Source organism: Micromonospora sp. DT231 (assembly GCF_049847025.1).
Classification (GTDB): Bacteria; Actinomycetota; Actinomycetes; order Mycobacteriales; family Micromonosporaceae; genus Micromonospora.
In genome coordinates, this window is record NZ_JBNCNO010000001.1 from 390,360 (window position 1) to 504,660 (window position 114,301).

Annotated in this window: 98 protein-coding genes and 2 pseudogenes (2 of these 100 only partly in view); 50 read left to right on the top strand and 50 right to left on the bottom strand. The window is 70.7% G+C overall.

Going from position 1 to position 114,301, the window contains the following annotated elements:
• Positions 1-704 carry the 3' portion of a hypothetical protein gene (locus ACPXBU_RS01610; RefSeq protein ID WP_425755835.1) on the top strand. The gene continues 247 nt to the left of window position 1, outside the view, so the window shows 704 of its 951 coding nt (coding positions 248-951); its start codon lies off the left edge, out of view; its stop codon occupies positions 702-704.
• A 48-nt stretch (positions 705-752) separates the two neighbouring features.
• Here ACPXBU_RS01610 and ACPXBU_RS01615 read toward each other — a convergent pair whose 3' ends face one another.
• From ACPXBU_RS01615 to ACPXBU_RS01625, 3 genes are read right to left on the bottom strand one after another with little or no spacing between them, the layout of a single operon-like run.
• The gene (locus ACPXBU_RS01615) at positions 753-2,342 is read right to left on the bottom strand and encodes a serine hydrolase domain-containing protein (RefSeq protein ID WP_425755837.1); all 1,590 of its coding nucleotides are present in this window, start codon (positions 2,340-2,342) and stop codon (positions 753-755) included.
• A gap of 19 nt (positions 2,343-2,361) precedes the next feature.
• Positions 2,362-2,637: a hypothetical protein gene (locus ACPXBU_RS01620; RefSeq protein ID WP_393368458.1), complete on the bottom strand. Its 276-nt coding sequence runs from the start codon at positions 2,635-2,637 to the stop codon at positions 2,362-2,364.
• Between the two features lie 3 nt (positions 2,638-2,640).
• On the bottom strand, positions 2,641-2,979 hold the full coding sequence (locus ACPXBU_RS01625; RefSeq protein ID WP_425755838.1) for an ArsR/SmtB family transcription factor: 339 nt from the start codon (positions 2,977-2,979) through the stop codon (positions 2,641-2,643).
• A gap of 184 nt (positions 2,980-3,163) precedes the next feature.
• On the opposite strand from ACPXBU_RS01625, the gene ACPXBU_RS01630 reads away from it, so the two are divergent.
• Positions 3,164-4,537, top strand: coding sequence for a serine hydrolase domain-containing protein (locus ACPXBU_RS01630; protein ID WP_425755839.1), 1,374 nt, complete (start codon positions 3,164-3,166; stop codon positions 4,535-4,537).
• Between the two features lie 75 nt (positions 4,538-4,612).
• Here the strand turns inward: ACPXBU_RS01630 and ACPXBU_RS01635 are convergent, their stop codons facing one another.
• The 3 genes from ACPXBU_RS01635 to ACPXBU_RS01645 all read right to left on the bottom strand — a co-directional run bounded on the left by ACPXBU_RS01635 (position 4,613) and on the right by ACPXBU_RS01645 (position 7,758).
• A complete protein-coding gene (locus tag ACPXBU_RS01635; RefSeq protein ID WP_425755841.1) occupies positions 4,613-6,052 on the bottom strand; it encodes a hypothetical protein in 1,440 nt (479 codons plus the stop codon).
• A gap of 105 nt (positions 6,053-6,157) precedes the next feature.
• Positions 6,158-7,177, bottom strand: a complete 1,020-nt coding sequence (locus ACPXBU_RS01640) for a hypothetical protein (RefSeq protein WP_425755842.1) — start codon at positions 7,175-7,177, stop codon at positions 6,158-6,160.
• The gene (locus ACPXBU_RS01645; protein WP_425755844.1) at positions 7,174-7,758 is read right to left on the bottom strand and encodes a PadR family transcriptional regulator; all 585 of its coding nucleotides are present in this window, start codon (positions 7,756-7,758) and stop codon (positions 7,174-7,176) included. The genes ACPXBU_RS01640 and ACPXBU_RS01645 overlap by 4 nt, the downstream gene beginning before the upstream one ends.
• Before the next feature lie 168 nt (positions 7,759-7,926).
• On the opposite strand from ACPXBU_RS01645, the gene ACPXBU_RS01650 reads away from it, so the two are divergent.
• From ACPXBU_RS01650 to ACPXBU_RS01660, 3 genes are all read left to right on the top strand, one after another.
• Positions 7,927-8,157: a hypothetical protein gene (locus ACPXBU_RS01650; protein WP_425755846.1), complete on the top strand. Its 231-nt coding sequence runs from the start codon at positions 7,927-7,929 to the stop codon at positions 8,155-8,157.
• Positions 8,158-8,384: 227 nt separating this feature from the next.
• Positions 8,385-9,941: a hypothetical protein gene (locus tag ACPXBU_RS01655; protein ID WP_425755848.1), complete on the top strand. Its 1,557-nt coding sequence runs from the start codon at positions 8,385-8,387 to the stop codon at positions 9,939-9,941.
• A 261-nt stretch (positions 9,942-10,202) separates the two neighbouring features.
• Positions 10,203-11,102, top strand: coding sequence for an S-4TM family putative pore-forming effector (locus ACPXBU_RS01660; RefSeq protein ID WP_425755850.1), 900 nt, complete (start codon positions 10,203-10,205; stop codon positions 11,100-11,102).
• A gap of 72 nt (positions 11,103-11,174) precedes the next feature.
• Here the strand turns inward: ACPXBU_RS01660 and ACPXBU_RS01665 are convergent, their stop codons facing one another.
• Positions 11,175-12,239, bottom strand: coding sequence for an SMP-30/gluconolactonase/LRE family protein (locus tag ACPXBU_RS01665; RefSeq protein ID WP_425755852.1), 1,065 nt, complete (start codon positions 12,237-12,239; stop codon positions 11,175-11,177).
• Between the two features lie 320 nt (positions 12,240-12,559).
• Here ACPXBU_RS01665 and ACPXBU_RS01670 point away from each other — a divergent pair, with 320 nt between their 5' ends.
• Positions 12,560-12,952 carry a hypothetical protein gene (locus tag ACPXBU_RS01670; RefSeq protein WP_425756674.1) on the top strand — a complete coding sequence of 131 codons (393 nt, stop codon included), beginning with the start codon at positions 12,560-12,562 and terminating at the stop codon, positions 12,950-12,952.
• An 86-nt stretch (positions 12,953-13,038) separates the two neighbouring features.
• Here the strand turns inward: ACPXBU_RS01670 and ACPXBU_RS01675 are convergent, their stop codons facing one another.
• Genes ACPXBU_RS01675 through ACPXBU_RS01685 form a run of 3 tightly spaced genes read right to left on the bottom strand, consistent with a single transcriptional unit; the run spans position 13,039 to position 15,997 of the window.
• Positions 13,039-13,683 carry a response regulator gene (locus ACPXBU_RS01675; RefSeq protein WP_425755854.1) on the bottom strand — a complete coding sequence of 215 codons (645 nt, stop codon included), beginning with the start codon at positions 13,681-13,683 and terminating at the stop codon, positions 13,039-13,041.
• 51 nt (positions 13,684-13,734) lie between these two features.
• A complete protein-coding gene (locus ACPXBU_RS01680) occupies positions 13,735-14,874 on the bottom strand; it encodes a sensor histidine kinase (protein WP_425755856.1) in 1,140 nt (379 codons plus the stop codon).
• Positions 14,858-15,997, bottom strand: coding sequence for a hypothetical protein (locus tag ACPXBU_RS01685; RefSeq protein ID WP_425755858.1), 1,140 nt, complete (start codon positions 15,995-15,997; stop codon positions 14,858-14,860). The genes ACPXBU_RS01680 and ACPXBU_RS01685 overlap by 17 nt, the downstream gene beginning before the upstream one ends.
• Before the next feature lie 129 nt (positions 15,998-16,126).
• On the opposite strand from ACPXBU_RS01685, the gene ACPXBU_RS01690 reads away from it, so the two are divergent.
• Positions 16,127-17,221, top strand: a complete 1,095-nt coding sequence (locus tag ACPXBU_RS01690; protein ID WP_425755860.1) for a hypothetical protein — start codon at positions 16,127-16,129, stop codon at positions 17,219-17,221.
• Here the strand turns inward: ACPXBU_RS01690 and ACPXBU_RS01695 are convergent.
• From ACPXBU_RS01695 to ACPXBU_RS01710, 4 genes are all read right to left on the bottom strand, one after another.
• Complete coding sequence (locus ACPXBU_RS01695) at positions 17,173-18,240, bottom strand: glycosyltransferase family 2 protein (RefSeq protein WP_425755862.1); 1,068 nt, start codon at positions 18,238-18,240, stop codon at positions 17,173-17,175. The two genes, ACPXBU_RS01690 and ACPXBU_RS01695, sit on opposite strands and share 49 nt — an antisense overlap.
• A 30-nt stretch (positions 18,241-18,270) precedes the next feature.
• On the bottom strand, positions 18,271-19,977 hold the full coding sequence (locus ACPXBU_RS01700) for a hypothetical protein (protein WP_425756675.1): 1,707 nt from the start codon (positions 19,975-19,977) through the stop codon (positions 18,271-18,273).
• Between the two features lie 222 nt (positions 19,978-20,199).
• Complete coding sequence (locus ACPXBU_RS01705; RefSeq protein WP_425755864.1) at positions 20,200-20,655, bottom strand: MaoC family dehydratase; 456 nt, start codon at positions 20,653-20,655, stop codon at positions 20,200-20,202.
• A gap of 87 nt (positions 20,656-20,742) precedes the next feature.
• Positions 20,743-22,314: a mucoidy inhibitor MuiA family protein gene (locus ACPXBU_RS01710; RefSeq protein WP_425755866.1), complete on the bottom strand. Its 1,572-nt coding sequence runs from the start codon at positions 22,312-22,314 to the stop codon at positions 20,743-20,745.
• A gap of 125 nt (positions 22,315-22,439) precedes the next feature.
• On the opposite strand from ACPXBU_RS01710, the gene ACPXBU_RS01715 reads away from it, so the two are divergent.
• The 4 genes from ACPXBU_RS01715 (at position 22,440) to ACPXBU_RS01730 (ending at position 25,407) form a co-directional block, all read left to right on the top strand.
• Positions 22,440-23,105: a GAD-like domain-containing protein gene (locus ACPXBU_RS01715; RefSeq protein WP_393368475.1), complete on the top strand. Its 666-nt coding sequence runs from the start codon at positions 22,440-22,442 to the stop codon at positions 23,103-23,105.
• Positions 23,102-23,362 (top strand): DUF7161 family protein, encoded by a 261-nt coding sequence (locus ACPXBU_RS01720; protein WP_425756677.1) that lies wholly within the window; start codon positions 23,102-23,104, stop codon positions 23,360-23,362. The genes ACPXBU_RS01715 and ACPXBU_RS01720 overlap by 4 nt, the downstream gene beginning before the upstream one ends.
• Before the next feature lie 58 nt (positions 23,363-23,420).
• The gene (locus tag ACPXBU_RS01725; protein ID WP_425755867.1) at positions 23,421-24,308 is read left to right on the top strand and encodes a helix-turn-helix transcriptional regulator; all 888 of its coding nucleotides are present in this window, start codon (positions 23,421-23,423) and stop codon (positions 24,306-24,308) included.
• Between the two features lie 103 nt (positions 24,309-24,411).
• Entirely contained in the window at positions 24,412-25,407 is a 996-nt protein-coding gene (locus tag ACPXBU_RS01730; protein WP_425755868.1) for a hypothetical protein, read from the top strand.
• Between the two features lie 97 nt (positions 25,408-25,504).
• Here the strand turns inward: ACPXBU_RS01730 and ACPXBU_RS01735 are convergent, their stop codons facing one another.
• On the bottom strand, positions 25,505-25,933 hold the full coding sequence (locus tag ACPXBU_RS01735) for a hypothetical protein (RefSeq protein ID WP_425755870.1): 429 nt from the start codon (positions 25,931-25,933) through the stop codon (positions 25,505-25,507).
• A gap of 290 nt (positions 25,934-26,223) precedes the next feature.
• Here ACPXBU_RS01735 and ACPXBU_RS01740 point away from each other — a divergent pair, with 290 nt between their 5' ends.
• From ACPXBU_RS01740 to trpA, 3 genes are all read left to right on the top strand, one after another.
• On the top strand, positions 26,224-27,021 hold the full coding sequence (locus ACPXBU_RS01740; RefSeq protein WP_425755872.1) for a GntR family transcriptional regulator: 798 nt from the start codon (positions 26,224-26,226) through the stop codon (positions 27,019-27,021).
• Positions 27,022-27,152: 131 nt separating this feature from the next.
• Positions 27,153-28,355, top strand: a complete 1,203-nt coding sequence (trpB, locus tag ACPXBU_RS01745; RefSeq protein WP_425755874.1) for a tryptophan synthase subunit beta — start codon at positions 27,153-27,155, stop codon at positions 28,353-28,355.
• Positions 28,352-29,137, top strand: coding sequence for a tryptophan synthase subunit alpha (gene trpA / locus ACPXBU_RS01750; protein WP_425755876.1), 786 nt, complete (start codon positions 28,352-28,354; stop codon positions 29,135-29,137). The genes trpB and trpA overlap by 4 nt, the downstream gene beginning before the upstream one ends.
• Before the next feature lie 59 nt (positions 29,138-29,196).
• On the opposite strand, the gene ACPXBU_RS01755 is transcribed toward trpA, so the two are convergent.
• Positions 29,197-29,676: a hypothetical protein gene (locus ACPXBU_RS01755; protein WP_425755878.1), complete on the bottom strand. Its 480-nt coding sequence runs from the start codon at positions 29,674-29,676 to the stop codon at positions 29,197-29,199.
• A 257-nt stretch (positions 29,677-29,933) separates the two neighbouring features.
• Here ACPXBU_RS01755 and ACPXBU_RS01760 point away from each other — a divergent pair, with 257 nt between their 5' ends.
• The 3 genes from ACPXBU_RS01760 to ACPXBU_RS01770 all read left to right on the top strand — a co-directional run bounded on the left by ACPXBU_RS01760 (position 29,934) and on the right by ACPXBU_RS01770 (position 34,937).
• Positions 29,934-30,470 (top strand): hypothetical protein, encoded by a 537-nt coding sequence (locus ACPXBU_RS01760; protein ID WP_425755880.1) that lies wholly within the window; start codon positions 29,934-29,936, stop codon positions 30,468-30,470.
• Positions 30,471-30,491: 21 nt separating this feature from the next.
• Positions 30,492-31,559 carry a hypothetical protein gene (locus ACPXBU_RS01765; protein ID WP_425755882.1) on the top strand — a complete coding sequence of 356 codons (1,068 nt, stop codon included), beginning with the start codon at positions 30,492-30,494 and terminating at the stop codon, positions 31,557-31,559.
• Between the two features lie 378 nt (positions 31,560-31,937).
• The gene (locus ACPXBU_RS01770) at positions 31,938-34,937 is read left to right on the top strand and encodes a glycoside hydrolase family 95 protein (RefSeq protein ID WP_425755884.1); all 3,000 of its coding nucleotides are present in this window, start codon (positions 31,938-31,940) and stop codon (positions 34,935-34,937) included.
• Between the two features lie 150 nt (positions 34,938-35,087).
• Here ACPXBU_RS01770 and ACPXBU_RS01775 read toward each other — a convergent pair whose 3' ends face one another.
• On the bottom strand, positions 35,088-38,552 hold the full coding sequence (locus tag ACPXBU_RS01775) for an alpha-glucuronidase family glycosyl hydrolase (RefSeq protein WP_425755886.1): 3,465 nt from the start codon (positions 38,550-38,552) through the stop codon (positions 35,088-35,090).
• Positions 38,553-38,930: 378 nt separating this feature from the next.
• Between ACPXBU_RS01775 and ACPXBU_RS01780 the strand changes: the two genes are divergently transcribed.
• The gene (locus ACPXBU_RS01780) at positions 38,931-39,566 is read left to right on the top strand and encodes a GNAT family N-acetyltransferase (protein ID WP_393368494.1); all 636 of its coding nucleotides are present in this window, start codon (positions 38,931-38,933) and stop codon (positions 39,564-39,566) included.
• A gap of 286 nt (positions 39,567-39,852) precedes the next feature.
• Here ACPXBU_RS01780 and ACPXBU_RS01785 read toward each other — a convergent pair whose 3' ends face one another.
• On the bottom strand, positions 39,853-40,947 hold the full coding sequence (locus ACPXBU_RS01785; protein WP_425755888.1) for a LacI family DNA-binding transcriptional regulator: 1,095 nt from the start codon (positions 40,945-40,947) through the stop codon (positions 39,853-39,855).
• A 185-nt stretch (positions 40,948-41,132) separates the two neighbouring features.
• Between ACPXBU_RS01785 and ACPXBU_RS01790 the strand changes: the two genes are divergently transcribed.
• Genes ACPXBU_RS01790 through ACPXBU_RS01805 form a run of 4 tightly spaced genes read left to right on the top strand, consistent with a single transcriptional unit; the run spans position 41,133 to position 45,245 of the window.
• Complete coding sequence (locus ACPXBU_RS01790; protein WP_425755890.1) at positions 41,133-42,353, top strand: extracellular solute-binding protein; 1,221 nt, start codon at positions 41,133-41,135, stop codon at positions 42,351-42,353.
• Entirely contained in the window at positions 42,350-43,462 is a 1,113-nt protein-coding gene (locus ACPXBU_RS01795; protein WP_425755891.1) for an ABC transporter ATP-binding protein, read from the top strand. The genes ACPXBU_RS01790 and ACPXBU_RS01795 overlap by 4 nt, the downstream gene beginning before the upstream one ends.
• Positions 43,459-44,358, top strand: coding sequence for an ABC transporter permease (locus tag ACPXBU_RS01800; protein WP_425755893.1), 900 nt, complete (start codon positions 43,459-43,461; stop codon positions 44,356-44,358). The genes ACPXBU_RS01795 and ACPXBU_RS01800 overlap by 4 nt, the downstream gene beginning before the upstream one ends.
• Complete coding sequence (locus ACPXBU_RS01805; protein ID WP_393368503.1) at positions 44,358-45,245, top strand: ABC transporter permease; 888 nt, start codon at positions 44,358-44,360, stop codon at positions 45,243-45,245. The genes ACPXBU_RS01800 and ACPXBU_RS01805 overlap by 1 nt, the downstream gene beginning before the upstream one ends.
• A 19-nt stretch (positions 45,246-45,264) precedes the next feature.
• Here ACPXBU_RS01805 and ACPXBU_RS01810 read toward each other — a convergent pair whose 3' ends face one another.
• From ACPXBU_RS01810 to ACPXBU_RS01850, 9 genes and pseudogenes are all read right to left on the bottom strand, one after another.
• On the bottom strand, positions 45,265-46,848 hold the full coding sequence (locus ACPXBU_RS01810; RefSeq protein WP_425755895.1) for a gluconokinase: 1,584 nt from the start codon (positions 46,846-46,848) through the stop codon (positions 45,265-45,267).
• A 99-nt stretch (positions 46,849-46,947) separates the two neighbouring features.
• Positions 46,948-47,766 carry an MOSC domain-containing protein gene (locus ACPXBU_RS01815; protein WP_425755897.1) on the bottom strand — a complete coding sequence of 273 codons (819 nt, stop codon included), beginning with the start codon at positions 47,764-47,766 and terminating at the stop codon, positions 46,948-46,950.
• A 224-nt stretch (positions 47,767-47,990) separates the two neighbouring features.
• Positions 47,991-48,176, bottom strand: coding sequence for a DUF397 domain-containing protein (locus tag ACPXBU_RS01820; protein WP_425755899.1), 186 nt, complete (start codon positions 48,174-48,176; stop codon positions 47,991-47,993).
• The gene (locus tag ACPXBU_RS01825) at positions 48,173-48,616 is read right to left on the bottom strand and encodes a DUF5753 domain-containing protein (protein ID WP_425755901.1); all 444 of its coding nucleotides are present in this window, start codon (positions 48,614-48,616) and stop codon (positions 48,173-48,175) included. The genes ACPXBU_RS01820 and ACPXBU_RS01825 overlap by 4 nt, the downstream gene beginning before the upstream one ends.
• A 49-nt stretch (positions 48,617-48,665) precedes the next feature.
• A pseudogene (locus ACPXBU_RS01830) lies at positions 48,666-48,866 on the bottom strand (transposase family protein); the annotation flags it as partial.
• Between the two features lie 267 nt (positions 48,867-49,133).
• Entirely contained in the window at positions 49,134-49,751 is a 618-nt protein-coding gene (locus ACPXBU_RS01835) for a Type 1 glutamine amidotransferase-like domain-containing protein (protein WP_425755903.1), read from the bottom strand.
• A gap of 341 nt (positions 49,752-50,092) precedes the next feature.
• On the bottom strand, positions 50,093-50,806 hold the full coding sequence (locus ACPXBU_RS01840) for a hypothetical protein (RefSeq protein WP_425755905.1): 714 nt from the start codon (positions 50,804-50,806) through the stop codon (positions 50,093-50,095).
• Positions 50,807-50,904: 98 nt separating this feature from the next.
• A complete protein-coding gene (locus ACPXBU_RS01845; protein WP_425755907.1) occupies positions 50,905-51,567 on the bottom strand; it encodes a response regulator in 663 nt (220 codons plus the stop codon).
• The gene (locus ACPXBU_RS01850) at positions 51,564-52,739 is read right to left on the bottom strand and encodes a sensor histidine kinase (RefSeq protein ID WP_425755909.1); all 1,176 of its coding nucleotides are present in this window, start codon (positions 52,737-52,739) and stop codon (positions 51,564-51,566) included. Before ACPXBU_RS01850 ends, ACPXBU_RS01845 begins: the two co-directional genes overlap by 4 nt.
• Positions 52,740-52,882: 143 nt before the next feature.
• On the opposite strand from ACPXBU_RS01850, the gene ACPXBU_RS01855 reads away from it, so the two are divergent.
• The 8 genes from ACPXBU_RS01855 (at position 52,883) to ACPXBU_RS01890 (ending at position 61,779) form a co-directional block, all read left to right on the top strand.
• Entirely contained in the window at positions 52,883-53,872 is a 990-nt protein-coding gene (locus tag ACPXBU_RS01855) for a carboxymuconolactone decarboxylase family protein (RefSeq protein ID WP_425755911.1), read from the top strand.
• A 9-nt stretch (positions 53,873-53,881) separates the two neighbouring features.
• A complete protein-coding gene (locus ACPXBU_RS01860; RefSeq protein WP_425755913.1) occupies positions 53,882-54,334 on the top strand; it encodes a DUF6220 domain-containing protein in 453 nt (150 codons plus the stop codon).
• Positions 54,331-56,067, top strand: coding sequence for a multicopper oxidase family protein (locus tag ACPXBU_RS01865; RefSeq protein WP_425755915.1), 1,737 nt, complete (start codon positions 54,331-54,333; stop codon positions 56,065-56,067). The genes ACPXBU_RS01860 and ACPXBU_RS01865 overlap by 4 nt, the downstream gene beginning before the upstream one ends.
• Positions 56,068-56,227: 160 nt before the next feature.
• A complete protein-coding gene (locus ACPXBU_RS01870; protein ID WP_393368528.1) occupies positions 56,228-57,673 on the top strand; it encodes a non-reducing end alpha-L-arabinofuranosidase family hydrolase in 1,446 nt (481 codons plus the stop codon).
• Between the two features lie 166 nt (positions 57,674-57,839).
• Positions 57,840-58,454, top strand: a complete 615-nt coding sequence (locus ACPXBU_RS01875) for a dihydrofolate reductase family protein (RefSeq protein WP_425755917.1) — start codon at positions 57,840-57,842, stop codon at positions 58,452-58,454.
• Between the two features lie 46 nt (positions 58,455-58,500).
• Positions 58,501-59,175: a DUF6891 domain-containing protein gene (locus ACPXBU_RS01880; protein ID WP_393368533.1), complete on the top strand. Its 675-nt coding sequence runs from the start codon at positions 58,501-58,503 to the stop codon at positions 59,173-59,175.
• A gap of 122 nt (positions 59,176-59,297) precedes the next feature.
• The gene (locus ACPXBU_RS01885) at positions 59,298-60,191 is read left to right on the top strand and encodes an SGNH/GDSL hydrolase family protein (RefSeq protein ID WP_425755919.1); all 894 of its coding nucleotides are present in this window, start codon (positions 59,298-59,300) and stop codon (positions 60,189-60,191) included.
• 100 nt (positions 60,192-60,291) lie between these two features.
• Positions 60,292-61,779 (top strand): protein kinase domain-containing protein, encoded by a 1,488-nt coding sequence (locus ACPXBU_RS01890; protein WP_425755921.1) that lies wholly within the window; start codon positions 60,292-60,294, stop codon positions 61,777-61,779.
• 122 nt (positions 61,780-61,901) lie between these two features.
• Here the strand turns inward: ACPXBU_RS01890 and ACPXBU_RS01895 are convergent, their stop codons facing one another.
• The 3 genes from ACPXBU_RS01895 to ACPXBU_RS01905 form a co-directional block, all read right to left on the bottom strand.
• Positions 61,902-62,939, bottom strand: coding sequence for a glycoside hydrolase family 11 protein (locus ACPXBU_RS01895; RefSeq protein WP_425755923.1), 1,038 nt, complete (start codon positions 62,937-62,939; stop codon positions 61,902-61,904).
• Positions 62,940-63,354: 415 nt separating this feature from the next.
• Entirely contained in the window at positions 63,355-64,497 is a 1,143-nt protein-coding gene (locus ACPXBU_RS01900) for an RNA polymerase sigma factor (protein WP_425755924.1), read from the bottom strand.
• 7 nt (positions 64,498-64,504) lie between these two features.
• Positions 64,505-64,912: a YciI family protein gene (locus ACPXBU_RS01905; RefSeq protein ID WP_393369107.1), complete on the bottom strand. Its 408-nt coding sequence runs from the start codon at positions 64,910-64,912 to the stop codon at positions 64,505-64,507.
• Between the two features lie 193 nt (positions 64,913-65,105).
• Here ACPXBU_RS01905 and ACPXBU_RS01910 point away from each other — a divergent pair, with 193 nt between their 5' ends.
• The 10 genes from ACPXBU_RS01910 (at position 65,106) to ACPXBU_RS01955 (ending at position 79,244) form a co-directional block, all read left to right on the top strand.
• Positions 65,106-65,561 (top strand): Fur family transcriptional regulator, encoded by a 456-nt coding sequence (locus tag ACPXBU_RS01910; protein ID WP_393368544.1) that lies wholly within the window; start codon positions 65,106-65,108, stop codon positions 65,559-65,561.
• Positions 65,558-67,834, top strand: a complete 2,277-nt coding sequence (katG, locus tag ACPXBU_RS01915) for a catalase/peroxidase HPI (protein ID WP_393368547.1) — start codon at positions 65,558-65,560, stop codon at positions 67,832-67,834. The genes ACPXBU_RS01910 and katG overlap by 4 nt, the downstream gene beginning before the upstream one ends.
• Before the next feature lie 150 nt (positions 67,835-67,984).
• Positions 67,985-68,662 (top strand): hypothetical protein, encoded by a 678-nt coding sequence (locus ACPXBU_RS01920; RefSeq protein WP_425755926.1) that lies wholly within the window; start codon positions 67,985-67,987, stop codon positions 68,660-68,662.
• Between the two features lie 174 nt (positions 68,663-68,836).
• Positions 68,837-69,655, top strand: a complete 819-nt coding sequence (locus tag ACPXBU_RS01925; protein WP_425755928.1) for a basic amino acid ABC transporter substrate-binding protein — start codon at positions 68,837-68,839, stop codon at positions 69,653-69,655.
• A gap of 122 nt (positions 69,656-69,777) precedes the next feature.
• Positions 69,778-70,572, top strand: a complete 795-nt coding sequence (locus ACPXBU_RS01930; protein ID WP_425755930.1) for an amino acid ABC transporter permease — start codon at positions 69,778-69,780, stop codon at positions 70,570-70,572.
• A 5-nt stretch (positions 70,573-70,577) separates the two neighbouring features.
• The gene (locus ACPXBU_RS01935) at positions 70,578-71,417 is read left to right on the top strand and encodes an amino acid ABC transporter ATP-binding protein (RefSeq protein ID WP_393368558.1); all 840 of its coding nucleotides are present in this window, start codon (positions 70,578-70,580) and stop codon (positions 71,415-71,417) included.
• Positions 71,418-71,723: 306 nt separating this feature from the next.
• Positions 71,724-72,728 (top strand): multicopper oxidase domain-containing protein, encoded by a 1,005-nt coding sequence (locus ACPXBU_RS01940; RefSeq protein ID WP_425755932.1) that lies wholly within the window; start codon positions 71,724-71,726, stop codon positions 72,726-72,728.
• Positions 72,729-72,751: 23 nt separating this feature from the next.
• Complete coding sequence (locus tag ACPXBU_RS01945; RefSeq protein ID WP_425755934.1) at positions 72,752-76,696, top strand: ThuA domain-containing protein; 3,945 nt, start codon at positions 72,752-72,754, stop codon at positions 76,694-76,696.
• An 8-nt stretch (positions 76,697-76,704) separates the two neighbouring features.
• Positions 76,705-78,234 carry an OmpL47-type beta-barrel domain-containing protein gene (locus tag ACPXBU_RS01950; RefSeq protein ID WP_425755936.1) on the top strand — a complete coding sequence of 510 codons (1,530 nt, stop codon included), beginning with the start codon at positions 76,705-76,707 and terminating at the stop codon, positions 78,232-78,234.
• 32 nt (positions 78,235-78,266) lie between these two features.
• Positions 78,267-79,244 (top strand): hypothetical protein, encoded by a 978-nt coding sequence (locus ACPXBU_RS01955; protein ID WP_425755938.1) that lies wholly within the window; start codon positions 78,267-78,269, stop codon positions 79,242-79,244.
• 69 nt (positions 79,245-79,313) lie between these two features.
• Here ACPXBU_RS01955 and ACPXBU_RS01960 read toward each other — a convergent pair whose 3' ends face one another.
• The 3 genes and pseudogenes from ACPXBU_RS01960 to ACPXBU_RS01970 form a co-directional block, all read right to left on the bottom strand.
• Positions 79,314-80,207 carry a DUF1996 domain-containing protein gene (locus ACPXBU_RS01960; protein WP_425755939.1) on the bottom strand — a complete coding sequence of 298 codons (894 nt, stop codon included), beginning with the start codon at positions 80,205-80,207 and terminating at the stop codon, positions 79,314-79,316.
• A 532-nt stretch (positions 80,208-80,739) separates the two neighbouring features.
• Positions 80,740-81,264 carry a hypothetical protein gene (locus tag ACPXBU_RS01965; RefSeq protein ID WP_425755941.1) on the bottom strand — a complete coding sequence of 175 codons (525 nt, stop codon included), beginning with the start codon at positions 81,262-81,264 and terminating at the stop codon, positions 80,740-80,742.
• 138 nt (positions 81,265-81,402) lie between these two features.
• Positions 81,403-81,537 (bottom strand): annotated as a pseudogene (locus ACPXBU_RS01970) (short-chain dehydrogenase); the annotation flags it as partial.
• Positions 81,538-81,644: 107 nt separating this feature from the next.
• On the opposite strand from ACPXBU_RS01970, the gene ACPXBU_RS01975 reads away from it, so the two are divergent.
• The 4 genes from ACPXBU_RS01975 (at position 81,645) to ACPXBU_RS01990 (ending at position 87,971) form a co-directional block, all read left to right on the top strand.
• Entirely contained in the window at positions 81,645-82,028 is a 384-nt protein-coding gene (locus ACPXBU_RS01975) for a MerR family transcriptional regulator (RefSeq protein WP_393368576.1), read from the top strand.
• A 355-nt stretch (positions 82,029-82,383) separates the two neighbouring features.
• Positions 82,384-86,844: a DUF6531 domain-containing protein gene (locus tag ACPXBU_RS01980; protein WP_425756679.1), complete on the top strand. Its 4,461-nt coding sequence runs from the start codon at positions 82,384-82,386 to the stop codon at positions 86,842-86,844.
• Positions 86,826-87,332 carry a hypothetical protein gene (locus tag ACPXBU_RS01985; protein ID WP_393368579.1) on the top strand — a complete coding sequence of 169 codons (507 nt, stop codon included), beginning with the start codon at positions 86,826-86,828 and terminating at the stop codon, positions 87,330-87,332. Before ACPXBU_RS01980 ends, ACPXBU_RS01985 begins: the two co-directional genes overlap by 19 nt.
• 231 nt (positions 87,333-87,563) lie before the next feature.
• On the top strand, positions 87,564-87,971 hold the full coding sequence (locus tag ACPXBU_RS01990) for an Imm50 family immunity protein (RefSeq protein ID WP_425755943.1): 408 nt from the start codon (positions 87,564-87,566) through the stop codon (positions 87,969-87,971).
• Between the two features lie 301 nt (positions 87,972-88,272).
• On the opposite strand, the gene ACPXBU_RS01995 is transcribed toward ACPXBU_RS01990, so the two are convergent.
• Positions 88,273-89,367 (bottom strand): ROK family protein, encoded by a 1,095-nt coding sequence (locus ACPXBU_RS01995; protein WP_425755945.1) that lies wholly within the window; start codon positions 89,365-89,367, stop codon positions 88,273-88,275.
• Positions 89,368-89,417: 50 nt separating this feature from the next.
• Between ACPXBU_RS01995 and ACPXBU_RS02000 the strand changes: the two genes are divergently transcribed.
• Positions 89,418-90,635, top strand: a complete 1,218-nt coding sequence (locus ACPXBU_RS02000) for an MFS transporter (RefSeq protein ID WP_425755947.1) — start codon at positions 89,418-89,420, stop codon at positions 90,633-90,635.
• Between the two features lie 27 nt (positions 90,636-90,662).
• Here ACPXBU_RS02000 and ACPXBU_RS02005 read toward each other — a convergent pair whose 3' ends face one another.
• Both ACPXBU_RS02005 and ACPXBU_RS02010 read right to left on the bottom strand, forming a co-directional pair.
• Positions 90,663-91,991: an alpha/beta hydrolase gene (locus ACPXBU_RS02005; RefSeq protein ID WP_425755949.1), complete on the bottom strand. Its 1,329-nt coding sequence runs from the start codon at positions 91,989-91,991 to the stop codon at positions 90,663-90,665.
• Between the two features lie 92 nt (positions 91,992-92,083).
• The gene (locus tag ACPXBU_RS02010) at positions 92,084-93,463 is read right to left on the bottom strand and encodes a serine hydrolase domain-containing protein (protein WP_425755951.1); all 1,380 of its coding nucleotides are present in this window, start codon (positions 93,461-93,463) and stop codon (positions 92,084-92,086) included.
• A gap of 177 nt (positions 93,464-93,640) precedes the next feature.
• On the opposite strand from ACPXBU_RS02010, the gene ACPXBU_RS02015 reads away from it, so the two are divergent.
• Positions 93,641-95,017 (top strand): FAD-dependent oxidoreductase, encoded by a 1,377-nt coding sequence (locus tag ACPXBU_RS02015; protein WP_425755953.1) that lies wholly within the window; start codon positions 93,641-93,643, stop codon positions 95,015-95,017.
• 21 nt (positions 95,018-95,038) lie between these two features.
• Here the strand turns inward: ACPXBU_RS02015 and ACPXBU_RS02020 are convergent, their stop codons facing one another.
• The 6 genes from ACPXBU_RS02020 to ACPXBU_RS02045 form a co-directional block, all read right to left on the bottom strand.
• Positions 95,039-95,515 (bottom strand): heme-degrading domain-containing protein, encoded by a 477-nt coding sequence (locus ACPXBU_RS02020; protein ID WP_393368597.1) that lies wholly within the window; start codon positions 95,513-95,515, stop codon positions 95,039-95,041.
• Between the two features lie 28 nt (positions 95,516-95,543).
• Positions 95,544-97,004: an SDR family NAD(P)-dependent oxidoreductase gene (locus tag ACPXBU_RS02025; protein WP_393368600.1), complete on the bottom strand. Its 1,461-nt coding sequence runs from the start codon at positions 97,002-97,004 to the stop codon at positions 95,544-95,546.
• A gap of 132 nt (positions 97,005-97,136) precedes the next feature.
• Entirely contained in the window at positions 97,137-98,042 is a 906-nt protein-coding gene (locus ACPXBU_RS02030; RefSeq protein ID WP_393368603.1) for a siderophore-interacting protein, read from the bottom strand.
• Between the two features lie 27 nt (positions 98,043-98,069).
• The gene (locus ACPXBU_RS02035) at positions 98,070-100,178 is read right to left on the bottom strand and encodes an iron ABC transporter permease (RefSeq protein WP_425755956.1); all 2,109 of its coding nucleotides are present in this window, start codon (positions 100,176-100,178) and stop codon (positions 98,070-98,072) included.
• On the bottom strand, positions 100,175-101,158 hold the full coding sequence (locus ACPXBU_RS02040) for an ABC transporter substrate-binding protein (RefSeq protein WP_425755958.1): 984 nt from the start codon (positions 101,156-101,158) through the stop codon (positions 100,175-100,177). The genes ACPXBU_RS02035 and ACPXBU_RS02040 overlap by 4 nt, the downstream gene beginning before the upstream one ends.
• A 33-nt stretch (positions 101,159-101,191) precedes the next feature.
• Positions 101,192-102,025 carry an ABC transporter ATP-binding protein gene (locus ACPXBU_RS02045; RefSeq protein WP_393368612.1) on the bottom strand — a complete coding sequence of 278 codons (834 nt, stop codon included), beginning with the start codon at positions 102,023-102,025 and terminating at the stop codon, positions 101,192-101,194.
• A 112-nt stretch (positions 102,026-102,137) separates the two neighbouring features.
• Here ACPXBU_RS02045 and ACPXBU_RS02050 point away from each other — a divergent pair, with 112 nt between their 5' ends.
• Positions 102,138-105,317 carry a BTAD domain-containing putative transcriptional regulator gene (locus ACPXBU_RS02050; protein ID WP_425755961.1) on the top strand — a complete coding sequence of 1,060 codons (3,180 nt, stop codon included), beginning with the start codon at positions 102,138-102,140 and terminating at the stop codon, positions 105,315-105,317.
• A gap of 1 nt (position 105,318) precedes the next feature.
• Here the strand turns inward: ACPXBU_RS02050 and ACPXBU_RS02055 are convergent, their stop codons facing one another.
• Together ACPXBU_RS02055 and ACPXBU_RS02060 are read right to left on the bottom strand one after the other, a co-directional pair.
• Entirely contained in the window at positions 105,319-106,146 is an 828-nt protein-coding gene (locus ACPXBU_RS02055) for an ABC transporter permease (protein WP_393368617.1), read from the bottom strand.
• Positions 106,143-107,123 carry an ATP-binding cassette domain-containing protein gene (locus ACPXBU_RS02060; protein WP_393368620.1) on the bottom strand — a complete coding sequence of 327 codons (981 nt, stop codon included), beginning with the start codon at positions 107,121-107,123 and terminating at the stop codon, positions 106,143-106,145. The genes ACPXBU_RS02055 and ACPXBU_RS02060 overlap by 4 nt, the downstream gene beginning before the upstream one ends.
• Before the next feature lie 279 nt (positions 107,124-107,402).
• Here ACPXBU_RS02060 and ACPXBU_RS02065 point away from each other — a divergent pair, with 279 nt between their 5' ends.
• From ACPXBU_RS02065 to ACPXBU_RS02075, 3 genes are all read left to right on the top strand, one after another.
• Positions 107,403-107,939 carry a DinB family protein gene (locus ACPXBU_RS02065; RefSeq protein WP_425755963.1) on the top strand — a complete coding sequence of 179 codons (537 nt, stop codon included), beginning with the start codon at positions 107,403-107,405 and terminating at the stop codon, positions 107,937-107,939.
• 45 nt (positions 107,940-107,984) lie between these two features.
• Positions 107,985-108,596: a dihydrofolate reductase family protein gene (locus tag ACPXBU_RS02070; RefSeq protein ID WP_425755965.1), complete on the top strand. Its 612-nt coding sequence runs from the start codon at positions 107,985-107,987 to the stop codon at positions 108,594-108,596.
• 258 nt (positions 108,597-108,854) lie between these two features.
• Positions 108,855-109,796, top strand: a complete 942-nt coding sequence (locus tag ACPXBU_RS02075; protein ID WP_425755967.1) for a hypothetical protein — start codon at positions 108,855-108,857, stop codon at positions 109,794-109,796.
• A gap of 160 nt (positions 109,797-109,956) precedes the next feature.
• Here ACPXBU_RS02075 and ACPXBU_RS02080 read toward each other — a convergent pair whose 3' ends face one another.
• The 6 genes in view from ACPXBU_RS02080 to ACPXBU_RS02105 are tightly spaced (at most 27 nt apart) and all read right to left on the bottom strand, a layout consistent with a single transcriptional unit that may run on beyond the window.
• Positions 109,957-110,760 (bottom strand): methyltransferase, encoded by an 804-nt coding sequence (locus ACPXBU_RS02080; protein ID WP_425755969.1) that lies wholly within the window; start codon positions 110,758-110,760, stop codon positions 109,957-109,959.
• A gap of 27 nt (positions 110,761-110,787) precedes the next feature.
• Entirely contained in the window at positions 110,788-111,558 is a 771-nt protein-coding gene (locus tag ACPXBU_RS02085) for an ABC transporter ATP-binding protein (protein WP_425755971.1), read from the bottom strand.
• Entirely contained in the window at positions 111,558-112,301 is a 744-nt protein-coding gene (locus ACPXBU_RS02090; RefSeq protein ID WP_393368636.1) for an ABC transporter ATP-binding protein, read from the bottom strand. The genes ACPXBU_RS02085 and ACPXBU_RS02090 overlap by 1 nt, the downstream gene beginning before the upstream one ends.
• Positions 112,298-113,317 (bottom strand): branched-chain amino acid ABC transporter permease, encoded by a 1,020-nt coding sequence (locus ACPXBU_RS02095; protein ID WP_425755973.1) that lies wholly within the window; start codon positions 113,315-113,317, stop codon positions 112,298-112,300. The genes ACPXBU_RS02090 and ACPXBU_RS02095 overlap by 4 nt, the downstream gene beginning before the upstream one ends.
• Entirely contained in the window at positions 113,314-114,210 is an 897-nt protein-coding gene (locus tag ACPXBU_RS02100) for a branched-chain amino acid ABC transporter permease (RefSeq protein ID WP_425755975.1), read from the bottom strand. The genes ACPXBU_RS02095 and ACPXBU_RS02100 overlap by 4 nt, the downstream gene beginning before the upstream one ends.
• Positions 114,207-114,301, bottom strand: the end of a protein-coding gene (locus tag ACPXBU_RS02105) for an ABC transporter substrate-binding protein (RefSeq protein ID WP_425755977.1). It continues 1,099 nt past the right edge of the window; only the last 95 of its 1,194 coding nucleotides appear in the window; its start codon lies off the right edge, out of view; it ends in the stop codon at positions 114,207-114,209. The genes ACPXBU_RS02100 and ACPXBU_RS02105 overlap by 4 nt, the downstream gene beginning before the upstream one ends.

Genomic DNA, 114,301 nt, shown 5'->3' on the forward strand with positions numbered 1-114,301 from the left:
ACACCGCTCACCCGCTGGCCGAGAGCGCCCTGCGTCGCTGGACGACGCAACCGCCGGCCGGCGCGGAGGACCTGCACGTCAGTGCGCTGGGGTACGCCGAAGAGGCCGGCTGGACGATCGGCCCGGACGGCAGCCGCCGGGATCTGTGCGGCGGCACCGCGTACCAGTGGGTCATGCGCGAGACGCCGCCACGCGCGGACCGGCCCACCTGCCCGTGGTGCGCGTCGCCGTTGTGGATCGCCGTGGATCTCGACACCGCGGAGCCTGCCGTCGGCGCCGCGCTGGCCCACACCGGCTGGTCCGGCCGACTGGTCGTGGAGACCTGCCATTTCTGCGTTTGCTACACGACGCTGTACAGCCAGGTCACGCCGGCCGGCACCACCACGTGGTGGCCCGGCAACATCCGCCCGAGCTACATCGGTTCCACCGAACCGGAGGATCCGCCGACGCTGGCGCCGATCCTGGGTCCGGCTCGGAAGAGTCCCTATCAGGCGAGCGCGTGGGATCGGGGCGGTTCGACCCTGGGCGGCGCGCCCGAATGGATCCAGGACGCCGAGCACGCCGACTGCCCCGGGTGCGGCCAGAAGATGGACTACGTGGGTCTGGTGGGCGGCGCGGACCTGGACGACTACGGCGAGGGTGCCCACTACCTACACCTGCACCAACCGTGCGGGTTCGCCGCCGTGAACTACCAGCAGAGCTGAACCCCGCAAACGCTCGCGGGTTCGCGGCGGACGGTGGGAAGCCTGCCATCACGTTGTCCGAACGACCGTCCGCGGACGTGGTGTCGTGTCGGTGTCCGTCGGACGTGTGGTTGCCATGCTGGACAGGCCCATGGCCAGTCGGGTCAGGGCCAGTGCGGTTGCCAGGGCGACCACGGCGATGATGGCGTGACCGAGGTCCGGTGCCCACAACTGGAGCTTGGCGAGGTCGGCGCCCTGCCAGAAGGACGGCACCTTGGCGGCGCCGGCCGCCACAGCGGCGGATCCGCAGGTCCAGGCGGTGGTGGCGATGATGGAACGGACGCGCGAGCGGGCCGGCGGGATGGTGCCGTGCCGGAGTCTGCGGATGAGGCGGGTCCAGGACCAGACCAGGGCGGTGATCAGCACCACGGCGACGCCGAGCAGGCCGGTCAGCACCCAGACGTGAACCGGGTCGGCGGCGGCGGCCGTGGGTGTGCCCCCGTGCAGGATGCGGGCCAGATTGAACGCTCCGGCGCTGAGCGGAGCATCCATCGGCAGACCGTAGATGTTGGTCATGATGATGACGGCCAGGTTCGACTCGGGTGCGAGCACGAGGTGGGTGAAGTAGTCCGGGGTCGCACCGGCGTGCCAGACGATGCGGGTGCCGACGCCGTCGAGGGTGCTGTTCCTCCAGCCGAACCCGTAACTGCCGTGGCCCGTGGACACGGTGCCGGTGTGCATCTGTTTCGTGCTGTCGGCGCCGAGAATCCGGGTGTCGCCGTAGCGGCCACCGTTGAGCTGCGCGATCGCGTAGTGGGTCAGGTCGTCGAGGCTGGCGGCGAGGAAGCCGTACGGCACTCCGGCGGTGTCGAACGGCGCGGCGAAGCGCCGCGGCTGGCCGAGGTAGTAACGGTGCCCGGCCGGGATTCCGACCGCGCGGGCCTCGTCGACGGTGGCCGCGGACTGCGTCATCTGTAGCGGGTCGAGCACGTGACGGCGCAGGTACGCGCCGAAGGTGCCGCCTGTGACGTCCTCGACGAGCGCGCCGAGAATCATGTAGTTGGCGTCGCTGTACTCGTAGCGCTGCCCGACGGCGGCGGCGGGTCGCAGCGTGGCCAGGTCACGCACGGATCGGGTCAGGCCACCAGGTTGGTTGTCGTACCTGTCGGTCAGGCCGGTGCTCCAGACCTCCGGTAGGCCGCTGGTGTGGGTCAGCAGTTGCCGGACGGTGACCGTTCGGGCGGTGTGCGCGTCAGCAAGTGTCAGCCAGGGCAGGTAGGTGGACGCCGCGGTGTCGAGGTCCACACGGCCGGCCTCGACCAGTTGCGCCACCGCGAGCGCGGTGAACGACTTGCTCGTCGAACCGAGCAGGAACGGTGTCTGTGCCGTCATCGGACGGCCGTCACCGTCGACGCCCCAGGCGCCGCTTCGGAGCACCTTGTCGCCGCGTACCACCGCGTACGCCAACCCGGGTGCCTTGATCTGCTCCAGGTAGGCGTGCAGGTAGTCCTCGCCGGCGGCCAATTCGTCACCGGGCGCGGCGCGGTTGAGCACCGGGTCGGCGGCGGCCGGCGCGGCCGTTGTGGCCAGCACCGTCAGGCAGCCGGCCACCGTGACCAGACGCCCGGCCAGCCTTCGTAGTCGGGTGTGTTGGCTCATGTCGCACGTCCCTTCCGCTTCAGCCGATCTGGCTCAGGAGCTTCTCCAGCGCGGCCAGCCGATGCCTGACCTCGCCGAGCTCTGCCCGCACGCGCGTGAGTTCGTCGGCCATGGCCTGGCCTCCGTCGGCGCTCCGCTCGGCCAGCAGCCGGTAACCCTCCTCCCGCGTTGCGGCGTAACGGGCGCGATAGAGGCCAAGCCCGACGAGACCGGCGACGACGATCACCGTCGCCACGATCACCGCCGAGGCGATGGTGGAGGTCTGCGCGATGTCCATCGCCATCTGCTGGGTCATTGCTCACTTCTCCTGTTCTCTGGCCGGCTCCGCGCCGGTCAGGGTCTGCGCGGCCAGCGCGACCGCCGCCAGGTCCAGGGACACCGTGAACGGCGTGGCCTGGAAATACTTCACCGAGCTGCCGTCCGGTGCGGTGACGAGTTCACCGGTCACCAGATCGGCTGCCTCCAACTTCTGCAGGTGCATGTAGAGCAGCGGTCGGTTCATCTGCAGCCGCCGTGCGAGTTCGCTGACGTAGGTGCGACCGTGGCTGAGGGCGGCAAGGATCCGCAGTCGGTGCGGGCTGGCCAGCGCGGCCATCAGTGACACCAGCTCGTCACCGGTCCGCGGGGGGCCGCTCATCCAGGGATCCCTTCTCGGCACGGGTGTCAGAATTCCCTGACATCGGGGGTGTCAGGGAAGTCTGACACCGGGCGCCGGGTGGTGTCAACGTGGCCCCGTCACGCGGTTCACCGAGCACCGTGTGCGGGGAACTGGACGCGTCGGATCGTGACGGGCTGTGCGGGCCGCCCGGTAGGTTGCCCACATGTCATCGACCCCGACGCCACTGCTCCCCGAAACCCGACGCGCGCTGCTCCACCGGCTGGCCACCGGCCAGGCGGAGGGTCGGGCGCCTTCGGTCGTCGCTGCCGTGGTGCGTGACGGCCGTCCGGAGTGGATGGACGGGCGCGGAACCGTGGACGGCAGGGTGCCGGATGGCAACCTCCAGTACCGGATCGGCTCGATCACCAAGACCCTCCTGGCGGTGCTTGTGCTGCGCCTGCGCGACGAGGGGCGACTCGCGCTCACCGACCCGCTGGCCGAGCACCTGCCGGGCACGGCGGCGGGCCAGGCCACGATCGGTGCACTGCTGGGGCACACCGCAGGGCTGATCGCCGACGCGACCGGCCCGTGGTGGGAACGAACCCCCGGCGCGCTGCGACAGACCCTGGCCGACGTGCTGGGCAGCGAACCGCAGGTGCATCCGGCCGGGCAGCGCCACCACTACTCCAGCGCCGGTTATGCCCTGCTCGGCGCGCTGGTGCAGCGGGTTCGGGGTCAGGCGTGGGGCGAGGTGCTGCGGCGCGAGGTGCTGGAGCCGCTCGCGATGACCCGCACCACCCTGCTGCCGGTCGCGCCGCATGCCACGGGCTGGGCGGTACATCCCTGGGCCGATGTGCTCCTCGCGGAGCCCGCCGTGGACACCTGTCTGATGGCGCCTGCCGGGCAGCTGTGGTCGACCGCGACGGACCTGGCCAGGTTCGCCGCGTTCCTTCTCGACGGCGACGACCGGGTGTTGCATCCGGACACCGTCGCGCAGATGCGCACCCCGGCGAGCCCACCGGAGGCGACGGACTGGGACAGCGGCTACGGGCTCGGCATGCAGATGCTGCGCCGCGACGGCCGGTTGTTGGCCGGGCACACCGGCTCGATGCCGGGCTTTGTCGCGGCCGTGTGGGTCAGCCCCGACGACGCGTTGGGCGCTGTCGTCATGGGTAACGTGACCGCCGGCCTGTCCGCCGGTGCTCTCGCCGCCGATCTGCTGCAGACGGTCGCCGAGCGGGAGCCGCGGATCCCCGCGTCGTGGCGACCACTGCCCTCGGTCGACCCACAGCTACTGGATCTTGCCGGCCCGTGGTACTGGGGGCCGGCCCCTTATGTGCTGCGCCCGCAGGCTGATGACGTCGTGGAGTTGGCCTCGCTGTCCGGCGGGCGCGGCACCCGGCTGCGCCCCACCGGCGACGGCGACTGGGAGGGGATCAACGGCTACTTCGCCGGCGAACGACTGCGCGTGCACCGCGACGCGGCGGGCGCCGTCAGCCACCTCGATCTTGGCACCTTCGTCTTCACCCGGCAGCCCTACGACCCCGCGGCGCCGGTGCCCGGCGGTGTCGACCCGGCCGGTTGGCGGGCCGGCTGACAAGCGCCGGCGCCGGTCCTCCAGAAGGCACTGTGCCTCCGCGAGGGCGGTCCGACCTAGCATACCGAACCAGGCTCAGCGCAGCGCCATGTGGACGTCGGTGAGGAAGCGGTCCCGGTCGTCACCGTGGGCGATTGCCGCGTTGTAGACGGCGTCGATCGCAGCGGCCAACGGGTCGTCATTCGCCAGCGCGATCAGTGCGGGGAACGCGGCGGCCTGCTGAAGCGCCTCGGTGACGGTGTGTGCGCCGAATGCCGTCGAACCGAGGTGCAGTGTGACGGTGGTGTGGGGCACCTCGGGATCGGACAGGAGCCGATCGAACGCGGCGGCGCCGCCCTGGTCGGTGAAGGACCGGGGCAGTGGACGCCCGGCCTCAGCGGTGACGAGCGCGTCGGCGACCCACCCGATCTGTTCCAGTCCGGCCACCCGCATCGCGAGACGGGCCGCCCAGCAGGCCGCCTCGTGCTGGCGGGCGGCAGGCAGCGCCTCGATGCGGTCGAGCAGCCGACGGTCGATGCGGGCCAGGGACCGCGCCTGGCCGAGGAGTCCGCGGACACGATCCGACGGCGGAGCACCTCCCCACCGCTCGGCGTCGCGCTGGGCCCGCCGGCGGCGGTACTCCTCGTCGCGCACGGTCGCCTCGGCGGCCTGCCCACGCAACGTCTCCACCCACGGGTACGACCCGTTGGCGTCGAGCAGATGGTCCCAGATCAGGCCGAGGGCGAAGGCGTGCCGGCCCAGCACTCCCTCGTGCCGCAGCGTGAAGCCGTCGGGGCCGGACGTCAGCCGGACGGTACTCGGCTCGTCGTCGGGCAGCGTGACCAGCGGATGAGGGAAGATCGGTTCGTCTGCGGTGGACCACGACCACCGAAGAGTCTGGTCGTCGACCCGCTCCAACCGGACCTCCAGATCACCGACGGGCAGCACTCCCACCGGCACCTCGACCGGCGCGAGCCGGTGGCGGAGCACCGCCACCCGGGACAGGTCTGCGTCGTCCTCGTACGGATCAGGAGGCAGCAGGGCCGGACGGCCGGACGGGCGCGGCACCAGTGACAGCATCGCCCGCTCGGCGGCCCTGGCCGGCTTCTGCTCCCAGTCACGACTGCCCGGGTCGGCCCGCACGGTGCGCCACGGCGTGTCCTCGGACACCGCCCAGATGTGCAACTCGTGCCGCTCGGGCGGGTCGTCGTCGGTGCGTACGGTCTCGTGCAGGCGGTCGCGCGCGTGCGCCCGTACCCGGATCAATCCGCGCGGGACAGCGACGTCGGTGAGGGCCTCCGCGGCGCCGCCCATCAGGCCGACGACCGACAGTCGGCCGCTGGGACTGAAGAGGGTCGCCTCACTTATCGCGTCCCAGCCGACGTCGACTCCCGTCGGAGGCCCGGACCGGACACGTACGCGCGCCTCGATCCAACCGGTGTGGATGCCGCAGAAGCCGGTGAACTGATACGGCGACACGACATGCAGCAGGCTGTCGCCGAGGGTGTAGATCCCGATGCCGGACGCGCCCGGCACGGCGGACACCTCGTACTGACAGTGGCTGACGGGCAACCTCGCCCACCTGGTCACGGATGCCGGACTTCGATGATCCGCGTCGGTCACGTCGGCCACTCCCCGATCCTACGGTCGGCCAGGGATGTCTGGTGCGGGCAGCGGGTCGGTGCTACGGACGATGTCGCGGTAGACGGCGAAGGCTGGCTTGGGTCGATAGGTGTCGGTGACGAGGCCGAGAGTCCCGGTGGGTTCGGTGGAACCGCTGTCGGCGTCCCGGAGGCTGAACAGTTCGTAGTGGGTGATGTGCAGCGCCGACTGTTCGGTGCGGAGGACGCCGAGCATGTCCGCAAGCGAGTCGCACTGTGCCTGCTCGGTGCGTGGTGACCCGCTCGGGGTTCCGTTCTCCACGATGTGGATGGGAGTCTCGGGCGGGATGTGCGCGCGGGGCAGCGACACGCCCCGCAGGTGGTGCAGGGCGTGGGTGGTGAGGGACGCGGTGTCTCCCGGGTTGCCCCGCGGGGCGACGGGTGCGAAGGCGTCGGGGTACAGGCCCAGGCCGACGTAGTCGACGTGGGCCGCGAAGTCCTGGTACGGGATCGAGGACAGGTACGACCAGAATTGGTCGTCGCCGCCCAGCCATTCCGGTGGTTCGGCGACGGAGAAACCAACCCGCACGTGCTGGAGACCTCGCCGGTCCAGTGCGGCGCGCGCGTGCGGGATGCCGAGGACCAGGGCTTCGCGTACGCCGGGGGAGCTTCCGTCGATGAGCGGGATGGGGAAGTTCGGCTCAAGCGTCACCTGGAGGTAGCGCGTCAGGTGACCGTAGCGGTCGATGACGGTGTCGAGGAAGACCAGCCATCCGGCGAGGTCGGCGGTCCGGGGGAGGTAGCTGACCACGAGGTCCAGCTCGCGGTTTCCCTCGACGTACCACTCGTCGGGCATCGTGAGGTGCGCGAGTTCGTGGTCGGCGCCGAGCGAGGTGACGACGTCCGGCGGTGTCGTGTCGCCGAAGAAGTGCACATACTCGCGGACGACGAAGGCGCGACCGCCCGAGAGGTCGTCGACGAGGTGGCGGATCGCGGCGACATCGGGTGGGTGGGAGCAGACCGTGCCGGCCCGGCCGCCCGGATAGATACCGAACTTCATGCTTCTGCGCTCCCATGTGTGTCGGGTTGCTGGGTCGGCCAGCCGATCTCGTGCGACCGGATCCGCCGCACCAGAGTCCTGATCCAGGTGGCTTCGGTGGCGACGATGGTGCGCCAGTAGGCGACTTCGAGCATGTGTACTTCGAGCACGTCACCGTCGGGCGGCCCGGAAAGGGCGGCCAGTTCCTGGTCGAGCCGGTCGGCGCGACCGTCCAGGATGCCCGCCGCCTGCTCCTTGGGGAGAACACCGACGTAGGCGACCGCCATGACGAAGTCCACGGACGCGGCCGGGGACTCGCGCACCCCGGCCTCGATCTTGTGGCGGAAGTCGGCGAGGCCCGCGGCGGTCAGCTCGTAGGCCGTACGGGGTGGCCGGTTGCCTATCCGCTCGGGCTGGCGGGAGGAGACCTTGCCTGCCTTCTCGAGCGCCTTCAGCAGAGACGTGACAGTGCTGCGGGTGACCGGGAGGTGTCCGTATCGCTCGCGTAGTCGTGTCGTGATGTCGTAGCCGTGCGCCGGCTGCTCGACGAGGAGTCCGAGGATCGGCAACACCAGGCTGTTGCGGGACGCGTCCAGAGGCACCCGGCCAACCTATAGGCGTATACGTCTAATCGCAACGCCAGCGGGTAACCGTCGCTCGGACGGGGCTCGGCGTTGCGATACTCTCCAGGCGCCCACACCGGGGTCGAGCAATCCGCGTCCGCCGGCCTTCGATGGCCGGCAGGGCGCCCCAGTTCCAGGGAGATACCGATGCCGGAGCCTGAGCTGCCCGCGCACGACGACCACCAGGCGGATGCCGAGACCACGGCCGAAACCACTGCCGAGGCCGAGGCCGAGGAGCCTGCCGCTCCCGCGAATCGGGCTGCCCGACGCGCGAAGGGCAAGGTCGCCTCACCCCAACCGCATGGGAAGGGCCAGCACTTCGGCGGTCGGGGCTCGGTCCAGAGCCCGCGGCAGTGGGGTAACCGGCGAAGCGGCTGACCCGTCGGCGGAGCCCGTCGTCAGCAGACGGCTCCCCGGGCGGGCGCGGTGGCAGCGCCGGAGTGCTGGGGGCATCTGTACCTAATGTAGGACTTCTTCGCATAAGACCGGTTAATGCGAGTCTTGCTCCACTACGTTCATGTCGAGTAGCGGCAACCGATTTGTCGCTGTCTGCACGGATTGTTACGTGCGGAGACATGGTGTAGGGAGAAGGGCTAGGTAGCTCGATGTCCAACCATCGACACCCGAACGTCAGCCAGGTAGCGGCAGATCAGTCACCTCCCCCGAGGAGGCGGCGGGCACGTTGGCTCGTCGCCGGAGTGGCCGGGGTGGCGGGGCTGGCCGCCGTCGGCGCGCCGGCAGGGGTGACCGGAGCGGTCGCAGCGAACGGCGGCAGACTTGTGAACGCCGGGGAGCAGGTCCTCGCCGGGAGCGCCAGCCGGGTGACCGGCGACGACAACAGAGGCCAGGACCGGGGCGGCACGGACCACAAGGACGACGAGCGCCGGGGCGAGGACTTCACGGACGTACCGTGTGGCGCCAACGAGCTGATCGCGGCGCTGGTCCGCGCGAACGCCGGCCACGGGGCGACACTCAAACTCGCCGGGAAGTGCACGTACACGCTCAACGCGTCCGCACCCCAACCACCCGTGCCGCACGGTCCCATCGGCCTGCCGATCATCACGCAGCGGGTCACGATCGACGGGAACGGCGCCACAATCGTCCGCGCGGCCAACGCCGCGCCGTTCCGGATCCTCGAGGTGGGAGCCGGCGGCGACCTGAACCTCCGCGACGTGACCATCAAGGGCGGTCAGGACACGAGTGGGATCGGCGGCGGCGGAGGTGGCATCCGGATCGACGTCGGCGGCAGGGCCACCATCGAGAACACCGACGTGGTCTTCAACCGGACCAACGGCTCGGGCGGCGGAATCTCCAACTACGGTGACACGAGGATCCTCGGCCGGAGCGATCACGGCGCGGGCAAGGACCGGGACGGCAAGGACCGGGACAGCAAGGACCGGGACAAGCACGGGGACGACGAGAGCAAGATCAGTGACAACGCCGCCCTGTACGACGGCGGCGGCGTCTACAACAACGGCAACCTCACCGTGCAGAACACCAGACTCAGCGACAACAACACGATCGGGGTTGTCACCGTCCTGCCGATCGGTGGCACGGGTGGCGGGCTGTCCAACTCCAGCGTCGCCGTGCTCGACAACGTGCGCGTGCACCACAACACCTCCGGTTTCCGGGGCGGTGGCATCCGCAGTGGAATCAACGCCACCACCACGGCCAGGAACATCGAGGTCAGCGAGAACGCGACAGGCAGCGAGGGTGGCGGAATCTTCAGCGACGGCGTCTTCCACCTGGAGCACAGCAAGATCAGCCGGAACAGCGCCGGCCAACGCGGCGGCGGGATCTTCAACCAGATCGGCCGGTTCGTGGCCGAGGACACCCAGATCAGCGAGAACGCCGCGAGCACGTTCAGCACCATCGAGCACGGTGGCGGCGTCTACGTCGGCAGCGGCATCGTCGTGCTGCGGCACACCCACATCAACCGGAACAAGGCCGTCGGCACGAACTCGCGAGGCGGCGGGATCTACAACGGTGGCACCGTCAACCTCCACGAATCCACGGTGACGGAGAACGTCTCGGCCCTGGCGCCGGGCGGGATCTTCAACGAGGGCGGTCAGGTCACCGTGGATGAGAAGTCGGTCATCAGCGAGAACCGGCCCACCAACTGCACCCCCAGCGCGCCGCCCGTCCCCGACTGCTTCGGCTGACCATCTGGTCGCCCGGCTCGTCGAGGGCAACAGGCACCGACAGCGGTACGCCGCATCCGGTCCCGCCCGGGTTCGATCACAGGATCGGGCTCGTGCGGGACCGGATGCGTGTTCCGTTCCAGCGGTGAACGGCCGGGTCCGACAGCACGCGACGACGTGAGGTTCGGCCGGAGTCGCCGATCAAACGGACGGTAGCGCCTCGATCGCTGATCGTGCCACCATCGGGGGTAGGGGTGGACCGCTGGGCGCTCGGAGGTTCCATTGGCAGACACGCGGCGGATCAACCAGTTGCAGAACGACGACCGTTCCCTGGTGCTCTTCCGGGCCATCGCGGTGGCGCACCGCTACACGCAACGCGCCCAGGCGGTCAGTCTCTCGATGTCACTGGTGGTGGCGAGCCTCGGCGTCGTGGCCAAGGTGGCGCAACCCCCGCTGCAACCCGCTGTCTCGGTCATCGGTGCGCTCTGGGCCGGCGTCTACGCGATCGTCCTGGCTCCCCTGATCGGTCGTCACCTGCGCATCAGCGCGACGTTGCAGGAGATGCTGGACACCGACCTGTTCGGCCTGCCGTGGAACGCGGTCCTGGTCGGTGAGCGACTGTCCGAGGACGAGCTGAGCCGCCTCAGCCGGCGCTTCCGCGGCGACGACGCGCGCTTGCGGGACTACTACCTGGTCGCGACCGTCGCCGCTCCGTACGACGTGCTCTTCTGTCTGGAGCAGAACCTGGCGTGGGGCTCGCGGGTCCGGCGACGCTTCGCCGCCGTGCTGCTCGGTGTCATCGCGGTCTGGTGTGTGGTGGGTGTGGCCGTGGGCCTGGTGACCGAGAGTACGGTCGGCAGCCTGGTCGGCGTGTGGTTCGTGCCGTCACTGGGTCTGCTGCTGTCCTGTTCGGACATGGCCCGCGCCCAGATCCTGACCACCCGGGACCGCACCCGGGTGCTTGGCCTGGTGCGCGCGGTCACCGAGGAGCAGTCGCACGTGATCGCGGATGACCAGGCGTTCGCCGTGTTCGCCAGGCAGGTGCAGGATGTGCTGTTCGTCGCCCGCCGGCAGCAGCCGCGGATGCCGCAGTGGTTCTTCCGCCTCTTCCACGACGATGATCTGACCGACTTCCGGTACAAGATGCAGGTGCTCGAACAGCGGGTGGGTGTCAATTCCTAGTGCGAGCGCGCGTGCGTCTCCCGATCGGGCGCGGGCCGACGGGGTGGGGTCGGCTCGCGCCCGCGACGACCGTCAGTACGGGTATCCGGGGACGTTGAGTCGCACGCTGTACAGGCCGGAGTCGTTGCGCTGGCCGGAGGTGATGTAGAGGGTCTGCCGGTCGGCGCCGCCGAAGGCCACGTTCGTGGTGCCGGAGTTGCCGGCCCGGATCGTGCCGAGCTGCGTGCCGGTGGGGGAGTAGACGTGGACCTGGCCGTCGAATCCTGACGTCCAGTACACGTTGCCGGCGCAGTCGATCGTCCCGCCGTCCGGACCGCCGACGTAGTTCACGAAGACACTGCGGGCGCTGGTGCTGCCGTCGGGCGCGACGGCGTACTTGTAGATCTTGTTCTCGGAGTAGGCGCCCACGTACAGCGTGGCCCCGTCGGGTGAGAGCGAGATGCCGTTGGGCTGGCGCAACCGGTCGTCGACGAGCGACACCTGACCGCCGGAGACACGGAAGACGCTCGTGCGGCCGTTCATCTGGTCGGAGCGGTTGCCGCGCTGGAAGTTGGGGTCGGTGAAGTAGACGACGCCGTCGGACCGGACCGCGACGTCGTTCGGCGAGTTGAACGCCCGGCCCTGGTAGTTCGCCGCGACGGTGCTGCGGGACCTGTCGCTCAGCCGGTACGCGGACACGCTCCGCTGGTCGTGGGTGGCCGCGATGAGCTGCTGGGCGTCGGCGCTGAGCGCCAGGCCGTTGCTGCCGGCGTTGGGGATGAACGTGTCGAAGGTCGACGGCGGCGTGAACCGGCGGATCGTCGACGGCTGGACGTTGTACGGCCCGGTGCCGGCGGCCATGTCGGACATCAGCAGGTAGCCGCCGTCGGCAACCCAGACCGGCCCTTCGAGGAACGAGAAACCGCCCTGGATCCTCGTGGCCGACAGTGAGCTTGCCGGCAGCGGTGATCCGTATCCCACCCCCTCCGGGCAGACTCCGGGCGGTGCGCCGGGCGGACCGGCGAGCGCGGCGTGAGCGCTAACATGGGCGGTGTCCGCGGCTGTCGAGGGCGTGGCGGCGGCACCTGTGGCGAACGGCGCGGCGCCGACCGCGAGGCACAGTCCGGCGAGTGCGGCAATTGTGGGACGCCAGGTCATCGAATGCTCCAATCGGCGTCGGCCGTTGCGTGGACCGGCGGTAGGCGGTGTGCGAGGACGCGGGTGACCGGCACGTTGACGGTGTGTGCCGTCGATGTGTCACCAGGCAGCCTAAGTGACGAACCAGCGAGTCGCATCGGTTTCGTGCCGGTTAATTCGTCGTGAATCACTAAGACGCTGGTCAATGTGTAAGCGTCGGGTGAATATTTCCCGGTCGTACCACAGTGGATCCTCCCGCGGTCCGGATCGTTTCAACGCCCCGGGCTCGTGGGTACGCTCCCATCCGCTGATCCCTCGATCGACGGAGACCTATCGTGATCATGGCTTTGCTGCTCGACCTCGCCAACATCGTCGGCGGTTTCCTGCTCGCCATCGCTGTGCTGCGGCTGCTGCCGCGCGTCGGCGAGGACCTGGGCCGCCTCGCCGGTCGGGCCGCCCCGATCGCGTGGGTGGTCGGCGTCGTGGCGCTCGTGACCGGCGGCTACTACCTCATCGTCCACCTGGTGTCCGGGCCCCGGGTGTTCCACTTCGAGGTGGTGGGCATCGGCGTCGGGCTCGCCCTGCTGTGGGAGCGGCTGACCGGACGACCGGCGCCACGCGGCGAGCAGGCGACCGGGGCCACCGGGGCGACCGGGGTCCGCCTCCTGCTCGCGATCTTCGGTCTCATCGCGATCGTCGTCGGCATCCAGGGGCTCTTCACCCCGGACGGCTGACCGGGCCGCCCGCACCCCACCCGGGTCGGCCGGCCCGCCGCTCACACCGTGTCGACATCTCCCTGCCGAGCCGGGACGCCTCCCGGTCAGGGGCGTGACACGAGGCCGGACTCCCAGGCCCAGGCGGCGATGCGGACGCGTGTGACGTTTCCGAGCTTCATGGAGATGTGGGCGACGTGTGTTTTGACGGTGCCCGGCGAGACGTGCAGCCTCGCGCCGATCTCGTCGTTGCTCAGCCCACGTGCCACGAGCGTGGCGACGTCACGTTCGCGGGCCGTCAGGGGCGGGTCCGCCCTGCGGGCCTCCCGATCGGTCCTGAGCCGTTCCAGCAGGCGGACGGTGACTTCGGGGCTGATCAGGGCATTGCCCGCAAGCGCGGCTCGGACGGCCTCGACGAGCAGCCCGGGTGCCGACACCTTCAGCAGGAACCCACTCGCCCCGTTCCGCAACGCCCGCCCGATGTACTCGTCCTCGTCGAAGGTGGTCACGACGATCACCCGGGTCTCCAACTCGGGGTCGCTTGTGACACGGTTGACGAGTTCGAGGCCGTCGATGCCGGGCATCCTGATGTCCGCCAGCAACACCGCGGGGCGCAGGCGGCGGACCAGGTCCCAGGCCAGGGTGCCGTTGCTGGCCTCACCGACGACGGTCAGGTCGGGCTGCGCCGCCAGCACCATGCGGAAACCGTGCCGGACCATGTCGTGGTCGTCGGCGATCACCACTGTCGTCATGACGCCGCCTGCCCGCCGCTCGGGCGCGGGTGCCTCGGCGTGGACATCGACTCAGTTTAGGGGGAGTCGGACGCGTACCCGCCACGATCCCTGCTCGCGACCGGCGCGCAAGGTGCCGTCGAGCGCCTCCACGCGGGCGCGGAGGGAGGCCAGGCCAGTGCCCTGATCCTCGGCAGGCGGCGGCATCGCACCTGTCGTCAGCTCGTTCGTGACCACGACGTTCAGGTGTCCGTCCAGTTGGGTGACCGACACCCGCACCGCGCCGGTCGTGCGGGCATGCCGGGCGACGTTCGTGAGCGCCTCGACAACCACCCGGTACGCCGTGGCCTGGATCGCGGCGGAGATGTCGTCCCGCCCCGCCACCGCCATGGTCAGCTCCACCGGGATCGGGTGGGCGTCGACGAGGTCCGGTACGTCGGCGAGGCCGTACTGGTGGGTCGTGTGCTCGTCGCCGTCCCGCATCAGTCGGATGCTGCGGTCGAGACGCCGCAGCGCCCGGGCGGCGGCGCGCTCGACCTGCGCGATGAGCGCTCCGGGGTCGCTCGCGCCGACCACCCGAGCCGACTGTGCCATCACCGCGATGCCGGCGATGTCGTGCGCGACGTAGTCGTGCAGGTCCGCGGCGAGCAGGCGGCGCTGCTCGGACCGGGCCTGCTCCACCACTGTCACCCGCAGTTCGTCGAGCCCGCGAAGGTAGTGACCGAGCAGTGCTCCGGCCAGCACCGTGCAGGCGCCCAGAGCGCCCAGGAACAGCTGCTCTCCGACGGCGGCGTCCGGCAGGAGCCGTAACCCGACCGCCGACCCGGGCACCAGCAGGAGCACTCCGGTCACCTGGCCGGCCCGGCTGACGCCGCGGCTCAGCGCGACGGCGAGGGCGGTCAGCGCGCCGACCTCGATCGTGGTCCACAGCAGGAGCTTGCTGCCGTCGTTGCCGTCGTCGACGAAGTCGTAGCCGAGCAACCGCCACGCCCAGACGCTTCCGCCCAGCGAGAGGACGGCCGCCGTGGCGGCGAGCGGCACCCGGGGCGCCCGGGGCGACCAGATCGCCAGGGTCGCGGCGAGGACCGAGGCCCAGGCGGTCAGCCGCAGCGGGGCAGGCTGGCCGTACCAGGGCGCCAGGACTGTGACGATCCCGGCGGCCACCCCGGCGAGCCGCTTCACGCCGGTCAGCATCTCACGGTGCGACCACATCAACGGTCACGCCCGGCTCCACGGCGGTCGGGTCGGCGGCCGCACCGTTGAGATGCTTGTCGAAGAAGCTGGCGAGCGAGCGGCGGACAGTGCGGTACGCCAACGGCTGTGCCTCGCCGATGTCCCGCCGCACGACCGGTTCGGCGCGTGGGTAGCGCGTCGCGATCTGCGCCAACATCACCCCGTCGTCCGTGAGTGACCTCGGCGACGCGCCGGGGATGGTGACGATCGCCCGCCAGCCGGAGCGCGGGAGGTCGCGGTGCCCGCCGACGGGCGAGCCCGCGACGACGAGCAGGGGCACCCCACCGGTGTCGGTGACATCGGCGGCGCCGGTCGTGTCCGCGATGCCGGCCACCGCGGGCAAGCCGGTGAGGTGCGCTCGTTGTGCGGCGTTCGCGCCGGTCCAGCCGAAGAGACCGATCCGTCGCAGGTCCATCACGCGGCTCACCTGCCGGTCCAGGCCGTCGAGGTGGCTCGTGACGTACTCGAGGTCGCTGACCCTGGTCGTGTCGGCGTCGAGGCGCGCGACGGTGGTGGCGGCGTCGGTGGGTTCGATCACCCGCCGGGTGGGATAGAGATCGACCACCGGCGCGTCGAATGGGTGGTCGACGGTGACGACCACGAATCCGCGGCTCGCCAACTCCTCGGCGATGCCGGTGTACGCCGACCGCATCACCCCGGGTGGCGGCGAGCCGACCAGGACGGGGAACGAGCCGGTGGCGGGCGGCGCCCACTCGTGGGAGTGGGTGCGGAACATCCAGTTGACCTCGTCGGGCAGCAGACCCAGGCGTCGCTCCTCGCCGGGCGCCCAGGCCAGGCGGCCGAACTCGGTCAGGGCGGGTGCCACGGCGTAGTGCGCCAACGGCGTGGACCCGGCGTCGGCCGGGTAGTGCACGTCGAGCATCACCGTCCGGTCACTGTCCGGGCGCCACGGGTCGCGGCGGTCCTCGTCCACGAGCCGCATCCGTCGTACGCCCACGTCGTGCGGTCCGGTCGGCGGTGGAAGGGCAGGGCTGAACGTGGCTCGCCAGCCGTCGGTGTCGCCGTGGTGGGGTAGCGCCATCACGGCGATCCCGGCGAGGAGGAACCCCACGAGCGCGGATGTCAGCTGTCGCCTTCGCATGGGTCGATCCTGCACAGGCGACGGGTACCCGCGCGTCTCCCGAGCGGTAGAGGCCGGGCGGCTCGCGGCCACCGGTCCACCCCGCACGGCAGATGTCGAGCCCATTCCGGGTGTCCGACACTGACCGTCATGACAGCCTTGGCAAACTCGGCGGCACGACACGGCGGACGGTGGTCCTGGCGGCGGTGGGCGGCGGCCGCGGCGAGCGGATGGGCCTGGTTCCTCGTCGTGCTGGGCATCTTCTGGTCCTCCGGCGGTGCCGGTTACCCGTTCGGTCACAACGACCGCACCGGGCCCGACTACTCGTCGCTGCTGGCCGGCCTGGAGCGTGCCGTGGGTGGGCCGCTCATCACCGTGTTCGGTGTGCTGGCGCTCGTCGTGGCATGGCGGCTCGACGGACGTGACCGCCAGCCGACTCGACGTCGAGCCGGGATCATCGGTGGTGTCGGCGTCGCGGCGGTGATCGTCTGTGTCGTGCTGGACGCACGGATGATCACGATGTTGCCGCCGCTGGGCGTTCTCCCGGTCGGGTGGCTACGGGCGGACTGGCCGACGCTGTTCCAGGGCGTCGCGGCGGCCGGCGCGGCCCTGTTCCTCCTGGCGAGCGTCGCCTACGCCGACCGCACGACCGACCGCGATCAGCGTGACCTTCGACGTCGCGGCGCCGGCTGGATCCGGGCGGGCCGGATCGCCACCTACGTGGCGATCGTGTGCCCGCTGCCGTACGCCCTGATCCGGCTGGCCTGGTCCCGGGGTTGGGCTGTCGGAGCACCGGAACCGTTCGTCCTGTCCCTGCTGCGCAACCAGCCGGAGAACGTGTACATCGAGCCGATCCTCGCGTCCTTCGCGACAGGTGGCGCCGTGCTGACCGCCGGGCTGCTCTGTCGCTGGGGCAGGGTGTTTCCACGCTGGATCCCGGTGCTGCGCGGCCGGGTCGTACCCATGTGGTTACCGCTGCTGCTCGGCGGGTCGGCCGTCGTCGGCATCTTCGGATTTGGTCGCGGACTGCTGCTGGCGCAGCTGGGCGTGCACCTGCCTGGTCAGCTCGACACGTTTCAGTTGTGGGGCGAACCGGTCGACGACTGGGCGTACTGGGGCGCCGGCGGCCTGGGCTGGTGTCTCTTTCCGCTGTGGTCGATCTCGTTGGCCGTCGCGCTGACCGGCTACTACCACCGCTACGCTCGGCCCGCCCGCGGGTCCTCCCGGCCCGGCACCGCCTGCTGACCCCGGTCGGTCGACCGCGGCGCGGGCTGCGACGGCATCCGCGGCGACTCGCCGGTCTCGGTGACCACGCGTTCGGTCTCCTGCACCAGATAGTGCGGTCGGCGCTTCGTCTCGTAGTAGATCCGGCCGATGTACTCCCCGATCACACCCAGGATGGTCATCTGGATGCCGCCGAGCCCGATCACGCTGACGATGATCGTGGTGTAGCCGGGAACGTCGATGCCCTTCTCGACGGCGTCCGCCACCACCCAGGCCATGTAGACAAGTGCGATGAGGGTGAGGAACATGCCGCCGTAGATCGCCAGGCGCAGGGGCCGGTTGTTGAACGACAGCAGGCCGTCGAACGCGTAGTTGAACAGCTTGCCGAACGTCCACCTGCTCCGCCCCGTCTGCCGGGTCTCGTTGCGGTGGGCCACCACCACCGTGCGGAAGCCGATCCAGGAGAACAGCCCCTTGGAGAACCTGTTGTATTCCGGCATCGACAGGATCGCGTCGACCGCGAGCCGGGACAGCAGCCGGAAGTCGCCCGCCCCGTCCTGCAGGCGCACGTCGATCCACCAGTTGATCATCCGGTAGAAGGACCGCGAGGCGACCATGCGGACGAACCGGTCACCCCGCCGGTCTCGGCGGGCGATCACCTGGTCGAAGCCCTGCCGGTAGAGGGCCACCATCTCGGGCAACAACCGTGGCGGGTGTTGCAGGTCGGCGTCCATGATGACGACCGCGTCGCCGGTGGCCCGCTGCAGGCCGGCGAGCATCGCCGCCTCCTTGCCGAAGTTGCGGCTCAGCGACGTGTAGCAGACCGTGGGGTCGGCGGCGGCGAGGCGGCGCAGCGCCTCGAGGGTGCCGTCCTCGCTGCCATCGTCGACGTACACCACCTCGACATCGAGGTCGGTCAGGTCGGCGAGCGTGGCCGTGAGGGTCTCGTGCAGGCGCTCCACCGACGATTCCTCGTTGAAGCAGGGCACCACGACGGACAGTCGCACCCTGCTCACCCCGCCCGACCGGTGTTCGGGCATCCGCCGCCGGTGTTTGCGGCGCACTCCCGATCAGAGCCGGTAGAGCAGCGTGCCATCGAGATCCTCCCGAGTGATGCCCAACCCGTCGATGGGCCGGGTCGCGATGCCCTCCCACGGTGTCCCCGCCGTGCGGTCCGGCACGGCGACCACCGACCGCACGCCGATCCCACGCAGGTACGCCACGCTGCCCGCGTCGGGGAACGACGCCACCGCGATCCGGGTGTTCGCCTGGCTGACCGGCTCGAACCCGGCCAGCCCGTTGGTGATCCGGGGGAAGCCGTCGGTCGTCCACAACATGTACGCCAGGTCGCCCACGCTGCCTGCGGGCAGCACCAGGATCGGGTCCTGCGCGGCCCGCATCGCGGCCGGTGGCGGAGTCACCGTCGGGTGGGGTGTCCGGTTGACGCCCTCCAGGGTGACCAGGGCCAGCGGCACCAGCAGGACCAGCGGCATGAGCACCCGCGTCCAGCGGCGGGCCGAGAACTGACCCGGTGATGTCGAGGTCTCACCAGTCGATGTCGAGGCCTGGCTCGGTGATTCGGCCAGCGCCGTCACCGCTCCGGCGGCCAGCAGCGCCAGCAACAGGCTGGTCCAGTGCATCATCCGGCCCGGTGTGCGCAGGGCGTCCCAGCCCGGCAGGGAGGTGGACAGGGTCAGGTAACCCGGGTCTCCGTCACCACCGAGGGTCGAGCCCAGGCCCAACAGCACCGTGCCGAGCACACCGAGGCCCAGCGCGATCCGGTGCCGAGCCGGGTACGCCGAGATGAACAGGCCCGCCGCGGCCAGCGCGATGAGCGTTATCCCCGGCAGCAGCGCCATCTCCGGCGGCCAGGACAGCTGTTCGCGGGCGGCGGCGTGCCGCTCACCCCACAGCCACGAGTCGGCGGGTGCGGTCACGAACCCGATGAGCGGGGGAGAGAACATCTTCGTCCACTCCAACCCCCGTTCGGCCTGCGGGTTGAGGTCGACGACGCGCAGGTAGACCAGACCGAGCAGCACCGTCGCCGCGCCGAACACGCCGCCGCCGGCCAGATCCGCGAGCAACAACCGCCGACCGAACGGCGGGCGCTCCCGCTTACGCCACCAGGACCAGCCGTAGCAGCCGGCCGCCACCAGCACCGCGGCCAGCAGGAAATAGACAAGTGGCAGCCCGATGCCGAAGCCGAGCGTGATCTGCCAGGCCGCCACGAGCCACCCGGCCAACGCCCAGCCGGGTCGCCGTCGCTCGGGCCGGTAGCCGTGGCGCAGCGACCAGCCATGCCCGCGGGCCAGCATCGCCAGGCACAGCGCGATGCCCCCACTGGACAGGATGTTGAGGTGGCCGGCGTGCGCCAACCGCCAGGGGGCGAACGCCCACGCGATCCCGGCGACCGCCCCGCCCCACCGGTTGGCACCGAGCTGCCGCACCAGCACGTACGCCCCGAAGGCCGCGAGCGCGTGCAGCAGCACGTAGAGCACGTTGTACCGGATCACGGCCGCCTCGAAGCCGGAACCGATCATCCCGATCGGGGCGTACCCGAGCAGGGTGTCGCTGTAGGCGAACGTGTATTTCTCCGGGAAGAACGTGTTCGAGTTCCAGAGGTCGGCCGGACTGCTGAAGAGCGCGTGCCCCGCCCAGGCGACCTGCCACGCCTGCAACGTCGGGTCACCGAGGTCGTTGGGGATCGTGCTCGCCGGATGCCGCAGCGTCGGCCAGGTCAGCACCACCGACAGCAGCAGGCTGCCCAGTGCCGCCAACGTCCACTCGGGGCGGGCCCAGCGCCACCGATCCCACCGGCTCGGCGTCCGGTCGTCGGACGTCTGTTCGGGGCTCGTGTTCTCGGCGGTTGCTGCGGCGCCGGTGGACCGGGTATTCACGCGATAGATCCTGTCCGATGGTGGGAACCTTGTCCATGCTGTCCGACGCATGGGTCCGCGCCGTGTCGCGGCCGGGAGCCGTACGGCGTGGTGACGCGGTGGTCACTCATTGAACACGAGGACCCAGTCGGCCACGCAGGCCGGCTTGGCCTCGCCCTCGATCTCCACCCGCATCTGCACCACGACCCGGCACGCGGCGGCCATCCGGCGGGCCTCCAGGAGGGTCGCGACGCCGCGCACCCGGGCGCCGGCCGGGACCGGGGCGCGCATGCGCACCTTGTTCAGGCCGGCGTTGATGACCAGGCGGACGCCGTCGACCTCGACCAGCTCGGACAGGAAGGTGGCGCAGAGCGAGAGCGTGAGCATGCCGTGCGCGACCGTGGTCCCGAACGGACTTTCCGCCGCCGCCCGCTTCTCGTCGACGTGGATCCACTGGTGATCGCCTGTCGCGTCGGCGAACGCGTTGATCCGGGCCTGGTCGACGAGGTGCCATCCGGTGGTGCCGAGCTGCTGGCCGGTGTGCTCCAGCAGGGCGTCGACGGTGTCGTAGCGGCTCACCGCGCCCACCCTGCCGGCAACTACGGTCGGTGCGCAACCCTGCCGGTCCGGTGACGAGGTCCGGGTGGCGGCCTCGCCGGTCTCCGCCTACTCCCGCCAGCCGGTCAGCTCCACCCCCTTGGCCAGCTCCACCCGGAAGCCGATCGCGATCTCACCGCTGTCGCCCGGCGCGAGCGACAGCCGCCAGGCCAGCTCTCCCAGCTCCGTACGCTCCGCCGGAGGTGGCGCCAGGTTCGTCTCCCGCACCACCACCGCCTCGTCGCGGGACACCGGCACCTGGTCGCGTACCTCGATCGTCGCCGTCCGCGGCGTGTGGTTGGCGACGGTGATCCGGTAGTCCATCTCCCGCCGCCGCGTCGACCCGAGCGCGGCCCTGGTCTCCGAGCGCCGGTGCAGCTTCCGCTCCACCCGCAGCCGGTCGTCGACGCCGAGCCCCAGCTCGATCTCCTCGCCCGGCGCCCACATCGGCAGCCCGATGGCCGCGACGAAGTCGGCGCCGTGGAACACCGCCGCCGGACCGGGCAGCATCGTGTGCTCCGACGTGTTGCGTACCGTGGCACGCAGGTGCGCCTCCGCGGCGCGGACCGGCACGGTCACGTGGTCCAGTCGGGCCGGCACCTCCAGCACGGCGATTGTGGCGCGGTGCGCGCTGCCGTCGGCCGGCACCGCCGCCGGCCGGGCCGGCCGATAGGTGGCGGCGCTGACGCCCTGCTCGACCTGGGCGACGCTCTCCTGCAACCGGGGCCGGGGCGCCGCCGCGGACCGGGCGAGCGCGCCGCCCGGTGCCGGTGGCGGCATCCCGACCGGCATGGCCGCCGCCGCGCCCGCGACCGGCATCGGTCGAAGCCGGTCGAGATACCAGGGCGAGAGTTCGGGTACGACTGTCGTCGCGGCAGGCCGGGCGGTCGAGAGTTGGAGCTCGCACTCCGGCCAGTCCTCTCCGGTGTTCTGGCTGACCAACCCGAACCAGGTGACGGTGATCGTGTCCTCGACCAGCCGCAGGTCGTAGGAGGGCTGCCACACCGCGCCGTCGACCAGATAGGTCAACTCCAGTTCCACCTCCGCGTCGTCGGCCGCCACCGAGACCGTAACCTCGGCGGCCAACCGGTCCGGCGTCCGCTTGCCGCGCGCGGCGTTCAGGTCGCGCTCGACCGCGGCCACCTGCGCGGCCAACTCGGTGCGCCGCCGCGACAGCCCGCGCCGCCGGCCGCGTGACTCGGCGAGCTGACCGGCCACCGAGTCGCTGAAGGCCGCCACGTCGGTCGGCGCCGCGTCACCGGAGGCCAACGCGCGGGCGTACGTGCCACCGGCTCGCTCGGCCAACCGGGTGAGGAACTCCCCGCGCTGTTCCTCGATTTCGTCCGCGTCCGAGACCTCGGCCAGCTCGTCGACCAGCTCGCGGCGTCGCTGTTCGAGGTCGACGATCTGCGGGTCGGCGCTGCGGGCCTGCCGCCAGGTGGTCACGTCCACCCCGAGGACCGTGGCCGCGCCCCGACCACCGACCCGAATGGAGTCGCGCCGCAGGCCGAGTGGGAGTGGCGCGATGCGGACGCGGTGCTCGCCGGCGGTCAGCCGAGGGCTTCCCCGGCGGGTGACCCGGGCCCGGTCCGGGTAGACGGTGACACCGACGATGGGCGCGTCAATCTCTGTGCTCTCCACGGCGCGAGGGTAATCCAGGCGCGCCGCACCACCACCCAGCCATCCGTCGCCCCGACCGCTCAATCGTGGCACCGTACGCTCGGCCGGGCGGGCGCCTGATCCGCGAGACGAGGGGAGGTGAACCGGTGGTGCGTGATGACGTGGCGGAATTGGCGGAGATCTGGGGGCCGCCAACCTGGTCGGCTCCGGTCCGCGCCGAGCGGCTGGCTCAGTTCGCGGGCGCGGTGCCGGATCTGCTGCTGGCGTGTTGGCGTAGGTACGGATTCGCCGGCTTCGGCGACGGGCTGTTCTGGTTGTGTGATCCCGAGGTGTGGCAGCCGGCGGTCGACGCGTGGACGAACGGCCTTGTCCTACCGAGCGAAGAACGATGGATCGCGGTGAGCCGCAGCGCGTTCGGCGATCTGCAGGTGTGGGGGCAGCGGACGGGTGCGCGGTTGTCGATAAGCGCGCAGCACGGGTGGGTGATCCATACGGATCGGTCGGCCGGCGAGATGTCGGACGATCGCCGCGACGACCGGCTCTACGCGCTGCTGATGTGCCAGGACCGCCGCAGTGTCGACCTGTGCGGCGCCGATGGAGAACCGTTGTTCGACCGGGTCCTCGCACTGCGTGGCCCGGTCGGCCCCGACACCGTCTACGGCTTCGTCCCGGCCCTGGGCCTCGGCGGGGCGCTGCGCCCCGACCGGGCGGAGATCTGCGCCGGACCCGTCCATCTGGAGCTGCTCGCCGAGCTCTCCGAGCGTCGCGTCATGGACAACGAAGATCTTCTGCACCTGTGGCTGGACCGATGACGGTGTGGCGGCGAGTGCGGGCCACCGACACGGGCCTCAACGGGCGTGCCGCGCGCCTGCTGACCAGTGAGCCGACCGACGACGCGGGATGGCCGGCCGACCTGCCGGCCGGTGCGACGGAGGTGGTCATCGTCGACGACACCCCCGGCCCGACAGCCACTCTGCGGGTGCGGACCAGCGGGGACGACGCGCCGACGAGTGCGCGGGTCAGGTTTGACCAGCTCGCCGTACCTGACTTGGACGGAGCAGGGTGCTGAGGTGCCTAACCCTGGCAGGATGTGGTTGCCGCCGGGAGAGGTCGCAATACTTCGAGTCATGAACGCGAGAGGACAGCTCGGCGATTTCCTCCAGGCCCGACGCTCCCAACTGAGGCCGGAGGACGCCGGCGTGGTGACGTACGGCGACCGGCGGCGCGTCCGAGGGCTGCGCCGGGAGGAACTGGCCCTCCTGGCCGGAGTGAGCGCCTCGTACTATTCGCGCCTGGAGCAGGGTCAGGCCGTCAACGCCTCACCCGAGGTCCTGGAGGCGCTCGCTCGGGCCCTACAGCTCGACGAGGCGGAACGTCGCCACCTGAGCGAGCTCGCGGCCGGGACCCGGCGTCGGCCCGCCGTCCGGCGTCCGCCGCCGGAGCGGGTGAGCCCGGCGGTACGCCAGCTCGTCGCGACGCTCGGTGACGTACCCGTGGTGGTGCTCGGTCGTCGTGCCGACGTGCTGGCCTGGAACGTCGGAGGCCACGCCCTGTTCGCCGGCCACCTGGACACCACGCTCCCCGAGCGGCCGGACCAGGGCCCGAACATGGCGCGGCTGGTGTTCCTGGACGCGCACACCCGTGACCTGTACGTGGACTGGCCCGCCAAGGCCCGCGCCGTGGTGGCGACGCTGCGGATGGTCTCCGGGCAGCACCCGAACGACCCGTCGCTGGCCGCGCTCGTGGGGGAGTTGACGGTGCGGAGTCCGGAGTTCGGCGCCATGTGGGCCGACCACCGGGTCAAGGCCGGCGGCGGCAGCGCGTACGAGATGCGCCACCCGCTCGTCGGCACGATGACCGTGACCCAGCAGGCCCTGCGGACCGAGGACGGTCAGACGGTCGTCGTCGCCACCACCGAACCCGGCTCGGCGTCGCACGCCGCGATGACGTTGCTCCTGCACGGTGCTGTCACCTCCCGCGCCGGCACTCGGCAGCAGCCGGCCATGCGCGAATAGCGCCCTTTTCCCATCGGCTCGAAGACGAGGTGCTCCGCAAGGAGCGCCGGACCCTTCGCGCCCTCATCAGCCGCAACAACACGGCTTTCCGGAAGGAACAGAAATGCGCAAGAGAATGATGACCCTCGCAGTGGCCCTCGCGGCGGCCGGCGTCAGCGTCGTGACGGTTGCGCCGTCGAGCGTCGCTCAGGCGGGTACCGCACGGGCAAGCGTCGTCGGGCCGTCGACCGCGCCGCTGCCCTCGCGGATCGCGGTCCACTTCGATCTGGCGACCGGACAGATGCCGGAGAACATCGCGATGGGCCCGGACGGCACGGCGTACGTCACCTTCGCGGCCGCCCGGCAGGTCGCCGCCGTCACCCCGTCCGGCGCGACGCGGATCCTGGCGACCCTGCCCGCCCCGGCCGACGGCGGTGTGAACACGCCGGTGCTCGGGTTCGCGCTGACCACCGGCATCGTCCGGATGGCCGACGGGACGCTCTACGTCCTCTATGCCAGCGGCGACGCCGCCACCACCGGCCTCTACCGGCTGCGTCCGGGCCGGGTTCCGCAGCGCGTCGCCGCCCTGCCGGCTGCCGGACTGCCCAACGGCCTGGCGTTCGACGCGGTGGCGAGCAGGTTCTACGTCACCGACTCGGTGCTGGGCACGATCTCGACAGTCCCCCTGCGGGGCGGCCGCGCCGAGGTGTGGTCCTCGGCGTCGGAGCTCGCCTCGACGGGTTTCCTCGGCGCCAACGGCATCAAGGTACGCCCCGACGCGATCTGGGCGACGAACCTCGACCAGGGAACGTTGCTGCGCATCCCGCTGCGGCACAGCCGTCCCGGACCCGTCCGGGTGGTGGCGACCGGCCTCGTCGGCATCGACGACTTCGCCTTCGTGGGCGCCGGTGACCACCAGGTCGTCGCCGCGCTCAACGGGCCGAACACGCTCGTGAGCATCGACGCCGCGGGCCGTTCCCGAACGCTGATGAGCGGTGCCGACGGATTGCAGAATCCGACCTCGGTGGCCGTCCGGGGCCGCACCCTCTACGTGCTCAGTGCCGCGTACACCACGGGCGCCGACCCCAACCTGGCGCTGGCCACCCTGCCGCGCCGCTGACCCGTCACCTTTCAGGAGATCCCCCGGTACTGAACACGCGGGTTTCCCGCCGCCGTCGTACGACGGCGGCGGGCGCTCGTGCGTCGGGGCTTTCCCGTCATCGGGCCGGGTTGGTGGTCGCGGTGCGCCAGGCCAGCCAGCCGCGGCAGAGCACGTAGGCCGCGGCGACGACGGCGACCAGCCCGATGTCGATGAAGGCCGACAGGCGTGCCTCGGCAACGTCGCCGATCGCCAGGCCGAACACCACGAGGGCGGTCTTACCGGCGAGCAGGATCTCCCAGACGCCCGCCGACTGGCGCGGCCTGATCGCGAGCAGGGCGAAGAGCCCGGCGAAGATGGCGAAGCTGGAGACTCGCCAGCCTTCGATGAACAGGCGGTCGTCGGGCGCGTCGAGGGTCAGCAGGACGCCGTTGACGAACGCCCCGAGGGTGGCGAGGGCGGCGACGGCCGCGAGTCCACGACCGATGCGGTCGGCGGAGCGGGCGGGGGCGGTGGTGTCGGTGCGCAAGGCGGTCGCGGTGGTCATGAGTTCCCCATCTCTGCGATACGAATTGAACTTACACTCGTTAACTTACGCGCTTAGCTAACGGTTGTAAAGTGATGGGCCGTGGCAAGTCGAGGGGGCTGCGGGTGCGACCGCGCTCCATCCCTGCTCGGCGGGCAGGTCGGCCACCCGGCGAACCGCCCGCACGGTGCGACCCGTGCGTAGGCGGCGCCGGGCCTCGGCCATACGCTGGCACCCGGAAGAGGAGGGTGGCGCGCCGCACGCGTCAGGCGGCGCGGCCCGCTCCGTTGCGACTCAGGGCTGGGTAGTGCATGCGCGTCATTCCGGGCAGGACTCCGAAGTACATGGTCATCCGCGACGACCTGATCAAGCGGATCAGCAGGGGGGAGTTCGCCCCCGGTGACGCGCTGCCCGGCCAGCGACACCTGAGCGAGCAGTACGGCGTCAGCCTCATGACGCTGCGGCAGGCCCTGGACGAGCTGTGCGACCGGGGAGTGGTGGATCAGCTTCCCGGTAAGGGCACCTACGTCCGGGCGATGCCGGTCCCGTACTCGATGGGCAACCTGCGCAGCCTCGCCGACGACCTGCGGGCGCACGGCATCGAGGTGCTGACCCGGGTGCTGGCCCGCGACGTCGTCGCGGTGCCCGACGAACTCGCCGCGCGGTTGGGGATCGCCGTGGGCGACAGGGTGCTCACGCTGGAGCGGGTCCGGGTCGTCCGGGGCGCTCCGCTGATCCATCAGGTGTCCTATGTTCCGCAGCCCTTCGGCGACCTGCTCCAGGGTGTCGACTTCGAGAAGAACGAGCTGTACGCCGTGCTCGCCGAGCGGGCCGGCGCGGCGGCCGTGCAGGCCGAGGAGACGATCTCGCCGGTGCTCATGCCCGAACGCATCGGTGATCTGCTCGGACTGCCCGAAGGCGTGCCGGCGATGCGCAGCGAGCGGATCACCCGCGACGCCGACCGGCGCACGCTTGTCGTCGACGTCGCCATCCTCGCGGGAGACAGCGTCGTGATCAGGAACATTCGCGAGGTCGGCGGCAATCAGATCAGCTACGCGGTCGGTGATGGCACCGGGCTGGCCGGGGCCACCGGCCCCGGACCGGGCTGACGGGTGGGGTGGCGGGAGCCGCCGCACGCCCGTCTCAACTGTTCTAGAACTATTTACCGACAGATCTAGAACACTGGTCGGTCGCCCTGCTATAAAGACCTCATCGTTCTAGAACTGTGAGGGGATGTGCCGTGGATCAGCTCCTACGCTCCGCCCGCCCAGCAGCCCAGGTCGACCCCCGTCGACCCTCGGGGCTCGGCAGGTTCGGTGACTACGGCGGACGCTTCGTGCCGGAGTCGCTCGTTCCGGCCTGTGTCGAGGTCGAGCGGGCCTTCACCGAGGCCTGGGCGGATCCGCTGTTCCGCGGCGAGTTGAACCACCTGCTCTCCGTCTACGTCGGCCGGCCGACGCCGCTGACACCCGCGCTGCGCCTCTCCGCGGAGCTGGGCGTCAACCTGCTGCTCAAGCGGGAGGACCTCACCCACACCGGCTCCCACAAGATCAACAATGTGTTGGGGCAGGCGCTGCTGGCCCGGCGGATGGGCAAGCGGCGACTGATCGCCGAGACCGGCGCGGGACAGCACGGCGTGGCAACCGCCACCGCCGGTGCCCTGTTCGGCATGCCCACGACCGTCCTGATGGGCACGAAGGACATCGAACGGCAGCAGCTCAACGTCTTCCGGATGAAGATGCTGGGCGCCGAGGTGGTGCCCGTGACATCCGGCAGCCGCACCCTCAAGGACTCCTGCAGCGAGGCCCTGCGCCACTGGGTCACCTCCGTCGACGACACCTACTACTGCTTCGGCTCGACGATGGGCCCACACCCGTACCCCTGGATGGTCCGCCAGTTCCAGCGGGTGATCGGTGACGAGGCCCGCGCGCAGTGCGCGGCCGACCTCGTCACCAGCACCCCCGACTACGTCGTGGCCTGCGTCGGCGGCGGGTCCAATGCGGCCGGCACGTTCGCCGGCTTCATCGACACGCCGGCCCGGCTGGTCGGTGTCGAGGCGGCCGGTGGCGCCGCGGTCAGCGCCGGCACCCCCGGCGTGTTGCACGGCTTCCGCTCCCTGGTGCTCCAGGACGAGCACGGGCAGATCAGTGAGGCCCACTCGATCGCCGCCGGTCTGGACTACCCGGGCGTGGGGCCGGAGCACGCGTACCTGGCCGAGTCGGGTCGCGCCACCTACGTGACGGTGGACGACGCCGAGGTACTCGCCGCCACCCACCGGCTGGCCCGTGCGGAGGGCATCCTCTGTGCGCTGGAATCCGCCCACGCGGTCGCCTGGGTGATCCGTGCCGCCGGTGACGGCACGATCCCCCCGGGTGCGACGGTGCTGCTCACCCTCTCCGGGCGGGGTGACAAGGACATGGCGACCCTGATGGAGCTGTCGTGAACGCACTGGAGATCCGGGCCCGCGCCGCCAAGGCCGCCGGCCGCAAGCTGCTCGTGCCGTACGTGACGGGCGGTGTCACCGACAACTGGACCGACCTGTTGCGGGCCGCCGTGGACGCGGGCGCCGACGCCATCGAGGTTGGCCTCCCGTTCTCCGACCCCATCCTGGACGGACCCGTCGTGCAGGAGTCGTCGCACCGGGCCCTGCTCCGGGGCGTCACCACCCGGCAGATCCTCGACGAGGTCACCCGGCTCGCACTGCCCGTGCCGTTGATCGCGTTCACCTACGCCAACCTGGTCCTGCACGGCGGGGCCGGGGGGTTCTGCGCGGCGCTCGCCGACGCCGGGGTGGACGGTCTGATCGTGCCGGACCTGCCGGTCGACGAGATGGAGCCGGTCTCCACGGCGGCGGCGGGCAGCATGCTCGACCTCGCGCTGCTCGCCTCCCCGGCGACCGTGCCGCAGCGCCTTGACGAGATCGCCACGCGCAGCCGGGGCTTCGTCTACGCGGTGAGCGTCATGGCGACCACCGGCGAGCAGTCCACGTTGGGCCAGGCCGGCGAGCGGTTGGTGACATCGCTGCGACAGGTCACGGATCTGCCCGTGGTCCTCGGCTTCGGGATCTCCGGTCCGCAGCAGGCGGCCGAGGCCGTCGGTTACGCCGACGGGGTCGCGGTGGGCTCGGCGCTCATGCGTCGCGTGCTCGACGGGGCCTCGGCGGCGGAACTTGGTGATTTCCTGGCGCAGCTTCGGACGGCGCTGGACGCGACCGCCAACGGCTGACCACTGCGGTGGAGCGACTCACCGGGTCCGACGGCAGCGGTGCCGTCGGACCCGGCCGCTCAGCGGTCGTGACAGCCGACCTCGTCGCCGATCTCCGCCGGGATGCCGAACGGGCTGCACTCGAGAGCGCTGCCCTCGCCCAGCTTCCGCCAGGTGCCGCCGGAATACTCGAACACCATCACGCCGTCGCCCTGCATCCCGGGGTCGACGGCGCGAATACCCGCGGTGGCCCACCGGCGGGCGCACTTGATGTGGTCGGGGTTGATCCGGTGGGTGCTGCTGTTCAGCCCGGACGCCCGCTGCAGGGTCGCGGCGCCGACGGGACAGGCGGCCTCGGCGGTGGTGGTCGGCGTCGCGGCCACCGCGCTGCGGGTCGGCGACGCGACGGTGGTCGGCGCCGCAGGGGAGGCGGACGTGGCGCTGGGTACGGGTGACGTCGTGCTGTCGCCGGCTACCGGAGTGGCCGGGGCCGTGGTGCAGGCCGCCAGGCCTGCCAGCAGGGTGACGGGTACGAGGGCGCGGAGCGCGGTGCGGGTCATCGTTCCTCCGGATCAGCAGGGATGGCGGTTTCGCGCTACACGCGGTGGAGTCGACTGTGGTTGCAGTCGATCTGACCTGCTGCGCGTTGCTTGCTCGTGACGATCCGCATACCGCTGGTCCCCTTACTCTTAAGCTTCTTTGAAGTCCCGTGGCTCAGCGTGGTGGCCGGCCGGCCGGCTTACTACCCTCGTCCCGTCTGGATCATCCCTGCTCCGCGAGCGGGGCTGAACGTCCTTCGAGGAAAGTTGCCACCCGCATGAGGCTGTCTCGCCGTACCCTGCTCGGCACCGCGATGGCCAGCACCGCGGCCACCGTCGCCGGGGTCTCCTTCGACGGCTCCGCCGCTGTCGCGGTGAGCCCGCCCGGCGACGTCGTCGGAAAGGTCACCGTCGGGTACCAGGGATGGTTCACCGGGGCCGGCGACGGGAGTCCGTTGACCGGGTGGTGGCACTACGGCCAGGACTGGCAGAAGACTCCCTCGCCGGTCAACGAGGCCCTCAAGTCGTGGCCGGACGTGCGCGACTACGACCGGGTGTACAAGACCGGATATCAGAACCTGGGCAACGGGCAGCCCGCCTCGCTCTTCTCGTCCTACGACCAGCAGACCGTGGACACCCACTTTCGCTGGATGCAGGAGAACGGGCTGGACACCGCCGCGCTGCAGCGCTTCAACCCGGTCGGCGGCGAGGGTCCGATCCGCGACGCCGTGACGGTCAAGGTGCGCAACGCGGCCGAGCAGTTCGGCCGCAAGTTCTACATCATGTACGACGTCAGCGGCTGGACCGACATGTAGCAGCAGATCAAGGACGACTGGGTGGGCAAGATGAGGGCCTACACGGCCTCCCCGGCGTACGCGAAGCAGAACGGCAAGCCGGTGGTCGGCATCTGGGGGTTCGGCTTCAACGACGCCAACCACCCGTGGAGCGCCGCGGTCTGCCTCGACGTCATCAACTGGTTCAAGGCGCAGGGCGTGTACGTCATGGGCGGCACGCCGACGCACTGGCGCAACGGCGACAGCGACTCGCGGCCCGGCTTCTCCGACGTCTACCACGCGTACCACATGATCTCGCCGTGGATGGTGGGCCGGATCGGCGACGTGGCCGGGTCGGACTGGTTCTACACCAACGTCACCCTCGCCGACGTGCGGGACTGCGTGGCGCACGGCATCGACTACCAGCCGTGCGTGCTGCCCGGCGATCTGCAGGAGCGGCAGCGCGCACACGGCGACTTCATGTGGCGGCAGTTCTACAACGTGATCCGGGCGGGCGCGCCGGCGATCTACGTCTCGATGTTCGACGAGTACAACGAGGGCAACCAGATCGCCAAGACGGCCGAGAGCGCGGCGTTCGTCCCGGCCGGTTCGACGTTCCTGCCGTTGGACGAGGACGGCACGGCGTGCTCGGCGGACTACTACCTGCGGCTCACCGGTGACGGTGGCCGGATGCTCAAGGGTGCGATCACGTTGACCGCCACCCGGCCGACGGCACCGGTGATCGGCTCGACCCCGACCCCGCCCACCGCCGTCGGCGTCAGGTCCCGCGCCAACGGCCGCTTCGTGGGTGGTTCGCCGTTGGTCGCCTCGCTGCCGTCGGGGTCGGAGACGTTCACCGTGGTCGACGCCGGTGGCGGTCTCGTGGCCCTGCGGTCCACCAGGACCGGGAAGTACGTCTGTGCGCAGCAGGCCGGCGCGGCGGCCCTGGTGGCCGACCGGGACGTGATCGGCGGCTGGGAGACGTTCACGCGGGTGGCGAATCCGGACGGCAGTGTCAGTTTCCGCAGCAGTGCGAACGGCAGGTACGTCTGCGCGGAGAACGCCGGCGCGGACCCGCTGATCGCGAACCGCACGGCGGTCGGCCCGTGGGAGTCCTTCGACCTCGTCTGATCGACACCAGGCGCCGGGCATCCGAGGCCGGAGACCCCGCGCCGATTTCGCCTGCTCGCCGCCGTACATCTGATGTATGTGTCGCCGGAGCGGCGTCCGCCGGCATCGTGCCGGCGCTCGGCGTCGCCGGGTCCGCTGCCATCGTGACGATCATCCATGATGGCAGGGCCCGGTGGTGCGGATTGTACCCGTCGATCGATCGTTGCCTATTGCGTGGCGCCGGAGTAACCTTCGCGAAACACATCAGATGTCTGGCTGACTCGGGCCCGGCGCTGGCCTGCTCCACAAGGGCCTGGTCGATCCGGGAAGCGGACCCATCTCGGTTACCACAGTTGTCACGCATCGGGGTGGCCGGATCGGTCACCGTTTGGAGGATCGATGTCAGACCTGACCCGACGCCAAGCCCTCAAGATAGGTGCGGCCGGCGCGGGCGGTGCCCTCCTGCCGCTGCCCTGGACGGCCGTCGCCAACGCGGACTCGGTGGCGCCGCCGCAGGTGCTGGCCGCCGGTGACCTCGCGCTCTGGTACGACGAAGGGGCCGGCACCGACTGGCTGCGGGCGTTGCCGATCGGCAACGGCCGGCTCGGCGCCATGGTCTTCGGCAACGTCGACACGGAACGCCTCCAGCTCAACGAGGACACCGTCTGGGCCGGTGGGCCCCACGACCCCAGCAACCCCCGAGGCGCGGGAGCGCTGGCCGAGATCCGACGGCTGGTCAACGCGAACCAGTGGACCCAGGCCCAGGATCTGATCAACCAGACCATGATGGGGAACCCCGGCGGCCAGCTGGCCTACCAGACCGTCGGCAACCTCCGGCTCGCCTTCGGCTCCGCCAGCGGAGCGTCCCAGCACACCCGGACGCTCGACCTCACCACCGCCACCGCCACCACGACCTACGTGCTGAACGGCGTTCGACACCAGCGGGAGGTGTTCGCCAGCGCGCCGGACCAGGTCATCGCGATCCGGCTGACCGCCGACCGGACCGGCTCGATCAGCTTCACCGCCACCTTCGACAGCCCGCAGCGCACCACGGTGTCCAGCCCGGACGGCACCACCATCGGCCTCGACGGCGTCTCCGGAAACATGGAGGGCGTCACCGGTGCGGTCCGCTTCCTCGCCCTGGCCAACGCCACCGTCAGCGGCGGCAGCGTGTCCAGCTCCGGCGGCACCCTGCGGGTGACGAACGCCAACAGCGTGACCCTGCTGGTCTCCATCGGCTCCAGCTACGTCAACTACCGCAACGTCGGCGGCGACTACCAGGGCATCGCCCGGCAGCGCCTCACCGCCGCGCGGGCCAGCAGCTACGACCAGCTGCGCAGCCGGCACGTGGCCGACTACCAGGCGCTGTTCGGCCGGGTCACCCTGGACCTGGGCCGCACCTCCGCGGCCGACCAGACGACAGACGTCCGGATCGCCCAGCACAACAGCGTCAACGACCCGCAGTTCTCGGCGCTGCTGTTCCAGTTCGGGCGGTACCTGCTGATCTCGTCCTCGCGGCCCGGCACGCAGCCGGCAAACCTCCAGGGCATCTGGAACGACTCCCTGGCCCCGTCCTGGGACTCGAAGTACACGATCAACGCCAACCTGCCGATGAACTACTGGCCGGCCAACACCACAAACCTCGCCGAGTGCCACAACCCGGTCTTCGACCTGGTCCGTGACCTCGCCGTCACCGGAGCGCGCACCGCCCAGGTGCAGTACGGCGCCGCCAGTGGCTGGGTCACCCACCACAACACCGACGCGTGGCGGGCCACCGCGGTGGTGGACGGCGCGTTCTGGGGCATGTGGCAGACCGGTGGCGCCTGGCTGTCCACGCTGATCTGGGACCACTACCTGTTCAACGGTGACATCGAGTTCCTGCGGACGAACTACCCGGCCATGAAGGGCGCCGCGCAGTTCTTCCTCAACACCCTGGTGACCGAACCGACCCTCGGCTACCTGGTGACCAACCCGTCGAACTCGCCGGAGCTCAGCCACCACGCGAACGCCAGCGTCTGCGCCGGCCCCACGATGGACAACCAGATCCTGCGGGACCTGTTCGACGCCTGCGCCCGCGCGAGCGAGATCCTCGACGTGGACAGCACCTTCCGGGCCCAGGTACGCGCCACCCGGGACCGCCTCCCACCGATGAAGGTCGGCTCGCGCGGCAACATCATGGAGTGGCTCTACGACTGGGTGGAGACCGAGCCCAACCACCGGCACATCTCGCACCTGTACGGTCTGGCCCCCAGCAACCAGATCACCAAGCGCGGCACCCCACAGTTGTTCGAGGCGGCCCGGCGGACCCTGGCGCTGCGCGGCGACGACGGCACGGGCTGGTCGCTGGCCTGGAAAATCAACTTCTGGGCTCGGATGGAGGAGGGTAAGCGGGCCCACGACCTGATCCGTTACCTCGCCACCACCGCACGGCTCGCGCCCAACATGTTCGACCTGCACCCGCCGTTCCAGATCGACGGCAACTTCGGCGCCACCGCCGGCATCGCCGAGATGCTGTTGCAGAGCCACACGGGCGAGCTGCACGTCCTGCCCGCGCTGCCGCCGGCCTGGCCGAGTGGACGGGTGGCCGGCCTGCGGGGTCGGGGCGGGCACACGGTCGACGTCACCTGGAGCAGCGGTCAGGCCACCGAGATCCTCGTCCGACCGGACCGCGCCGGCACGGTCCGCCTGCGCGCCCGGATCCTCACCGGCACCGTCACCGTGGTCGACACCGCCGACGGTACGGCGGCCCGGGTCACCCGGATCGAGTCCGACCTGATCGAGGTCACCGTGCAGGCCGGGCGCACCTACCGGGTCACCAGCACGGGCGTCGCCCTACCGACGCTGGAGCAGAGCTTCAGCAACGTCGGCATCAGCAGCGACAGCAACACAAACGTCGCGAACATCGACGGTGGCGGGGCGTCGTTCTCGGCGCAGGCCCTGGCCGCCGCCGGTGCCAGCCCGGGCGGCACGGTGAGCCGCAACGGCGTCAACTTCCGGTGGCCCAGCGTCAGCTCGGGCGCCGCCGACAACGCCATCGCCTCGGGCCAGACGATAAGCGTGACCGGCACGGGCCGGACCCTCGGCTTCCTCCTGGCCGGCACCTACGGCGCCCCGTCGGGCACGGGCACGGTGGTCTACGCCGACGGCACCCGCCAGACGTTCACGCTGAGCACGCCGGACTGGTACGGCGGGCCGAGCTCCGCGGGGACCGCGGCCATCGTGTCGGCGTACCAGAACCGGCCCAACAACCAGCGGCAGAACACCGCGGCCTGCGTCTACTACGTGGGTGTCGCGTTGCAGAGCAAGGCGGTCGCCTCGGTCGTGCTGCCCAACATCAGCGCCCGGCCGGCGACGAACGTGTCGACGATGCACATCTTCGCCATCGCCATCGGGGGCTGACGGCGACAGATCCCGCTCGGGGGAGCGAGACCGGGCCCGTCCCCACTGGGGACGGGCCCGGTCGCGGCTTTCGGTGCCGCGGTGGCTCCCGCACGTCGCGCCACACGCCGGCCGGGTCCGGCGTGTCACCGGACCCGGCCGACGGTCGGATTAGCGGATGCGCTCGCCTCGGCTCTCGACCCGGAAGTAGTCGAAGGCGACGTCGAGGTCGGTGGAGGTGCCGGCCCGGTTGAAGGCCACCAGCCCGGCCTTCGTCGTCTCGACGTTCAACGTCGTGGAGCCGATGTAGCGGTAGACGCTCCCGTCGCGTGAGTAGTAGGCGCGGTAGCTGTCGCCGATCTTGGTGAGTCGGAGCCAGATGGCACCGTCGGCCCCGACGATCCGCTGGGCGTCCGCGCCGGTGATCTCCACGGTCGACGTCGCGCCGTTCTGCTCGCGCAGCAGGACGAGCCGGACCTTGTTGACGGCCGCGGTCGCGCTGCCCATCTCCCAGGCGAGCTTCACGTAGTTGTCGTCGTCGGCGTACCCGATGACACCGCCCTGTTCGTTGTTGGCGGCCAGCGGGCGGGAGAAGTCGACCCTGGACTCGGCCGTCCAGTCACCGTCGACGTCCTGCAGGGCCAGGTTCTTCGCGGTGTTGGTGGCGCCCTGCAGGTCACCCTGCTGTGCGGTGATGACGAGCGACCCGTCGGCCAGACGCCAGCGGCTGTCGTCCGGTCGTACCCACTGCCACTGCGCGCCGAGGGCGGCCGAGCCGAACTCGTCGCTGCCCGTGCTCGTGGTGTTGAGGTCCACCGTGTAGACCGACGTCGCCGCGCCGTTCGTGACGGTGACCCGGGCCTGCCCGGTGGCGCTGTTCGCCTGTTCGACCGCGACGGTGGCGGCGGGATCGGCGGCCTCGGCGGTGACCGTCGGCACGGCCGTGGTGCCGGCCGGCAGGAGGGCGTTGTAGTGCAGCGTCGTCGGCGCGAAGGAGGTCAGCGGCTGACCGCCGACGCGCAGGCTCGTCAGCGTCGTGTCGGGCACCAGGTTGAAGACGTAGTTCTTCACCAGCGGGCCGAAGAAGCTCTCCGTCGTGACCTTGACGACCGCCTGCCCGGGAACGCTCACCGCCTGGGACACGATCTGGTAGCGCGCCTTGGGATCGGCCGTCCGCACCTTGGTGATGGTGGGGGAGCCCCCGGCGCGAACCGGGATGGTGTACGAGGCGTCGGACAGGTTGAAGCCGCCGAACGTCTTCCCGTTCACGACGATCTTCGCCGAGAGGGGCGCGTCGTCGACCGGGATGTCCCGCCCGCTGAACTCCTTCCAGTAGTTCACCGACGTGTCCCGCCAGTCGGCGGCGTCCGTCTCGTGGACGGCCAGCTTGGCGCGTACCTCCGCGAACCGCCGTGCGTCGATGTCGGCCTGGAGCGTCTCCCAGGTCTCCCGCATCCAGGTCACGTACTGCACGCCCATCTGGTAGCGGTAGACCAGCTCGTCCCAGAACGGCCGACCGCTGTCCATCCGATGGCCCCACGGCACGTGGTGGAACCACATCAGCAGGTTCTCCGGGACCGAGTCGATGTCTCCGTAGCGCCGCTGGAGCCGGGGGAAGTACTGGGCGGCGAGGTTGCTGCCGGTGGGGGAGCGGTCGTAGCCGAGGCCGACGCTGTCGGCCTGGTTGTAGTAGACCGGGCTCCAGTCGTCGCGGCCCGCCCAGTCGGCCGGGTCGGGACGGTAGTGCGCGCCCTCGGCGAACTGGTGGCCGATGCCCAGCGGCGTCTGGTAGCTCACCAGCGCCTCCCACGACCCCATCATCATCGTGCGGATGGTGTCGACGACACGCCTGTCGTTGCCCCAGGTCATCCGGACCCAGTCGGTCGCGATGTCCGCCGAGTCGAGCGTCCAGTCCCACGCCTGACGGCCGAAGGCGAAGAGGTTGGCCTGGGCGAAGTGGTGCCCGGTCAGGTTGTCGGCGTTGCCGAGGTTGGCGACACCCACGATGGCGGTGTCCGGATGGTGCTGGGCGCTCCCGTCGACGATGTCGCCGACCAGGCGCTTCTTGAGCAGCTTCCCGTTCGCGTCGGTCGCGTACGTGTCGGTCTTGAGGATCTCCTCGTACATGGGGCCGAGGTAGGTGAGCATCCAGTTCTGGCCCGTGTACTCCTGCGTGATCTGGAGTTCCAGGGCCTGGTTGGTGTTCTCCATCCGGCCGAACATCGGGTGGATGGGCTCCCGCGCCTGGAAGTCCAGCGGCCCGTTCTTGGTCTGCAGGAACATGTTGTCGGCGAAGCGGCCTCTGCTGCCGTCCGGCTGGACCTCGTCGTCGATCGGCCCGAACTCCAGGTAGGCCCGCTTGAGCCGGTCGTTGTCGACCTCGGCGTTGTAGACGAACGTCCGCCAGTGGACCGTCATCCCGAGGGGCGCGACGGCCGCGCCGATGGCGTTGGCGCCGTCGCCGTGGTCGTACCCGAAGTCCTGCGGGCCGGGCTGGCCCTCCGAGTTGGCCTTCACGGTGAAGCCCATGAAGTCCGGGATGGCGGCCTGGATCTGCTGCGCCCGGCGCTGCCACCAGCCCCGGAAGTCGGTGCCGTACGGGTCGAGTTGGCTGTTGGTGAGCGTGTCCGGTGCGAACCGGGTGTCCGTGGGGGCGGTGTAGCGGATCGACAGGCCCAGCTTGATGCCGTACGGACGCAGCGCGTCGGCGAGGGCCGCCTCCTGCGCGATCCGGGCGCTGGTCAGGTACGCGTTGTCGGCGTTGACGTTGTTGATGGTGATGCCGTTGATGCCCAGCGACGCCAACGCGCGTGCCACGACGACGTAGCGGTCGAGGATGACGGGCAGGTTCTTGTCGGCACTCGCCCCGGTCGCCGCGAAGTTGAAGATCGCCCCGCTCTCACCGTTCAACCCGCCCAGTCCGGAGGCGTTGTTGCCGGCGTAGAGGCGCTCGGTCTCCCAGTTGTTCAGCAGTCGATGCTTGATCTTCGGGGACTCCGCGACCCGGAGGTGGCCGATGGGTTTCTGGGTCTGCATCAGCCGCAGGAACGCGTAGGTCCCGTAGAGCGCGCCGAGGTCGGTGTTGCCGGCGATGACGGTGAACCGTGACTTCCCGCTGGTCACCGAACGGACGAGATAACCCTCGTCGCCGACCTTGGCCAGGTCCCGCGCCGGGACGGCACGGCTCACCAACGGCGAACTCGTCGGCGTGCCGACGACCACCGCACCGTCCGGCACGCGGTGACCGTCGACCGTCGTCACGGGGGTCGGTTGGCCGAGCAGCCCGCCCAGCCCGCGCACCAGCTCGTCCCGGGCCGCGCCGAGCGTGCTCTCGGCCAGCTTCTCACCGGACCCGGGTGCCATGGCGAGATCCGGCGTGTGCCGGTGGACCTTCGTGGCGTCGGCGTTCTCGACCACGATCCCGGTGACCGTACGGCGGTAGTCCCGCAGCAGCTTCGGGTCGCTGACCGGCAGGTACCGTAGCCACAGGTCGGAGCCGCTGTAGTCGTCGGGTGAGGGGGCGGCGGTGACGGGTGTCGTGGCGACCGTGAGGGTGGCCGCGACCGTGGCGAGCACCGTGCCCAGCACGATGAGGGTCCGCCGTAGCCTGGGCGTCGAGCCTCGGATCATCGCCATCTCCTCGTTCGTACACTCGGGACGCCGTGCGGCCCGGCGTGCGAGCACGACGACGTCAGCAGATGGATACACGTCGATGGTGAGCGGCGCGACAATGCTTCGGCAACGAGTTGTCGTTTCTTGTCGCGGCCCGCGGCCTCAGGGCGACTCGGCCGGTGCGTCGCGGCCCGCCACGGATCAGTCGTCGCTCAGGGACGCGGCGGACCGGGCGGATCCTCAGGCGTAACGCAAGTCCCGCTGTCCGCAGTCAGCCTCGTGCTCAGGGAACCACTATGCGAGCTGTCTCCGCACCCCGCGATGTCGCGACACAACGGGGAGCCAGGGCCGGCCCGTTCGAATCGGGTAGCCTCGCCGGCTGCCTCGTGAAACTGTCGCCGAATGATTCAACCGACTCTACGTACCGCCCGTCTGCTGATGGTTCCCCTCGCGGATCGGCACTTCGAACTGGAGGTCGAGCTCGACTCCGACCCGGAGGTGCTTCGCTACATCACCGGGCGGGCGCGATCCAGGGACGAGGTGGCCACGTCTCACGCGCAGAGGTTGGCGCTGTCCGCCAAGGTGGACGGCCTGGGCTACTGGATGGCGTTCGGGTCCGATGGCGGCGCGCGTGGCACGGTGGCGCCGGAGCATGAGGACCAGGGCGATGTCGTCGGGCTCATGATGCTTCCGCCCGCACACGGCCCCGACCAGCCCGACGATCCGACCGTCGCGGAGTTGGGCTACCGGCTTGCCCGCCGCTGCTGGCGTAGAGGTCTGGCCAGCGAGGCATCCCGGGCCCTGCTGCGGCATGCCTTCGACACGGTCGGGCAGAGCCGGGTGATCGCGCAGACCATGACGGTGAACGTCGGATCTCAGGGCGTGATGAAGGCCGTCGGCATGCGGTACGTGCGCACGTACTTTCCTTCCTGGGACGACCCGGTGCCAGGAACAGAATCCGGCGAGGTGGAGTATGAAATGACCCGTGAGATGTGGGAGGCGCATCGCGGGATATCGTCTCTACAGCGAGATGAGTAGCGACATCCGTCAACACTGGCTTGACCACGGCATCCCGGACGCCGTTGTCGACCGGATGGCAGAGCTCAGCTCGTCAATGACCCCGAACTGCAGGTTGCCGCCGACCAGCAGTGGGGCACCGACTCCGGAGGCAACCAGCTCTTCGGGAGTGACCTGTGCCTGGAGAGCGCGCGGATGCTCGGTGAGGATCCGGATGCCGATCCCTGGCACTGATCGTCGGCGACCGCGGGCGACACGGGCACGGCGCCGCGTTCGGCGTCGCCGGTGTTCTGCTCGCTGAACTCGGTCACGGAGAGCGCCTGGTCCACCCAGCCGGCACCGCCGGGTCGGGTGCGGGCTGTTGACGTACCCACGGTCGGGCGCGACCCGCGCTCCGACGGACGGCCGTCGAGTGGCGGACCACGAGGCGTACCGGCAGGACCATCGGTCGGCCGGCGTGCCCGGGGGCGCCCTCGATCATCGTGAGGAGGTGCCGGGTTGCCGCCGAGCCCTCCGCGTAGAACGGTGCCGCGACAGTGGTCAGCCCGGGTGTGACGATGTCGGCGGCGAGGGTGTTGTCGAAACCCACGATGCTGACGTCGCCCGGGACGTCGACGCCCATCCGGGTGAGGCCGCGGATGAGCCCGATCGCCATCTGGTCGTTGAAGGCGAGGACGGCGGTGGCGGGACGGGCACGGAGTTCCTCGGCGGCTCGCTCGCCGCCCTCGATGGTCGGGCTGAACGGGCCGATCTGACGCACCTTGATCTCGAGTTCCATGCCGGCTTCGAGCAACGACCGCCAGCGGATGCCGTTCGGCCACGACGCCTGGGGCCCCGCGACGTAGGTGATGTGGTCATGGCCCAGTTCTCCGAGGTGCTCGGCGGCCCGCCGGACCCCACGGGGGTTGTCGGTCACGACGCAGGGCACGTCGGCGACGGCGCGGTTGAGGACCACCACCGGCCGCTGCTTGGCGAACATCCGGATCGCCGAGTCGGACATCCGGCTGCTGGCCAGCACGATGCCGTCGACCGTCGACATCGTGCGTTCGATCGCGGCCCGCTCCAGCCGGTCGGACTCCTGGGCATCGATGAGCACCGTGGTGTACTCGTCGTGCATCGCCGTCTCCTGCGCACCGCGCACGATCCCGGCGTAGACCGGGTTGGTGATGTCGGCGATGACGAGCGCGATCATGCGCGTGCGGGACGTGGTGAGGGCTCGGGCGAGCGGGTTGGTCCGGTAGCCGAGCCGCTCCGCGACCTGCCGGACCCGCTCGGCGGTCTCGGAGTTGACGCGGCTCGGCCTGGAGAAGGCGCGGGACACCGTGGACGGTGAGACGTCGGCTTCGCTCGCGACGTCGTAGATCGTGACCCTCTTGTCGGGCGGCCTGGTGTGGTCGGGCATCTGCATGCTCCTCCCGGCTACGCGCCGTGATCATGGTATGACGGCGGTGAGTGCTCGGCAATGCCCTCGTAACAAACCAGTGCCGTGAACGCATTCGCGCGAGGCAATACATGGCAACCCATTGCCGTCGCGTCACGCCGGCTGCCTGAATCAGCGGGGATGACACCTGGCGGAGGGAACAGCTCATGGGTATGACGCGGCGCGGCGTTCTCCTGGTCACGGCATCGTCGGCAATCGTGGGCGCGGTCGGGTGCGGGGCACCGGACGGCCCCGGCACGTCCACCGGCGACACCACGGGCGAGGTGCCGCAGCGGCCCGGCAAGGCCGTGACGCTCAACGTCCTCGACGTTGCCGGCAACCTCCAGCTGACCCAGGGGATGATCGACGACTTCGTCGCCAAGAACCCCGACATGATCTCCCGGGTGACCTACTCGAAGGCGCCGGCGCCGGAGCTGGCCGGCAAGATCAAGGCTCAGCAGGGCGCGAACCGGGTGGACATCGGCCTCGTGCTGACCGGCGTCGACGGGCTGGCGGCCGGGATCGAACAGGGGCTCTGGCTCGACCTGTTGCCGACGTTCCAGGACCGCCTCGGCGGCATGCGCGACTACCTGGAACCGGCCGCCGCCATGCAGAAGCTCGCCGGCAACTCCGGCGTCACGGTCACCTACTACCCGTCCGGCCCGCTGCTGGAATACCTGCCGTCCCGCCTGGCCACGCCACCGACAAGCGCGCCGGCCCTGCTCGCCTGGGCCAGGGCCAATCCCAAGAAGTTCCAGTACGCCCGGCCGGCCAACTCCGGCCCCGGTCGCACTTTCCTGATGGGGCTTCCCTACATCCTGGGCGACGCCAATCCCAAGGACCCCACCGCCGGGTGGGACAAGACCTGGGCCTTCCTCAAGGAGCTGGGCCAGTACGTGGACTACTACCCGTCCGGCACGACCGAGACGATGAAGAACCTCGCCAACGGCACGGCGCACCTGATCGTCAGCACGACCGGCTGGGACATCAACCCCCGGGTGCTGGGCACGGTGCCGAAGGAAGCCAAGATCACCCCGATCGAGGGATTCCACTGGGTCACCGACGCGCACTACGCCGTGCTGCCCAAGGGCGTCTCGACGGACACCCAGGCGGCGGTGCTGGCCCTGCTGGCGTTCATGCTCACCCCCGAGCAGCAGGCCAAGGCGTACGACGAGGGCTACTTCTATCCGGGCCCGGCCGTGAAGGACGTCGGGCTCACCTCGGCGCCGCAGAAGAGCCAGGACGCGATCAGGGAGTTCGGCCGCCCCGAGTACGAGGCGCTGATCGCCGGAAACCCGACCGAGGTGCCACTTGACGCGAAGAGCCTCGTGGCCGCGTTCAACCGCTGGGACCGCGAGATCGGCGGCGGGAAGGTCAAGCAGGGATGAGTGCCTTCTCCCAGCTGCGGTTGGACGGGGTGTCCCGGCGGTTCGGCGGCCAGGACGCGCTCACCGAGCTGGACCTCACCATCGAGACGGGCGAGTTCATCGCCCTGCTCGGCCCGTCCGGCTGCGGCAAGTCGACGGCCCTGAACTGCCTGGCCGGGCTCCTGCCGTTGACCCGGGGGAGCATCTGGCAGGACGAGCGGCGGATCGACACGCTGCCACCGGAGCGCCGGGGCTTCGGCATGGTGTTCCAGAGCTACGCCCTCTTCCCGCACCTGACGGTGCGGGCGAACATCGCCTTCGGGCTGCGCATGCGGCGGCTGCCGAAGGAGGAGATCCGCCGGCGTACGGCGGAGGCGGTGCGTCTGGTGCGGCTCGAGGACCACGTCGACAAGCTGCCCGGCCAACTGTCCGGCGGTCAGCAGCAACGCGTCGCCATCGCCCGCGCCGTCGTGTTCGAGCCGTCGCTGGTGTTGATGGACGAGCCGTTGAGCAACCTCGACGCCAAACTGCGGCTGGAGATGCGGACCGAGATTCGCCGCCTGCACCAGTCGCTGGGGCTCACCACCGTCTACGTCACGCACGACCAGGAGGAGGCGCTCTCCCTGGCCGACCGGCTGGTGGTGCTGCGCGAGGGGCGGGTGCAGCAGATCGGGTCACCGCGCGAGCTGCACACCCGCCCGGCGAACTGGCACGTCGCCGACTTCATGGGTTACCGCAACCTGTGGCGGGGCCGGGTGGTGCGGCGCGACGGCGGCCGGGCCACCGTCGAGTCGTCAGGTCAGCGCCTGCTCGGCGAGGCCGTGGGCGACCTCGCCGACGGTACGGAGGTGGTGGTCGCGGTACGCCCCGAGGACATCCGCGTCGACGGGGCCGGGGGGACCTCCAACGCCCTGTCGGCGACCATCGAGGTGGTGGAATACCAGGGCCGCGAGTTGGCGGCCGAGGCGCGTACCGACACGGGTCAGTCGCTGCACCTGCGTACCGAGCAGCGGATCGCGCCCGGTGACCAGGTCAAGCTCGCTATCGACCCGCGGCGGCTGCTCGTCTATCCCGCCGGCGCGACAGCGGAGACCGACCGCCTCGCGGACGCCGCGGTGGTGAGGCGGTGAGCGCCCCCGGGCCGGGCCGACCGTTGGCGCACTGGCAACACCGCCTCGCCGAACGGGGCATCGATCGCCAACTCTTCCTGTTGGTGCCGGCGCTGGTCTTCGTCATCGCCCTGTTCCTCTACCCGTTCTTCTACGGGCTGTCGCTCTCGTTCCAGCCGACCGACGGCGGGCCGTTCAGCGACTACGCCAGGTTCTTCTCCGACGCCTACGAGCGGGGCACGATCTGGATCACGCTGCGGATCGCGCTGCCCGCCGCGCTCCTGAACGTCCTCGCCGCCGTGCCGATCGCGTACCGGATGCGCGGCCGGTTCCGGGGCAAGCGGCTGGTCACCACGCTGCTTGTCGTGCCGATCACTCTCGGCACCGTCCTCACCGCCCAGGGGTTGCTCAACTTCCTCGGCCCGACCGGGTGGTTCAACCGGATCCTGCTCGCCACGCACCTCGTCGACGAGCCGGTACGACTGACCCACAACTACTGGGGCGTGTTCTTCTCGCTGGTGATCACCGGCTTCCCGTTCGCGTTCCTGCTGGTGCTCTCCTACCTCTCCGGGATCGACCCCACCCTGGAACGGGCGGCCGCGACGTTGGGGGCGGACTGGCGTCGCCGGTTCACCCGGATCACCCTGCCGCTGCTGATGCCGGGTCTAGCCACGACCTTCTGCCTGACGTTCGTGTTGGCGTTCAGCGTGTTCCCGTCGGCCGTCCTGGTCGGCAATCCGGCCGGTGAGACGCGGGTCATCTCCCTCGCCGCGTACCAGGCGGCGTACGAGCAGTACGACTACCCGTACGCGTCGGCGATCGCCATGATCATGGGGTTCGTCGAGCTGGTCGTCATCGCGGTCGTGCTGGCCGCGCGCAGCCGTTTCTACACCGGCGCCACCGGAGGCAAGGGCTGATGGCTTCGATCACCCAGGCGCCACCGGCGCGACCCCCCGCCACCGACCAGCGGCGTCGACGCGTCACCGCGCGCCCGGCCGCCTGGATCGTGTGGGGCGTCGTCATCTTCTTCTTCCTCAACCTGCTGGGCGTCGTGGCGTCCGTGCTGGTCAGCTCGTTCGGTCAGCGCTGGTTCGACACCTGGCTCCCGGACGGCTACACCACCAGCTGGTACGGCCGGGCCTGGGACGAGTTCGCCCTCCTGCAGGTCATCGTCGTGACGCTTGAGGTGTCCGTACTCGTCGTGGGCCTCTCGCTGCTGATCGGTGTGCCGGCGGCCTACGTCCTCGCGCGGCGGTCCTTCCCCGGCAAGCGGCTGATCTTCCTCGTGTTCCTGCTGCCCATCCTCATGCCCCCGATCACGTACGGCATCCCGCTGGCGACGGTCCTCTACAAGTTCGGGCTGGCCGGGAACATGTCCGGTGTGGTGCTCGCCAACCTCGTACCATCGGTGCCCTTCGTCATCCTGACCATGACCCCGTTCATCGAGCAGATCGACCCGCGCATCGAGAGCGCCGCGCGGATGTGCGGCGCGGGCCTGCGTACGGTGTTCCTCCGGGTCCTCACGCCGTTGCTCGTGCCGGGCATCCTCGCCTCGGCGATCCTCGTCCTCGTCCGGACCGTCGGCATGTTCGAGCTGACCTTCCTGACCGCGGGCCCCGACTCGCAGACCCTCGTCGTGGCGCTCTACTACTCGATGTCCGCGTCCGGGATCCGGGCGCAGCAGTCGGTGGACGCCATGGCGGTCATCTACACGTCGATGATGCTCGTGCTGCTCGTCGTCGCCCTGCGCTACGTCAACCCGACCCAGCTCGTGGCCCAGGTCAAGGAGGACCCCGAGCACTGACGTCCGGCGACCGGCCCGGTCAACCGCCCACCACGTCCCGGGACGACGTGGTGGCCCGCCAGCCGACGCCCGGCCCGGCCGCCACCTCGTCGAGGATCTCGCCCGCGCGGCCCACGACAGTGCGGAGTGCGGGCAACTTCGCGCGCAGGCAGCGGTAGGTCGCGGCAAGGGCCGGGTCGACCGCGACCGGCTCGGCGCGGGCACTCGCAGGACTGAGCAGAGTGACGGCCTCGGTCAGATCGGCGGCCAGGCCGATCGCGAAGAGCCCGAGCGCCGCCGCGCCGAGGGCGGCGTCATCGTCCTCGCCGGCCACCTGGGTCGGACAGTCCAGGACCGCGGCCATCACCGCACGCCACAGCGGAGATCGGAACGCGCCGCCGGCCAGCCGAACGCTGCTGACCGGCGTCAGCTCGGTCAGGCGGTCCCGGACGCCGCCGAGGTGTAGGCACACAGCCTCCACCGCGGCCCGCACCAGGTGACCGCGAGAGTGCTCGCTGCGCAAACCCAGGTACGCGCCCGGCGGGCCGGGATCCACCGCCGACGCCCGGTCGGCCAGCAGATAGGGCAGCATCACCAGGCCGTCGCTGCCCGGGGCGACCCGTTCGGCGAGCGCCAGCAGCTCGGGCGCGACGAGCTGGTCGTCGGACGCCGGGCGAGGATCGGGTTCGAGGGCGCCACCGGCCCACCGCACCACGTTGCCGCCGTTGTTGGCCGTCGCGCCGACCACCCAGGCGTCCTCGGTCAGCGCGGCGCAGGAGAAGATCTCCGCCGGGTCGACGAGCGGAGCCGCGACGACAGTCCGCAGGGCCCCGGTGGCCGCGAGCGTCAGACCGGCGACGGTGCTGTCGATCGCCGCCATGCCCAGGCTGCTCGACGGCCCGTCACCCGCCCCCACGACGACAGGTGTGCCGGACGGCAGGCCGACCGCCTGCCCGGCCGCCGAGGAGAGCCGCAACACGCCCGTCGTGGGCAGGACCGGGGGCAGCTGGCTGCCGGCCACCCCGACCAGATCGAGTACGCCCGCACTCCACACCCGCCGATGCACGTCGAACATGCCGGTGCCCGACGCCGACGACAGCTCGGTCACCAACGTCCCGGTCAGCCGGTGGACCAGGTAGTCCTTCAGGCCGACCCACCACCGCGTCGAGGTGCAGAGGTACGGCTCGTGGCGGGCGAACCAGATGAGCTTGCACAGCGGGCTTCCCGGGTGCACGGGCGTGCCGGTGACCCGGTGCAGCTCCCGGCTCTGGCCGGAGACCCGCAGGTCGCGGGCGACCTCCGCGGAGCGCGTGTCCCGCCCGGTCAGCAGCGGCGTCACCGGGCTGAGTGTCGCGTCCAGCCCGATCACGCCGTACCTGGGGGAGCTGATCGCGAGGGCGACGACCTCCGCCCCGGCGGTGTCGGCGACACACGCGGACACCGCCGCCAGGGTGGCCGCCACCAGCACGTCGGGGTCCTGGACGTGCCAGCCGGGCAGCGGTTGGAGCAGCGGGTACGCCCGCGTCCGGACGTGTCGGGCGGTGCCGTCCACCGCGAACGCGGCCACCCGCACGGCGGTGGCTCCCACGTCGACCCCGAGGATGACACGACGCTCCGGCCCCATGAGCACATGGTCGAGCGGTGTTCGACGGGTGGGCAAGCGGTTGCGCACAGTTGTCGCGTCGTGCGAGCCAGAGGTCAGGGTTGAAGACGGCGGCCTCGGTCAGCGAACGACCTGCCCGACGCGGAGTCGGCCGGGCTGGACGACATCGGCGTAGGTCCCGAAGCAGGCTGCCCGCCCGAGCCCGGCCACCGGGATGCGGTAGTGCCGGGCCAGGGCGCTCAGCACCGAGAGGTCGGCCGGCAGTTCGGCCTGGGAGAGTCCGGGGATGACGCACCTCGGAGTGGGCAGGACCACCCGGAGCACGACATCGCCGAGGCGTAGCTCCTGCCCCGGTGCCGGGTCACGCGGTGCGTCGATGACCAGGTTCGGGCGAAACCGCGCCGCGGCCACACTGCCACCTCCCATGCGCTCACCCAGCAGAGACAACGCGCCGGTGGTCACGATGTGAACGGCGCCGAAGTCGACGAACCGGCCGACCCGCCCCGCGCCCGCGATCGCCGTGATGGTGTCCTGGCCGGGCCGGGCGTCGCCCATCCAATCCGGCACCATACCTACGTCGTCAGGCAACGTCCGGTGCAGTCTCGCGTCGGGCGGCAACTCGCGGCTCAGCCGCACCGGGCGGTCCAGGTGCTTGCTGAGTGCGGCATCTGCCGCCGCGCTTCCGGCCGGCACCGATGTGCCGTCGACATGCAGCGTCAGGGTCGTCCCCGGGCCGTCGTCCCGCATGCTCGTGCCGACATCGAGCAGGCGCCCCCATCGTCGTGGGTGTTTGGCGCTGCCGACCGTCCCGTCGACGCGGTCGACACAGGCCCACGTCCGGTCGCCGCGCAGGCCGGTCTGCTCGACGTCGGCCGAGGTGAGCGCCTCCCCCCGGGCGCTCTTGAGCGGGTAACGCCGGATCGCGACAACCGTCTGCATGACGGTCATGCTGCCTCACCGCGTCACCACTCGGAGACGGGTGGCGCGAGGAATATCCGCTCCATGCCGCCGAGCGGGGTGTTGCGGTTCGACATTGCGGAGTGCTGAGACCTGGTCGTTAGGGCGATAGCGGAGATGTTTCGGTGGTGACGGCGCGCATAGTTGACGGACGTTTGCGGTAGCCAGGTGTGGCGGCTGCCAGTGACCACACCTGGCACCCTTACTCACGCCTCGAACTTGCCGGTCTTGATCCCCTGGACGAAGTCAACCCACTGACCCGCGCTGAATGCTAGCGCCGGTCCGTGCCGGTCCTTGGAGTCTCTGACCATGACCGTCGGAGTTGGTGTGGCAACCTCGACACAGTTCCCCTCGTTGCTGCGGGTGCTCGTCTTCCACTTGAGCGTGGTCATGTTAGTTCCTCTGCGATCGATGCCATGAGTTTGCGAGACTGCGCTTCGGCCAGCGCCGGGCTCTCCATGATGTCCCACGCCTCCCCGTACGCTGCGACCTCGGCGGGCTTGTCGAGATAGAGCGTGAGGCTGTCGGAGTAGATGATCGAAGGCTCAGCACCCCCCTCGAACTCGAGGATCGTGAACGTGCCGCTGGTCATGTTGCCCCGGTGCAGACCCCCGGCTAACGGAATTACTCGCAGCGAGACGTTCGGCTGCCTGCTGACCCTGATCAGGTGTCGTAGTTGCTCTGCGGCCACCCCTCGCCGCAAGACAGCCTCCTCAAGCAAGACGTCGAACTGCGGAGCGGGTGGTGCCGCGCGCGTCAGCAGCGCCTGACGACCGAGACGCACCGCCAGCCGTCGCTCGATCTCCGCCCGGGTGATGTCTGGACGGGCCACCTGCAAGACGCGCGTAGCGTACGTCTCGGTCTGGAGCAGGCCCGGAACAAGCTGCCCCGACTTCGAACCCGGCGGCCAGACGGGTGAAGGTGTCGCCGTTGCGCAAATGGGCCAGGACGAGCAGCGCCTGGTGGCCGGGGACGAGGCGGCGCCACCGGGACCGTCGCTGGCGGCGATGAGCACGGATCAGGTCGGCGACGTGGTTCAGTGACCGGGTGGACAACGGGATCGAGGAAGGGTAAGTCAGCAACGAGGCTCCCGGTAGGGGCATCTTTCTTGGTCGATTGCTGTCCTACCGGGAGCCTCACCTCACCCGGCTACCGGCCCCTCCACTGTCGCGTCCGGCTCAAGATTGCGGATGATCACGGCGGTGACCAGCGGCTCGCAGGGTAGGTCCGGACGATTCCGAACCAAGGCGTCCGGAACTACCTTGCGGATCTCCGGCGGAAAGCCTTCGTAAACAGCCTCAGCATCTGTTGCTCTTGGCGTTGGTGCCCGTGTGCAGCAGGGTCCGGCGCTATACAGGCAGCAGTCGTGTCTGGTTCTCGGTGACGAGTAGCACCTCACCGTCGCGCAGCGCCCAGTGTGGCCTCCTTGCGCTGGTGTACGCGGCCGACACGGCGTCACAGGCGGCGGTCTCCGGATGGCCGGGGGAACGCACATGCGGCACGAACGGGCGGTCAAGCAGGCCAAGCCCGGTCATGATCGGTTCGGCGACGGCGGCGGGGTTGTCGACGAGTTCCAGACCGTTCAGGTCAGGGGCCAGGACGCAGGCACCGGCGCTGTAGCCGCCGTAGACGACCGCGCCGTGACGTAGCAGATCGAGCAGCACAATGTCGGCGCCCGTGTCGGCCAGAACCCGGCGCAGCACGAAAACGTTGCCGCCACGGACCCACACGATGTCGTAGGTGGCGAGGCTGGACACCATGGCGGGCTCACGCAAGTCGATCAGCGTGACGTCGAGGCCAACCGCTTCGAGATCGTCAAGGTCGCGCCGCAGGCCGGTCTCACGCATCTCAGTGGGAAGCCCGTCGAGGGCGTTCGGGATCAAGGCGGTGCGCCGGCCGTTGCCGGCTAGGGCGACAAGCTGGTCAGGATGCGCCCCGGTACGGAACGACGACAGGTACAGGCGCATCGGAGCAGTATGGCGCTACGCGCCCGGAGTGGGAAGTCGTCCGTTGCGAGCTGGCGCCAGCGCTCCAGGGGAGTACCCCGGATAACTCGGCATCGCGCTACCAACCCGGCATGTAAGGGTGACTCGCAAAATTTTCCGGGCGGCTCGCAAGATCACTCGCACCTGACGGTGAGTGCTCGCGACATCTGGCGACGATCTCGGCGTATCTCGCGCTGGCGACCCCGGAGCGGGGGCAGGTCTTCAACCAGATCGAGCAGATCCTGCCCCAGCGGGTCGAGCTATCCGCCGACATCGTCGTGCATCTCGCCCGCCGGTGCCTCGATCAGTGACGCCGAGGCTGCTCAGACCAGGAAGTGTTCTCGCATCTTCGCGCCCAGGTTGATCCCACCCACCACCCGGGGGCCGGCCGGGTCGTGCACGGCGACGGCGTTGTTGCGGCGCATCAGCTCCCGGACGGCGGGCGGCAGTCGCGGCGGGTCGTCCATGGCCGCGAGGACCTGCCCGGCACTGGAGATCAGTCGATCGGCCAGGGCAGCGGCGTCGGTGTCCACCCGCACCCGGCCGTACTCCCAGCCGGCGGTGGTGAGGTCGAGCACCTCGAACACCCGGGTCAGCAGCGGGTTCGGGTCGGTCACCCGGTCGAGCCGGGGTGCCCGGCTGCCGACCACCGTGACAGCGGCGGCCACCTGCGCGTACGGGTGGAAGCCGGACGGCAGCGCGAACAGCGGCCAGCGCAGTGCGGGACCGGCCTCCCGCCACAGCGGCCGGTAGTTGCGGCGGTGCACCAGCAGCCGCCGGCCCGTCCGGCGGTGGATCTCCTGTGCCTGGGACTGCAGGTCCACGTGGGCCTCGTCGGCGACCTGACCCACGATCTGGGCCGCCACCACCAGGCCGTCGTCGCTGTCCAGCGTCGTGGTGAGCGCCTGGACCTGCTCGGTGAACCGGATCCGCGCGTGGGGGCCGTACCGGGTCTGCACGTCGTGCAGCAGCGCCTGCTGGCGTCCCGGATCGAGCTGGACCCGCCTGCCGCCCAGCAACCGCCGGAGCCAACGCATGTCGCCTCGTTTCAGCAGAGCCGTCGTCGGACGGCGGCAATGTTAGTGCGTCGGCCCCACCCCGTGTGCCGACGGGTGCCCCCGGACCGCGTTGACGATCATCGACGACGCGGCGTGACGAGTCCCGACTCGTACGCCCACACGACGAGTTGGGCGCGGTCGCGGCAGTGCAGCTTCGCCATCGCCCGATTCACATGTGTCTTGGCGGTCAACGGGCTGATCACCATGCGTGCGGCGATCTCGTCGTTGCTCAGTCCGCCCGCGACCAACTCGGCGATCTCCTGCTCGCGGGCGGTCAGCACGTCCCGCCCGGCCGTCGGCTCGGCCGGCGGTGGGCCGGACACGAACTCGCTGATGAGCGTCCGCGTCACGGCGGGTGCGAGCAGTGCGTCGCCGCGCGCCACGACGGCGATGGCCTGCAGCAGGTCGGTGGGGTCGGCGTCCTTGAGCAGGAAACCGCTGGCGCCCGCCCGGAGGGCGGAGAAGACGTACGAGTCGAGCCCGTAGTTGGTCAGGATGAGGACGTGGATCGCGGTGAGGTCGGGATCGGCGGCGATCCGCCGGGTGGCTTCGATACCGTCGAGCCCGGGCATCTGCACGTCCATGAGCACCACGTCCGGGCGCAGGCGTCGCGACAGGTGCACGGCGGCTACGCCGTCGGCGGCCTCGCCGACGACCTCCAGGTCGTCCTCGGCGTCGAGCAGTGCCCGGAAACCGGCTCGCATCAGCGCCTGGTCGTCGACGAGCAGGACCCGGATCATCGCGGCTCCGCGGCGCGCCGAGCTGGCGGGACCTCGCGCGGGCGCTCGGTCGCGCCGGGGCCGTCCAGCGGGATCGTGGCCCGTACCGTGAATCCGTTGTCGTCGTTGGCGGTGGCCCGCAGGGTGCCGCCGAGCCCGGTCACCCGCTCCCGCATGCCGCGCAGGCCCACGCCCGGTGTCATCGGGTGCGCCGGTGACGCCTGGCCGTCGTCGGTGACCGAGACGGTGAGCCGCGCCGGGGCGTACTCGACGTGGACGTTCGCGGTGGCGGGGCCGGCGTGGCGTGCCACGTTTGTCAGGGCCTCCTGGACGACCCGGTAGCCGGCCTGGTCGACCTCGGCGGGCAGCTCCCGGGGCTCACCGGCGACGGTCACCCGCACCGGTACGCCGACCGCCCGGGTCCGCTCGGCCAACTCGTCCACCCGGGCCAGCCCCAGGCGGTCCTCGTCGGAGGGTGAGCGCAGGACGTCGAGGGTGGTGCGCAGCTCCCGCATCGCGGCGCTGCTGGCCTCCTGGATCGCCAGCAGGGTGGCCGACGGCTGCTCGCCGTGTTTGCGCGCGAGGTGCACGGCGATCCCGGCCTGCACCTTGATCACCGAGATGCTGTGGGTCAGGGAGTCGTGCAGGTCGCGGGCGATGCGCAGGCGTTCCTCCCCGGCGCGACGCAACGCCATCTCCTCGCGGGTGCGTTCGGCCTCGATCGCCCGCTGCTCGACCTGTTCCAGGTACGCCCGGCGCTGCCGCGCCACGAGCCCAGCGACGTTGGCCGCCACGAACCAGCCCAGCAGCAGGGGCGTTCGCTCGACGACGAGATGGCCGGCCGGGGCCGTCGAGATGTCCCGGGTCAGGAACCCACCGAGGAAGGCGAGACTGGCGAGCGCGGAGGCCGCCCGCTGCCCCCGCCAGGCGGCGACGTAGACCGCTGCGAGCACCGGGAACGCGGCGGACACCCCCGGGTGCACCCGGACGTGCAGGGCCAGCATGGCGACGGTGACCACGCCCAGCGCCACCACCGGATACCGCCGGCACGCCGCCAGGGCGACGGTCATGGCCAGCACCAGGACGACGTCGACCGCACCGACCGCCGCCGCGTCCGGCGCGAGCGCGGCGTTGCCGAGCAGGAGGGCGCCGAGGGCGAGGGCGCTGAGGGCGTACGGCAGATCGCGACGCATTGTCGAAGAGTAGAACGGGCTGTCCGCACCGAGCATCCACCGCACGCAGTAGGAGGGCGTACCGCGGACGCGGTAGCGGCAGATGGTCAAGTGCCTGCGACGGCACGACGTTTTCCCGGCTCGCCGAGACGAGCATCGAGCCCATGACATACCGCTTTACCACCCCAGTGAAAGCGTCGGCCGCGACCGGCCGGACCGCGGAGGTCTACCGGCAGATGTCGGACGACTTCCTCGGGCCGCTGCCCACCTTCCAGGTGCTCGCCGCGGTGCCGGAGGTGCTGGCGGCGACCTGGGCCTTGATGCGCGAGGCCCTGCTCGCCGGGGACGCCTCCCGGGTCGAGCGCGAACTCGTCGCGGCGGCGGTGTCCCGGGCCAACCGCTGTCAGTTCTGTGTGGACTCGCACGCGATGCTGCTGCACGCCCTTGGCGAACCGAAGCTGGCCGAGGCCGTCGTCCGGGGCGGGACACCGGCCGGGGCGGGGCATGCCGCGCTCGTCGGTTGGGCGCAGGCGAGCCGCAGCCCCCGGGCCACCGACTGGGCCAGCCCGTACGGCCCGGAGGTCACCGGCACCCTGCTCGCCTTCCACTTCATCAACCGGATCGTGTCCGCCCTGCTCGCCCCCGACCTGCTCCCCGCTGGCCTGCAACGCTCCCCACTTGTGCGCTCGGTCGGCGGCTGGCTCTCCGCCCGGGCGGCCCGGGATCCGAAGGAACCCGGCCGAGGCCTCGCGCTCCTGGACGCCGGCACGACGGCGGCACCCGGTTGGGCGGGGGACAGTCCGGTCGGCGTCGCGTACGCGGCCCTGACGGACGCCGCCACGCGGGGCGGGGACCTCCTGGGCGACGTGGGGCGCCAGACCGTCACGGCCACCGTGCGGTGGGAGGACGGGCGGTTTCCGGCCCGGCCCGCGGACTGGGCCGTCGACCTGGTCCGGGACGTGCCGGGCGTCGATCGCGTCGGCACGAGGATCGCCCTGCTGGCGGCGTTCGCGCCCAGCGCGATAACCGTCGGCGACGTCGCTCTCTGGCGGCTCTCCCATCCCGCCGACGCCGATCTCGTACGGCTTGTCGCCTTCGGGGCGATCACGGCCACCGATCACGTCGCCCGGGCACTGTCCGCGGCGCACCGGTAGGAGATCGCCATGCGTAAGGCATTCGTCATCACCAGCGCCCTGTTGCTCGTCGCGTTCGGCCTGCAGTTCGTCTTCGCCGCCGTGGGCGGGTTCACGAGACCCACGGGCGACGACGCGTACGCCCTGCACAGCGTCAACGGCATGGCCGTCATCCCGGCCCTCACCCTGCTCACCGCGCTGTGCGCGGCACTGGCCAGGGCGCCGGGCCGACTCGTCGGGCTGGCGCTCCTGCCGATCGGCCTCGTCATCGTGCAGGCGCTCCTCGCCATGCTCGCCACCGCGTCCACCGACGCGGCGGGCGTCAGCACCCCGCTCGGTCCGATCATCGGTGGCCTGCACGCCCTCAACGGGATCATCGCGGTACACGTCGTGGTGGCCGTACTCCGGGGGGCACGGAAGCTGACCGACCCGGAGCCGGCCGACTCCACCGGCGACGTCGTCCGCAGCGGAGAGCCGGCATGACCACCGGCGCGCTGCTCGCGGTCGATCTCGTGCTCGCGGTCCTCACGGCCGCCGGTTGGCTGGGCGGCGGCGCGGCGGCGGCCGTCCGGCGTCGCCCGCTCGCGCTGGCGCTCGCGGCCTTCGCCCTGCTCGCCACGCTCTCCCGCGCGATCACGATCGTCGCGCTCGCTCGCGCCGGCTGGTGGTTCGCGGCGGAGAAGGTCCTCGTCGCCGCCCCGCTGTCGCTCGCGGCGGTGGCCGTCGCCGGGCCGCGGTTGCTCCCGGTCCCGGGCGACGTCCGGTCCGTCGCGGTCCCGCTTCTGTTCGCCGGGTACGCCACGAGCAGTGCCCTGCTCGTGACGGTCCTGCACGGCTATCCGGCGTCGGTGGGCGCGGGACTGCTCGCGGTCGCCGGGACCGTCACGGCGACGGCCGTGTCCTGGCGCGCTCTGGGTGTGCGTCCGTCCCGGGGGCTGTCCCGGGTGGCGCTCGTGGTGGCGGTCGGGGCGTTGGTGACCGGAGTCGGGCTGACCGTCGTCCCGGCCGCGCCCGTCGTTCACCATGACCACGGGTACCGGGAGGCGCGGACCAGCGACGAGCCGACCCGACGGTTCACGCTGACGGCCGGGACCGCCACGGTGAGCGTGAGTGGCCGAGACGTCGCGGCGTGGGCGTTCGACGCGCAGGTACCCGGGCCGGAGCTGACCGCCACCGTCGGCGACGTGGTGGAGGTGACGCTGCGCAACCGGGACATCGGGCGAGGCGTCACGCTGCACTGGCACGGGTACGACGTGCCGAACAGTCAGGACGGGGTGCCGGGCGTGACACAGGCCGCGGTGCTGCCCGGCCAGGAGTTCGTCTACCGGTTCCGCGCCGACCAGGTCGGGACGTACTGGTATCACACGCATTCGGTCTCCGATGTCGGCGTGCGGATGGGCCTCTACGGAGTCCTGGTGGTCCGCCCGGGGCCGGTGGCCGGCCTCGACGTCACGATCCCGGTGCACACGCTGGCGGGCCGGCCGTTGCCCGCACCGAGAACCGAGCGCGTCGAGGCGGGCACCCCGGTACGGCTGCGGCTGATCAACACCGACAGCACGACGCACCGCTACGCCCTGGCCGGGACCGCGTTCCGGGTCGCCGCGATCGACGGCGCCGACCTGCGTGGCCCCACGTCGCTCGTGGACACCGCGGTGCTGATCCCCGCCGGGGGCCGCTACGACCTGGTGTTTCCCGCGCCGGAAACGCCGATGGCGTTGTTCGTCGACGGGCGGGCGGTCTACTCGACCGGACCGGTGTCGACGCCGCCGGGCGACTGGCCGGTGCTGGATCCGCTCGGCTACGGCGTCGCCTCCGCGGTGCCGTGGTCCCGGTTCGATCGAACGTTCACCCTCGTTCTCGACCGTGGAATCGACCTGCACGACATGCTTCCGCGCTACGCGCACACCGTCAACGGCGCGGCCGATCCGGACATTCCACCGCAGGTCGTCCGCCTCGGCGACGTCGTCAGGTTCACGATCGTCAACCGGTCGGCGATCGTGCACCCGTGGCATCTGCACGGTCACCACGTCCTGGTGCTGTCCCGCGACCGAAGGCCGGCGGCCGGCAGTCCGCTGTGGCTGGACTCGTTCGACGTTCGACCGGGCGAGGTGTGGGAGGTGGCGTTCCGGGCCGACAACCCGGGAGTGTGGGCCAACCACTGCCACAACCTGGCGCACGCCGACGCCGGCATGACGACGCACCTCATGTACTCGTGATCCGTCGGGCGGCACCGAAGATCGAAGGATGTGAGTTCAAGGTTGAGGGTATGGGAGCGCTCCCGTAACATACCTGTCGCGGCCTGTTAACGCTCACAAACGCGACCGCGCCAGCGACCGCCGCCAATGCATGGCCGCCGTCCCCTCAGGAAGGTGCTCTATGACCAGATCCAGATACACCAATGTCGGTCTGGCGTCGGCCGGCGTTGCCCTGCTCGTGTCGGCGACGGTTGTCGCGGCGCTGCCGGCCGGTGCCGCGGCGGCCGGCTGTTCGGTGAACTACACAGTCCCGTCGCAGTGGCAGGGCGGCTTCGGCGCCAACGTGGCGATCACCAACCTGGGTGATCCGGTGACCAGTTGGACGTTGACGTGGTCGTACGCGGCCGGGCAGACGGTCACGCAGGCGTGGAACACGTCGCTGACGCAGAGCGGCTCCGCGGTCACCGCGAAGAACGTGAGCTACAACGGCGCGATCGGCACCAACGCCACCGTGTCGTTCGGCTTCAACGGATCGTGGACGGGCAGCAACCCCGCGCCGACGAGCTTCGCCCTGAACGGCGTGACCTGCGGTGACGGCACCACGCCGACGACCCCACCGCCGACGAGCCCGCCCCCGACGGACCCGCCGCCGACGAGCCCGCCGCCGACCACTCCGCCACCCACGACGCCGCCTCCGACGACACCGCCGCCGACCCCCTGCGACCTTCCCTCGACGTACCGCTGGTCGTCGACGGGGTCGCTGGCGAACCCGAAGTCGGGCTGGGTGTCGCTGAAGGACTTCACCGTCGCGCCCTACAACGGCCAGCAACTCGTCTACGCGACCACGCACGACTTCGGCAAGAGCTGGGGTTCGATGAACTTCAGTCTCTTCTCGAACTGGTCGCAGATGGCCTCGGCCACCCAGACCGGGATGAGCTCGGGGACCGTCGCACCCTCGTTGTTCTACTTCGCGCCGAAGAACATCTGGGTGCTCGCCTACCAGTGGGGCGGGCCGGCGTTCTCCTACCGGACCTCGACCAACCCGACCAACCCGAACGGCTGGTCGGCGCCGCAGACGCTGTTCAGCGGCAGCATCACCGGCTCCGGCACCGGACCGATCGACCAGACGTTGATCGCCGACGACACGAACATGTACCTGTTCTTCGCCGGTGACAACGGCAAGATCTACCGGGCCAGCATGCCGATCGGGAACTTCCCGGGCAGCTTCGGCAGCAGCTACACGACCATCATGAGCGACACCCAGAACAACCTGTTCGAGGCCCCGCAGGTCTACAAGCTGAAGGGTCTGAACAAGTACCTCATGATCGTCGAGGCGATCGGCTCGACCGGCCGCTACTTCCGCTCGTTCACGGCCACCAGCCTGAACGGTACATGGACGCCGCAGGCCGCGTCGCAGAGCAACCCGTTCGCCGGCAAGGTCAACAGTGGTGCCACCTGGACCAACGACATCAGCCACGGTGAGCTGCTGCGCACCAGCGCCGACCAGACGATGACTGTCGACGCCTGCAACCTGCAGTTGCTCTACCAGGGTCGTTCCCCCAGCTCCGACGGCGTCGACTACGGCCTCCTGCCGTACCGGCCCGGTCTGCTGACCCTGCAGCGCTGACACTCCTGATCCCGGGCGGGCTCGGCGAAACGCCGAGCCCGCCCACCCGTCCGCCGGCACGGGCGCGAAACGCCGAAGTCTTCGTGAGGGGCGGACGCTGACGGGAGAGTTTGGGATGATGCGCCGGTCTACCCGCGACATCACCTGAGCTGAAGGGATTTCCGCGATGGCACCTGTCATCTCCACACTGTTCATCTCGGCCGACGGTGTGGCCGAGATCGACCCCGACTGGCACTTCCCGTACTTCGACGAGAACATGGGCCGCGCCGTCACCGAGGACTACGACGCCGCCGACGTGCTGCTCATCGGCCGTGAGACCTACGACAGCTTCGCCGGCGCCTGGCCCGGGCGTGAGGCCGCGGGCGGTGAGGACGCGCCGTTCGCCAAGCAACTCGGGGACATGCGCAAGGTCGTTGTGTCGCGCCAACCGCTGGAGTTCTCCTGGCGCAACTCCGAGCTGATCGCCGGCGATCTCCTCGATGCCGTCGCGTCGCTCAAGGCCGACGACGGGGTGCGCGGCATCCTCATCCCCGGGTCCATCTCCGTCGTGCAGCAGTTGCTCGCCGCGGGGCTCGTCGACGAGCTGCGCCTGCTCGTGCATCCGGTGGCGGCGCGCAAGGGCCGCAAGCTGTTCGACGAGGGTGACGCGGCGTACCACCTGCGAGTGGTGGCGACCGAGGCGTTCCCGACGGGCGTGCTACGCGTGATCTACGCGCCGGGCGCGGCACCCGGCAAGGCCGGCTACGACGACGTCAAGGAGCAGGTGCCGGCCGGGCAGTAGCCACCCTTCACGGGGAGCGTCGTAGGTCCGTGTGACCATCGTCGCCGTGACTGGATGGACATACAACGATCGTCCCGAGGGTGCCCGGTTCCTGACCGACCGGATTCCCGAGCCGGGGCGCGGTGCGATCGAGGACGAGCTCTGGGCCTGGATCGTCCGTGGTGAGACCGACGCCGACGAGTTCGTCGACTACTTCGACGACGACGAGGAGCGGTGCGGCGCGACGGACGAGGAGCTGATCGCGGCGCACGAGAAGGCGTCGGCCGCGCGGCGGGCGCAGCAGCGGGGGTGGGGTGAGGTGCGGAGCAACCTCACCCGCGCCTTCGCCGAACTCAACGAGCTGGGTGTGCTGGCCCGGGAAAACTTCAGCTGTTGTGGCACCTGCGCGAGCGCCGAGATCCATGACGAGCGGGACGACTCCCGGCACTGGCACGGCTATGTCTGGTACCACCAGCAGGACACCGAGTCGTTGCTCGCCAGCGACGACGGGTCGGTCTACCTCGGCTACGGCGCCTACCCGTCGGTCGACTTCGACGAGGCCGCCTACGCCGACCTGTCGGAGGCCGACCAGCAGGCCCGCTACCAGGCAGACCTGGAACGGCTGCTCGACGACGTCGTGTTCCCGGTGCTGCGCAGGCACGGCATGCGGGTGGAGTGGAACCGCCAGCAGTCCAGGCGGGTCCTGGTCACCGGCGCCCAGTGGTACGCGCCCCTGGTCTGAGCGCCATCGCCCCATCCCACACCCCAGAAAACCATTTAATGAGGCTCATCGATATTGACGTGCGGCGTCGGCGGCGAAAGGATCTCGGCACCACCACCCCCGTGATCCCTCTGGGAGGCGTCATGACCCGTCCCCGCCTGCCCCGCCTACGGGCGGCCACCCGGTTGGCCACCCTCGCCGTGGCCGCCGCCGGCGTGCTGCTCACCGTCGCCACACCCGCCAGCGCCGCCGTTCCCGCCGGCCGGTACGTGGCGCTCGGCGACTCGTACACCGCCGGTCCGCTCATCCCCACCCAGGTCGACCTGAACTGCCTGCGCTCCAACCGCAACTACCCCTCGCTGGTGGCCGCCGCCGCGGGCTCGTCGTCGTTCGCCGACGTGAGCTGCTCCGGCGCCACCACCGACGACATCCTCTACGGGGGCAGCGGTCAGTTGGGCACCGCGCTGCCACCGCAGCTCAGCGCGGTCACCTCCACCACGGCCCTGGTGACGGTGCAGATCGGCGGCAACGACATCGGCTTCTCCGGCATCATCGGCGACTGTGCGCAGGCGAGCCTCAGCAGTCCGCTCGGATCGCCGTGCAAGAACCGGTACACCGCCGGAGGTGTCGACCAGTTGCAGGCGCGGATCGCCGCCGCCACGCCGAAGGTGACGGCCGTGTTGCAGGCGGTGCGCCAGGCCGCGCCGGGCGCGCGGGTCGTGGTCCTCGGTTACCCGGCGATTCTGCCGGACACCGGTTACGGGTGCTGGCCGGTCGTCCCGATCGCCTACCAGGACGTGCCGTACCTGCGTGGCGTCGAGAAGTCGCTGAACGCGATGCTGGCGAGCACCGCGACCGCCAACGGCGCCACCTATGCCGACGTCTACGCCCCGTCCATCGGGCGCGACGCGTGCAAGGGCAGCGGCACCCGGTGGGTCGAGGGGCTGGTGCCGCAGAACTCGGCCGCCCCCTTCCACCCCAACGCCAGGGGTGAACAGGGCATGGCAACCGCCCTGCTCAACAGGCTGAACAGCTGACCGGCGCGAAACGTGTCGACCCGGCCCCGTCGCGCCGCGGCGGGGCCGGCGACGGCGACCGGGTGCGTGGAATCGGCAGATCCGGGGTACCGGATGTCTCATGCCGAGTACGGGACAACTCGTCGGAGACCGCTACCGCCTGGTCGAAAGCATCGCCAGTGGCGGTATGGGGGATGTGTGGCGGGCTGTCGACGAGACCCTGGACCGCTGCGTGGCGGTCAAGATGCTGCAGGCTCGGCTGGTCAGTGACGCCGGATTCGGCGAGCGGTTCCGCCGCGAGGCGCGGGCCATGGCGGCCCTGCGCCACCCAGGTGTCGCCCAGGTCTACGACTACGGTGAGGTGTCCCGGCCCGGAGAGCCGGTCCTCGCCTACATCGTCATGGAGTGCGTGCAGGGGCAACCCCTGTCGGAGCGGATCGCCGCCCTCGGCCGGCTGGACGTGGCCGAGACGATGTCGATCGTCGCGCAGACCGCCCGTGCCCTGCACGCCGCCCACGAGGCCGGCGTCGTGCACCGGGACGTCAAACCCAGCAACCTGATCATCGAGCCGGACGGGCACGTCGTACTCGTTGATTTCGGGGTTGCGGTGACCTCGGAAGCGGCGGGCCTGACCGGGACGAACCAGGTCGTCGGCACCGCCCTGTACATGGCGCCGGAGCAGATCTCGAAGAACGAGATCGGCCCGGCGATCGACATCTACGCGCTCGGCGCCGTCGCCTACCACTGCCTCGCCGGGAGGCCCCCACACCAGGGCGAGAACGCCCTCGCGGTGGCGCTGCGGCACCTCGAGGAGGAACCCGCGCCGCTGCCCGAAGGGATCCCGGCGGCGGTCCGGCGGTTGGTCGCCACCGCGATGGCCAAGGAGCCCGCCCGCCGATTCCCGACGGCGGCGACCCTGGCCACCGCGGCGCAGACCCTCGCGGGCCCGTCCGACCACCTGGACCGGACCGCCGCCGGGGCGGCCTCGATCGGGGGACGAGACGAGCGGACGACCGTCCTCGGACCGGGCCACGGCGGTGCGCCGGGTCGGGCGGGCGGTTCCGGGTCTCGGGCCCTCGCGGTGCTGCTCGGGTCGGTGGCCGCCGCGGCTGCCGTCCTGGTGTTCGGCGACCCCACCGGGATGCTGCCCGGCCCGACCGGGCGACCCTCGACGCCTCCCGCGGTGTCGCCCTCGGCGCCGGGCGATGGCGGCACCGACACCGACATCGACGTCGGCAGCACCGGCACTGGCAGCGACACCGGCCCGGGTGTCGGTGGGGGACAACCGGCCACGACCGGCCCCGCTGGCCTGCCGGTCCGGGCGTCCGGATCCCCGACTGCGACGGCCTCTGGTCCCGCTGCGGGGCCCGACCGGTCCGCGCCACCCGAGGACAGCGGTGGCGATCCCCCGACCCCCGCCACCTCCGGGAGCGCCGACGAGGACCCGACGGCAGACCCGACGGGCGAAACGTCGGCGGCACCGACCGCGGCGCCGACGGAGGAGTCGACGGAGGAGCCGGCGGCGGACCCCTCCGGGGGCCCGGCGGAGGAAACGAGCGAGGAACCGACGGCGGGGACGACCGGGGGGAGCGCGTCGCCACGGGGCTGATGGACGATGGCGAAGGCCACGCCCCGCCGCGCCTCCCCGAGCTGGACTGGCACGCGGACGCAGCACTGGCGTGGCGGCCGGAGCCGCCACGCCAGCGCTGTGCTGTCAGACGCTGATCAGATTCAACTGGTACGGCAGGAGATCGTCGGCCAGTTCCAGTTGCCGTTGGCCATGACCGTTATCCCGAAGTTGTTGCCGTTGCCGTTCGGGGTCGCGGTGACGGTGCCGCTGGTGCCGCTGACCGAGGCGTTCCAGCTGTTCTGGATGCTCTGGCCGCCACCCAGACCGAGGCTGACGACCCAGTTGTTGGTGCCGCTGACCGCGACGTTGAGGTTGAACCTGTCACCCCACTGCTGACCGGCGGAGATCGTCGCGTTGCAGTTGCCGCCTCCCGGGTTGCCGGTCCCCGGGTTGCCGGTGGTCGGCCCGGAGGTCGGGTTGCTGCCCCCGCCCTCCCGGACGGTGACGTCGGAGCTGCCGCTGCTCTGGTAGCCCTCGGTGGCCATGATCTGGTAGGCGTGGTTGGTGCCGAGGTTCAGGCCGGCGCGGGCCCAGGCGTCGAAGTGGTTGGCGGTGGTGATGGTGCCGCTGGACCGCTTCTGCTGGCGGACGCTCCAGAACTGGTAGAACGTCTGGTTACCGTCGATCGACGGGGCGTTGACCCGCTGGCTGCGCAGGATGTCGTAGGTGCCGCCGTCAGTGGTGACCGTGCCCATCCGGGTGGCGCCGTTGCTCGGGTTGTAGCTGCCGAAGTTCTCCACCACGTAGTACTCGATGAGCGGGTTGCGCGTCCATCCGTACAGGGCGAGGTAGGTGTTGTTGTTGCCCGGGTTGTAGGTGGCCGAGTAGCTGACGGTCCGCCGGCTGCCGGTGGCCCAGCCCTTGCCGCCGACCCAGTTGTTGGTGCTGCGGTCCCAACTGCTGGAGTAACGGCCGTCGGCGCGCAGCGTCATGCTGGCGTTGCCGCCGTCCTTCCAGAAGGAGAAGTAGTAGCCGTTGTGCGTGCCGGTGAGGCTGGAGGTGAGCGTCCGGTCGGCCTCGGCGTACGCGTTGGTGGCCGTCATCGTGCCGGTGACGGCCAGGACGACGGTGCACGCGGCGCCGAGGAGCAGCCGCATGCGGCCGCGCCGTCTCGGTGTGGTGTTGCTGGTGTCGGTCATGTAACTGTTGCCTCCTGGTGACGGCTGGCGGGGGCCAGCAGTGCGGTACGGCCCGCAGGCTGTCGGTGGCCCGGGACGGCCACCGGCGTGTACCGCGTGGTGGTGGCCGGTCGTTCTGCGCGACGACCGGAGGAGTGGGTCGCGGTGACTGGTACTGACGGCGATTGAGGTCCGTCGATGGCGACCGTATTAACCTGGCCGTCGACTTGTCAACAATTTTCGGAAACATGGCCGTCCTCGCGCGGTGACCGGCGATCTGCCGCAGGGCGACGTCTATCGAGGTCAGTAGTCGATCAGAAGCTGCCGTGCACGTGGGCGTCGTGCGTCGACCGAAGAGGACGCCGGAAACAGTGGCCGGAAACTTCCGGAGACTTTCCGGACCTCAACACCCCGGCAGTCGACAGGCGCGATCCGGTCAGCGGCGGCGGGCGTTGAGTCGGGAGGCCTGCCGGGTCAGGTGGTCGCGCTCGGCCAGGTTGGACGCCTTCCGGGCCGCCTCGGCGTACAGCCGGGCCGCCGTCGCCACACTGCCGTCGCGCTCGTGCAGGTACGCGGCGACCGCCGTGAAGCGGGGCAGCGTGTCATCCAGCGCCGCGAGCGCCGCGAGACCGGCGCGCGCGCCGTCAGCCTCGCCCACGGCCACCGCGCGGTTGAGCCGGACGATCGGGCTGTCGGTCAGCCGCGCGAGTTCGTCGTACCACTCGACGATCTGCACCCAGTCGGTCTCCTCGGCGGTGGGCGCGTCGGCGTGCAGCGCCGCGATGGCGGCCTGGGCCTGGAACTCGCCCAGTCGGTCGCGGGCGAGGGCCGCCTGCAGGATCTCGACGCCCGCGGCGATCGACGCGGTGTCCCATCGGCCGCGGTCCTGCTCGGCCAGCGGCACCAGGCTGCCGTCGGGCCCCTTCCGAGCGGCCCGCCGGGCGTGGTGCAGCAGCATGAGGGCGAGCAGCCCCGCCACCTCGGGGTGGTCGATGGCGGCCGCGAGCTGTTGGGTGAGCCGGATGGCCTCGGCGGCGAGGTCGACGTCGCCGGAGTAGCCCTCGTTGAAGACCAGGTAGAGGACGCGCAGCACGGTGGCGACATCGCCGGGTTGGTCGAACCGCACCCCGGAGACGGTGCGCTTGGCCCGGCTGATGCGCTGCGCCATCGTCGCCTCCGGCACCAGGTAGGCCTGGGCGATCTGGCGGGTGGTCAGCCCACCGACGGCGCGCAGCGTGAGCGCGACCGCGGACGACGGCGTCAGCGACGGGTGGGCGCACAGGAAGTAGAGCTGGAGCGTGTCGTCCACCGCCGGGGTGGGGCCGGGCGGCGGCTCCTCGTCGACGAGGTCCTCGCGTCGGCGGCGGGCCGCGTCCGCTCGGATCGCGTCGAGGAACCGGCGCCAGGCCACGGCGACCAGCCAGCCCTTCGGGTCCCGCGGCGGGTCGGCCGACCAGACGCGGACCGCCTCGACGAGCGCGTCCTGCACGGCGTCCTCGGCCGCCGCGAAGTCGGCTCCGCGGCGGACGAGGACCCCGAGCACGCTCGGCGTGAGGCTCCGGATGAGGGCCTCGTTCATGACCGGGTCACTCCGTGATGGTGGGCGGCTCGGTCAGGAACGGGCGCAGCTCGAGCCACTCGTGGATCGGCTTCCCGTCCTTGCCGGGGGCGGCGGACAGTTCCCCGGCCAGCTCGACGGCTCGCTCGTAACTGTCGACGTCGATCGTCATCCAGCCGGCGATGAGGTCCTTGGTCTCGGCGAACGGGCCGTCGGTGACCGGCGGGCGACCCTCACCGTCGTAGCGCACCCAGGCGCCCTCGGGGGCGAGCGCCTGGCCGTCGACGAACTCGCCGGTCTGCTCCAGCCGTGCCGCGAAATCTCTCATGTACGCCACGTGCGCCGAGATCTCCTGTGGCGTCCACTGATCCATGGGTACGTCGTTGACCCCGGCCGGGCCGCCGCGGTAGTGCTTGAGCAGCAGGTACTTCGCCATCGTGTTCTCCTCGGTGCGGGTGCGGCCGTTCGTGGCCACGTTCACCCCTGGGACGGAGCCGGTCGCCGGTTCTCGACACGGCGCCCGGATTATTTTCCTCTCGCCGCGCGGCGCGGGTGACATCCGTCGACACGGCGGCCCGAAACCGGCCAAAACTTGATTCGTTCCAGAATAGTGAGCTAGTGTTCGCCGGGTGATGTCCGACTTCGAGGCGCAACTGCGGGCCGCCTCGCTGCGGGTGACCCGGCCCCGACTGGCGGTGCTCGCGGCGTTGCGCGACCATCCGCACGTCGGCACCGACGCGGTGATCGCGCTGGTTCGGGCGGATCATCCCACGGTCTCCCACCAAGCGGTGTACGACGTGCTGCGCGTGCTCACCGACGCTGGTCTGGTCCGGCGTATCCAGCCGGCCGGCGCGACCGCCCGCTACGAGTCCCGGGTCGCGGACAACCACCACCATGTCGTGTGCCGCTCCTGCGGCGCGATCGCCGACGTCGAGTGCGCCGTCGGTCACGCCCCCTGTCTCACCGCCTCGGTCGACCACGGTTTCGTGATCGATGAGGCGGAGGTCGTCTACTGGGGCTTCTGTCCCGACTGCGCGACCGAACGCACGCCCCAGAGATCCGCAAGCTCGGAAGGAAGTACATGAGCGACACCCAGGACAACGGCCCCACCAGCGCGCAGGGCGTGGACCAGAAGGCGGCCGCCGGCTGCCCGGTCGCGCACGACTCGGTGACCGCGCACGGCAGCGAGAGCGAGAACCCGGCGATCGACTCGCCGACTCCCAAGACCGGCGGTCGTCCGCGCACCAACCGGGACTGGTGGCCCAACCAGCTCGACCTCTCGGTGTTGCACGCCCACTCGTCCAAGGGCAACCCGCTGGGGGAGGACTTCAGCTACGCCAGGGAGTTCGCCAAGCTCGACGTCGAGGCCCTCAAGCGGGACATCACCGAGGTCCTCACCACCTCGCAGGACTGGTGGCCGGCCGACTTCGGCCACTACGGCGGCCTGATGATCCGGATGAGCTGGCACGCCGCCGGCACGTACCGCATCGAGGACGGCCGGGGCGGTGCCGGCGACGGCGGTCAGCGGTTCGCGCCTCTGAACAGCTGGCCGGACAACGCCAACCTGGACAAGGCCCGCCGGCTGCTGTGGCCGGTCAAGCAGAAGTACGGCCAGCAGATCTCGTGGGCCGACCTGCTCGTGCTCGCCGGTAACGTCGCCCTGGAGTCGATGGGCTTCAAGACCTTCGGCTTCGGCTTCGGTCGCGAGGACGTCTGGGAGCCCGAGGAGATCTTCTGGGGCCCGGAGGACACCTGGCTCGGCGATGAGCGCTACGCCTCCGAGAAGGAGATGGCGGCCGGCGTCGGTTCCACCGAGATGGGCCTCATCTACGTCAACCCGGAGGGTCCTCGCGGCAACGCGGACCCGGCCGCGGCGGCGCACTTCATCCGCGAGACCTTCGGCCGGATGGCCATGAACGACGAGGAGACCGTCGCCCTCATCGCCGGTGGCCACACCTTCGGCAAGACCCACGGCGCCGCCGTCGCCGACAACCACGTGGGCCCGGAGCCCGAGGGCGCCCCGCTGGAGGCGCAGGGCCTGGGTTGGCTGAACACCCACGGCAGCGGCAAGGGCGCCGACACGATCACCAGCGGTCTCGAGGTGACGTGGACCGACGTGCCGACCCAGTGGAGCAACCGCTTCTTCGAGATCCTGTTCGGCTACGAGTGGGAGCTCACCACCAGCCCGGGTGGCGCGAAGCAGTGGGTCGCCAAGGACGCCGAGGCGATCATCCCGGACCCGTTCGACCCGGCCAGGAAGCACCGGCCGACGATGCTCACGACGGACCTGTCGCTGCGCGTCGACCCGGCGTACGAGAAGATCTCGCGCCGCTTCCTGGAGAACCCCGACCAGTTCGCGTTGGCCTTCGCCAAGGCCTGGTACAAGCTGCTGCACCGCGACATGGGCCCGATCGAGCGTTTCCTCGGGCCGTGGGTGGCGGAGCCGCAGTTGTGGCAGGACCCGGTGCCGGCCGTGGACCACGAGCTGGTGGGTGACGCCGACGTCGCCGCGCTCAAGGCGAAGATCCTGGACTCCGGTCTGACGACCGCTCAGCTGGTCTCCACCGCCTGGGCGTCCGCCGCGAGCTTCCGCCACACCGACAAGCGGGGCGGCGCCAACGGGGCGCGGATCCGTCTGGAGCCGCAGCGCAGCTGGGAGGTCAACCAGCCCGAGCAGCTGGCGACCGTCCTGAAGGCGCTGGAGGGCATCCAGCGGGAGTTCAACGAGGCCGGCGGCGCGAAGATCTCGCTCGCCGACCTGATCGTGCTGGCCGGGTCGGCCGCCGTCGAGAAGGCGGCCCGGGACGCCGGCGTCGAGGTGACCGTGCCGTTCCGGGCGGGTCGCACCGACGCCACCCAGGAGCAGACCGACACCGACTCGTTCCGGGTCCTGGAGCCGCGGGCCGACGGTTTCCGCAACTACCTGCGTCCGGGTGAGAAGACCCAGCCGGAGGTGCTCCTCGTCGACCGGGCCTACATGCTCAACCTGACCGCGCCGGAGATGACGGTCCTCGTCGGCGGTCTGCGGTCGCTCGGCGCCAACACCGGTGGCAGCCAGCACGGTGTCCTCACCGACCGGCCGGGTGTGCTCACCAACGACTTCTTCGCCAACCTGCTCTCCCCGGGCACCCGGTGGAGCGCGTCGAAGTCCGACGAGCACGTGTACGAGATCCGCGACCTGGCCACCGACGAGGTGAAGTGGACCGCCACCGCGGTCGACCTCATCTTCGGTTCCAACTCGCAGCTGCGCGCCCTCGCGGAGGTCTACGCCAGCCAGGACGCCCGCGACAAGTTCGTGGCCGACTTCGTGACCGCCTGGACCAAGGTCATGGAGCTGGACCGGTTCGACATCGCCTGACAGCCGGACACCGACGAGCCCCGGCCGATCGCCATCGGCCGGGGCTCGTCGGGCTCGGCGGCGTCACCTCGATGCCGGCGGCGCTATCGACGGGCGTCACGTGTGGCGGCTAACCTGTGGCCCCACACACCATCGATGTGAGGAGATGCGATGGCGCGTCGCACCGGCCGGCCCTCCTACCTGTCGGACAAGCCCGACGTGCGTCGTCGCCGTACGGTGCGCCTCGTGGCGGTCACCGCGGCGATCGCGCTCGTCACCGCCCTGGTGGGTGGGCTGATCGGCTACCAGGTGGGGCGACCGGACGCCGTCGAGGCGTCCATCGCGTCCATCAAAGAGGCCGACGCCAAGCGGGACGCTCAGCAGATCGTGGAGCTGACGGAGACGGCCCGCACGGTCAGCGGCCAGGTGGCTCCGATCCTGACCGCCCTCAAGACGGAGACGTCAGCCGGCCGCGCGCCGGACCCCGAGCAGGCCAAGCGGTGGCAGGAGACCATGCGGGAAGCCGCCAAGCCGTTCGCCGACCCGCCGTCGGGGTCCACCGCCACGAACGTGGCGCGAGGTGGGCTGCGCGGGGCGATCCAGCAGGCGTCCCTGGCCGTCGACTCCTACGCGCTGGCCGCCAGCGTGCCGGCGGCACAACGCGCGGCCCTGTTGGACATCACCGCGCGGCAGGCGGCCGAGGCCGTCACGAGCTGGTCGGTCGCGGCGACCCAGCTCGACCAGGTGAGCGTCGACGCCGGCCACGGCCATCAACACGTGTTCCTCACCACAGACCCCGAAGGATCGGCCTTCACCCCGGACGGGGCGCCCGAGGGCACCGGCGGTTGAGGGCTCGTTGCTGCTCGGGTGTCGGGTTTCGCGGCGGCCGCCGCTGGCCCGTCGGTCGAGCGGCCCGGCGTCATCTGGGACCGGCTCGCTGAAATCGGGTACCGTCGCCTGTCTCAAGTCTCAGCACCAACCTGGCTTCCGGTGACCGGTGAGCCGAACCGGAGGGACACAGCCGTGAGGTTCCAGAACGCTGTTCGGCAGGCCGGACTCGTCGTGGCGGTCGCCGCCCTCGCCGTGACGGCGGGATGCGCCAAGAAGGACGACAGTGAGGTCCAGGCGAGCGGGGTCAAGCTGGTCCAGGCGGGCAAGCTGACCGTCTGCACCCACCTGCCGTACCCGCCGTTCCAGTCCAAGGACGCCAGCGGCACGGTGACCGGCTTCGACGTCGAGATCATGGACCTGGTGGCCAAGGACCTGGGCGTCGCGCAGACGATCATCGACACCCCGTTCGAGGGGATCAAGTCCGGTCAGGACCTGAACACCGGCAAGTGCGACGCGGCAGCCGCCGGCATGACGATCACCGCGGAGCGGCAGAAGGTCATGAACTTCTCCGACCCGTACTTCGACGCCACCCAGGCGATGCTTGTGAAGACCGGCAAGGCGTACAAGTCGCTCGACGACCTCCGGGGCAAGAAGGTCGGCGTCCAGGCGGCCACCACCGGTCGCGACTACGCCAAGAAGTTCGAGGCGGAGAAGGGCCTCAAGCTCGTCGAGTTCGAGGATCTCGCCGCCGAGCAGCAGGCCGTAGCCAACGGTCAGGTCGAGGCCGCCATCAACGACCTGCCGGTCTGGAGCGAGTACCTCAAGAAGAACCCGGGCGGGTTCCAGGTGGCCGCCGAGTTCGACACCGGCGAGCAGTACGGCTTCTCGGTGAAGAAGGACGGCAACCCGGAACTGCTCAAGAAGATCAACGAGGCGCTGGCCAAGGCCAAGCAGGACGGCTCCTACGACACGATCTACGAGAAGTGGATCGGCAAGCGGCCGAGCGCGTGAGAACGGCTTCCAGCAGCGGGGCGCGTGTCAGGCGCGTCCAGCCGCAGAGCGCGCGTCCGCGCACTCAACAGCAGAGCGCGCGTCCTGCGCGTCGGTAACCTTCGGGAAGGCAACGAGCGAACGTGAAGCTGCGACGCCGCCAGCGGGAGCGGCTGTCCCTCGGGCTGCAGTACCTGGTCTTCATCGCCATCATCGCCGCGGTGCTCTTCGCCGCGGACTGGGACCGGTTGGCCGACGCGTTCTTCCGCGTCGACATCATCACGTCGATGTTCCCGACGATCATCACCGTCGCGTTGCGCAACACGGTGCTCTACACGCTCGGCGCGTTCGCCTTCGGCCTCGTGTTCGGCACCGTCCTCGCGCTGATGCGGCTGTCCCGGGTCGCGCCGTACCGCTGGCTGTCGACGGCGTACATCGAGCTGTTCCGGGGCCTGCCCGCGCTGCTGGTGCTCTTCCTCGTCGGGTACGGGATCCCCATCGCCTTTCCCGAGCGGGAGATTCCGGGCGGTGTGTTCGGCTCGATCGCGATCGGTCTCGGCCTGACCGCCGCGGCGTACATGGCGGAGACCATCCGGGCCGGCATCCAGGCCGTGCCGAAGGGACAGATGGAGGCGGCCCGTACCCTCGGCATGTCGCACTTCACCGCCATGCGCACGATCGTCGTCCCGCAGGCGTTCCGGATCGTGATCCCACCGCTGACGAACGAACTCATCCTCCTCACCAAGGACTCGTCGCTGGCGTACGTGCTCGGTGTGACGGCGCAGACCATCGAGGTCACCAAGTTCGGTCGGGACATGCTGAACGACCGGGTGAACGCCACCCCGCTGCTGGTGGCCGGTCTCGCCTACCTGATCATCACCCTGCCGCTGTCCCAGGTGGTCCGCCGCCTCGAACTGCGCTACGCCAAGGCCCGGTGACCCGCATGACGAGCACGAAACCGCGTCCGGCCGTCGAGATCCGCGACCTGCACAAGTCCTTCGGGCCGCTCGAGGTGCTCAAGGGCATCGACTTCGAGGTCGGCCAGGGCGAGGTGGTCTGCGTGATCGGGCCGTCCGGGTCCGGTAAGTCGACGCTGCTGCGCTGCGTCGACCTCCTCGAAGAGCCGACGGCCGGCAGGATCTGGGTCAACGGGGTCGAGATGACCGACCCGGACGTCGAGATCGACGCGGTGCGCCGCGGCATCGGCATGGTCTTCCAGGCGTTCAACCTCTTCCCGCACCTGACCGTGCTGAACAACCTCACCATCGCCCAGCGCCGGGTGCTGCGGCGCGGCCGGGCCGAGGCCGAGCGCGTCGCTCGGGCCAACCTGGACCGCGTCGGGCTGACCGACAAGGCCGACGCGTTCCCGGCGCAACTCTCCGGTGGACAGCAGCAGCGGGCGGCGATCGCCCGGTCCCTGTCGATGGAGCCGAAGCTGATGCTCTTCGACGAGCCGACCTCGGCGCTCGACCCGGAGTTGGTCGGCGACGTGCTCACCGTCATGCGCAAGTTGGCCGAGGACGGCATGACGATGATGGTGGTGACGCACGAGATGGCGTTCGCCCGTGACGTCGCCGACCGGGTCGTGTTCATGGACGGGGGTGTGGTGGTCGAGCAGGGGCCGCCGCAGGAGCTGCTCGGCAACCCGAAGCACGAACGGACCCGTGCGTTCCTCTCCCGGGTCCTCGACCCGACCCGTGTCGCGCAGCTCGGTCAGCCCGAGCAGTCGCCGGAGCCGCCGCAGGCGCCGGGCCTGCCGGCCGACGACCGCCACCAGCTCTGACGCCCCTTTTCGTACGCCTGTCCGCCGGGCTGCCCCATCGAGGGCAGCCCGGCGTCGTGCGGTGTGCGCAGGCTCTGTGTCAGGATCATGTCAATCGAAGTACGTCGTAATGTCAAGGTAAACTTTTTGCAATCAGACCTGGACTTTCGTCGATGGACTACATAAGTTTCAGACATCCACCGAAAGCTCTGAGTCTTCCGAGCAAAGTCCGCGACGAGCCTCACCTCAGTCGTGCTGCCGCCCCGTGCTCGGCGGTCGTTGCACCCTGCCCTCGTCGCGTCTTCGCCCGGTCGGGAACGGAGACCCATGGACGATCACGCCACTGGCTCCCCTCGTCACCTGTCCCGCAGATCCCTGATCGCCACCGGGGCGCTCGCCGCCGGTGCGCTGGGGGCGGCCGCCCCCGCGATCGGCACCGCGTTCGGCCCCAGCCCCGCCCGGGCTGCCGCCGGCGTCACGAAGAAGGTCACCATCTACGCCGAGCAGTTGCCCGGCGGCCTGTTCGGCTACGGTCTGGCGCCCGGCCAGGCCACCGTGCCGGGTCCGCTCCTGGAGATCTACGAGGGTGACACCCTGGAGATCACCCTGGTCAACACCACGAACCAACGGCTCTCCATCCATCCGCACGGGGTGGACTACAGCACCGACTCGGACGGCAGTCCGCTGAACGCCTCGTTCAACAACCCGGGCGAGACGCGCACGTACGTCTGGCGCTCGCGGGAGATGGTCGCCGCGGCGGGCCGCCGGTTCATGCCGGGCAGTGCCGGCTACTGGCACTACCACGACCACGCCATGGGCACCGACCACGGCACCGCAGGGGTGGCCAAGGGGCTGTACGGCGCGCTGATCGTCCGCCGTCGCGGCGACATCCTGCCGGAGAGGCAGTTCACTGTCGTGTTCCACGACATGATGATCAACAACCGGATGGCACCGGAGACGCCGATGTTCGAGGCGAACCTGGGCCAGCGGGTGGAGTGGGTCGCCATCGGCCACGGCAACCTGTTCCACACCTTCCACCTGCACGCGCACCGCTGGGCGGACAACCGCACCGGAATGCTGGAGGGACCGAGCGACCCGAGCCTGGTCATCGACAACAAGGACCTCAACCCGGGCAGCTCGTTCGGCTTCCAGGTGCTGGCCGGCGAGGGCGTCGGACCGGGAGCGTGGATGTACCACTGCCACGTGCAGAACCACTCCGACGGCGGCATGGCCGGGATCTTCCTGGTGCGCAACGCCGACGGCAGCATGCCACCGGGCGCCGAGGAGGCGATCCACCGGTTCCAGGGCCACACCCACACGCACGCAGGCTGACCCAACCGAAAGTGGGGACGGGGATGACCAGACAACCACGACGACTCCTTGCCGCGATAGCGGCCTTCGCGGCACTGATCCCGGCGTCGACGGCGGCAGCCGCACCGGGAGCGGCGGCCGCGCCCCGAACGGCGGCCGCCCCGCAGGCGGCGCGGACCGCGGTCCTCGTGTTCCACGGCCCGGTGGCCGAGCAGCAGGACCCGGTGACCCGCGCGGTGGACACCATCAAACAGCTTGGCGCCAGTCATGACATCGATGTCACGGTCACCACGGACCCGGGCGTGTTCACCGCGACCGGGCTGTCCGCGTACCGCAGCGTGGTCTTTCTCTCCGCGACGGGCGCCGCGCTCAACCGCGACCAGGAGTCGGCGCTACAGAGCTACCTGAAGGCCGGTGGCGGCTTCGTCGGCATCGCCGACGCCGCCCGCGCCCAGGTCGACTCGGCCTGGTTCACCGGCCTGATCGGCACCCGCCCGGCGGGTGCCATTCCGGTGGCCGAGCCGGTGGCCGCGGTGACCGCCAGCGGCGAGAACCCGCCGACCGAGACCAAGGAGAAGCTGACCGACGGCGACGCCAACACCAAGTGGCTGGTCCGCACCCCGACGGCCTGGGTGGCGTACCAACTGGCCGCGCCCACACGGATCACCGGGTACGCGCTGACGTCGGCCAACGACTTCGTCGGGCGGGACCCGAAGGACTGGACCCTGCAGGGTTCCACCGACGGGCAGAACTGGTCCGATCTGGACCGGCGCACCAACCAGACCTTCGGGGACCGGTTGCAGACCCGCCGGTTCGACATCGCCACGCCGCAGGAGTTCACCCGCTACCGGCTGAACATCACCGCCAACAGCGGCGAGCCGCTGATCCAGCTCGCCGACCTGCGCCTGTTCACCGGCACGGCCACCGCGCCGCCGCCGACCCCCGTGAACCGGGCGGTGGTCGACATCCTGGACCGCGAACACCCGGCCACCGCGTCGCTGCCGATGACCATCACCCGGTCCGACCGCTGGGACAACTGGGACCCGAACCCGATCGGCAGCGTGCACACGCTCGCCCAGGTCGAAGAGCGGCACTACGACCCGGGGCCGGGAGCCAACGGCCCGTTCCACCCGGTGTCCTGGTGCCGGGACTACGACGGAGGCCGCTCGTTCTACACCGGCATGGGCCACACCGAGGGCAGCTACGGTGAGGAGGCGTTCCGCGCGCACCTCGCCGGGGCGCTCAACTGGACCACCGGTCGCGTACGCGGCGACTGCCAGGCCACGATCGCCGCGAACTACAAGGTGGAGCGACTCACCGCGGCCAACCAGACCGGGCAGCTCGACCAGATCGGCGAGCCGCACGGGCTCACCATCGCGCCGGACGGCACGGTCTTCTACGTCGGCAAGGCGGCCTGCCCGAGTGGCCCGATCGCGGACTGGAACGACCCGAAGGTCGGCCTGGGCTGCGGCACCATCCACTCCTGGGACCCGCGGACCAAGCAGGTCAAACTGCTCACCACCCTGGAGGTGATGGGCAACCGGGGCAGCGGCTCCGAGTTGGTGAAGAACGAGGAGGGCCTGCTCGGCATCGTGCCCGACCCCGCCTTCGCCGACAACGGGTGGCTCTACGTCTACTGGATGCCGCACGAGTCGATCGACCGGGTGCAGCGGGTCGGGCAGCGCACCGTCTCGCGGTTCACCTACGACCGTGCGGCGCAGAGCATCGACCAGGCCAGTCGCAAGGACCTGCTGAAGTTCCCGGTGCAGATCCACAGTTGCTGCCACGCCGGCGGCGGAATGGCGTTCGACGCCAAGGGCAACCTCTACGTCGGCTCCGGCGACAACAACTCCTCCGAGGGATCGCAGGGCTACTCCGGCAACAACTGGACCCAGGAGTACCAGGGCATCTCCTTCCAGGACGCCCGCCGCACCTCGGGCAACACGAACGACCTCGCCGGCAAGATCATCCGGATTCACCCGGAGGCCGACGGCACCTACACCATCCCGGAGGGCAACCTCTTCCCGCCGGGCACCGAGAAGACCCGCCCGGAGATCTACGTGATGGGCGTGCGCAACATCGCCCGCCTGCAGATCGACCCGGAGCACCAGTGGCTGACCGCCGGCTGGGTCGGCCCGGACGCCGCGTCGCCCAGTCCCACCCTCGGCCCGGCCAAGTACGAGACCGCCACCATCATCACCTCGGCCGGCAACCAGGGCTGGCCGTACTGCATGGGCAACCGGCAGCCGTACCGGGACCGCAGCAGCACCGACGCGAGCGTGCTGACCGGCTGGTACGACTGCGACAACCTGAAGAACACCTCCCCGCGCAACACCGGACTCGTGGACATCCCGGCGGCCCGGGACAACATGATCTGGTATTCGCCGGACGGCGGCGGCCCGGTCTTCCCGAAGCGCGCCGACGGCAGCGGCCTGCCCACCTACGTCGCGGCCGACGCCACCTACACGCAGCCGTACCTGCGCGGCGGCGGGCAGGCCATCATGTCCGGCCCCACCTACCACCGCGACCGGGTCGACCCGAACAGCACTGTGGCGTGGCCGGCGTACTGGGACGAGAAGTGGTTCATCGGCGACCAGTCGAACGCCGCCAACCGGGTCGCGGTCACCGTCGACGAGGCCGGAGTGCCGACGGCAGCCCCGCCGGTCTACGCCGAGACGCTGCGCGCCATCATCCCGAGCGGCAACGGCGACACCCGCCTGCAGAGCTGGATGGACGCCAAGTTTGGCCCGGACGGCGCGCTCTACCTGCTGGACTACGGAGGCGGGTTCTTCAGCCTGCACCCCAACCAGAAGCTCATCCGGATCACCTACACCGGCGGCGCGCCCACCCCGGCACCGGCGGCGACCTCCGTGGCCGTCCAGAACAAGCCCCTGACCATCGCCTTCGACGGCGCGCGCTCCGGCGGCGTCAGCCACCGGTGGGAGTTCGGCGACGGCGCCACGTCGACCGAGGCAAACCCCCGGCACACGTACGCCAGGGTCGGCACCTACACCGCGAAACTGACTGTCACGTACGCCGACGGTGAGACGGCGACGGTGCAGACCACTGTCACGGTGGGCTGCGCGGTCCCGGACGACCGGCAGAACGTGTGGCTCGACGACACGGACACCGGGGTGCCCAGCCGCACGGTCGGGCAGGGCTGCACGGTCAACGACCTGATCGACGACGAGAGCACCTGGGCCGACCACAACAGTTTCGTCCGCCACGTGACCGCGGTGACCCGCGCGCTCCAGGACGACGGTCTGCTCAACGCCCGCGAGAGCGGCACGCTGACCCGGCTGGCCGCCGCGTCCGAGATCGGGCGCAACGGACACACCGGGTACGAGCCACTCTTCGACGGCACCGCCGAGTCGCTGCGCGGCTGGCAGCAGGCGCCGACGGGATCGTTCAGCATCCAGCCGGACGGGTCGCTGCGCTCCAGCGGCGGCCTCGGCATGCTCTGGCACACGAAGGAACTGGCCGACTTCTCGCTGAGGCTGCAGTTCCGCGACATCGCCCCCGGCACCGGACGGGCCAACACCGGCGTCTTCATCAGGTTCCCGGACCTGCGAACCCCGCTCGACCAGCGGCCACCGGACAGCTGCGGCACCGTCGGGTCGGCCCGGACCTCGCCGGCCTGGATGGCCATCTACTGCGGACACGAGATCCAGATCTACGACGGTGAGACAGGCGAGCCGCAGAAGACCGGCTCGGTCTACAACTTCGACCCGGTGCCGCTCGCCCAGGCCGGCGTCACCCCGAAGAACGAGTGGAACGACTACGAGATCCGCGTGGTCGGCCAGCACTACACGATGATCCGCAACGGCGTGGTGATCAACGAGTTCGACAACACGCCGGGCAAGCAGTCCTCCCGTGCCGGCGATCCGCCGACCGACCTGCGGCAGTTCCTCAGCGGCTTCATCGGTCTGCAGAACCACGGTGACAACGACCTGGCCGAGTTCCGCAACATCCGCGCGCGGGAACTCTAGGAGAAACGATGACCCGACGACTCACGGCCGCGCTGTCGGCGCTCCTGCTCACGGTGATCCCGATTGCCGCCAAGCCCGCCAGCGCCGCCCCGCGCGTCGCCGCGGACCAGGTGTTGACCTGGACCGCCGACGACAACACCACCCGCTACAAGTCCGCCCCCGCCCAGGCGGTGGCCGGCGCGACCACAATCATCTGGGAGAACAGCGCGGCCACCGGCAACACCACCGGGATGCCGCACACGCTCACCTTCGACACCAGCACCGAGGGCTACAACCACGACGTCACGCTCAACATCCTGGCCAACCCGTTCGACGCCAACGACGGCCGCCACCAGGCGACGGTGACCCTGACCCCGGGCCGGTACCGCTACTTCTGCTCGATCCCGGGCCACAGCCAGATGGTCGGCGAACTGGTGGTCACCGACGGCGGAGGTGGCGGCGATACCACCGCGCCGACCGTCGACGCCGCCGTCTCGGGTGACCGCGACGGCGACGGCAACTACCTCGGCGCGGCCACGGTGACCGTGACGGCCACCGACGCCGACTCCGGTGTGGCCACCGTCGAGTACCAGGTCGACGACACCACCTTCCAGCCGTACACCCAGCCGGTGCGGGTGACCGCGATTGGCGACCACTCGGTGCAGTTCCGCGCCACCGACCAGGCCGGCAACACCAGCGCGGTCGGCTCGGTGTCGTTCCGGATCGTCGAACCGACCGAGGAGGACACCACCGCGCCGGTGGTCACGGCCACGCCGACCGGCGAGCAGGACGGCGACGGCAACTACATCGGTACGGCCACCGTCACGCTGGCCGCCACCGATGCCGGGTCCGGCGTCGCCACCATCGAGTACGCGCTGGACGGGGGAGCCTTCACCGCGTACGCGAACCCGATCGTCGTGACCACCGTGGGCATGCACATGCTGCACTACCGGGCCACCGACGTCGCCGGAAACACGTCGGCCGAGCAGATGCTCCACCTCACCGTCGTGGAGCCGCAGGCCGAGGACACCACCCCACCCACTGTCGCCGCCACCGTGGCGGGCGACCAGAACGACGACGGCGCGTACGTCGGCGGCGCGACAGTCACCGTCACCGCCAGCGATGACGGCTCGGGTGTGGCGTCGATCGAGTACGCGCTCGACACCGGTGGCTGGACCGCGTACGCCGGCCCGGTCGCCGTCCGGACGGTCGGTGCGCACACCCTGCGGTACCGGGCGACCGACACCGCGGGGAACACCGCCACCGAACAGTCGGCCACGTTCACGGTGGTGGCCGACGGCACCGACGGCTGCCCCGCGTCGGACACCCGGGCCACGGTGATCATCGACGGTGACGACACCGGAGTGGCGAACGTCGACACCGGCGACGGCTGCACCGTCAACGATCTGATCGACGAACACGCCGACTACCCCGGCCACGCCGCGTTCGTCCGGCACGTCGAGGCGGTCACCGCCGCGCTCGTGACCGGCGGCACGCTCAACCGGCGGCAGCAGGGCGCCATCGTCCGGGCCGCGGCCCGATCGGACGTCGGCGCATGAGTCCTCGAACCTCATCGACAGGGAGTACAACGATGCCCGGACGTACCGTCGCCAAGCTGGCCACCGTGAGCGCCGTCGTCGCCGCCTCGGTGTTCGCGGTGGCGCCCACCGCACACGCCGACCTGGTCACCCACTGCATCGGCACCGGCGGTGCCGTGACCGTGCCCAACGACCTGCTCGTGCCGGCCGGCGAGTCCTGCGCGCTGACCGGCACCACGATCACCGGCAACGTCACAGTCGCGGCCGGCGCCAACCTGGTGGTCGCCGGTGGCCGGGTCAGCGGTGAGGTACGCGTCGCCGCGGACGGCTACCTCGACGCCACCGAGACGACGATCGACGGTCAGGTGGTGTTGGCCGCCGGCGGCTACGGCGTCTTCCTCAAGGATGCCAGCAGCGGCAACGTGACGGTGCGGCCGAAGGGCACCGCGACCGTCGACAGCTTCCTGTTCGTGGAGCAGTCGACGATCGCCGGGACGGTCACCGCGGGCGCCGGTGAGGTCCGGCTCGACCGGGGCACCCAGGTGCAGCGCAACCTCAGCAGCACCGGCACCTACTACACCGACGTGCACGACTCGTTCGTCGACGGCACGCTGTCGGTGCTGAACAGCGCCACCGGCAGCGTGGTGTGCGGCAGCGCGGTCCGCGGTCGGGCCACCTTCGCCGGCAACCTGGGTGGTGTGCAGCTCGGCCCGAACGGCACCCTCGACAGTTGCGCCTCCGGCGGCTACTGGGGCACGGACGTCAGCGTCACCAACACCACCGGCGGTGTCACCGTCGACGACAACATCATCAACGGTGGGTTGACCGTGACGTCCAACGACCCGGCCGCCCAGGTGGCCGCGAACAACCGGATCCGTGGCGGCGTGACAGGTGAGCAGGCGGCGGCGAGCAGCAACCGGGCGGCCCGGGTGGCCGCCCCGGACCGCGAGGAGGCTGGCGACGAGCGGGCTGAGCTTCGCCGTACCTCGGCGGTCCAGGAGGCCACCGAGGCCGGCGCCGCCCGGCTCTAGTCGATTCGTGCGACAACGGCCGGTCACCCCCGAGTGGGGGGTGACCGGCCGTTGCGTCGTACTCGCCGGCTAGAAGTTGCCGGCCGAGTTGCACTTCACGCCCTGGTCGAGGCAGTTGCGCACCCGTGCGGCGAGCGCCTCGTCCTTCCAGGCGTTGAAGAAGTCCGCGTGCATGGAGAACGAGGTGCCGGACGCGAGGGTGATGCCGTCCGTGTTCGCGCTCAGCGGGTACGAGATCACGAACGACACCGAGGGGACCGGCACCGGGTGGCTCTTCGGGCAGGCCCCGGTGTGGTCACCGTTGGCCATGTGCGCCTTGTGGTCGGGGCTGTCCAGGTGCTTGCCGTCCCAGCAGTCGGGGAAGGTGATCTGCCGGACGATGTTCGCGGTCTTGGCGCAGACCGGGAAGGTCTTGTCGGCGCTGCGGCCGACTTCGCCGCCGATGCCGGCGCACCAGAAGTGGTTGCCCTGCTTGTCCGGGGTGTCGACCTGGTTCTTGGCGTTACCCGTGATCATTCGCAGGCCGAACGGGAAGGGTTGGGTTTTGCTCGGGTCCTTGAGACGCGATCCGTAGTAGACGGTCACCTCCGTCGGGTCCACGACCTTGCCGTTCTGATACATGGTGGGCACCCAGTAGGCGGACTGGTCGTCCGGCGAGTTGCACGTGGTTGCCGTCGACGCCCGCAGTGACTCGGCTGTCGAGGTGGCGTCGGTCGACGTGTTGCCCCAGAAGGTGTGGTTGTGCGAGCCGCCGACCAGCTTCGGCAGCACGATCGGGTCGTCGTTGTTGTGGTGGCTGGTCTTGCAGCCGACGTTGAACTCGGGCACCTTGACCGGGTTGCCGGTCACCGGCTTGGGCTTGCGGGCGAAGAACGCACGCGTCGCGGATGCCTGCGCGGCCGGGTCGATGGTGATCCAGCCACCGGCCACGGTCGGTGGGGCGGCGCCGGTCGGCGGGGTCACCGGCTTTCCCGAGGCGGACGGGGTCGCCGACGCGCTCGGGGTGCCCGGCGCACTCGACGCGCTCGGCGGGGGAGAGGCGTCACCGGGGACACCGGACGTCGGTGCCTCAGGGCCGGACGAGCCGATACCGGTGTCGCTCGATGGACCAGACGCGCCGGGGGTGCCCGGGGCCTCCTTGCATCCGCCGGCAAGCGCCACGCTCAGCAGCAGCAGCGCGGTGGCGGAACGACGTTTCCCAGGGGTGGATCGCAGACTAATCAACAGGGGTGCACCTTTCTTCCGAGCGAAGAATACGAGTGCGACTCCTGTTCGCTTACCACCGGGCCGATTAAGTCTCCCTTAAATGTCGTTCCGCGATTGCCCGAGCGGCTGTGCGCGACGGCCTCGCTGTCAAATCAATCTCATTTCCCTGATTGTTCTCCAAAAACTGTAATCGGCGACCCCGCCGCCACTCGTCACTGTCGAGTGGCAGGCCGCCCCGGTGCCGATCGCGCTATTCCTCGGCCCTCGGTTGGCCGCGACGGCCACCCGGTCAGCAACCGTCGCGGGCCTTGCGCAGGAAGGTCTTCCGTGACATGACCTTCGTGGACTCCCGCCCGCTCGGCGCCAGCACCTGGTCCGCGCCGATCCGACGGAGATCCTCAAGCGTGAAATCTACCGAGATGATGCCAAGTCCGCCGACGCTGTAGGTGACCCCTGGCCTGAATTCGGTGAGCGGCTCGACGTCCACCACACGGCCCAGCGCCCCCGAGTAGTCGGTGGCCTCGTCGACCGTCCAGCCGTCCGGCGGCTGACCGAGCAGGGCAACCTCCACGACATCACTCGTGGGTTGGCCGCCGACGCGCCACCTGAAATCCGGGTGATCGGTCCCGTCGTCCGGGTATTCCTGGCGGACACTGAGCCCTGCGAACATGCCGCCGCAGTGCACCAGGACACCGACCGGGTGGCCATCACGGACGGCGAGGCCGACGAGAGGCTCGTCCGGAGGGGTGCAGGCGGTCAGAAGGCTGAGCAGCGGCAGGGGCAACAGAATCCACGGGAATCGTCTTCTGCGCATGTCGTCATCATTCCGATGCGGCATCACGCTCCGATTCCCTCATGGTCACGAAAGGTAGACAGGCGGGGTGGCTATGACTGCCCGGCGGGACGGTAGAAGGCGCTCGGGTCGTTGGCCAGGGACGCCTTGACGTACGCGCTCCACCCGCTCCGGGTCGTGGGCGGTGGCGTACACCTTGGCCGCCCCGCGCTCCAGCAACTGCCGAGTGAAGTGCCGGCCGAGGCCGCGGTTGGCGCCGGTGACCAGCGCGATCGAACCGGTGATCTTCGTGATGGATGCCTCCTGGCAAATTCAACGACGAGCCGTACGCGGGCTACGCTAGAACCTGACGCTGACGTGAGAGACAAGTTTGTGACTGGTGTCACCGACGGGGGAGGGCCATGCGCATCGGAGAGCTAGCCGCGCAGACCGGGGTGTCCGTGCGAGCCCTGCGCTACTACGAGGAGCAGGGACTTCTGACGGCCGAACGGAGCAGCGGCGGTCAGCGCCACTACCTCGACAGCGCGGTCGACCGGGTGCACCTGATCCAGATGCTGTACGCCGCGGACCTGTCCAGTCGGACCATCCTGGACCTGCTGCCCTGCGTCGACGCACAGGTCAACACCCCGGAGTCGCGGGCCCTGCTGCGCGCCGAACGCGACCGCATCGATCAGCAGATCGCCCACCTCCGGCAGGCCAGGGACCGGCTCGACGCGGTCATCGCCCACAGCGAGAGCCCGGGGAACGGCTGCACCCGGACGGAAGCCCCCGCCCTCGTGTCTTAGGGGCGTGTGTCGAAGTCCTCAGGCCGGCCAGGGGCTTTGACACACGCCCTGAGGAGGTGTCCACAGAGGTTCGCCACCAATGCGGGGCACCGCGATGGTGACGGCCGCCTGACGCGAGGCCCCGCCCAGGCCGCTCGGTAGAAGGTTCCCGTGGGACGGCTGCCTCCGGTGGACCCGGATTGTGCCGGCTTCCCACCGCCGTCGGATGTCGCCTGCGCAGACTGTGCGAGATATGCGACTGAAGATGTCGTCCGCGTTTGTCGTATGTCTATCTTCGATGCGTAGTGCGGCTTGTTGGCGTGGACACGGGGGAGGTCCGGGCGCGATGGCTGAGTTTCCGGCGCATCTGTTCAGGATGGATGGTGATCCGTCGGCGGTTCGGTCGTCGGCGTCGCGGTGGCAGGGTTTTGGGTCGGCGGCGTCGCAGGCGGCGGGGCAGATCACGGGTTTGGATACGAGTCAGTTCGTGGGTCCGGAGGGTGATCTGTTCCGGGAGGGGCTCAATGCCCAGATGCCGGGGCATTTGCGGGTCACGGGTGATGCGTTCGGCAGGGTGTCGACCGGGTTGACGGTGTTCGCGGGGTCGTTGTCGTCGTTGCAGGATCGGATGCGTCCGTTGGCGCAGCGTGCTCCGGGTTTGTGGGCGGCGTTGCAGGCGGCGCGGGGGCGGGCGGATCGGGCGAGGCAGGCTGATGAGCGTCATGAGCGGGAGGTCGCCGACCGGCCGCCGGAGGAGGCCGCGGCTGCCGCACCGGATGCCTATCGGTCGGATGCGGGGGCGGCGGGTTCGGCGTTGTCGCAGGCGCAGCGGGACTGGGACGAGTGTGTGGCCCAGGCGGGTGCGTTGCGGGGTGAGTTGGCCACGGCGGTGCGGGATTGCGTGCGGGTGGTCAATGACGCGAAGGGTTTGCGGTTCAAGGAGAACCCGAAGTGGTGGGATCTGAAGGGTCAGTTCACCAACTTCGTGCGGGACAACCAGGAGTTGTTGGCGCAGCTGTCCGGCGCGTTGAAGATCGTGTCGCTGGTCGCGGGTCTGCTGTCGTTCATTCCGATCCTTGCGCCGATCATGGGTCCGATCGCGATCGCTGCGGGTGCGGCGGCCCTGTTGATCGACGCGTCGCTGTATGCGGCGACGGGTAAGGGCAGTTTGACGAGTTTGTTGATCGATACGGTGTTGACGGTCGTGCCTATCGGTCGGCTCGCGATGCTGGGCAGACCGGTGTTGGCCCTCGCCAAGCGTGGATTGCCGACCCTCGCCAGGGGCCTTCCCAGGGTGCGCGCGGCGCTGCCGAGTCTGCCGCGTCCGAGCATTCCGATGGGGTTGCGTAAGTGCGCGGGTGATCCGATCGACGTGGCCAGCGGTGAGGTGGTGCTGACCCAGACCGATGTCGAGCTGCCCGGCCTGCTCGCGCTCGTCCTGAAACGGAGTCACCTGTCGTCGTACCGGATTGGTCGGTGGTTTGGGCCGTCCTGGGCGTCCACCCTTGATCAGCGGGTCGAGGTCGACGAGCAGGGGGTGTGCTTCGTCGCCGAGGACGGCATGGTCCTCACCTACCCGACTCCCGCCGGTGTCGGGGCGCAGATCATGCCGGAGACGGGTCCCCGTTGGCCGCTCACCCGGACCGCCGACGGCTATCGCGTCGAGCAGCCCGAGACCGGGCGCGCCCTGCACTTCGAGGCGGTGCCCGACGTCGAGGCAGTACCGGACTTTCGGGCGGTGGCGGACTTGCAGGCGGTGCCCGACCAGCCCGAGTCCGTGCCGGAGGGCGATGGTGGCCTCGTTCGGGTTCTGCCGTTGGTTGCCGTGACCGACCGCAACGGTCATCGGATCGACCTGGACTGGCGCGACGGTGTGGTCACCGAGGTTCGGCACAGTGGCGGGTATCGGATCGCTGTCGACACCCTGCACGGTCAGGTCGCAGCGCTGAGCCTGCTCGACGCGGAGTCCTCCGGTGAGGCCCGGAGTCTCGTGCGGTTCGGTTACGACGAGGCCGGTCACCTCGCCGAGGTGATCAACTCATCGGGGCTGCCGCTGCGGTTCGGCTACGACGACGACGGCCGGTTGGCCCACTGGCAGGACCGTAACGGGCAGGAGTACCACTACACCTACGACGAGCAGGGACGCTGCGTCGCCGCCACCGGTTCCGGCGGGTACCTGTCCGCACGGTTGCACTACGACCCGGTCGAGCGGAAAACCGCCGTGGACGACTCGCTCGGCCACACCACCGTCTACGAGCTGACCGAGCGTGGCCAGACCGACCGGGTCACCGATCCGTTGGGTCATGCCACGGCCTTCACGTGGGACGGGTTCGATCGGAAGCTGTCCGAGACCGATGCCCTGGAGCGGACGACTCGTTGGTCCTACGATGACGACGGCAATCTGGTCGAGGTCACCCGCGCGGACGGCAGCCGGGCGACGGCCGCGTACAACGACCTGCATCAACCGGTCCTGGTCACCGACGTCGACGGCGCGATCTGGCGTCGCGAGTACGACGAGCGCGGCAACCTGACCATGGTCACCGATCCGATGGGCGCGACCACCCACTACCGCTACGACGAGAGCGGTCACCTCAGCGGGGTGACCGACGCCCTGGACAGCACTCTGGTGGTGGCGACGGATCCGGTGGGGTTGATCAGCCAAGTCGTCGAGCCCACCGGCGCGGTGACGACCCACCGGCGGGACTCCGCCGGACGGGTTGTCGAGGTGATCGACCCGCTTGGCGGCACCACCCATCTTGGCTGGACCGTCGAGGGGCGGCTGGCGTGGCGGCGTGGGCCGGACGGGGTGAGTGAGGAGTGGACCTACGACCCGGAAGGCAACCTGGTCACTCACACCGGCCAGACCGGGGCGACCACGAAGTTCGAGATCGGGCCCTTCGACCTGCCGGTGACACGTACCGGGCCGGACGGCGGCCGACTGACCTTCGGTTACGACACCGAGTTGCGGCTCACCACTGTCACGAACCCGCACGGGCTGACCTGGCGCTACGACTATGACCCGGGCGGGCGACTGGTCGCCGAAACCGACTTCAACGGCCGGACGCAGACCTACACGCACGACAGTGCCGGCCAGGTCACAGCCCGGACCAATGGGGCCGGGCAGACCATCGAGTTGGTCCGTGACCTGCTGGGCAACGTCGTCGAGAAGCGCACCGCCGAGGGCACCACGACCTACGGGTACGACCCGGCCGGCCGGCTGCTGCACGCCACCGCACCCGAGGCCACTCTCCGGTTCGACCGCGACCCACTCGGTCGGGTACTCGCCGAGATCCGCGACGAGCAGACCATCACCTCGTCCTACGACGCGCTCGGCCGCCGGACGTTCCGACGTACCCCCTCCGGGGTCGACAGCGCCTGGGAGTATGACGCCGGCCACCGGCCGGTGGCGCTGCACACCGGCGGCACGACGGTCAGCTTCACCCACGACGCGGCCGGCCGGGAGACCCGGCGGACCGTCGGCGGCCTGGCTCTCACCCAGAGTTGGGACGCCAACCACCGGCTGCTCTCCCAGATCCTCACGGCGAGCCCCTTCGTCAGCGACGTGCCGGACCTGGTCGCCCACCGGGCCTACCAGTACCGCGCTGACGGTTACCTGACCGGTGTCGCCGACCAGGTCACCGGGGAGCGTCGGTTGGAGTTGGACCGGGCCGGCCGGATCACCGCGGTGCAGGCCGCCGAGTGGACCGAGCGGTACGCCTACGACGAGGCCGGCAACGTGGCCAGCGCCGCCTGGCCCGGTGGGGACGCCGACGGTGGCGCTCGCGGTGAGCGGGAGTACACCGGCACCCTGATCCGTCGGGCCGGGAACGTGCGCTACGAACACGACGCCGCGGGCCGGGTCACGCTGCGCCAGCGCAAGGAACGCTCGACCAAGCCCTCTACCTGGCGCTACACCTGGGACAGCGAGGACCGACTGACCGCCGTCACCACCCCGGACGGCACCCGATGGCGCTACCGCTACGACGCCCTGGGCCGCCGGGTAGCCAAGCAGCGCCTCGACGCCCAGGGCGGTGTGGTCGAGCAGGTCGACTTCGCCTGGGACGGCCCACGCCTGATCGAGCAGACCCACCGCGGCGACGACGGCGACCGGACCAGCACCTGGGAGTACGCCCCCGGCACGTTCACCCCGATCAGCCAGACCGACGGCCCAGGCGACCAGGACGAGGTCGACCGCCGCTTCTACGCGATCGTGACCGACCTGGTCGGCACACCCACCGAAATGGTCAGCCCCGACGGCGAGATCGCCTGGCAGCAGCGCACCACCATCTGGGGCATCCCGACCCACACCAGTGCCACCGGAGTCGACTGCCCACTCCGCTTCCCCGGACAGATCCACGATCCGGAAACCGGCGCCTCGTACAACTACCACCGCTACTACGACCCCGACACCGCCCGCTATGTGTCGGCCGACCCGCTTGGCATGTTCGCCAACGCGGAGGTCCACTCCTACGTGCCGAACCCGGCGCACGAGATTGACCCGCTGGGTTTGACTCCATGCACCATCGACGACATGGCGCGTCGTATCGATGTCGAGACCCTCGGCATGACCAAGACCGTCGCGGATCACGCGGGCGTGCCCGTAGGGAAGGCGAGTTCACCCCGGCATGGACTTCCACAGAGACCGTTCCAGGGGCGAAACGATGGGCTCTTGCTACGGGAGATAATGGCCGGGTCGGCGCCTCGGCTCGATCCACGTGGTGCGCCAGGTGCCCTCAGGTGGGATACTCCCGGCGCGATGAACGGCTCGGAGGGGACGTGGGAGCTTGTTGTTGACACGAACACAAACACAGTCTTGCATTGGAACTTCGTAAAATGATTCCAAAGATTGAAATGCAGGTCGGAGACCCACTTGCTGGTCGGCTTCTATTCCGCGCCCAGGAACACAGCTTTTCCTACGAGGTGACTGATGGTGAGGATTTTCGTCGGCGCTCAGGAGATGAGGGTCTAACTAGCCTGGTCGCTGACACTCTTCAATTGGAGGTGGGGATTGAAACGGGTGAGCTCCTCTTCGCCTGGGGTTATTTCCCAGCCACCTCATGGTCTGCAGCGACCCTTCCTCGGCCGAATGTTGTGCCCGGAGTTCTGCGCTTGGTATCAGTCGATGAATTAGAGGCGGGAGTCTCCTTGTCGATCTTTCGGGGCGGCGACTGGAAGGCCGAATTCGATCAGGCTGCTGGATTTCTTCGGGTGTCGCTCGATGACGGCGCGACGGCGTCGGTGGTAGAGATCGCACAGGGGGTAGCGGTCGGGGTTCGAGATGGTCTCATTCGCTCGGTATGGTTGCGGCCCCTATTTGTGCACTAGTGTTTCAATTTCGCGTGCTTGAATGGTCTGAAACCGGCGTGTGGCACGGCCGTGAGCAAAGAATCAGGGTCAGTGGCCGCTCAGCCGGCGCGAAAGAGCGGCAGTGGCACGCCGCAGTGGCCGAGTAGGTACTGCTCCGGGGCCGCCCTTCAACGTCCGGCCGCCGGAGAATACGAGAACGGGACACGTTCCGGGAACCACGGACCGCTATCCTTTTGTGAGGTAACGCCAGTGCCCACTTGGCTGGATTTAGTCGAAGATCCGCGCGGCGTGCGCTCCATCTACGGAGCGAATAGCCCGCCTTCGTTGGAGAAGATCCTGTTGCACGAGATTGTGCTCCAGCGGGATGGCCCGTCGGCCGTCCTGAGATTCGATCTGCCGGAATTCCCGACGAGTGCGCCGAGAAAATGGCGTGATCAGGGCTTCAATGTCGTGCAGGTCGGCCTGACGATGATCGGCGTCAAGGATCTCTCCCTGACGGGCTGGAACCACCGCGGTTGGGCCAGTATGGAGTTGGCCTTGCAGGATGATTCGCTGATGCTGGAAGTCCTGTGGGGATCGGCTCGTATTCAGGTGCAGTCGGACGCGGCAGCCGTGACGTCGATATCGGCATATGCCGGCGACCTGTGTCTTGAATAATCTCCGAAGTTTAAAAGTCCAACTTGTCAAAGACTCGGGCGCTGAAGAAGCGCTCCATGCCAATAGTGGTCGAACCAAACCTTGATGCTGGCGATCATGAAATGATCGGAGATTTTCTACGTGTCAGCTTCGGCCAGGTACGAGTTCGATTTCTATCGTCCGTAAACAGGACTGTCACTAACGTCTACTTCCCACCGCGCTTCCCCGGCCAGCACACGCCCCTGGCGGCCGTCACGGTGCATCGCTGCGTGGTCCGCGACCGGCAGCGGGTCCTGCGGCGGTGCGGGGCGTCGTCGCGCACTCAGGTCGGGGCAAGCTCTGGGATGCCGTAGTGCTTGTCGAGGATCTGCATGGCGGCCCCCGCGGCGATGGCGTCCGCGCCGAGGCTGGACACGGTCACCCGGGTACGGAGCCAGTCCACGCGTCGCGCGTCCGCCTCGACGGCCTCGGTGACGGCCGCGAGGTAGGTCTCCGGGTGCCGGAGGAGATCCGCGCCCGCCAGCACCACGTGGGCGAGGTCGAGGGTCTGGAGCAGGTTGACGACGCCCACGGCCACGACGCGGGCGGCACGGGCCAGGTCACCGGCATCGGTGGCGTGGTGGTGCACGATCTCCAGGCATCCGTGCCGGCCGCAGACGCAGCGGGGACCGTTCAGGTCGACGACCGTGTGGCCGAACTCTCCCGCGTTGGTGTGCGCGCCACGGTGGGCCGCGCCGCCCAGCCAGAGGCCCCCGCCGATCCCGGACTCGATCATGATGAGCGCCGCGTCGCCGAACGTCGCGCCGTGTCGCCAGGCTTCGGCCGTGATCCCCGCGGTGACGTCCTTGTCGAGGTGGACGGGCAGCCCCAGGTGCTTCTCGGCGATCTCCCGCAGCGGTACGTCGTGCCAGTGCCGCAGGCCGTGGGCTCCGCGGACCAGGCCGTGGGCGTGGTCCAGTGGGCCGATCATGCCGATGCCCACGCCGGTGAGCCGGCCCCGGACGTCGGCGCTGCCGGTCATCGTGTCGACGCCGGCCGCCAGGGCGTCGAGAAGCTGTTCCGGGGTGAAGTCGTCGGGCAACGGGCTGACCGCCGAGTGGCGCACGGTGCCGGCGAGGTCGACCAGGGCCAGCCGCAGCGTGCGCCGGGCGACGTGGGCGCCGATGGCGTACCGGCTGTCGGGGACGAGTTCGTAGACGACCGCGGGCTTGCCGACGCCCGGTCGGCGCGCGGCGGTGGGACGGATCAGTCCGGCGGCGCTGAGGCGGGCGATGACCTTGGAGACCGCCTGTGGGGTCAGGCCGGTGGCCCGGACCACAGTCGACCGCTCGAACCGCCGAGCGGTACGACCCACGCCCAGCACCAGTGCCTCGTTGTAGCCGCGGAGGAACCTGACGTCCGCAGTGATGCGAGTCATCTCGACACCCTATTACGCAACGCTGTTGCTAAATTTTCTCGGTGATCGAGATGAGCAGAGGTCGACGGGTGGCGGCGCTTGTCGCCCTGGCACTGGGTGGCGTCGCGATCGGCCTGACCGAGTTCGTGGCGATGGGCCTGCTGCCCGACATCGCACGCGGTCTGCTCTCGCGGGAGTACGCCGAGTCGTCGTCGGGAGCTGTCGCCCGGGCGGGTTGGATGATCACCGCGTACGCGCTCGGCGTGGTCGTGGGCGCGCCCCTGATCGCCGCGCTGAGCGCGCGCCTGCCCCGCAAGAGGCTCGTGCTCGGGCTGCTCGTCCTCTTCGCCGTCGGCACGGTCGGCTCCGCGGTCGCCCCCACCTTCGACCTGGTGCTGGTGGCGCGGTTCGCGGCGGCGCTCCCGCACGGCGCGTACTTCGGCGCGGCCGGCCTGCTCGCGGCGTCGCTGATGGGTCCCGGTAACGAGGCCCGGGGCTTCGCCACCGTGCTCAGCGGCCTGACCGTGAGCAACGTGGTCGGCGTACCCCTCATCACCCGGCTCGGGCAGGCGACCAGCTGGCGGGTCGCGTACCTGGTCATCGCCGGTGTCTTCGTGCTCACCCTGCTGGCGGTGCTGGCGGTCGTCCCGGAGGTCGCCGCGGCGGCCGACGGCTCGCCGGCTGCCGAGCTGCGGTCGCTGCGCACCTCGCAGGTCTGGCTGGTCGCCGCGACGGGCGCGGTCGGGTTCGCCGGGTTCTTCGCGGTGGACAGCTACATCGCGCCGGTGACCACCGACGTCGCCGGGCTCTCCGCCGCGACGGTGCCGTGGGCGCTCGTCGCGGTGGGCCTCGGCATGACCGTCGGCAATGCTCTGGGCGGGTGGTTCGCGGACCGTGACCTGCGGCGGAGCATGGTCATCGGGTTCGTCGCGATGATCGTGAGCATCACCGCGTTCAGTCTCGTCGCGGCAAACCCGGTCGGCCTGTTCGTGGGGGCGTTCCTGGTCGGTGCGACGAGCCTCTATCTCGGCCCGGTCCTGCAGGCCCGCCTGATCACCGTCGCGCCGGGCGCGCAGCTGATGGGTGCGGCGGTCAACCAGTCGGCCATGAACATCGCCAACAGCCTGGGCGCCGCCCTGGGGAGCGTCGCCATCGCCGCCGGGCTCGGTTATCTCGCGCCCGCCCGGGTGGGCGCGGTCCTCGCGGTCCTCGGGTTGGTCCTGGGGCTGGTCAGCTTCGCCGTCGGTCGGCGGACGCGCGAGCGGGTCCCGGCCACCGTCGCGAGCTGAGGTGGCCGGAGACCCACGGCGGGCGGTTCAGAAGTCGTCGACGTTCACCGTCACCCGATGGGCGCTCGACCTCCAGTTGGGCACGTTGAGCACGGCGTGACCGCCGCCGCGTTGACCCACGGTGATCCCGACGAGGCCGAGGTGCGCCGGGGCGGCCGGGATGAACACGTCCATGCCCGTGATGAAGGTCTGGCTGAAGAACTCCGGCAGCGGGGCGGACAGGTCGGTCACACCGTCGCTGCCGTCGTCGAAGGCGAAGATGCCGATCGTCCTCTTGGCGCGTGGCGTGTTCGCCGCGTTCAGGACATCCCTGCCGTTGATCCAGAGGTGGTCGCCGGCGTCGGCCTGGTCGCCCCACCACTCCTTCTGGCGCTGGATTGTCAGCGCCGTGTGTCGGTCGCTGGTGTCGACGAGCGCGCTGAGGCCCTCGCCCGGCACGCTTGTCGCGAGGCGCAGGAACGAGTCCGAGCGGCGGAACGGCTGGACGTAGAAGTGGTGCGTCGGCGCGCCCGCGCGCACGATCGCGAACTCGTAGCGGGCCGTGGCGAGGACCGGCACGGGGCCGAACGCGCCGTCGCCGCTCAGGGGCGCCCGATGCGCGGGCCGCTGCGACAGCCGACCGCCGGTCAACGGGTTGACCGGGTAGACCTCCAGGGTCGCGTCGGTGACGCCCACGTTGCTCGGGAAGAGCACCGCGCGGCCGGAAACCCGGGCGGTGCCGAAGAGCTGCGGCACGATCCGCGTCGTGTGTGGCGGGCGACCACGCAGGAATCGGAAGATCTCGTCGAACGACTCCGGCGACGACACGGTCTGGGTGTGGGACTGGTCGGGGAGGTGCACGTTCGTCGCGCCGACGATGGCGCGGGCCGGGTCGCCCTCACCCCAGATCGCGAGGGTGGGCACCCCGCCGGGTGGGGTCGTCGCGGTGCGGCCGTCCAGGTTGACGTAGTGCGCCACCCGGGCCGCGCGCGCCGGTGAGCTGTTGAGGTAGCCCTGCATGACGAAGGTGCCCAGGGAGTGCGCGAGCAGGTCGACCCGATCCGCGCCGGTCGCCGCCAGCAGGCGGGTGATCCGCGCGTCGAGCCCCGCGTACACCTGGGGCAGGATCGTGGCGATGTTTGGCGAGTCGTACTCGTGGGCCTCGATGACGTCGATCGGATAGCCGTTGCTGGTCAGACGTTTGGCCTGGGACTGGAACTGCGCCGCCGATCCCGCGCTGCCGTGCACGAAGACCACCGGACGGTACGCCTGCGGGGCGGCGGCCTCGGCGGCACGCGGGACGGGGGTGACGGACAGGCTGGCGGCGAGCGCGACCCCGGCCACCGTCCAGAGCAATCTCCGGCGAGACGTGTGCATCGATCCTCCACCGTTCGAGACGAAGTATTTGCACTACTAGCGCAAGTATCGTGTCAGGGTGAGGTTCGGCGGTCCACACCTTCCGCACATGCTCAGGCGACCTCTTTGGCGAGCAGGTCGCCGACCGCCGCGCGGACCGGATCGGGATTCGACCAACTCCAGTTGGGGTGCGCGCGGTTGGTGAGCAGGGCGAGGACGAGCTTGCGGCGGGGATCGACCAGGAGCGAGGGGCCGGCGAAGCCGGTGTGACCGAAGGTCCGGGCCGAGGCGAGCCGGCCCATGAACCAACTCTGGTTGAGGACGACGCCGAGGCCGTGGGCGGCGGTCCGGTTGGGCCGCTCCGGGTCGACGGCGGGTTTTCCGGCGTTGTGGTCGGTGAGCATCCGGCGCACGGTGGCCGCGCCGAGGATCCGCTTGCCCCGGTGGGTGCCTCCGTCGAGGAGCAGTTGACCGATGGCCGCGAGGTCGGTGGCGGTCGCGAAGACGCCGGCGTGACCGGCGACGCCGCCGAGGTGGTTGGCGACGTCGTCGTGGACGGTGCCACGGAGCAGGCCGCGCGACGATCGGGCGTCGGTGGCGACGAGTCGGCCGGTCTTCGCGGTGCTCGACAGCCACGTGTTGGGGGTGAAACCGGTGTCGCGCAGGCCCATTGGGCCGGTGAGGTTGCTCTTGAGCGCCTGGTCGAGCCGCTGGCCGGTGACCTTCTCGACGATCTTGCCGGCGACCATGAGCCCGACGCTGGAATAGCGGAACGTGTCCCCGGGCACGGCGCCGGAGACCAGCCCGGTGGTGAGCACGGCGTTCCAGCGGGCCGCGTTGTCGGCGAGGCCGGTGACCTTGGCACCGACGGGCAGGCCGCTGGTGTGGGTGAGCAGCATCTCGACGGTGACGCGTTCCGTGCCGGTCCCGGTGAAGCCCGGCAGGTAGTCGCGGACCGGGGCGCCCAGGTCGACGCGGCCCTTGTCGACCTGCTGCAGCAGCAGGATGGCCGTGTAGACCTTCGTCACCGAGGCGAGGTCGAAGATGGAGTCGGGGCGCATCGCGACACGCTGGCCCGCCGGGAGCAGCTTCGGGCCGGCGCCGTAGCGCAGCGCCTCCCCGACGGCGATGTGCACAGTCGACTTCCCATCGACCAGGACGACCGCGACGGCACCGGGGAAGCCCTTGTGCGCAACTGTCTGCCCGGTGGTGGGGAGGTGCTTGCGCAGCAGCGCCGTCACGCCCTGCGCGTACCGGGCCTGGCCGGCTGGCACGCCACCCGGTGTCGCGGTGGCGCTCGGCGAGCCGGACGGCGCCGCGCTGTTGCCCGCCGAGCCGAAGCCCACCCGGTTTCCGGCGGCGTCGGTCGCGGTCGCCGCGTCGCCGGGATCGCCCAGGCCGGGCGTCGTGGCGCCGTCGTCGGCGCAGCCGGCGAGGGCGGAGGTCACGGCGGCCAGACCGCCCCCGAGCAGAGTACGACGCGCAATGGGCATGCCGGGAATCGTGACAGTTGACATCGACGTCCGCCAACCGAGTCCTCCCACCTCGGCCATGCCCATCCGCCGTTCCACAGCTAGTCACCATGCGGACACGTTCGGTAAATGTGCGGTGCTTGTGCAACGATCGGCGGGCGTCACCCCGACCGACCATCCATACCCTTGGAGAGCACGATGTCCCTCTCCCGCGCCCGGATCTTCGCCGAGCTGAACGCGGTGCGCCCCCCCGACCAGCCGACCCCGGTGCTGGGCACGGCAGTCGTGGTCGGCGGCAGTGTCGCCGGCCTGCTGGCCGCTCGCGTGCTCTCCGACTACGCCGACAGCGTCGTCATCATCGACCGGGACGACCCGCAGGTGAGCGGCGCGCGCCCCGGCGTACCCCAGGGGACGCAGCTGCACGCGCTGCTGCCCGGCGGCTTCCTCCAGTTCGAGCGGCTGTTTCCGGGCTTCCGCGAGGCGGCCCTGGCGCGCGGTGCGGTCGAGGCGCCGCCCGCGGCCAGGCGCAACTACCTCGACGGTCGCCTGCGGGTCGTCGTCCCGGACGACGCCGACAGCCTGGCCGGCAGCCGGCCGCTCCTGGAGGGACTGATCCGCCAACAGGTGCTGCGACTGCCGAACGTCAAGACGGTCACCGCCCGTGCCACGGGTCTCGTGTTCGACGGCACCGTGGTCACAGGCGTGCGCTGCGACGTCGGTGGGGTGCCCGGCGTGGAGAGCGGCGACCTCGTGGTGGACGCCATGGGGCGGTCGAGCAAGCTGTCGGCCTGGCTGGAGCAGGCCGGCTGGGACCGACCGGTCACCCGGCGGATGACCGTGCACCTCAACTACGCGACAGCCCTGTTCCGCCGCCCGGAAACGGCCCCGTCCTCGACTGTCGCACTGGCGCTGAACACCCCGAAGATGGCCTCGGACGTGGCCGGCGCCGCGTTCTTCGCCATCGAGGACGGTCGGTGGATGGCCATGATGGCCGGCTACGGGGACAACCGCCCCGGCAGCACGGCGCAGGATTTCGTCCGCCGACTACGGGAGCAGTTTCCGCCCGAGTTCGGCGACGTCGCCGGCCAGGAGATGCTCGGCGACGTCCAGACCTACCACCACGCCGACAGTCGGCGGCGGGACTTCCACGCGCTGGGGCGGTTCCCGGGCGGGCTCGTCAGCGTGGGCGACGCCGTCGCGTCGTTCAACCCGGTCTACGGGCAGGGCATGACGGCGGCGGCCCTGCACGCGGCCTGCCTGTCGACGTACCTGCGCGGCCGGCCGGACCTGACCGCCCCCGCACGCGAGTACTTCGCGTTGCAGAAGATCGTTGTCGACGCCGCGTGGTCGACGTCGACCTCGGCCGACCTGGCGCTGCCCCACGTCGACGGGCCCTACCCGCGGGGGCACCGGATCACCAGCTGGGCCAGCCGGCAGATCATCGCCGCGACCGTCACCGACGTGGCGATCGCGCGACGGTTCAACCAGGTCGTCTCCATGCGGGAACACCCACTCACGCTGGCCCGCCCCGGTGTGCTCCTCGGCGCCCTGCGGGCCAACCAGCGCGCACGCTGACCAGGGGCTTTGACACAGGGCCTAGCGGGGCAGCTTGCGCAGGATGTCGACGACGAAGCGGTGGTCCTCCACCTGCGGGAGCCCGGACACGCCGACCCAGCCCACCACGCCGGTGCCGCGTACGCGCAGCGGCACCGCACCGCCGGCCGCCGCGTAGCGGGAGGCTGGTAGGCCGAACTTCTCGGCGAGCGTCACCTGCTTGTCCTGGCACAACCGGGCCATGTAGAGCGAGGAGTGCTCGAACCGCATCACCACCCGCCCCTTGCGACGCAGCCACCCGTCGTTGTCCGCCGTCGACCCGGGCAGGCCACAGTGGAACAGCTGGCGACCGGCCCGCCACACCCCCACCGAGACCGGCAACCGCTGTTCGCGGGCGGCGGCGACGGCGAGTTGCCCCAGCTCGTACGCGTCGGTCTCGGACAGGCCCGCGAGCTCCAGTTCGGTCTCCTCGCGCAGCAGCTCGTCCAGCGTCGGCCACGATTCACGATCAGCTGACATGACTCTCCTCATCGTCCGTACCCGGCGATCACCAGGCGCAGGGCGCGTAGTCCTTCAGGAAACAGCCGTACAGGTCCTCGCCCAGCTCGCCGCGGACGATCGGGTCGTACACCCGGGCCGCGCCGTCCACCAGGTCCAACGGGGCGTGGAAGCCCTCGTCGGCCAGCCGCATCTTCGTCGGGTGCGGGCGTTCGTCGGTGATCCAGCCGGTGTCGACGCTCGTCATCAGGATGCCGTCGGTAAGCATCTCCTGTGCGCTGGTGCGGGTCAGCATGTTCAGCGCGGCCTTGGCCATGTTCGTGTGCGGGTGCCCCGGCCCCTTGTAGCCGCGGCCGAACTGGCCCTCCATCGCCGACACGTTCACCACGTACTTGCGTCGGGCCGACGCGGCCGCCATCGCCGGCCGGAGCCGGCTGACCAGCACGAACGGCGCGGTGACGTTGCACAGTTGCACTTCGAGCAGCTCGACCGGGTCCACCTCCTGCACCCGCTGGACCCAGCTGTTGACCGAGTCGAGATCGGGCACGAGACCCCCGGCGTCGATGGCGGTGGACGCGGCGATCCGCTCCGGTGAGGCGGAACCGCTGGTGAGCGCCAGCGCGGTGAGCGCGTGCGGGGTGAGCGCCGTCGACTGTGGCCCGGCGGTCAGGCTGCCCACCGGGCCGCCCTGGCCGTCCGGCTTGGCGAACGTGATCAGCTCCGGCAGCGGGCCGTCCGGCAGGGCCGCGGCCTCGGCGGCGATGAGCTGCGCGTACGCCCCGGGGGAGCGGCGGACGGTCTGCGCCGCGTTGTTGATCAGGATGTCCAGGGGGCCCTGGCTGCTGACCGAGTCGGCGAGGGCGATCACCTGGGCGGGGTCGCGCAGGTCGATGCCGACGATGCGCAGACGGTGCAGCCAGTCCCCGCTGTCGGGCATGGCGGCGAACCGGCGGACCGCGTCGTGCGGGAACCGGGTGGTCACCGTCGTGTGCGCGCCGTCGCGCAGCAGCCGCAGCGCGATGTACATGCCGATCTTCGCCCGCCCGCCGGTGAGCAGCGCGCGCCGGCCGGTCAGGTCGGTACGGGCGTCGCGGCGCTCCCGGTTGAGCGCGGCGCAGGACGGGCAGAGCTGGTGGTAGAAGGCGTCCACCTCGCGGTAGCGCTGCTTGCACACGTAGCAGCCGCGGGGGTTGTGCAGGAAGCCCGCCGTCTCGCCCGCGGCGGAGGACGCGAGCGGGATGCCCTGGGTCTCGTCGTCGATCCGCCCCGGTGCGCCGGTGGCGGTGGCCTCCGTCACCGCGCGGTCGGCGGCGAGGATGGCGTCCCGCCGTTCCTCGCGCCGCCGCTGCTTGATCACCTTGTAGAGCCGGGCGGTGGCCCGCTGCACCCGCACCACGTCCGGGTGGTCCGAGGGCAGCTCCTCCAACGCCTCGAAGACGCTGAGGCAGGCCTCCAGCCGGCTTCGGTCAATGCCCTCTTGACCGTTATCGGTAATGTTGTCCACCGTCATGCGTCTGTGTCTCGTCCCGTATCCCGTGCCGGTCCAGCCGGCCCGCCCCAAGTCCGACCCGAAACTGTACGCACCTCGTGGTCCGCGCCGCACCTCGCGTGCGCCTGTCGTCCTCGTGGCGGCGGCGGGGCCTCAGGCGTCGTCGGCGCGGCCGAGACGCCAGTAGCCCATGAAGGCCACCGCCCGCCGGTCCAGGCCGCGCTCGGTCACCAGGTGCCGGCGCAGGTTCCGGATGACGCCGGCCTCTCCGGCGAGCCACGCGTAGAGCGGCGTCGCGGTCACCTCGTCGGGGACCTCCCACAGGATCTCGGTGTCGACGTCCACGTCCGTGACCGGCTGGTTCGCCCGCGCCGTCCCCGGGGTCAGCAGCTCTTCCGCCGCCACGGCGACGGCGGGCACCAGCTGGCTGCCATGGGCATCGACGCCTCGGGGCAGCCAGCGCACCTCGACGCCGGGGGGCGCGGCGAACGGCAGCACGTCGTCGCCGTCGGGCACCTCCAGCAGGACCACGCCCCGGGCCTCGCGGGGCAGGCGTTCGCAGATGCTGGCGATCGCCGGCACGGCCGTCTCGTCCCCGGCCAGCAGCAGGCTGCTCCCGGCCGCCGGGCGGAACTCGGCCCCGCCGTGGTCACCGTCGTAGGCGGAGTCCGGCCCCACGATGGCGATCTGGTCGCCCTCGCTCACCCGCCGCGCCCAGCGCGTCGCCGGCCCGCCGTCGCCGTGCAGCACCAGGTCGACGTCGACCTCGGCCAGGTGCGGTCGGACGGCCCGCACCGTGTAGGTACGGATCGGGGGGCGTCGGTGCTCGGGCAGGCTCCGCCAGGTCGCGTACCAGTCCGCGCCCTGGGGAAGATCCACCCCGCGCTCACCGGGCAGCGGCAGCGCCAGCTTGATCCGCTGGTCGTCACCGTTGTCGGCGAAGCGGTCGAGGTCCGCTCCGGTGAAGGTCACCCGGGTGAAGGACGGGCTGAGTCGGCGTACCGAGCGGACGGTGACGGCGAACACGCGGTACGGCGCGATGGGCAGTGTCTCGGTCATGGTGCCTCTCTCGACTCGGGCCGGCGTCTACCGGGTGGGGCTCGCCACGGCGCGGGAGCGCCACAGCAGCCAGACGAAGTACGGGGCGCCGATCATGGCCGTGACCAGGCCGGCGGGGATCTGGGCCGGAGCGATGACCGTCCGGCCGAGGGTGTCGGCGATGCTGACCAGCGCCGCGCCGAGCAGGGCGGCCACCGGCAGCACCCGAGAGTGCCGCCCGCCGACGAGCGCCCGCGCGGCGTGCGGGGCGACCAGGCCGACGAAGCCGATGACCCCGACGGCCGAGACGGCGGTGGAGGTGAGCAGCGCCGCCGCCCCGAGCGCGACCAGCCGGGTAGGTTCCAGCCGGACGCCCAGCACCCGGGGGGTGTCGTCGTCCAGGGCCAGCAGGTCGAGGTCGCGACGGGCGGCGACCACGGCCGGGGTGAGCACCAGCAGGGCGATCAGCACCGGCAGCACCTGGGTGGGCATCCGACCGTAGGTGGAGCCGGACAGCCAGGTCAGCGCCTTGCCGGTGTTCCACGGGTCGAAGGCGACGACGAGGTACGTGATGACCGCCATCCCTCCCTGCCAGGCGCCGAAGCCGATCAGCACCAGCCGGTCGGAATTCAGCCCGCCGCGCCAGGCCAGGCCGTAGACCAGGGCGAAGGCCAGCATCGCGCCGAGTCCGGCGACGCCGGAGACGGCCCAGACGCCGGCCAGCGGCACGAAGGTGAGCAGGGAGACGGCCCCCAGCCCGGCGCCAGCGGTGATGCCGAGGATGCCGGGTTCGGCGAGCGGGTTGCGGCAGACCGCCTGCACCGTGGTGCCGGCAACCGCGAGCGCCGCGCCGGCCAGGACCGCCGCGGCGACACGCGGCCACCGCTGGTCCAGCACGAAGGTGTACGCGGGCCCGGTGCTGCCGTTGACCCAGTTGACGACGTCACCGAGCAGCACCCAGGTGTCGCCGGCGAGCATGCCGACCGTCACGGCGCAGACGGTCACCGCGGCGGCGACGGCGACGACGCCGCGGTGGAACGCGGCGGAGCGGACGGCCGCGTGTCCGCCGGGCGGGCGGCGGGTGGGGCCGGCGTCGCGGTGCCGGCGCGCCAGCCAGATCAGGATCGCCGCGCCGAACAGGGTGGTGACCACGCCGGTGGGGATGTCGACCCCGGCCTGCCCGCCCATCACGGCGCGCAACAGCACGTCCGAGCCGAGCACGATGATGACGCCGGCGATGCCGGACAACGGCAGCAGGATGCGGTGCCGGTGCACCCCCGGCACCACGGGGCCGAGCAGCCGGACGATCACCGGGGCGCACAGGCCGACGAAGCCGACCGGACCGGTGAGGGTGACGGCCGCGGCGGACAGCAGCACGGCCAGCACCATGACGGTGAGCCGGGTACGCCGCACGTCGAGCCCGAGCACGGTGGCGGTGTCGTCGCCGAGGGCGAGGATGTCGAGGCGGTGCCCGAGCAGCATCAACAGGACGATCGCGGCGACGATCACCGGGGCCAGTTGGGTGAGCGCGGTCAGGTCGCTCTGCACCAGCGAGCCGTTGCCCCACGCGAACAGGCCGATGGTGGCCTGTTCGAACAGGAGCAGCAGCAGGGTGGTCACCGATCCGAGCGCCAGGGCGGTCGCCGAGCCGGCGAGGATCAGCCGGGTCGTGCCGGCCTGCCCGCCGGAGGACATCGCCAGCACCAGGCCGGCGGCGGCCAACCCCCCGCAGAAGGCGAGGCCGCCGGCGGGCAGCGCGGGCAGCGAGACGCCGAACGCGGCCACCGAGACGATCGCCAGGTGGGCGCCCGCGTTGACCGCGAGGGTGTCGGGCGAGGCGAGTGGATTGCGGGCGATCGACTGCAATGCGGCTCCGGCGAACCCGAGCGCGACGCCGATGGCCAGCCCCGCGAGCAGTCGGGGCAGCCGGGCGGCGATCAGGACGCGGGCCGCCTCGTTGTCGGTGCCGGTCACGAGCCGCAGCAGGTCCGGGGCGCCGACGTTCGAGGTGCCCTGGGTGAGGTGCACCGCGCCGACCACGAGCAGCAGCAGGGTCGCGGCGACGAAGACGACGGCGACGCGGGGCGCGGCCGGGCGTCCGTCCGGAGCCGGCCGGGTGGCCGGCTCCGGACGTGGGGGTGCGCTGAGCACGCTCACACCGCGTACGTCTTGACGAGTTCGTCGATGTACTGCTTGCCGGAGAGCGGCCCGCCGAAGGTCCAGATGCCGTTGGGCATCTTGTGCAGGTTGCCCTGCCGCACGAAGGGCAGCGACTTCCAGATGGCGTTGCCGGCGAGACCGTTGGCGAACACGTCGTCGCCGTCGGAGGCGCTGTAGAAGAGGCGTAGATTCGGATCCTTGAGCACCGTCATGCCCTCGACGTCGGTCTGGCCCAGGCCCCACACCTCGTCGGTCTTGCCGGTCCAGGCGTTGGTGAGGCCGAGCTGGATGCCGATCTGGGAGACCAGCGCGCCCTTGCCGAACATCCGGATGCTGACGGTGCTGCCCTCCTTCCAGCCGTCGGCTATGGCGAACGGCCGGCCGGCGGCACCCGCGTCGGCGATCTTCTTCCTGCCGTCGGCGATGGCCGCGTCGAAGTCGGTGAGCAGCTTCTCCGCCGCGGTGGTCTTGCCGACCGCCTTCGCGATCATGGTGAGGTCGTTGCGCATCCGGCCGAGGTTGTCGGTGGCGTCGCTGCCCTTGGCGACCACGACGGGGACGTACTTCTCCAGTTGGCTGATCAGGGTGGCGCCCCGGTCGTCCTCCATCACGACGAGGTCGGGTTGGAGGGCGACGATCGAGTCGACGCTGGGCTCGCCGCGAGTGCCGACGTCCTTGACACTCGGGTCGAGCTTCGCGGCGGTGACCCAGGTGCCGTATCCCTTCGGGTCGGCGACACCGACGGGCATGACGCCGAGGCTGACGAGCATCTCGACCTCGCCCCACTCCAGCCCGACGACCTTTGTCGCGGGGGCCTTGAGGGTGACCTCCTTGCCCCGGCCGTCGGTGAGGGTGACCGGGCCGCCGGCCGCCGCGGCGGAGGGGTCCGGCTTGGCGGCGTTCTCGGTGGTGCCGCAGGCGCCGAGCGTCAACGCGGCGACGACGGCGAGAAGGGCTGTGAAACGGGTACGGGTCATGACGGTCTTTCTCTGTTGCGGATGAAGGGGTGTTCAGACCAGGGCGCGGATCGGGTGCCGCCCGACCGGGCGGGTGGTGACAAGTCCGCTGAGCGGGTCGGTGGTCACCTCGATGCGGATCCCGTAGGTCTCGGTGAGGGCGTCCTCGGTGAAGACCGCGGCCGGGGTGCCGGTGGCGCGGACCCGTCCGTGGTGCAACAGGACGACCTCGTCCGCCACGGCGGCTGCCTGGTTGAGGTCGTGCAGCACGACGCCGACGGCGACGTCGTGGTCGTTAGCGAGGTCCCGGACCAGGTCGAGGATCTCCACCTGGTAGCGCAGGTCGAGGAACGTGGTGGGCTCGTCGAGAAGCAGCACCGGGGTGTCCTGGGCCAGGCAGGTGGCCAGCCACACGCGCTGCAGCTCACCGCCGGACAGTTCGTCGACGGGGCGCTCGGCCATCGTCGCGACGCCCGTGACGTCCATGGCGCGGGTGATCGCGGCGGGACCCTGCGGGTCCTCCGCGCGCCAGCGTCCCCGGTAGGGGTGGCGACCGTAGCCGACGACGTCGCGGACGGTGACCCCGCTGGGCACCGGCCTGCTCTGGGCGAGCAGGGTGACCCGCCGGGCGAACTCCCGGGCCGCGAGGCTGGCGGCCGTGACGCCGTCGGCGAGGTGCACGATTCCGGCCTCGATCGGGTGCAGTCGGGCCAGTGCCCGCAGCAGCGTGGACTTGCCGCTGCCGTTCGGCCCGACAAGTGCGGTCACGGCACCCGCGCGGAGGGTGATCGCGGCACCGTGCACCACCGGCACGCCGTGATAGCCCAGGTGGAGGTCGACGCCGGACAGGCTGCGCTCCCCGTTGACCGACGCCAACTCGTTCTGCATTAGGTGAGGCTAACCTAAGGAAATGCCCGCGTGTCAAGCCGGCGCAGGGGTCGCGGCCCGCCGGGCGCCCGTCGGTGGTGGGGATGGTGCACGCGTGAGGGATGCTGGTTCCGTGCAGATCAAGACCCTGGGCCCACTCGCCGTCGACGGCCGGCCGGTCCGGGGTGAACGCCTCGCGGCGGTGGTACGTGCGCTCGTCGATGCGCGGGGGCGCGCGGTCTCCACGAGTCTGCTCGTGGACGCCGTCTGGGACGGGACGCCGCCCGACGACGCCACCGGCGCCGTCCAGGCCCTCGTGTCCCGAGTCCGCCGCCTCGGCCTGCCCGTGGTCGCGGTGCCGGGCGGCTACCGGCTGCCCGCCGAGGAGGTCACCGTCGACGCGGTCGAGGCGCGCACGCTCGTCGACCGGGCGCGGACCGTGTTCCACTGTGGCGACGTCCGTGCAGCCCGCGGCCTGGCCGATCAGGCACGTGCCCTGTTCCCCGAAGTCCCGGAGCTGGTCACCAGCGAGGACACCCGCCTGTTCGCGGATGTCACGGCGCTGCGCGCGCAGGCGGCACTCGCCGGCGTCGGTGCGTTCGACGAGGTCGACCTGGGCCGGCTCGTCGCGCGTACGCCCCCGGACGAGCCGTCGGCCGCACTGCTCGTCCGGGTGCTCGCCGCCCAGGGGCGCGAGGCGGAGGCGCTGGAGGTGGTCGAGCGACTCCGGGCCGAGCTGGCCGACCGGTACGGCACCGACCCGTCCTCGGTGATCACGGACGTTCACCTGGCGTTGCTGCGCGGTGAACTCGCCGCACCGCCCGTCGCGGCGCCGCCCCGGAAACCGGCGCGGATCACGCTGCCCGCCGCGTGGCGTCGCCCCATGGCCGCCCTCGTGGGCCGGGAGCGGGACGTGAAGGCCGTCACCGACGGGCTCGCCGAGACACCTGTCCTGACGATCGTGGCGACCGGCGGGGCAGGCAAGACCCGGCTCGCCGCCGAGGTCGCGAGGCGTACGGCAGCGGCCGGGCGGGCGGTCCGCGTGATCGAACTCGCCGGCCTGCGCGCGCCCGAGGAGGTGCTGCCCACGGTGCTCGCCGCGCTCGGCGGTGCCGACACCACGGCGACCGGCGCCAACCTGGGCCTGGAACGGCGGGTCCTCAGCCCCGAGGAGCGACTGCGCGCCGTGGCGCCCGACCTGGACGGGCTGCTGGTGCTGGACAACTGCGAGCACGTGCTCGACGCGGTGGCCGTCGTCGTCGCGGACCTGGTCGCGGCGGCCTCGCCGGAGGTCGCGGTGCTCGCGACGAGCCGCGCCCCACTGGGCCTGGTCGGCGAACTGGTCCACCGACTGACCGCGTTGCCGGACGCCGACGCGCTCGCGCTCGTCGAGTCCCGGGCACGGGCCGGCGGCGCCGTGCCGACCTGGGACACCGCGCGGGCGCTCGCGCTGTGCCACCGCCTCGACAACCTGCCGCTGGCCCTCGAGTTGGCCGCCGCGCGACTGCGGCACATGCCGATCGACGACGTGCTCGCCGGGCTGACCGACCGGTTCGCGCTGCTTGACGACGCCCTGCGCGGCCTGCCCGAGCGGCACGCGAGCCTGTGGGCGTTGGTCGACTGGAGCAGAGAGCTGCTCGCCGAGGACGACCGGGTCCTGCTGGAGAGGGTCGCGGCCATCCCCGCGCCGTTCACCGCGGACCTCGCCGCCGCCGTCGCGCACGCCCCGGACGTACGTCGCGGCCTGGCGACCCTCGTCGAACAGTCCCTGTTGACCCTGGTCGAGGGGGACGGCCCGCCGCGCTACCGGATGCTCGAAACGGTCCGTGAGTACGGCGAGGCCCGGTTGGACGCGGCCGGTGCCCGGGATCAGGCCATGGCCGGTCTGGTCAGGTGGGCGCGGGAGCAGGCCGTCGCACTGGCCGGGCATTTCGTCGGCCCCGGCCAGGTCGAGGCGTTGCACCGGTGCGCCGCTGAGCAGGACAACCTGGTCGCGGCCCTGCGGTGGGCGATGGGAGCGGACGACGAGCCCGCCGCCGTGGACGTCGCCACCGCGCTGTTCCACCTCTGGTCGGTGCGTGGCCTGCACCTTGAGGTCCTGGCCTGGGCGCGCGGGCTGCTGCACATCGACGAGCCGCAGCGGCGGCTGCGGTCGGCGATCCTGCGCGGCACGGCCAGCGGCCGGCCACTGCCCAACGCCGAGCGGCTGGCCTGGATGTGCGTGGTGATCAGCGTCAACGCCGGCGTCAGCGCCGACCTGCGGCCCGCCGTGCTCGCCCGCCGGGCGCTGCGGACGCTGCTGGCCGAACGTCCCGCCGCGGTGTCGTCCCGGCTGACCGCTCTCGCGTCGGCGCTGCCCGGCTTCGACCTCTCCGACCTGGAGAAGAACCTGAAGAGCGCGACCGAGATGATCGCGCACCCGGACCCGTACGTGCAGGGGCTCGGGCTGTTCGCGCGCGCGGCGGTCCGGGAGAACGGCGGCCTGCCGGAAGCGTCGATCGGCGACGCCGAGCAGGCGTACCACCGCTTCGAGGCCGCCGGCGACCACTGGGGCATGGCGATGGCGGCCGGTGCCGTCGGGCAGTTCCTCGTCCCGAGCGGGGATGCCCGTTCGGCGGAGTGGCTGACGCGCAGCGTGCAGCACATGGAGTTGGTCGGCGCCGCACAGGACGCGCGGTCGATCCGGGTCCGGCTGGACGCGCAGCTCGCCCTCGCCGGCGACGCGGACGCGGAGCGGCGACTGGGCGAGACGGCCACACTGGGCCAGTCCGAGCAGATCGACGCCGCGCAGGCGTTCCTCGGCCTGGCCCGCCTCGCCTGGCAGCGCAAGCGGTACGACGACGTGCTCGCCCACGCCGACGAGGTGACCCGCATCCTCGCCGGCTGGAGCGGGCCGCTGCCCCAGCCGCGCGTGATGCTGCGGACCACGGCGGCGATCCTCTACCTGCGGGTCGCCGAGGCTCGGCGGGTGTCGGGGAACGACGCCGCGGCCCAGGCGACCGCGATGCTGTCGCTTGTCCGCGACGACGCGCTGACCTCACGGGACCTGCCGGTGATCGGGGCGTGGGCCGCGGGCGGCGCGGAGCTCGCGGCGTACCGGGATGACATCGACACCGCCCGCGAACTGTCCGCACTCGCGAAGCGGATCGGCAGCCAGATCGAGATGTTCTTCCCGTCCGAGAACGGCGAACGGCTCACCGCCCTCCTCGGTGACGAGGAACAGCGTGAGCCGTTGCTTGCCGCGTGGCGCGAGCGGCCACCCGCCGCGGTCGTCGCCCGGATCCGCGAGCTGATGGACGACCTGCTCGCGTAGGTCAGATCTTCTTGCGGTACGCGCGCAGCGCCAGCGGCATGAACAGCACCACGAAGCCGGCGCACCAGGCCAGCGTCCACCACACGTGGTTGCCGAGCGGGGCGCCGAGGAACAGGCCGCGCACCGACGCCACCAGGTGGGTCATCGGGTTGACGTCCACGAACGCCTGCATCCAGCCGGGCAACGTGTCGGCGCCGACGAACACGTTCGACGCGAAGCTCAGCGGCATGATCAGCGCGAACATCACACCCTGCACGGCACCGGCGGTCCGCACCTTCATCGACACGAGCACCGGCAGCCAGCTCAGGCAGAGCGCGAACAACACCGCGAGCAGACACCCGGCGACCGCCCGGAACGGGTCGGTCTCGATCCGGAAGCCCATCACGTAGCCGATCGCGAGGGTCGACACCGTGACGATCACGTACCGGACGACATCGCCGAGAACCGCGCCGACAAGTGGTGCGGAGCGGGGGATCGGCAACGACCGGAACCTGTCGAAGATGCCCTTGGCGATGTCGGTGTTCAGGTTGACGCCGATCGCGATGGCGCCGGTGGCGATGGTCTGCGCCAGGATGCCGGGCAGCAGGAACTGCAGGTAGTCGTGGGTCGATCCGGCGACCGCGCCGCCGAAGACGTACACGAAGATGATGAGGAACAGCACCGGCTGCAGGGTCACGTCGATGAGCGCCTCGGGCGTACGCCAGGTCTTGATGAGACTGCGCTTGGCCAGCGCCAACGAGTGCCGGACCAGCCGGAACGGTCGTGGGCTCGGGGCGGTCGTCGAGAGCGCCCGATTCCTGGTGGGTGGTGCGTCGATCAGAGTGCTCATGCCGCGACCTCCGTGGGGCGGGTGGTGTCGTCTTCTGCTGCCGTACGCCCGGTGAGGGTGAAGAACACCTCGTCGAGGCTCGGCAGGTGCAGGGAGAGTTCGGTGACCGCGATGCCGGCGGAGGCGAACCGCGCCACGCTCTCGGTCAGGGCCGCGTCGTCGGTGACCGGCACCGCGAGCACGCCCTTGCGGATCTCGTCGGCGGGCGCGCCGGAGCCGACCTCGGTCAGGATCGCGGCGGTCCGGGGCAGTTGCGCCACGTCGGCCGGACGGACCTCCAGGGTCTGCCCGCCGACGACCCGCTTGAGCCCTTCGGGGGTGTCGTGCGCGATCACCCGGCCGTGGTCGATCACCGTGATCGCGTCGGCGAGCGCGTCGGCCTCCTCCAGGTACTGCGTGGTGAGCAGCACCGTCGAGCCGTTGCCGACAAGCGAGCGGACCACGTCCCACATGTCCTCGCGCTTGGCCGGGTCGAGGCCTGTCGTCGGCTCGTCCAGGAAGATCACGTCGGGGGAACCGACGAGGCTGGCGGCCAGGTCCAGCCGGCGCCGCATGCCGCCGGAGTAGGTCTTGGCCGGCCGGTTCGCGGCGTCGGTCAGGTCGAACCAGTCGAGCAGCTCGGCGGCCCGCTTCCGTGCGCCCGTACGCCCCAACTCCAGCAGGGTGCCGAACAGCTCCAGGTTCTGCCGCCCGGTCAGGTCCTCGTCGACCGAGGCGTACTGGCCGGTGAGGCCGATACTCTGCCGAACGCGCTCGGCGTCCCGGACCACGTCGAAACCGCCGATCCGGGCGGTTCCGCCGTCCGGGGCGAGCAGGGTGGAGAGGATGCGGACGGCGGTGGTCTTGCCGGCGCCGTTGGGGCCGAGCACCCCGAGCACCGTCCCGCGGGGAACCGCGAGGTCCACGCCCTGCAGCGCCCTCGTCTTTCCAAATGTCTTCACGAGGCCCTCGGCCTCGATCACCAGGTCAGCTGTCATGCGGACAGCCTGCACGGCTCTGCTGACACCGCCCCGACACGCCGCCGACACCGGCTGACACGGGCAGCGGGCGGGTCCGCGGCCCCCGCGCGGTGATCGACTCGACTGTCGCGAGATCGCCGTATCCACACGCCCACGACACCCCGATCCCAGCAGAACCGAGTCGATCACGTCGCGCGTACACAGGACCAGGTCAGACCCCGGTACGCGCCCACGGCCCACGGCCGTCGCGTTCGCGAGGGGTCGTCGTCCGGCTGTCGTCATGTGTAGGTTGCGGACGTGACGAGAAGCGAGCGAATCGCGGACCAGCTGGACCGGCACTGGCAGAAGAACCTGCGGCCCCGGCTGGACGGTCTAACCGATGAGGAGTACTTCTGGGAGCCGGTTCGTGGCTGCTGGAGCATCCGTCCACGTGGCACGTCGGCCGCACCGATGTCGGCAGGTTCGGGGGAGTGGACGATGGACTCCGCCTCCCCTGACCCGGTGCCCGCGCCGGTGACCACGATTGCCTGGCGGCTGGCGCACATCATCGTCTCCTGCCTGGCCTATCGGGTCGAATGGCACTTCGGCGGCCAGGAGGCCGACTCGCTTGCCTACGCGGGGACCGCCGACGAGGCGCTGAAACAGCTCGACGAGATGTACGGCAGGTGGGACGCGGGGGTCCGCGAGCTCTCGGACGTCGACCTGGAGAATCCGCCCACCGTGGGTCCCGAACGGTTTCCCCTGGAGGGCATCGTCCTGCACGTCAACAGGGAGCTGATCCACCACGGTGCCGAGATCTCCCTGCTGCGCGACCTCTACCGCTGGCAGGACTGAGCGTGTCGCTCCGTCGGGCGGTTGTCTACGGGTAAGGGAGGGCCGATGGGCCGCACGGTGTTGAGCATGAGCGTGTCGTTGGACGGCTTCGCCGCCGGCCCTGACGTCACCCGTGAACAACCGATGGGCAGAGGCGGCGAGCGGCTGCACGAATGGCTGTTCCAGGCTGACGGGGATCGCGCTGTGGCCGCCGACGGCGTCACCCCGGTCGGGGTCGACGCCGCGCAGGTACGAGAGCGTCATGACACGACCGGTGCCGTGGTGATCGGCAAACGGACGTTCGATGTCGGCGTGGACCTGTGGCAGGACACTCCGTTTCCGGTGCCGTGCTTCGTGGTCACCCGCGAGTCACGCGACCCGTTGCGGATGAGGAGCGACGTCTTCACATTCGTCGACGACGGGCTCCACAGCGCGCTGCGCCAGGCGCGACAGGCAGCGGGCGACCGGAACGTCCTCATCATGGGTGGACCCACCACATGTCGAGAGTTCGTCAAGGCCGGGCTGGTGGACGAGATCCACGTCCAACTCGTGCCGGTGATCCTCGGTGCCGGCACGCGCCTGTTCGACGACTTCGGCACCGCCCCCATCGCACTCGAACGGACCGCGGTGATCGAATCACCACACGTCACACACCTGCGCTTCCGCGTCCCGAGGTGACCGCTCGGCGTCGGCCGGCCCACGTTACGGACTCGACGCCCGCCGTACGGACCGGCCGGCGCTCGCACGGCCGCACCGATTGTCGAAGTCGCGATATGCTGGCGGCGGCAGAGCGCCTGCCAGTGCCCGATGCGGTGGCCCACGCCTGACCGCATGCCCGGGGCCAAGAGTCTCCGACTCCGCGCCGTTGTGTCGACTCCCGGCGTGCCGGTCACGCCGCCTGTTCGGTGGAGTGCGTGGGGCTGCACCGGAGGCGTCATGTCTGATTCCACCCCCCGCCGAACCTCAGCCCCGGGACGTGCCCGCAAGCGCGCCATCCGCGAGCACGCCGCCCAGACCGGTGTCGCCTACTCGGTGGCTGCCCGCCACCTTGAGTCGGTGGGTCTGCGACCCGGCGAAACCCTCGCCAGGTACGGGCGGACGATCTATCCGATCGGGTTCGACCCGCATCGCCAACTGCTCGTCGAACGCCGTGAGCGGCGGTCGTTCGAGGAGCGGGTCTCAGACACGAGGCGGGCAGCGGCCCTGCCCCGTGGCCGCGCCGAACACCTCGCCGAGCGCTTCCCGCCCAGCCGTGGGGGTACCGGAACCGGGGTAGGTGTGCTCTACCACGGCGAGGGCCGGCAGGAACTGCTCGCGATGCTGTACATCGTGGTCGCGACAGAATCGCCAGGGCTGCTGCCCGTGGTGGGGGATCTCGCCTGGATCGCGGAGCTGGGCGAGGACACCGCGCTCGACACGGCCTGCGCCGAAGTCGACCGCGAGGCCCGCCGACTACTCGACCAGGAGCCGCTGGGGCTCTGGTCGAGCATCCAGAAGGCGCTGGACATCGCCGGACACAGCGCGGACGGGCAGGTACGCCAGGAGGCGATCCGGCAAGCCGCGCTCCTGCACACGATGATGACGCCACACCTGGGGTACGCGGGTGAGCCGTACGTGGAAGGGTTGCCGGTCGTCGGTGCCCGCCAGACCCTCGACGCGCTGCTCATCGTCGCCGACGACGGACATGCGTCAGGCACCCGGGTGCGCCTGCTCACCCAGCCGAACGACGCGCGCTCCGGCACGATCATCGGTGCCAGGTGGGGATCATCTGGTCCGCCGGTGGGCTATCTCGTCTGGCTAGACGGAGCGACCGCGCCGCTGTCGGTCTGCCCCGAGGATCTGATTGTCCTGGCCGGCCAGGAAACCATTCCCCGCTGAGCCGGACTGGCCTACGCGCGGACCGGCCGGGCTCCTGGGGAGGGAGCCCGGCCGGTGGGGGTCGACGCCGTCGTAGCGCGGTCCGGAACGCAGCGGGGGGCGTGCTGCGGCGGGAGCGGTACGAACGGCGCGACCGCTCTCCGCGCGGTGGTCCACCTGCTCAGCTCGGCAGACGGCCCCGCGTGGAGACGAAGTGGTACGACATGACGGCGAACCCGGGATCGCGGACCAGCCGGCGGAAGGCGTGCAGTTGTTGGGGCGCCAGTCCGGCGGCGAGCAGGTCGGGCTCCAACTGGCGGGAGTTCGTCTCGTAGAGCGACGTCCCGGTCGATCCACCGGCCCAGCTCTGCGAGTGGGTGATGGTGTCCAGCTCGGTGAGGCCGGCGAGGGCTATCTCGGTGTGCACGTCCTGCGCCCAGCCCAGGTCGGCCCCGTGGTCCTCCAGGACACCCATCATGGCATCCATGACCTGCGCGAAGAGCTTCGCGGCGTCGTCGGTCGGCGCGGTCAGCACCCGCGGCAGCGCGGTGCAGTCGAACTCCTCGACCACCAGCCACCCGCCGGGAGCCAGTGCGCCGGTGAGCGTCCGGAGGACTCGCCGTCGATCGGGGAGGTGCAGCAACACCAGCCGGGCGTGGATCAGGTCGAACGCGTCCCCGGGTGGCGGTTCGGTCCGCACGTCGTGCCGGCGTACGCGCAGGTTGCCCTCCGCGCTGAGGTGCGTGGGGTCGATGTCGGTGGCCAGCACGCGGCCCTGGCCGCCGGTCGCGCGGGCGATCCGCCGGGCCATCGAGCCGCCGCCCGCCCCGACCTCCCAGCAGGTCGCGCCGGGTCGCAGCACCGGGCGGGCCAGGCGACGCGTCGTGATCGGATCCAGGAAGGACTCCAGCGCGTGCATCTGGGCGACGGCGTCGGGTGCGCCGTTGTCGAACGTGTACGCGCCATCGCTCGTAGCGGTTGTCATGGGTGTCTACCTCTCCGAGAAGGGTGACTACGGGGTGTCGGCCCAGAGCCGAGGGGCCGCCCGGTTGGGTGGGGGTGGCGGAGCGGCGGTGACGCTCAACATCGCCGCGAGTGGTGCCGGATCGACGCGGGCCTCGGCCGTCGGTCGGTCGTAGACCACCCGGCCGTACTCCAGCACCGCCACCCGGTCCGCGATCTCGATCGCGTGCTGGAGTTGCTGCTCCACGAGCAGCACGGTCAGGCCGTCGGCGGCGAGACCGTTGACGAGTTCACGGACCCGCGCCGCCAGATCGGGCGAGAGGCCCTCACACGGTTCGTCGAGCAGCAGGACCCGTGGTTGGCCGAGGAGGGCGCGGGCGATCGCCAACATCTGCTGCTCGCCGCCGGAGAGTTCGCCGCCACGGTGTCGCAGCCGTGCCGCCAACCGGGGCAGCAGGTCGAGGGTGCGGGCCACCGTCCAGCCCTCGCCACCGGGGGCGGCGGCCCGCCACGGTGCGGCCGCCAGGTGCAGGTGCTCGGCCACGGTCAGTCGGGAGAACACCCGTCGGCCCTGCGGGACGAGTCCGACGCCGGACTGGGCGACGCGGTGTGGTTGTCGGCCGGCCACGTGCACACCGCCGATCTCGATGCGACCACTGGAGGCCCGCACCAGCCCGGCGATCGTGTGCACGAGCGTGCTCTTGCCCGCCCCGTTGCGACCCACCACGGCCTGGATGCTGCCGGGACGCACCCGCAGGCTGACCTCGTGCAGCACCATCCCTCCGGCGTAGCCGGCGCAGAGGCGATCGACCGACAACATCAGGCCACCCCGTCGGCGTAGGCCTGCCGCACCAGCGGCGAGGAGCGGATCTCGTCAGGCGTCCCGGCGGCCAACGTCCGGCCGTCGCGCAGCACGGTCACCGTGTCGGACAGGGCGTACACCAGGTCCAGTCGATGTTCGACAAGTAACACCGCGACGGCCCGGGGCAGTGCCCGGAGCAGCTCGACGAGCCGGCCGACCTCGACGGCGGACAGCCCGGCCGCCGGTTCGTCGAGCAGCAGCAGGCGGGGGCGACCGGCAAGGGCCATGGCGATCTCCAACTGGCGTCGTTGCCCGTGGGCGAGGTGCCCGGCGGGCACCGCCGCGACATCCGCGAGCCCCATCTGGTTCAGCAGTGGGCCGGCCAGGTGCTGTGCGGCGCGTCGGCCTCCGCCCGGCCACCACCGGCGGCGTGGGATGACCCGTGGCAGCGCGGCCACCACCACGTTCTCCGTCGCGGTGAGGGTCGCGAAGACCGCGGGTCGTTGGTGGATGCGGTTGATGCCCCGCCGCGCCCGGGCCGCCGGACCGAGCCGGCCGATGTCCCGTCCGTCGAACCGCACGGTGCCGCGCTGCGGTTTCGTGGCACCACCGAGGACGTTGAGCAGTGTTGTCTTACCGGCCCCGTTCGGGCCGATCAGCGCGTGCCGCTGACCGTCGTGGATGCACAGGTCCACGCCGTCGAGCGCGGCGAGCGAGCCGTACCGCACGCTGACCTCCTGGGCGTCGAGCAGGCCGGTCATCGGCGCAGCTCCCCGACGGTGGCCTGCTCCTGGGCGACGGACGGGTCCGGCTGTGGTGCCGGGACGCCCGGCGGGCGCAGCCTGACCCGGGCCCGGATGCCGCCGCCGGGCAGCAGGTAGACCGTCGCCACGAACAGCAGCCCCAGCACCAGCGGCGCGTGGCCGGGCAGCACCCCGAACAACCAGTCCCGGACGGCGATGACGAGCGCCGCGCCCACCAGGGCGCCACCGACCGAGGCGGTGCCGCCGATGACGACACCGAGCAGCAGCAGCGCGGACGTGTCGAAACCGAAGTCGGCGGGGGAGATGTACTGCTGGGCGACGACCAGGAGCGAGCCGGCCGCGCCGGCGATCGCCCCGGCGGCGACGTGTGCGCCGGAGACGTAGAGCGGCACCCGGTGACCGCTGGCCCGCAGCCGCGTCTCGTCGTCCCGGCCGGCACGCAGCAGCAGCCCCGCCCGGGTCCGCAGCAGCACCAGCACCGCGCCGACGAGCGTGGCCACGACGACCAGGGCGTACAGGTAGCGCGCCTGGTCGCTGGCGAGCGGCGGGAGCCCCCAGAACGGACGGACCGCGGCGATGCCGGCCAACCCGTCCGTGCCACCTGTCACCGACCGCCAGCGGCCGAGGACGGTGACGGCGAGTTCACCGATGGCCAACGTGATCATCAGGACGATCACTCCCCGGGCGTGCACGACGAGGGGCACGGTCAGCGCGGCCAGCACCGCCCCGGCGGCCGCCGCGACGGCGAGCTGCACGACGCCGACGTCGGAGACCCGGCTGCCGACCACGGCACACGCGTAGGCGCCCGCCGCGTACGGCGCGGTCTGCCCGAGGGTGGGCATGCCGGCGACGCCGGTGAGCAGGGCCACGCTCACCCCGACCAGGGCCAACGCCAGCGTCCGGGCGAGGATCGACGTGGTGTAGTCGTCGACCACCCAGGGCGCCACGACCAGGCCGGCCAGGACGAGCGCCGCGACGGCGCCCCGAACCCGCCGAACCACCTCGTCTCTCATGCCGCCCTCCAACTGCCGGCCAGGCCCCGCGCCCGCACGGCCAGCACCGCCGCCATGGCGGCGAACAACAGGAACGGCGCGGCGGACGGCAGCAGCGCCACGCCCAGCGTCTGGATCTCGCCGATCGCGAGCGCCGCCAGCAGGGTGCCCCCCATCGACCCGAGACCGCCGAGGACGACGACCACCAGGGACAGCAACAGGACGGTGTCGGCGGTGCCCGTGCCGGGACCGATGATCGGCGCGCCAAGGACCCCGGCCGCACCGGCCAGCGCGCCGGCAGCGGCGAGCACACCGGTGCGGATCCGCGCGGGGCTCACGCCCAGACAGGCGACCATTTCCGGGTCGTCGACCGCCGCGCGGACCAGCATCCCGGCTCTGGTGCGCCGCACCACCAGGTAGAGCGCGACGGCGAGCACCGTCGCGACGACGATGAAGACCAACCGGTACGCGGCGTAGCGGTGCCCGGCGACCACCACCGACCCCTCCAGGAGGGCGGGCACCCGGACCTGCGGATCGTCGGGCCCGAAGCCGGCGACGAGCAGGCTGCCGCCGGCCAGTGCCACACCGAACGTCAACAGCGCCTGACCGAGGTGGTTGCCGGTGGCGACAGGTGTGAGCAGGCCGGCCAGGAGCGCACCGGCGGCGGCGGCGGCCAGCACGCCGACGAGCAGCGCCATCGCCAGGCTGGCCCAGCCACCGTCGAGCACCGCCGCGGCGGTGTAGCCGCCGATCGCGTAGAGCAGGCCGTGCGCCAGGTTGAGGATGTTGGCGACGCCGAAGCAGAAGACCAGGCCCGACGCGGCGACGAACACGAGCAGCCCGTAGGCGACCCCGTCCAGCGCCGGGATCAGGTACGGGTCGATCCGGTTCAGGCCGGCCGCCACCGCGGTCACCGGCCGACGGTCGCGAGGTCACCCACGACGGTGTTGGACAGCGCGCGGCCGTCCTGGCGGACCTGCCGCAGGTACCACTTCTGCACCGGGG

What these genes read in the sequence shown, in the direction of transcription:
- ACPXBU_RS01615 (WP_425755837.1), bottom strand. Translation starts at nt 2,342, where the DNA reads ATGAGCCAACACACCCGACTACGAAGGCTGGCCGGGCGTCTGGTCACG.
- ACPXBU_RS01620 (WP_393368458.1), bottom strand. Translation starts at nt 2,637, where the DNA reads ATGACCCAGCAGATGGCGATGGACATCGCGCAGACCTCCACCATCGCC.
- ACPXBU_RS01625 (WP_425755838.1), bottom strand. Translation starts at nt 2,979, where the DNA reads ATGAGCGGCCCCCCGCGGACCGGTGACGAGCTGGTGTCACTGATGGCC.
- ACPXBU_RS01630 (WP_425755839.1), top strand. Translation starts at nt 3,164, where the DNA reads ATGTCATCGACCCCGACGCCACTGCTCCCCGAAACCCGACGCGCGCTG.
- ACPXBU_RS01640 (WP_425755842.1), bottom strand. Translation starts at nt 7,177, where the DNA reads ATGAAGTTCGGTATCTATCCGGGCGGCCGGGCCGGCACGGTCTGCTCC.
- ACPXBU_RS01650 (WP_425755846.1), top strand. Translation starts at nt 7,927, where the DNA reads ATGCCGGAGCCTGAGCTGCCCGCGCACGACGACCACCAGGCGGATGCC.
- ACPXBU_RS01655 (WP_425755848.1), top strand. Translation starts at nt 8,385, where the DNA reads ATGTCCAACCATCGACACCCGAACGTCAGCCAGGTAGCGGCAGATCAG.
- ACPXBU_RS01665 (WP_425755852.1), bottom strand. Translation starts at nt 12,239, where the DNA reads ATGACCTGGCGTCCCACAATTGCCGCACTCGCCGGACTGTGCCTCGCG.
- ACPXBU_RS01670 (WP_425756674.1), top strand. Translation starts at nt 12,560, where the DNA reads ATGGCTTTGCTGCTCGACCTCGCCAACATCGTCGGCGGTTTCCTGCTC.
- ACPXBU_RS01675 (WP_425755854.1), bottom strand. Translation starts at nt 13,683, where the DNA reads ATGACGACAGTGGTGATCGCCGACGACCACGACATGGTCCGGCACGGT.
- ACPXBU_RS01680 (WP_425755856.1), bottom strand. Translation starts at nt 14,874, where the DNA reads ATGTGGTCGCACCGTGAGATGCTGACCGGCGTGAAGCGGCTCGCCGGG.
- ACPXBU_RS01685 (WP_425755858.1), bottom strand. Translation starts at nt 15,997, where the DNA reads ATGCGAAGGCGACAGCTGACATCCGCGCTCGTGGGGTTCCTCCTCGCC.
- ACPXBU_RS01690 (WP_425755860.1), top strand. Translation starts at nt 16,127, where the DNA reads ATGACAGCCTTGGCAAACTCGGCGGCACGACACGGCGGACGGTGGTCC.
- ACPXBU_RS01695 (WP_425755862.1), bottom strand. Translation starts at nt 18,240, where the DNA reads ATGCCCGAACACCGGTCGGGCGGGGTGAGCAGGGTGCGACTGTCCGTC.
- ACPXBU_RS01720 (WP_425756677.1), top strand. Translation starts at nt 23,102, where the DNA reads ATGACGGTGTGGCGGCGAGTGCGGGCCACCGACACGGGCCTCAACGGG.
- ACPXBU_RS01725 (WP_425755867.1), top strand. Translation starts at nt 23,421, where the DNA reads ATGAACGCGAGAGGACAGCTCGGCGATTTCCTCCAGGCCCGACGCTCC.
- ACPXBU_RS01730 (WP_425755868.1), top strand. Translation starts at nt 24,412, where the DNA reads ATGCGCAAGAGAATGATGACCCTCGCAGTGGCCCTCGCGGCGGCCGGC.
- ACPXBU_RS01735 (WP_425755870.1), bottom strand. Translation starts at nt 25,933, where the DNA reads ATGACCACCGCGACCGCCTTGCGCACCGACACCACCGCCCCCGCCCGC.
- ACPXBU_RS01740 (WP_425755872.1), top strand. Translation starts at nt 26,224, where the DNA reads ATGCGCGTCATTCCGGGCAGGACTCCGAAGTACATGGTCATCCGCGAC.
- ACPXBU_RS01755 (WP_425755878.1), bottom strand. Translation starts at nt 29,676, where the DNA reads ATGACCCGCACCGCGCTCCGCGCCCTCGTACCCGTCACCCTGCTGGCA.
- ACPXBU_RS01760 (WP_425755880.1), top strand. Translation starts at nt 29,934, where the DNA reads ATGAGGCTGTCTCGCCGTACCCTGCTCGGCACCGCGATGGCCAGCACC.
- ACPXBU_RS01770 (WP_425755884.1), top strand. Translation starts at nt 31,938, where the DNA reads ATGTCAGACCTGACCCGACGCCAAGCCCTCAAGATAGGTGCGGCCGGC.
- ACPXBU_RS01775 (WP_425755886.1), bottom strand. Translation starts at nt 38,552, where the DNA reads ATGGCGATGATCCGAGGCTCGACGCCCAGGCTACGGCGGACCCTCATC.
- ACPXBU_RS01780 (WP_393368494.1), top strand. Translation starts at nt 38,931, where the DNA reads ATGATTCAACCGACTCTACGTACCGCCCGTCTGCTGATGGTTCCCCTC.
- ACPXBU_RS01785 (WP_425755888.1), bottom strand. Translation starts at nt 40,947, where the DNA reads ATGCCCGACCACACCAGGCCGCCCGACAAGAGGGTCACGATCTACGAC.
- ACPXBU_RS01790 (WP_425755890.1), top strand. Translation starts at nt 41,133, where the DNA reads ATGGGTATGACGCGGCGCGGCGTTCTCCTGGTCACGGCATCGTCGGCA.
- ACPXBU_RS01795 (WP_425755891.1), top strand. Translation starts at nt 42,350, where the DNA reads ATGAGTGCCTTCTCCCAGCTGCGGTTGGACGGGGTGTCCCGGCGGTTC.
- ACPXBU_RS01805 (WP_393368503.1), top strand. Translation starts at nt 44,358, where the DNA reads ATGGCTTCGATCACCCAGGCGCCACCGGCGCGACCCCCCGCCACCGAC.
- ACPXBU_RS01810 (WP_425755895.1), bottom strand. Translation starts at nt 46,848, where the DNA reads ATGGGGCCGGAGCGTCGTGTCATCCTCGGGGTCGACGTGGGAGCCACC.
- ACPXBU_RS01815 (WP_425755897.1), bottom strand. Translation starts at nt 47,766, where the DNA reads ATGCAGACGGTTGTCGCGATCCGGCGTTACCCGCTCAAGAGCGCCCGG.
- ACPXBU_RS01820 (WP_425755899.1), bottom strand. Translation starts at nt 48,176, where the DNA reads ATGACCACGCTCAAGTGGAAGACGAGCACCCGCAGCAACGAGGGGAAC.
- ACPXBU_RS01835 (WP_425755903.1), bottom strand. Translation starts at nt 49,751, where the DNA reads ATGCGCCTGTACCTGTCGTCGTTCCGTACCGGGGCGCATCCTGACCAG.
- ACPXBU_RS01840 (WP_425755905.1), bottom strand. Translation starts at nt 50,806, where the DNA reads ATGCGTTGGCTCCGGCGGTTGCTGGGCGGCAGGCGGGTCCAGCTCGAT.
- ACPXBU_RS01845 (WP_425755907.1), bottom strand. Translation starts at nt 51,567, where the DNA reads ATGATCCGGGTCCTGCTCGTCGACGACCAGGCGCTGATGCGAGCCGGT.
- ACPXBU_RS01850 (WP_425755909.1), bottom strand. Translation starts at nt 52,739, where the DNA reads ATGCGTCGCGATCTGCCGTACGCCCTCAGCGCCCTCGCCCTCGGCGCC.
- ACPXBU_RS01855 (WP_425755911.1), top strand. Translation starts at nt 52,883, where the DNA reads ATGACATACCGCTTTACCACCCCAGTGAAAGCGTCGGCCGCGACCGGC.
- ACPXBU_RS01860 (WP_425755913.1), top strand. Translation starts at nt 53,882, where the DNA reads ATGCGTAAGGCATTCGTCATCACCAGCGCCCTGTTGCTCGTCGCGTTC.
- ACPXBU_RS01865 (WP_425755915.1), top strand. Translation starts at nt 54,331, where the DNA reads ATGACCACCGGCGCGCTGCTCGCGGTCGATCTCGTGCTCGCGGTCCTC.
- ACPXBU_RS01870 (WP_393368528.1), top strand. Translation starts at nt 56,228, where the DNA reads ATGACCAGATCCAGATACACCAATGTCGGTCTGGCGTCGGCCGGCGTT.
- ACPXBU_RS01875 (WP_425755917.1), top strand. Translation starts at nt 57,840, where the DNA reads ATGGCACCTGTCATCTCCACACTGTTCATCTCGGCCGACGGTGTGGCC.
- ACPXBU_RS01885 (WP_425755919.1), top strand. Translation starts at nt 59,298, where the DNA reads ATGACCCGTCCCCGCCTGCCCCGCCTACGGGCGGCCACCCGGTTGGCC.
- ACPXBU_RS01890 (WP_425755921.1), top strand. Translation starts at nt 60,292, where the DNA reads ATGCCGAGTACGGGACAACTCGTCGGAGACCGCTACCGCCTGGTCGAA.
- ACPXBU_RS01895 (WP_425755923.1), bottom strand. Translation starts at nt 62,939, where the DNA reads ATGACCGACACCAGCAACACCACACCGAGACGGCGCGGCCGCATGCGG.
- ACPXBU_RS01900 (WP_425755924.1), bottom strand. Translation starts at nt 64,497, where the DNA reads ATGAACGAGGCCCTCATCCGGAGCCTCACGCCGAGCGTGCTCGGGGTC.
- ACPXBU_RS01905 (WP_393369107.1), bottom strand. Translation starts at nt 64,912, where the DNA reads ATGGCGAAGTACCTGCTGCTCAAGCACTACCGCGGCGGCCCGGCCGGG.
- katG (WP_393368547.1), top strand. Translation starts at nt 65,558, where the DNA reads ATGAGCGACACCCAGGACAACGGCCCCACCAGCGCGCAGGGCGTGGAC.
- ACPXBU_RS01920 (WP_425755926.1), top strand. Translation starts at nt 67,985, where the DNA reads ATGGCGCGTCGCACCGGCCGGCCCTCCTACCTGTCGGACAAGCCCGAC.
- ACPXBU_RS01935 (WP_393368558.1), top strand. Translation starts at nt 70,578, where the DNA reads ATGACGAGCACGAAACCGCGTCCGGCCGTCGAGATCCGCGACCTGCAC.
- ACPXBU_RS01940 (WP_425755932.1), top strand. Translation starts at nt 71,724, where the DNA reads ATGGACGATCACGCCACTGGCTCCCCTCGTCACCTGTCCCGCAGATCC.
- ACPXBU_RS01945 (WP_425755934.1), top strand. Translation starts at nt 72,752, where the DNA reads ATGACCAGACAACCACGACGACTCCTTGCCGCGATAGCGGCCTTCGCG.
- ACPXBU_RS01950 (WP_425755936.1), top strand. Translation starts at nt 76,705, where the DNA reads ATGACCCGACGACTCACGGCCGCGCTGTCGGCGCTCCTGCTCACGGTG.
- ACPXBU_RS01955 (WP_425755938.1), top strand. Translation starts at nt 78,267, where the DNA reads ATGCCCGGACGTACCGTCGCCAAGCTGGCCACCGTGAGCGCCGTCGTC.
- ACPXBU_RS01965 (WP_425755941.1), bottom strand. Translation starts at nt 81,264, where the DNA reads ATGCGCAGAAGACGATTCCCGTGGATTCTGTTGCCCCTGCCGCTGCTC.
- ACPXBU_RS01975 (WP_393368576.1), top strand. Translation starts at nt 81,645, where the DNA reads ATGCGCATCGGAGAGCTAGCCGCGCAGACCGGGGTGTCCGTGCGAGCC.
- ACPXBU_RS01980 (WP_425756679.1), top strand. Translation starts at nt 82,384, where the DNA reads ATGGATGGTGATCCGTCGGCGGTTCGGTCGTCGGCGTCGCGGTGGCAG.
- ACPXBU_RS01995 (WP_425755945.1), bottom strand. Translation starts at nt 89,367, where the DNA reads ATGACTCGCATCACTGCGGACGTCAGGTTCCTCCGCGGCTACAACGAG.
- ACPXBU_RS02000 (WP_425755947.1), top strand. Translation starts at nt 89,418, where the DNA reads ATGAGCAGAGGTCGACGGGTGGCGGCGCTTGTCGCCCTGGCACTGGGT.
- ACPXBU_RS02005 (WP_425755949.1), bottom strand. Translation starts at nt 91,991, where the DNA reads ATGCACACGTCTCGCCGGAGATTGCTCTGGACGGTGGCCGGGGTCGCG.
- ACPXBU_RS02010 (WP_425755951.1), bottom strand. Translation starts at nt 93,463, where the DNA reads ATGCCCATTGCGCGTCGTACTCTGCTCGGGGGCGGTCTGGCCGCCGTG.
- ACPXBU_RS02015 (WP_425755953.1), top strand. Translation starts at nt 93,641, where the DNA reads ATGTCCCTCTCCCGCGCCCGGATCTTCGCCGAGCTGAACGCGGTGCGC.
- ACPXBU_RS02020 (WP_393368597.1), bottom strand. Translation starts at nt 95,515, where the DNA reads ATGTCAGCTGATCGTGAATCGTGGCCGACGCTGGACGAGCTGCTGCGC.
- ACPXBU_RS02025 (WP_393368600.1), bottom strand. Translation starts at nt 97,004, where the DNA reads ATGACGGTGGACAACATTACCGATAACGGTCAAGAGGGCATTGACCGA.
- ACPXBU_RS02030 (WP_393368603.1), bottom strand. Translation starts at nt 98,042, where the DNA reads ATGACCGAGACACTGCCCATCGCGCCGTACCGCGTGTTCGCCGTCACC.
- ACPXBU_RS02040 (WP_425755958.1), bottom strand. Translation starts at nt 101,158, where the DNA reads ATGACCCGTACCCGTTTCACAGCCCTTCTCGCCGTCGTCGCCGCGTTG.
- ACPXBU_RS02045 (WP_393368612.1), bottom strand. Translation starts at nt 102,025, where the DNA reads ATGCAGAACGAGTTGGCGTCGGTCAACGGGGAGCGCAGCCTGTCCGGC.
- ACPXBU_RS02055 (WP_393368617.1), bottom strand. Translation starts at nt 106,146, where the DNA reads ATGAGCACTCTGATCGACGCACCACCCACCAGGAATCGGGCGCTCTCG.
- ACPXBU_RS02060 (WP_393368620.1), bottom strand. Translation starts at nt 107,123, where the DNA reads ATGACAGCTGACCTGGTGATCGAGGCCGAGGGCCTCGTGAAGACATTT.
- ACPXBU_RS02070 (WP_425755965.1), top strand. Translation starts at nt 107,985, where the DNA reads ATGGGCCGCACGGTGTTGAGCATGAGCGTGTCGTTGGACGGCTTCGCC.
- ACPXBU_RS02075 (WP_425755967.1), top strand. Translation starts at nt 108,855, where the DNA reads ATGTCTGATTCCACCCCCCGCCGAACCTCAGCCCCGGGACGTGCCCGC.
- ACPXBU_RS02080 (WP_425755969.1), bottom strand. Translation starts at nt 110,760, where the DNA reads ATGACAACCGCTACGAGCGATGGCGCGTACACGTTCGACAACGGCGCA.
- ACPXBU_RS02085 (WP_425755971.1), bottom strand. Translation starts at nt 111,558, where the DNA reads ATGTTGTCGGTCGATCGCCTCTGCGCCGGCTACGCCGGAGGGATGGTG.
- ACPXBU_RS02090 (WP_393368636.1), bottom strand. Translation starts at nt 112,301, where the DNA reads ATGACCGGCCTGCTCGACGCCCAGGAGGTCAGCGTGCGGTACGGCTCG.
- ACPXBU_RS02095 (WP_425755973.1), bottom strand. Translation starts at nt 113,317, where the DNA reads ATGAGAGACGAGGTGGTTCGGCGGGTTCGGGGCGCCGTCGCGGCGCTC.